The sequence below is a fragment of the Marinomonas foliarum genome, from assembly GCF_016906065.1.
GTDB classification, from domain to species: domain Bacteria; phylum Pseudomonadota; class Gammaproteobacteria; order Pseudomonadales; family Marinomonadaceae; genus Marinomonas; species Marinomonas foliarum.
The window spans coordinates 1,872,672-1,988,014 of sequence record NZ_CP070273.1; the positions used below are offsets into that span (position 1 = coordinate 1,872,672).

General features: G+C 44.1%; 106 protein-coding genes (2 of these 106 cut by a window edge). 53 read left to right on the plus strand and 53 right to left on the minus strand.

Features of this window, described 5'->3' with window-relative positions:
* On the plus strand, nucleotides 1-638 hold the 3' portion of the coding sequence (locus JSY38_RS08690; RefSeq protein WP_114411417.1) for an ABC transporter ATP-binding protein. 472 nt of this gene lie to the left of the window's left edge; the window shows 638 of its 1,110 coding nt (coding positions 473-1,110); the start codon falls outside the window, past its left edge; its stop codon occupies nucleotides 636-638.
* A gap of 250 nt (nucleotides 639-888) precedes the next feature.
* Nucleotides 889-2,496 carry a bifunctional UDP-sugar hydrolase/5'-nucleotidase UshA gene (ushA, locus tag JSY38_RS08695; RefSeq protein WP_205116481.1) on the plus strand — a complete coding sequence of 536 codons (1,608 nt, stop codon included), beginning with the start codon at nucleotides 889-891 and terminating at the stop codon, nucleotides 2,494-2,496.
* Between the two features lie 101 nt (nucleotides 2,497-2,597).
* On the opposite strand, the gene JSY38_RS08700 is transcribed toward ushA, so the two are convergent.
* The 4 genes from JSY38_RS08700 to rph all read right to left on the minus strand — a co-directional run bounded on the left by JSY38_RS08700 (nucleotide 2,598) and on the right by rph (nucleotide 7,454).
* On the minus strand, nucleotides 2,598-3,125 hold the full coding sequence (locus tag JSY38_RS08700; RefSeq protein ID WP_205116483.1) for a hypothetical protein: 528 nt from the start codon (nucleotides 3,123-3,125) through the stop codon (nucleotides 2,598-2,600).
* Nucleotides 3,126-3,249: 124 nt separating this feature from the next.
* Complete coding sequence (locus tag JSY38_RS08705; protein WP_205116485.1) at nucleotides 3,250-5,664, minus strand: putative bifunctional diguanylate cyclase/phosphodiesterase; 2,415 nt, start codon at nucleotides 5,662-5,664, stop codon at nucleotides 3,250-3,252.
* 18 nt (nucleotides 5,665-5,682) lie between these two features.
* Nucleotides 5,683-6,474 carry a substrate-binding periplasmic protein gene (locus tag JSY38_RS08710; RefSeq protein WP_205116487.1) on the minus strand — a complete coding sequence of 264 codons (792 nt, stop codon included), beginning with the start codon at nucleotides 6,472-6,474 and terminating at the stop codon, nucleotides 5,683-5,685.
* Nucleotides 6,475-6,734: 260 nt separating this feature from the next.
* Nucleotides 6,735-7,454 (minus strand): ribonuclease PH, encoded by a 720-nt coding sequence (rph, locus tag JSY38_RS08715; RefSeq protein WP_114411413.1) that lies wholly within the window; start codon nucleotides 7,452-7,454, stop codon nucleotides 6,735-6,737.
* A 213-nt stretch (nucleotides 7,455-7,667) separates the two neighbouring features.
* Between rph and JSY38_RS08720 the strand changes: the two genes are divergently transcribed.
* Together JSY38_RS08720 and JSY38_RS08725 are read left to right on the plus strand one after the other, a co-directional pair.
* Complete coding sequence (locus JSY38_RS08720; protein ID WP_205116489.1) at nucleotides 7,668-8,534, plus strand: YicC/YloC family endoribonuclease; 867 nt, start codon at nucleotides 7,668-7,670, stop codon at nucleotides 8,532-8,534.
* A 160-nt stretch (nucleotides 8,535-8,694) separates the two neighbouring features.
* Complete coding sequence (locus JSY38_RS08725) at nucleotides 8,695-9,384, plus strand: NYN domain-containing protein (RefSeq protein ID WP_205116491.1); 690 nt, start codon at nucleotides 8,695-8,697, stop codon at nucleotides 9,382-9,384.
* Between the two features lie 369 nt (nucleotides 9,385-9,753).
* Here JSY38_RS08725 and JSY38_RS08730 read toward each other — a convergent pair whose 3' ends face one another.
* The 3 genes from JSY38_RS08730 to JSY38_RS08740 all read right to left on the minus strand — a co-directional run bounded on the left by JSY38_RS08730 (nucleotide 9,754) and on the right by JSY38_RS08740 (nucleotide 13,638).
* Nucleotides 9,754-11,613, minus strand: coding sequence for an ATP-binding protein (locus JSY38_RS08730; RefSeq protein WP_123095325.1), 1,860 nt, complete (start codon nucleotides 11,611-11,613; stop codon nucleotides 9,754-9,756).
* A gap of 51 nt (nucleotides 11,614-11,664) precedes the next feature.
* On the minus strand, nucleotides 11,665-13,194 hold the full coding sequence (locus JSY38_RS08735) for a DNA cytosine methyltransferase (protein WP_205116493.1): 1,530 nt from the start codon (nucleotides 13,192-13,194) through the stop codon (nucleotides 11,665-11,667).
* 144 nt (nucleotides 13,195-13,338) lie between these two features.
* Nucleotides 13,339-13,638 (minus strand): hypothetical protein, encoded by a 300-nt coding sequence (locus JSY38_RS08740; protein ID WP_205116495.1) that lies wholly within the window; start codon nucleotides 13,636-13,638, stop codon nucleotides 13,339-13,341.
* 872 nt (nucleotides 13,639-14,510) lie between these two features.
* On the opposite strand from JSY38_RS08740, the gene phnD reads away from it, so the two are divergent.
* From phnD to phnE (JSY38_RS08760), 4 genes are read left to right on the plus strand one after another with little or no spacing between them, the layout of a single operon-like run.
* Nucleotides 14,511-15,452 (plus strand): phosphate/phosphite/phosphonate ABC transporter substrate-binding protein, encoded by a 942-nt coding sequence (gene phnD / locus JSY38_RS08745; protein ID WP_114411410.1) that lies wholly within the window; start codon nucleotides 14,511-14,513, stop codon nucleotides 15,450-15,452.
* An 8-nt stretch (nucleotides 15,453-15,460) separates the two neighbouring features.
* On the plus strand, nucleotides 15,461-16,255 hold the full coding sequence (gene phnC, locus JSY38_RS08750; protein ID WP_205116496.1) for a phosphonate ABC transporter ATP-binding protein: 795 nt from the start codon (nucleotides 15,461-15,463) through the stop codon (nucleotides 16,253-16,255).
* On the plus strand, nucleotides 16,255-17,043 hold the full coding sequence (gene phnE, locus JSY38_RS08755) for a phosphonate ABC transporter, permease protein PhnE (protein WP_114411408.1): 789 nt from the start codon (nucleotides 16,255-16,257) through the stop codon (nucleotides 17,041-17,043). Before phnC ends, phnE (JSY38_RS08755) begins: the two co-directional genes overlap by 1 nt.
* The gene (phnE, locus tag JSY38_RS08760) at nucleotides 17,031-17,840 is read left to right on the plus strand and encodes a phosphonate ABC transporter, permease protein PhnE (RefSeq protein ID WP_205116498.1); all 810 of its coding nucleotides are present in this window, start codon (nucleotides 17,031-17,033) and stop codon (nucleotides 17,838-17,840) included. The genes phnE (JSY38_RS08755) and phnE (JSY38_RS08760) overlap by 13 nt, the downstream gene beginning before the upstream one ends.
* Before the next feature lie 57 nt (nucleotides 17,841-17,897).
* Here the strand turns inward: phnE (JSY38_RS08760) and JSY38_RS08765 are convergent, their stop codons facing one another.
* Nucleotides 17,898-18,725: an ion transporter gene (locus JSY38_RS08765; protein ID WP_205116500.1), complete on the minus strand. Its 828-nt coding sequence runs from the start codon at nucleotides 18,723-18,725 to the stop codon at nucleotides 17,898-17,900.
* Between the two features lie 365 nt (nucleotides 18,726-19,090).
* On the opposite strand from JSY38_RS08765, the gene JSY38_RS18570 reads away from it, so the two are divergent.
* Nucleotides 19,091-19,225, plus strand: a complete 135-nt coding sequence (locus JSY38_RS18570) for an entericidin EcnAB (RefSeq protein ID WP_110577088.1) — start codon at nucleotides 19,091-19,093, stop codon at nucleotides 19,223-19,225.
* 65 nt (nucleotides 19,226-19,290) lie between these two features.
* Here JSY38_RS18570 and JSY38_RS08770 read toward each other — a convergent pair whose 3' ends face one another.
* Nucleotides 19,291-20,256 carry a LysR family transcriptional regulator gene (locus JSY38_RS08770; protein ID WP_239544458.1) on the minus strand — a complete coding sequence of 322 codons (966 nt, stop codon included), beginning with the start codon at nucleotides 20,254-20,256 and terminating at the stop codon, nucleotides 19,291-19,293.
* Between the two features lie 35 nt (nucleotides 20,257-20,291).
* On the opposite strand from JSY38_RS08770, the gene JSY38_RS08775 reads away from it, so the two are divergent.
* The 3 genes from JSY38_RS08775 (at nucleotide 20,292) to JSY38_RS08785 (ending at nucleotide 22,308) form a co-directional block, all read left to right on the plus strand.
* Entirely contained in the window at nucleotides 20,292-20,609 is a 318-nt protein-coding gene (locus tag JSY38_RS08775) for a DMT family transporter (RefSeq protein ID WP_205116502.1), read from the plus strand.
* Nucleotides 20,610-20,689: 80 nt separating this feature from the next.
* The gene (locus tag JSY38_RS08780) at nucleotides 20,690-21,619 is read left to right on the plus strand and encodes a LysR family transcriptional regulator (protein WP_205116509.1); all 930 of its coding nucleotides are present in this window, start codon (nucleotides 20,690-20,692) and stop codon (nucleotides 21,617-21,619) included.
* A gap of 74 nt (nucleotides 21,620-21,693) precedes the next feature.
* On the plus strand, nucleotides 21,694-22,308 hold the full coding sequence (locus tag JSY38_RS08785; RefSeq protein WP_205116511.1) for a LysE family translocator: 615 nt from the start codon (nucleotides 21,694-21,696) through the stop codon (nucleotides 22,306-22,308).
* A 22-nt stretch (nucleotides 22,309-22,330) separates the two neighbouring features.
* Here JSY38_RS08785 and JSY38_RS08790 read toward each other — a convergent pair whose 3' ends face one another.
* Entirely contained in the window at nucleotides 22,331-23,140 is an 810-nt protein-coding gene (locus JSY38_RS08790; RefSeq protein WP_239544460.1) for an AraC family transcriptional regulator, read from the minus strand.
* 96 nt (nucleotides 23,141-23,236) lie between these two features.
* On the opposite strand from JSY38_RS08790, the gene JSY38_RS08795 reads away from it, so the two are divergent.
* Nucleotides 23,237-24,439 (plus strand): MFS transporter, encoded by a 1,203-nt coding sequence (locus JSY38_RS08795; protein ID WP_239544462.1) that lies wholly within the window; start codon nucleotides 23,237-23,239, stop codon nucleotides 24,437-24,439.
* A gap of 20 nt (nucleotides 24,440-24,459) precedes the next feature.
* Here the strand turns inward: JSY38_RS08795 and JSY38_RS08800 are convergent, their stop codons facing one another.
* Together JSY38_RS08800 and JSY38_RS08805 are read right to left on the minus strand one after the other, a co-directional pair.
* Nucleotides 24,460-26,367, minus strand: coding sequence for a sensor histidine kinase (locus JSY38_RS08800; protein ID WP_205116517.1), 1,908 nt, complete (start codon nucleotides 26,365-26,367; stop codon nucleotides 24,460-24,462).
* Between the two features lie 4 nt (nucleotides 26,368-26,371).
* On the minus strand, nucleotides 26,372-28,579 hold the full coding sequence (locus tag JSY38_RS08805) for an EAL domain-containing protein (protein ID WP_239544471.1): 2,208 nt from the start codon (nucleotides 28,577-28,579) through the stop codon (nucleotides 26,372-26,374).
* A 258-nt stretch (nucleotides 28,580-28,837) separates the two neighbouring features.
* Here JSY38_RS08805 and gmk point away from each other — a divergent pair, with 258 nt between their 5' ends.
* The 4 genes from gmk to JSY38_RS08825 all read left to right on the plus strand — a co-directional run bounded on the left by gmk (nucleotide 28,838) and on the right by JSY38_RS08825 (nucleotide 32,364).
* A complete protein-coding gene (gene gmk, locus JSY38_RS08810; protein ID WP_114411400.1) occupies nucleotides 28,838-29,461 on the plus strand; it encodes a guanylate kinase in 624 nt (207 codons plus the stop codon).
* A 57-nt stretch (nucleotides 29,462-29,518) separates the two neighbouring features.
* Nucleotides 29,519-29,743, plus strand: coding sequence for a DNA-directed RNA polymerase subunit omega (gene rpoZ, locus JSY38_RS08815; protein ID WP_114411399.1), 225 nt, complete (start codon nucleotides 29,519-29,521; stop codon nucleotides 29,741-29,743).
* Nucleotides 29,744-29,805: 62 nt separating this feature from the next.
* Entirely contained in the window at nucleotides 29,806-31,923 is a 2,118-nt protein-coding gene (locus JSY38_RS08820; RefSeq protein ID WP_205116519.1) for a RelA/SpoT family protein, read from the plus strand.
* A 54-nt stretch (nucleotides 31,924-31,977) separates the two neighbouring features.
* On the plus strand, nucleotides 31,978-32,364 hold the full coding sequence (locus JSY38_RS08825; RefSeq protein ID WP_114411397.1) for a RidA family protein: 387 nt from the start codon (nucleotides 31,978-31,980) through the stop codon (nucleotides 32,362-32,364).
* Nucleotides 32,365-32,436: 72 nt separating this feature from the next.
* Here JSY38_RS08825 and JSY38_RS08830 read toward each other — a convergent pair whose 3' ends face one another.
* On the minus strand, nucleotides 32,437-33,279 hold the full coding sequence (locus JSY38_RS08830; protein ID WP_205116521.1) for an NAD-dependent epimerase/dehydratase family protein: 843 nt from the start codon (nucleotides 33,277-33,279) through the stop codon (nucleotides 32,437-32,439).
* A 110-nt stretch (nucleotides 33,280-33,389) separates the two neighbouring features.
* Here JSY38_RS08830 and JSY38_RS08835 point away from each other — a divergent pair, with 110 nt between their 5' ends.
* Together JSY38_RS08835 and recG are read left to right on the plus strand one after the other, a co-directional pair.
* On the plus strand, nucleotides 33,390-34,295 hold the full coding sequence (locus JSY38_RS08835) for a hydrogen peroxide-inducible genes activator (RefSeq protein ID WP_114411395.1): 906 nt from the start codon (nucleotides 33,390-33,392) through the stop codon (nucleotides 34,293-34,295).
* Nucleotides 34,296-34,304: 9 nt separating this feature from the next.
* On the plus strand, nucleotides 34,305-36,386 hold the full coding sequence (gene recG / locus JSY38_RS08840; protein WP_205116523.1) for an ATP-dependent DNA helicase RecG: 2,082 nt from the start codon (nucleotides 34,305-34,307) through the stop codon (nucleotides 36,384-36,386).
* Between the two features lie 39 nt (nucleotides 36,387-36,425).
* Here recG and lrp read toward each other — a convergent pair whose 3' ends face one another.
* Entirely contained in the window at nucleotides 36,426-36,902 is a 477-nt protein-coding gene (gene lrp / locus JSY38_RS08845) for a leucine-responsive transcriptional regulator Lrp (RefSeq protein ID WP_110577100.1), read from the minus strand.
* 554 nt (nucleotides 36,903-37,456) lie between these two features.
* Between lrp and JSY38_RS08850 the strand changes: the two genes are divergently transcribed.
* From JSY38_RS08850 to phoR, 9 genes are all read left to right on the plus strand, one after another.
* The gene (locus JSY38_RS08850) at nucleotides 37,457-38,482 is read left to right on the plus strand and encodes an amino acid ABC transporter substrate-binding protein (protein ID WP_114411393.1); all 1,026 of its coding nucleotides are present in this window, start codon (nucleotides 37,457-37,459) and stop codon (nucleotides 38,480-38,482) included.
* Between the two features lie 102 nt (nucleotides 38,483-38,584).
* Nucleotides 38,585-39,760 (plus strand): amino acid ABC transporter permease, encoded by a 1,176-nt coding sequence (locus JSY38_RS08855; protein ID WP_114411392.1) that lies wholly within the window; start codon nucleotides 38,585-38,587, stop codon nucleotides 39,758-39,760.
* A 10-nt stretch (nucleotides 39,761-39,770) separates the two neighbouring features.
* A complete protein-coding gene (locus JSY38_RS08860; protein ID WP_205116525.1) occupies nucleotides 39,771-40,871 on the plus strand; it encodes an amino acid ABC transporter permease in 1,101 nt (366 codons plus the stop codon).
* 22 nt (nucleotides 40,872-40,893) lie between these two features.
* Nucleotides 40,894-41,673 (plus strand): amino acid ABC transporter ATP-binding protein, encoded by a 780-nt coding sequence (locus tag JSY38_RS08865; protein ID WP_114411390.1) that lies wholly within the window; start codon nucleotides 40,894-40,896, stop codon nucleotides 41,671-41,673.
* A 99-nt stretch (nucleotides 41,674-41,772) separates the two neighbouring features.
* Nucleotides 41,773-43,041: an HDOD domain-containing protein gene (locus tag JSY38_RS08870; RefSeq protein WP_114411389.1), complete on the plus strand. Its 1,269-nt coding sequence runs from the start codon at nucleotides 41,773-41,775 to the stop codon at nucleotides 43,039-43,041.
* 6 nt (nucleotides 43,042-43,047) lie between these two features.
* Nucleotides 43,048-43,623 (plus strand): chorismate--pyruvate lyase family protein, encoded by a 576-nt coding sequence (locus JSY38_RS08875; protein WP_239544473.1) that lies wholly within the window; start codon nucleotides 43,048-43,050, stop codon nucleotides 43,621-43,623.
* Nucleotides 43,620-44,474: a 4-hydroxybenzoate octaprenyltransferase gene (ubiA, locus tag JSY38_RS08880; RefSeq protein WP_205116527.1), complete on the plus strand. Its 855-nt coding sequence runs from the start codon at nucleotides 43,620-43,622 to the stop codon at nucleotides 44,472-44,474. The genes JSY38_RS08875 and ubiA overlap by 4 nt, the downstream gene beginning before the upstream one ends.
* An 84-nt stretch (nucleotides 44,475-44,558) precedes the next feature.
* Nucleotides 44,559-45,254: a phosphate regulon transcriptional regulator PhoB gene (phoB, locus tag JSY38_RS08885; RefSeq protein WP_114411387.1), complete on the plus strand. Its 696-nt coding sequence runs from the start codon at nucleotides 44,559-44,561 to the stop codon at nucleotides 45,252-45,254.
* Nucleotides 45,251-46,600, plus strand: coding sequence for a phosphate regulon sensor histidine kinase PhoR (gene phoR, locus JSY38_RS08890; protein ID WP_114411386.1), 1,350 nt, complete (start codon nucleotides 45,251-45,253; stop codon nucleotides 46,598-46,600). The genes phoB and phoR overlap by 4 nt, the downstream gene beginning before the upstream one ends.
* A 67-nt stretch (nucleotides 46,601-46,667) precedes the next feature.
* Here phoR and JSY38_RS08895 read toward each other — a convergent pair whose 3' ends face one another.
* Together JSY38_RS08895 and cysZ are read right to left on the minus strand one after the other, a co-directional pair.
* The gene (locus tag JSY38_RS08895) at nucleotides 46,668-47,510 is read right to left on the minus strand and encodes a response regulator (protein WP_114411385.1); all 843 of its coding nucleotides are present in this window, start codon (nucleotides 47,508-47,510) and stop codon (nucleotides 46,668-46,670) included.
* Entirely contained in the window at nucleotides 47,510-48,289 is a 780-nt protein-coding gene (cysZ, locus tag JSY38_RS08900; protein WP_114411384.1) for a sulfate transporter CysZ, read from the minus strand. Before cysZ ends, JSY38_RS08895 begins: the two co-directional genes overlap by 1 nt.
* A 320-nt stretch (nucleotides 48,290-48,609) precedes the next feature.
* Between cysZ and JSY38_RS08905 the strand changes: the two genes are divergently transcribed.
* The 8 genes from JSY38_RS08905 (at nucleotide 48,610) to JSY38_RS08940 (ending at nucleotide 57,073) form a co-directional block, all read left to right on the plus strand.
* Nucleotides 48,610-50,220, plus strand: coding sequence for a peptide ABC transporter substrate-binding protein (locus tag JSY38_RS08905; protein ID WP_114411383.1), 1,611 nt, complete (start codon nucleotides 48,610-48,612; stop codon nucleotides 50,218-50,220).
* A gap of 145 nt (nucleotides 50,221-50,365) precedes the next feature.
* Complete coding sequence (gene oppB, locus JSY38_RS08910) at nucleotides 50,366-51,286, plus strand: oligopeptide ABC transporter permease OppB (RefSeq protein ID WP_114411382.1); 921 nt, start codon at nucleotides 50,366-50,368, stop codon at nucleotides 51,284-51,286.
* Nucleotides 51,287-51,297: 11 nt separating this feature from the next.
* Nucleotides 51,298-52,224, plus strand: a complete 927-nt coding sequence (gene oppC / locus JSY38_RS08915; RefSeq protein ID WP_114411381.1) for an oligopeptide ABC transporter permease OppC — start codon at nucleotides 51,298-51,300, stop codon at nucleotides 52,222-52,224.
* Between the two features lie 9 nt (nucleotides 52,225-52,233).
* Nucleotides 52,234-53,226, plus strand: a complete 993-nt coding sequence (gene oppD, locus JSY38_RS08920; protein ID WP_420844529.1) for an ABC transporter ATP-binding protein — start codon at nucleotides 52,234-52,236, stop codon at nucleotides 53,224-53,226.
* Complete coding sequence (gene oppF / locus JSY38_RS08925; RefSeq protein WP_114411380.1) at nucleotides 53,226-54,227, plus strand: murein tripeptide/oligopeptide ABC transporter ATP binding protein OppF; 1,002 nt, start codon at nucleotides 53,226-53,228, stop codon at nucleotides 54,225-54,227. The genes oppD and oppF overlap by 1 nt, the downstream gene beginning before the upstream one ends.
* Before the next feature lie 169 nt (nucleotides 54,228-54,396).
* A complete protein-coding gene (locus tag JSY38_RS08930) occupies nucleotides 54,397-54,906 on the plus strand; it encodes a putative pterin-binding protein (RefSeq protein ID WP_114411379.1) in 510 nt (169 codons plus the stop codon).
* 24 nt (nucleotides 54,907-54,930) lie between these two features.
* Nucleotides 54,931-56,736: a sensor histidine kinase gene (locus JSY38_RS08935; protein ID WP_239544476.1), complete on the plus strand. Its 1,806-nt coding sequence runs from the start codon at nucleotides 54,931-54,933 to the stop codon at nucleotides 56,734-56,736.
* A gap of 46 nt (nucleotides 56,737-56,782) precedes the next feature.
* On the plus strand, nucleotides 56,783-57,073 hold the full coding sequence (locus JSY38_RS08940; RefSeq protein ID WP_239544478.1) for an Hpt domain-containing protein: 291 nt from the start codon (nucleotides 56,783-56,785) through the stop codon (nucleotides 57,071-57,073).
* Here JSY38_RS08940 and JSY38_RS08945 read toward each other — a convergent pair.
* The 6 genes from JSY38_RS08945 to JSY38_RS08970 form a co-directional block, all read right to left on the minus strand.
* Nucleotides 57,065-57,565 (minus strand): GAF domain-containing protein, encoded by a 501-nt coding sequence (locus JSY38_RS08945; protein ID WP_205116531.1) that lies wholly within the window; start codon nucleotides 57,563-57,565, stop codon nucleotides 57,065-57,067. The genes JSY38_RS08940 and JSY38_RS08945 overlap by 9 nt on opposite strands.
* Nucleotides 57,566-57,737: 172 nt before the next feature.
* Nucleotides 57,738-58,451 carry a phosphate signaling complex protein PhoU gene (gene phoU / locus JSY38_RS08950; protein ID WP_205116533.1) on the minus strand — a complete coding sequence of 238 codons (714 nt, stop codon included), beginning with the start codon at nucleotides 58,449-58,451 and terminating at the stop codon, nucleotides 57,738-57,740.
* Nucleotides 58,452-58,465: 14 nt separating this feature from the next.
* Nucleotides 58,466-59,296, minus strand: coding sequence for a phosphate ABC transporter ATP-binding protein PstB (pstB, locus tag JSY38_RS08955; RefSeq protein ID WP_114411374.1), 831 nt, complete (start codon nucleotides 59,294-59,296; stop codon nucleotides 58,466-58,468).
* Between the two features lie 20 nt (nucleotides 59,297-59,316).
* Nucleotides 59,317-61,017, minus strand: coding sequence for a phosphate ABC transporter permease PstA (pstA, locus tag JSY38_RS08960; RefSeq protein ID WP_114411373.1), 1,701 nt, complete (start codon nucleotides 61,015-61,017; stop codon nucleotides 59,317-59,319).
* A gap of 11 nt (nucleotides 61,018-61,028) precedes the next feature.
* Complete coding sequence (locus JSY38_RS08965) at nucleotides 61,029-63,290, minus strand: ABC transporter permease subunit (protein ID WP_205116535.1); 2,262 nt, start codon at nucleotides 63,288-63,290, stop codon at nucleotides 61,029-61,031.
* Between the two features lie 129 nt (nucleotides 63,291-63,419).
* Nucleotides 63,420-64,388 (minus strand): PstS family phosphate ABC transporter substrate-binding protein, encoded by a 969-nt coding sequence (locus JSY38_RS08970; protein ID WP_114411371.1) that lies wholly within the window; start codon nucleotides 64,386-64,388, stop codon nucleotides 63,420-63,422.
* A gap of 377 nt (nucleotides 64,389-64,765) precedes the next feature.
* Between JSY38_RS08970 and JSY38_RS08975 the strand changes: the two genes are divergently transcribed.
* From JSY38_RS08975 to JSY38_RS09000, 6 genes are all read left to right on the plus strand, one after another.
* On the plus strand, nucleotides 64,766-65,284 hold the full coding sequence (locus tag JSY38_RS08975; RefSeq protein WP_114411370.1) for a TRAP transporter small permease subunit: 519 nt from the start codon (nucleotides 64,766-64,768) through the stop codon (nucleotides 65,282-65,284).
* On the plus strand, nucleotides 65,284-66,672 hold the full coding sequence (locus tag JSY38_RS08980) for a TRAP transporter large permease (protein WP_205116537.1): 1,389 nt from the start codon (nucleotides 65,284-65,286) through the stop codon (nucleotides 66,670-66,672). Before JSY38_RS08975 ends, JSY38_RS08980 begins: the two co-directional genes overlap by 1 nt.
* Nucleotides 66,673-66,732: 60 nt before the next feature.
* Nucleotides 66,733-67,692, plus strand: coding sequence for an NADPH:quinone reductase (locus JSY38_RS08985; protein WP_205116538.1), 960 nt, complete (start codon nucleotides 66,733-66,735; stop codon nucleotides 67,690-67,692).
* 205 nt (nucleotides 67,693-67,897) lie between these two features.
* Nucleotides 67,898-68,671 carry an AraC family transcriptional regulator gene (locus JSY38_RS08990; RefSeq protein ID WP_114411367.1) on the plus strand — a complete coding sequence of 258 codons (774 nt, stop codon included), beginning with the start codon at nucleotides 67,898-67,900 and terminating at the stop codon, nucleotides 68,669-68,671.
* A 317-nt stretch (nucleotides 68,672-68,988) separates the two neighbouring features.
* Complete coding sequence (gene putA, locus JSY38_RS08995) at nucleotides 68,989-72,111, plus strand: bifunctional proline dehydrogenase/L-glutamate gamma-semialdehyde dehydrogenase PutA (protein WP_205116540.1); 3,123 nt, start codon at nucleotides 68,989-68,991, stop codon at nucleotides 72,109-72,111.
* 14 nt (nucleotides 72,112-72,125) lie between these two features.
* Entirely contained in the window at nucleotides 72,126-72,809 is a 684-nt protein-coding gene (locus JSY38_RS09000; protein ID WP_205116543.1) for a 1-pyrroline-5-carboxylate dehydrogenase, read from the plus strand.
* A gap of 93 nt (nucleotides 72,810-72,902) precedes the next feature.
* Here the strand turns inward: JSY38_RS09000 and JSY38_RS09005 are convergent, their stop codons facing one another.
* The 10 genes from JSY38_RS09005 to JSY38_RS09050 all read right to left on the minus strand — a co-directional run bounded on the left by JSY38_RS09005 (nucleotide 72,903) and on the right by JSY38_RS09050 (nucleotide 84,563).
* On the minus strand, nucleotides 72,903-74,015 hold the full coding sequence (locus JSY38_RS09005) for a TRAP transporter substrate-binding protein (RefSeq protein WP_205116545.1): 1,113 nt from the start codon (nucleotides 74,013-74,015) through the stop codon (nucleotides 72,903-72,905).
* 275 nt (nucleotides 74,016-74,290) lie between these two features.
* A complete protein-coding gene (locus JSY38_RS09010; RefSeq protein WP_205116547.1) occupies nucleotides 74,291-75,397 on the minus strand; it encodes a TRAP transporter substrate-binding protein in 1,107 nt (368 codons plus the stop codon).
* 301 nt (nucleotides 75,398-75,698) lie between these two features.
* A complete protein-coding gene (locus tag JSY38_RS09015; RefSeq protein WP_114410453.1) occupies nucleotides 75,699-76,808 on the minus strand; it encodes a TRAP transporter substrate-binding protein in 1,110 nt (369 codons plus the stop codon).
* A 152-nt stretch (nucleotides 76,809-76,960) separates the two neighbouring features.
* Entirely contained in the window at nucleotides 76,961-78,073 is a 1,113-nt protein-coding gene (locus JSY38_RS09020) for a TRAP transporter substrate-binding protein (RefSeq protein ID WP_114410454.1), read from the minus strand.
* Nucleotides 78,074-78,337: 264 nt separating this feature from the next.
* Nucleotides 78,338-79,396 carry an oxidoreductase gene (locus tag JSY38_RS09025; protein WP_205116549.1) on the minus strand — a complete coding sequence of 353 codons (1,059 nt, stop codon included), beginning with the start codon at nucleotides 79,394-79,396 and terminating at the stop codon, nucleotides 78,338-78,340.
* A gap of 246 nt (nucleotides 79,397-79,642) precedes the next feature.
* The gene (locus JSY38_RS09030) at nucleotides 79,643-80,275 is read right to left on the minus strand and encodes a TIGR00725 family protein (protein WP_114410456.1); all 633 of its coding nucleotides are present in this window, start codon (nucleotides 80,273-80,275) and stop codon (nucleotides 79,643-79,645) included.
* 173 nt (nucleotides 80,276-80,448) lie between these two features.
* Nucleotides 80,449-81,702: an extracellular solute-binding protein gene (locus JSY38_RS09035; protein WP_114410457.1), complete on the minus strand. Its 1,254-nt coding sequence runs from the start codon at nucleotides 81,700-81,702 to the stop codon at nucleotides 80,449-80,451.
* A 68-nt stretch (nucleotides 81,703-81,770) separates the two neighbouring features.
* A complete protein-coding gene (locus JSY38_RS09040) occupies nucleotides 81,771-82,598 on the minus strand; it encodes a carbohydrate ABC transporter permease (RefSeq protein WP_239544483.1) in 828 nt (275 codons plus the stop codon).
* A complete protein-coding gene (locus tag JSY38_RS09045) occupies nucleotides 82,595-83,494 on the minus strand; it encodes a carbohydrate ABC transporter permease (RefSeq protein WP_114410459.1) in 900 nt (299 codons plus the stop codon). The genes JSY38_RS09040 and JSY38_RS09045 overlap by 4 nt, the downstream gene beginning before the upstream one ends.
* Nucleotides 83,478-84,563: an ABC transporter ATP-binding protein gene (locus JSY38_RS09050; RefSeq protein ID WP_205116551.1), complete on the minus strand. Its 1,086-nt coding sequence runs from the start codon at nucleotides 84,561-84,563 to the stop codon at nucleotides 83,478-83,480. The genes JSY38_RS09045 and JSY38_RS09050 overlap by 17 nt, the downstream gene beginning before the upstream one ends.
* 431 nt (nucleotides 84,564-84,994) lie before the next feature.
* Between JSY38_RS09050 and JSY38_RS09055 the strand changes: the two genes are divergently transcribed.
* Complete coding sequence (locus JSY38_RS09055) at nucleotides 84,995-85,771, plus strand: DeoR/GlpR family DNA-binding transcription regulator (protein ID WP_181858473.1); 777 nt, start codon at nucleotides 84,995-84,997, stop codon at nucleotides 85,769-85,771.
* Nucleotides 85,772-85,878: 107 nt separating this feature from the next.
* Here the strand turns inward: JSY38_RS09055 and uvrD are convergent, their stop codons facing one another.
* Nucleotides 85,879-88,092, minus strand: coding sequence for a DNA helicase II (gene uvrD / locus JSY38_RS09060; RefSeq protein ID WP_205116553.1), 2,214 nt, complete (start codon nucleotides 88,090-88,092; stop codon nucleotides 85,879-85,881).
* 186 nt (nucleotides 88,093-88,278) lie between these two features.
* On the opposite strand from uvrD, the gene JSY38_RS09065 reads away from it, so the two are divergent.
* From JSY38_RS09065 to JSY38_RS09075, 3 genes are all read left to right on the plus strand, one after another.
* On the plus strand, nucleotides 88,279-88,473 hold the full coding sequence (locus JSY38_RS09065; protein WP_114410463.1) for a PA3496 family putative envelope integrity protein: 195 nt from the start codon (nucleotides 88,279-88,281) through the stop codon (nucleotides 88,471-88,473).
* A 240-nt stretch (nucleotides 88,474-88,713) separates the two neighbouring features.
* Nucleotides 88,714-89,910 carry an amino acid aminotransferase gene (locus JSY38_RS09070; RefSeq protein ID WP_114410464.1) on the plus strand — a complete coding sequence of 399 codons (1,197 nt, stop codon included), beginning with the start codon at nucleotides 88,714-88,716 and terminating at the stop codon, nucleotides 89,908-89,910.
* Nucleotides 89,911-90,063: 153 nt separating this feature from the next.
* Complete coding sequence (locus JSY38_RS09075) at nucleotides 90,064-90,687, plus strand: DsbA family protein (RefSeq protein ID WP_114410465.1); 624 nt, start codon at nucleotides 90,064-90,066, stop codon at nucleotides 90,685-90,687.
* Between the two features lie 34 nt (nucleotides 90,688-90,721).
* On the opposite strand, the gene JSY38_RS09080 is transcribed toward JSY38_RS09075, so the two are convergent.
* Nucleotides 90,722-92,293: an aminotransferase class I/II-fold pyridoxal phosphate-dependent enzyme gene (locus tag JSY38_RS09080; protein WP_205116555.1), complete on the minus strand. Its 1,572-nt coding sequence runs from the start codon at nucleotides 92,291-92,293 to the stop codon at nucleotides 90,722-90,724.
* 207 nt (nucleotides 92,294-92,500) lie between these two features.
* Here JSY38_RS09080 and JSY38_RS09085 point away from each other — a divergent pair, with 207 nt between their 5' ends.
* Both JSY38_RS09085 and JSY38_RS09090 read left to right on the plus strand, forming a co-directional pair.
* The gene (locus tag JSY38_RS09085; RefSeq protein ID WP_205116557.1) at nucleotides 92,501-93,718 is read left to right on the plus strand and encodes an aminotransferase class V-fold PLP-dependent enzyme; all 1,218 of its coding nucleotides are present in this window, start codon (nucleotides 92,501-92,503) and stop codon (nucleotides 93,716-93,718) included.
* Between the two features lie 6 nt (nucleotides 93,719-93,724).
* The gene (locus JSY38_RS09090; protein WP_205116559.1) at nucleotides 93,725-94,129 is read left to right on the plus strand and encodes a SufE family protein; all 405 of its coding nucleotides are present in this window, start codon (nucleotides 93,725-93,727) and stop codon (nucleotides 94,127-94,129) included.
* Here JSY38_RS09090 and JSY38_RS09095 read toward each other — a convergent pair.
* The 5 genes from JSY38_RS09095 to tcdA form a co-directional block, all read right to left on the minus strand.
* Nucleotides 94,119-94,703: a LysE family translocator gene (locus tag JSY38_RS09095; protein ID WP_205116567.1), complete on the minus strand. Its 585-nt coding sequence runs from the start codon at nucleotides 94,701-94,703 to the stop codon at nucleotides 94,119-94,121. The genes JSY38_RS09090 and JSY38_RS09095 overlap by 11 nt on opposite strands.
* Nucleotides 94,704-94,754: 51 nt before the next feature.
* Nucleotides 94,755-95,579: an AraC family transcriptional regulator gene (locus tag JSY38_RS09100; protein WP_205116569.1), complete on the minus strand. Its 825-nt coding sequence runs from the start codon at nucleotides 95,577-95,579 to the stop codon at nucleotides 94,755-94,757.
* A gap of 119 nt (nucleotides 95,580-95,698) precedes the next feature.
* A complete protein-coding gene (locus tag JSY38_RS09105; RefSeq protein ID WP_205116571.1) occupies nucleotides 95,699-96,106 on the minus strand; it encodes a DCC1-like thiol-disulfide oxidoreductase family protein in 408 nt (135 codons plus the stop codon).
* Nucleotides 96,103-96,420 carry a N(4)-acetylcytidine aminohydrolase gene (gene yqfB / locus JSY38_RS09110; protein ID WP_205116573.1) on the minus strand — a complete coding sequence of 106 codons (318 nt, stop codon included), beginning with the start codon at nucleotides 96,418-96,420 and terminating at the stop codon, nucleotides 96,103-96,105. The genes JSY38_RS09105 and yqfB overlap by 4 nt, the downstream gene beginning before the upstream one ends.
* Nucleotides 96,421-96,423: 3 nt before the next feature.
* On the minus strand, nucleotides 96,424-97,203 hold the full coding sequence (gene tcdA / locus JSY38_RS09115; protein ID WP_205116575.1) for a tRNA cyclic N6-threonylcarbamoyladenosine(37) synthase TcdA: 780 nt from the start codon (nucleotides 97,201-97,203) through the stop codon (nucleotides 96,424-96,426).
* A gap of 114 nt (nucleotides 97,204-97,317) precedes the next feature.
* Between tcdA and JSY38_RS09120 the strand changes: the two genes are divergently transcribed.
* Nucleotides 97,318-98,058 (plus strand): TrmB family transcriptional regulator, encoded by a 741-nt coding sequence (locus JSY38_RS09120; RefSeq protein WP_110576200.1) that lies wholly within the window; start codon nucleotides 97,318-97,320, stop codon nucleotides 98,056-98,058.
* Between the two features lie 84 nt (nucleotides 98,059-98,142).
* On the opposite strand, the gene JSY38_RS09125 is transcribed toward JSY38_RS09120, so the two are convergent.
* The 14 genes from JSY38_RS09125 to JSY38_RS09190 form a co-directional block, all read right to left on the minus strand.
* The gene (locus JSY38_RS09125; protein ID WP_114410473.1) at nucleotides 98,143-98,562 is read right to left on the minus strand and encodes a F0F1 ATP synthase subunit epsilon; all 420 of its coding nucleotides are present in this window, start codon (nucleotides 98,560-98,562) and stop codon (nucleotides 98,143-98,145) included.
* Between the two features lie 63 nt (nucleotides 98,563-98,625).
* Nucleotides 98,626-100,002, minus strand: coding sequence for a F0F1 ATP synthase subunit beta (gene atpD / locus JSY38_RS09130; RefSeq protein ID WP_114410474.1), 1,377 nt, complete (start codon nucleotides 100,000-100,002; stop codon nucleotides 98,626-98,628).
* A 29-nt stretch (nucleotides 100,003-100,031) separates the two neighbouring features.
* Complete coding sequence (gene atpG / locus JSY38_RS09135) at nucleotides 100,032-100,892, minus strand: F0F1 ATP synthase subunit gamma (protein ID WP_114410475.1); 861 nt, start codon at nucleotides 100,890-100,892, stop codon at nucleotides 100,032-100,034.
* Between the two features lie 81 nt (nucleotides 100,893-100,973).
* The gene (gene atpA / locus JSY38_RS09140) at nucleotides 100,974-102,518 is read right to left on the minus strand and encodes a F0F1 ATP synthase subunit alpha (protein ID WP_114410476.1); all 1,545 of its coding nucleotides are present in this window, start codon (nucleotides 102,516-102,518) and stop codon (nucleotides 100,974-100,976) included.
* Nucleotides 102,519-102,556: 38 nt separating this feature from the next.
* Nucleotides 102,557-103,093 carry a F0F1 ATP synthase subunit delta gene (locus JSY38_RS09145; RefSeq protein WP_205116577.1) on the minus strand — a complete coding sequence of 179 codons (537 nt, stop codon included), beginning with the start codon at nucleotides 103,091-103,093 and terminating at the stop codon, nucleotides 102,557-102,559.
* 11 nt (nucleotides 103,094-103,104) lie between these two features.
* Nucleotides 103,105-103,575 carry a F0F1 ATP synthase subunit B gene (locus JSY38_RS09150; protein WP_110576211.1) on the minus strand — a complete coding sequence of 157 codons (471 nt, stop codon included), beginning with the start codon at nucleotides 103,573-103,575 and terminating at the stop codon, nucleotides 103,105-103,107.
* Nucleotides 103,576-103,632: 57 nt separating this feature from the next.
* Entirely contained in the window at nucleotides 103,633-103,890 is a 258-nt protein-coding gene (gene atpE / locus JSY38_RS09155; RefSeq protein WP_087610906.1) for a F0F1 ATP synthase subunit C, read from the minus strand.
* Between the two features lie 67 nt (nucleotides 103,891-103,957).
* Entirely contained in the window at nucleotides 103,958-104,785 is an 828-nt protein-coding gene (gene atpB, locus JSY38_RS09160; protein WP_205116579.1) for a F0F1 ATP synthase subunit A, read from the minus strand.
* 54 nt (nucleotides 104,786-104,839) lie between these two features.
* Entirely contained in the window at nucleotides 104,840-105,241 is a 402-nt protein-coding gene (locus JSY38_RS09165; RefSeq protein ID WP_114410479.1) for an ATP synthase subunit I, read from the minus strand.
* A gap of 163 nt (nucleotides 105,242-105,404) precedes the next feature.
* Complete coding sequence (locus tag JSY38_RS09170; protein ID WP_114410480.1) at nucleotides 105,405-106,289, minus strand: ParB/RepB/Spo0J family partition protein; 885 nt, start codon at nucleotides 106,287-106,289, stop codon at nucleotides 105,405-105,407.
* 45 nt (nucleotides 106,290-106,334) lie between these two features.
* A complete protein-coding gene (locus tag JSY38_RS09175) occupies nucleotides 106,335-107,102 on the minus strand; it encodes a ParA family protein (protein ID WP_114410481.1) in 768 nt (255 codons plus the stop codon).
* A 3-nt stretch (nucleotides 107,103-107,105) separates the two neighbouring features.
* Nucleotides 107,106-107,732, minus strand: a complete 627-nt coding sequence (gene rsmG / locus JSY38_RS09180; protein ID WP_114410482.1) for a 16S rRNA (guanine(527)-N(7))-methyltransferase RsmG — start codon at nucleotides 107,730-107,732, stop codon at nucleotides 107,106-107,108.
* 51 nt (nucleotides 107,733-107,783) lie between these two features.
* Nucleotides 107,784-109,673 carry a tRNA uridine-5-carboxymethylaminomethyl(34) synthesis enzyme MnmG gene (gene mnmG, locus JSY38_RS09185; RefSeq protein WP_205116733.1) on the minus strand — a complete coding sequence of 630 codons (1,890 nt, stop codon included), beginning with the start codon at nucleotides 109,671-109,673 and terminating at the stop codon, nucleotides 107,784-107,786.
* 920 nt (nucleotides 109,674-110,593) lie between these two features.
* The gene (locus JSY38_RS09190) at nucleotides 110,594-111,652 is read right to left on the minus strand and encodes an NAD(P)-dependent alcohol dehydrogenase (RefSeq protein WP_205116581.1); all 1,059 of its coding nucleotides are present in this window, start codon (nucleotides 111,650-111,652) and stop codon (nucleotides 110,594-110,596) included.
* A gap of 186 nt (nucleotides 111,653-111,838) precedes the next feature.
* Between JSY38_RS09190 and JSY38_RS09195 the strand changes: the two genes are divergently transcribed.
* The 4 genes from JSY38_RS09195 to JSY38_RS09210 all read left to right on the plus strand — a co-directional run.
* Nucleotides 111,839-112,717: an AraC family transcriptional regulator gene (locus JSY38_RS09195; RefSeq protein WP_205116583.1), complete on the plus strand. Its 879-nt coding sequence runs from the start codon at nucleotides 111,839-111,841 to the stop codon at nucleotides 112,715-112,717.
* A 108-nt stretch (nucleotides 112,718-112,825) separates the two neighbouring features.
* On the plus strand, nucleotides 112,826-113,488 hold the full coding sequence (gene acuR, locus JSY38_RS09200; protein WP_205116585.1) for an acrylate utilization transcriptional regulator AcuR: 663 nt from the start codon (nucleotides 112,826-112,828) through the stop codon (nucleotides 113,486-113,488).
* A gap of 74 nt (nucleotides 113,489-113,562) precedes the next feature.
* On the plus strand, nucleotides 113,563-114,549 hold the full coding sequence (acuI, locus tag JSY38_RS09205) for an acrylyl-CoA reductase (NADPH) (protein ID WP_205116587.1): 987 nt from the start codon (nucleotides 113,563-113,565) through the stop codon (nucleotides 114,547-114,549).
* 188 nt (nucleotides 114,550-114,737) lie between these two features.
* Nucleotides 114,738-115,343, plus strand: the 5' portion of a protein-coding gene (locus JSY38_RS09210; RefSeq protein WP_205116589.1) for a sensor histidine kinase. The gene runs 465 nt beyond the window's last position; only the first 606 of its 1,071 coding nucleotides appear in the window; it begins with the start codon at nucleotides 114,738-114,740; its stop codon lies beyond the right edge, outside the window.

Genomic DNA, 115,343 nt, shown 5'->3' on the forward strand with positions numbered 1-115,343 from the left:
ATGAGCCATTGTCTAACCTTGACGCCAAACTGCGCGTAGAGATGCGCACAGAGATCAAGAAGCTACATAAAAAGCTAGGCACAACCATCGTTTATGTAACACACGATCAGATAGAAGCCATGACATTGGCCGATCGCATCGCAGTAATGAAGGACGGACAAGTTCAACAGCTTGGTACGCCACAAGAAATCTATGACAACCCAGCGAACTTGTTTGTTGCGGGCTTCATGGGTTCTCCTGCAATGAACTTCATTCCTGCGAATGTCGTTGAACAAGATGGCACACCAATGTTGGAACTGGCCACCAGCACAACCGTAGCGCTGCCATTCCCGAAACCAGAATCACTAAAAGATTACGTTGGTAAAACCGTGTTGCTTGGCTTGCGCCCAGAAATGATCACTGAACCGCAGCCACACAAAGAAGGCCAGCCATTTGTCACGACCACAGACATAGAAGTGGAAGTAACAGAACCTATGGGTGCCGATACGATGATTTTGACTCGTGTTAACGATGCTGAAATCAACTGTCGTTCTAACCCTATGTACCCAGCCGCTGCAGGTTCAGTTATCAAAATGATGTTTGATACCTCTAAAGCGGTTGTTTTTGATCAAGAGTCTGGCAAACGTCTTGATGTCTGATAGTAGTTATTTATAACGTTTTAGCTTTTATAAGCGAGCCTGTGAAAGAGTGAACCTCTATCACAGGCTTTTTTTTACCTGAAAAGCGTAAGATATTGCACAAATGGTCAAAATTACTGCACAGTCTCTCGAACTTGTCACAAATATGAGATACATTTTCAGAACTGCAATCAAAGAAGTCACTCCAAAGCGACATTTGATTACTCAGAATCGAAGAACGGCCGACTAATATCATGTAAGGAACGAATCCATGAAATTTACCAAGCGTTTGATCACGAATCTTGCCATTACAGGCGTTGCTCTCTCTGTAACGGCCTGTTCAATGATGGGACCTCAAAAGCCAGATTGGCAAGCGGACAAAGAATATCGGGTCACCATTTTGCACACCAATGACCATCACGGTCGTTTCTGGCAAAACAGTAAGGGCGAATACGGTATGGCCGCTCGCAAGACCTTGATCGACAACATTCGTGAAGAAGTATCATTAGACGATGGCAATTCCCTTTTGCTATCGGGTGGTGACATCAACACAGGCGTTCCAGAGTCTGATCTACAAGACGCAGAGCCAGATTTTCGTGGCATGAAGATGCTAAAATACGATGCAATGGCACTGGGTAACCACGAATTCGACAACCCGCTTTCTGTACTGAAGAAACAACAAGAATGGGCAGGTTTCCCTTTCCTTTCTGCGAACATTTTAGACGCGCAAACGGGCAAGCCTTTGTTTGACGCTTACAAAATATTCCAAGTAGATGATCTTAAAATCGCGGTTGTCGGCTTCACCACAGACGATACCGCTAAACTGGGTAACCCTGAATTCCTAGGTGGCATCAAGATTGAATCGCCTATCACGGTTGCGAAAAAACTGATTCCTGAGCTACGCAAGAAAGCTGATCTAGTGGTTGCTGTAACTCACATGGGCCACTACAAAGATGGCAACTACGGTGGCAATGCGCCAGGTGATGTAACGCTAGCGCGCACCGTTCCTGGTATTGATGTTATCGTTGGTGGTCATTCTCAAAACCCTCTGACTCAACCTGACGAGCAGAACGGCACACTAATTCTACAAGCCCACGAATGGGGTAAATACGTTGGCCGCCTCGACTTTGTCTACAAAAATGGCGCCATTGTTTGGTCTGAATACGAACTCATTCCGGTTAACCTGAAGAAAAAAGTCACCAATGCCGATGGTAAATCTGAGCGAGTTTTCATCCAAGAAGAAATCGCCCAAGACCCAACCATGCTGGAAATGCTAACGCCTTTCCAAGAAAAAGGTCAGAAAGAGTTGAATGTCGAAATTGGCTTCTCAAATGCTGACTTTGTTGGCGAGCGCAGCATTGTCCGCAGCCAAGAAACCAATTTAGGCAACCTAATTGCCTTCGCGATGAAGCAAAAAGTAAACGCAGACATTGGCGTAATGAACTCTGGCGGCATTCGTGACAACCTAGAAAAAGGGATAGTCACCTATAAGAGCGTGTTGAAAGTTCAGCCTTTCGGCAACATGGTGTCTTATGTTGATTTCACAGCGGACGAGCTAACCGATTACCTTTCTGCTTTGGCTGCGAAGCAGGCAGGCACAGGGGCGTTTGCTCAGTTCAGCGGTGTGTCTTTGACATTAAAAGATGACAAAGCGACCAACATCATGGTCAACGGTAAAGCATTAGAAGCTGGGAAAACCTACCGTATTGCGATGAATAACTATTCTGCATCTGGCGGTGATGGCTACCCTAAAATCGTTGATCACCCAAACTACGTTAACTCAGGTTATGTAGATGCCGATGTTTTGGTGGAATATATTAGTAATAACTACCCGCTTGATGGCGCGAAGTTTGCGCCAACAAGTGCGGTGAAGCGTTAATCAAAAAACAGCATAATAGCTACAAAAAAGCCCCAATAGATGTATATGCGTCTATTGGGGCTTTATTATTAACAGCCTTAAAAAGCAGCTTAGCAACAGGATTACTCTTTTTTATAGGACAAGGACCAAGTTAAAGGTGTTGGTAGCTTTTCGGATTCTAGCTTAACCGTAAACAGCAATTCATTATCGCCTACTTGCTTCCAAGTATTGGTGCGTTTACCGCGTTCTGATTCCAATACCAACACAACGGCATCAGTTGTACGCTGATAAGTACCCGATATATCAATCCCTTCTTCGTCTTGCTTAAACACATCGCCTTGAGCCGCAAGAGGCATTGAATCCACCTCGGCACTGTCACATTGCCATTGGAACTGCTCGGTTTGCCAGCCTAGCGTCCACTGCTGGCAAATCTGTGTTTGTTTTTTCAATACCGGTCGCGCCAACGCACGAATAAAGAAATTCATCTCCTGCGCCACGTTTTCAACCGCTTCGTCTAGCTTATCTTGCGTGCTTCCCGCATCTTGCAAAAGCCACTTGCCTGCTAAGTCGTCATTTGACGCTTGCGCTCCTGTGCTTAGCGCCATAACCGCGACGATACCAGTACAAACACCACCAATCAGTTTGTTCACCTTGCTTCTCCTTATTTTTATTGTGAACAGATAATGGCAAAGAACTCAGCTATTGTAAGGCGCAAAAACGCGCACAATGACTGACATTTAGCGCCAAAAACATAAGAAGACTCAACGCTATGTGCTAAACATTTTCTGCTTGTAACGGAAAAACCACCGCACTACGAAGATATTCAGTGGCGAGGTCCTCTTTTACTGGCATCGAAAAATAGTAACCTTGGTAAGTTGTGCAGCCGATGTCGCTCAAGATTTCTTTTTCAATAACTCTCTCCACCCCTTCTGCTAAAACAGACAAGTTCATATGCGCCGCCATTGAAACGATAGTATTAATAATCACATGACTCTTAGGATCACAGGAAAGGTCTCGAACAAAAGATTGATCCACCTTTAACTGGTTAATCGGGAAATGCTGAAGATAACGTAACGATGAATAACCAGTACCAAAATCATCAATAGAAAAACGCACTCCCTGCTCTTTAAGGCGCCACATTTTCTCTGCAACAGAGGAGATATTTTCGACCAACATACCTTCGGTAATTTCTAGATCCAGCAAACCAGAGTCAATGTCAGCATTCTCTATGACGCCTTGAACTGTCTCTACAAAGTTCTCTTTGGAAAATTGATGAGGGCTGATATTAACCGCTACGCCCTTAAATTCTGCCGGTAAGCCCATGGTTTGCCATATTTTCAATTGTTGGCAAACGGTTTCAAGGACCCAATTACCAATATCGTATATTAGGCCGATTTCCTCAGCGACAGGAATAAAGCGATTTGGCGGAACCAAACCCAATTCCTTGTTAAACCAACGTAACAGCGCCTCAAAGCCGATCAATTGGCCGTATTCATTCACCTGAGGTTGGTACACCAAGTAAAATTCATCATTGCTAATCGCACTGTGTAGCGCCTTTTCAAGTAACGCGCGCTCGGTGACTTGCTGCTGCATACCTTGCCGATAAAAACGGAAGGCATTGCGACCACTCTCTTTTGCTTCATACATAGCGGTATCGGCATAACGCAAGATTTGTGCGCCATTTGCATCATCCTGTGGAAACAAGCTAATACCAATACTCGCAGAGATAAATAAATCCGTCTGCTCCAAACAAAATGATTGAGACAACTGCAGCAATAATGTCTCTGCCAGCACAGTCACTCTATTTTGTGCTCTTTCAAAATCATCAGCGAGCACTGGAACCATCACAACGAACTCATCACCGCCCATTCGAACGGCAATATCTGCGTCGGATAAGCAAGATAAAATACGCTTCGACGCTTCAATCAAAAGCGCATCGCCAATATGGTGGCCCATGGAATCATTGACGTTTTTAAAGCGGTCTAAATCAATAAACAACAGACCACCAATGTGACCCTCGCTCTGTGCCATGGCGATTACTTTCTCGATATTTTGATTTAAAAAACGTCGATTAGGTAAGTTGGTTAATGCATCGTAATACGCTAAAAACTGAACTTGCTCTTGGTCTAATCTACGCTGTGTGATATCACGAAAAGACGCCAGAAAATGCGCATCGTGATCCAAAACGATAATATTTCCACACACTTCGACAGGGAAATCGACACCATTACTACGACGGTAATTAGTCTCATAAACTTGAGCCTCTCCATGAGGCCTTTCGGCCCACTCTTTCAATCGCTCTGGAGTATGGTCAAAATCGATATGTTGAATTTTTAACGTCAATAATGTGGCTTTGTCATACGCCAATAATCGACAGGCTTCACCGTTGCAATCGAGAATTTGCCCTTTTAAGTTGGTCAGTAGCATACACTCACTGGACTGATGCAGTACCGCCCTGAAGTAGGCTTCACTTTTGGCCAACTCTGTTTCGACCTTCTTGCGTTTATGCCAGAGCGCCGTGATCGTTCGCGCTAAAATACCCAATTCATCTTCACGAGCCGTCTGAGTAAAACGCAGCTGTGCAGGGCCGTTATCCTCTTTCTCTAGCATGCCTAACTGCTCAATAAGTCGAGAAAGTGGATGAGAGATCTGCACGTAGAACAACATAAACATAGCCGCACCAAGCAGCAATGCCGAGATTAGTGACGTCGCAAGTAAACGAAAGTTACGGCGCAAGAAGCCATTCGTTACGGCACCGCTATCGATCGAGACAATAACAGCCCCCACAGACAAATGAGCATGGCGCATTAACGTCAGCCGGAAGTCCTGTGGTAGACCACTAAAAACTTTTCCAGATAAGCCCCGTAAAAACATAGGTTGTAAGGGACGATATGCACTTGCCAGCTCGTAGCCCAAATCATCTTCCAAACGCGCTTTATAAAAACTGTCCGAACGCATCAACCCAGTAAGTACTTTTTTGGCCAAGTCCTCATCCAATGAATACGCCGCTTCCGTCGCCGCATTCTCGGCGATGTACAATGTCGACATAACTTGGGATTGAATGGTGGCTTTCTCGTCTTGCCAATCCACAAAAATTTGCAGAGAGCTCATCGACAAGCTGAGCAATAAAATCAGCATCAATGCCCATTTGGCTTGTTTATAAGAAAGACGCTTGCGAAGTGGTAACATAATTCCTCATGCTGTGCGCTAATGTGATAGAAACGGAAGACCATATCTTTCGAATATCGCGTCCCTCTCTCCACTTTTATTCAATTCTTTTAACCCTTTATTCAAAAGGTCGCGCCATTGTTCAGCGTTCGGGTACTTCTTACTAAAACAACCGGCATAATGGTCAAGGCCTAACCCTGAAACGTCATAAAAACTGAGCTGGTCAATGACTCCCATACGCCTTGCTGCAAAAATAGCGCTATCGCGCTCCGTCATAAAAATATCGTGGTTGCGGCGTAACACAAGGTTAATGCCTTGGTCTAACCCAGAAACCGAGTAGTACGGAATATTGGCCCCTTTCAAAATATCAGTCTGAGACCAACCATTTACTGCAGCCACGCTGTATTGATTTAGCAAAGACAAAGTTGGTACTTCATCATCTAGAAACGCGCGACGAGTAACAAACGCATTAGCAGAATCACTCAGCGGTGCTGAAAACAACGCAAAGGTTTCACGTACTGGAAGCCGTCGACAAGACACTGCACCCAGTATCAGCCCCTCTTCAACGTCACGCATAATACGCTTCCAAGGCGTTAGTTCGACTCGTACTAGCACACCTTGTGTTGCATAAGCCGCACGTAATATATCCACATCAAACCCGTATACAGCGTCTTCATCCAACCCTTCCGGTGGAGGAATAATGGTAGGGTCAATAATATGAGGCGGTAAGTGAATTGTGTGTAAAACAATTTCTTCGCCATAAATAGGCGCAGTAGACATTAATAGGTAGCCTAGAAGACAAGAAATAAAAAAATGATTGGCTCCTTTCATATAACGCTATTCTCCGCTCTATTCAGGGGAATTAGACTAAAACATCACCTATTTACCATTGTACAAATATGCAGCAGAATTCAGAGTGACTCAAGCTTTAAACGCCCTTATGACGGCTGCTTTGCAAATCGTTACAAACCAAAAAACTCACCATATTGCGATATAACAGGCAAAAAAAATCTAGCCGAAGCTAGATTTTAAAAATTCTCAATTAGAAGACGAAACCATCTATCGCCTCCTATTAATCATTCAGATAACTTTTATTTGTCGAACAAGGCCGCGCGCTGCGCTTCCATGATTTCATTAATTCCTTTGCGCGCCACAGCCAACATGCCCATCATCTGCTCATCACTAAAGGCTTCACCTTCGGCAGTGCCTTGGATCTCAATGAAACCGCCTTTGTCGTTCATGATAACGTTCATGTCTGTTTCAGCGTTTGAATCTTCTGGGTAGTCCAAATCCAACACAGGCACGCCTTTATAAACGCCCACAGAAATCGCTGCAATTTGCGATACGATTGGATTCGCTTTGATTTTTTTGTTCTCAACCAAGACACGCATCGCGTCCGCTAACGCAACAAAACCACCAGTGATAGACGCGGTACGAGTGCCGCCGTCGGCTTGAATCACATCACAGTCAATCGTAATCGTGTTCTCGCCCAATTTTTTAAGATCCACCGCCGCACGCAAAGAACGGCCAATCAAACGCTGAATTTCAACCGTACGGCCAGTCTGCTTACCACGGGCGGCTTCGCGATCCACTCGACTGTGTGTAGAACGGGGCAACATACCGTATTCCGCTGTGATCCAACCTTGGCCCTTGCCTTTCAAAAAACGCGGCACGCCATGAACCACAGTCGCAGTACAAATAACTTTCGTGTCGCCACATTCGATCAGCACCGAGCCTTCGGCATGTTTGGTAAAATTACGCGTGATTTTCAGGGGACGTAATTGATCTGCTTCTCTTCCGCTTGGACGCATACTTGCTCTCTCTATCGATAAACATCATAAAGGCGCAATTATAACGAACCCACATAAAATTGCGCCCCCAGCGACAGGAAAACATGACATTGAGCACACCTGTCGAACACAGTCTGGTTAGGCTACAATGTCGCCTCTATTTTTAACAAAGTATTGGCAAGCACAGTAATCGTGCAAAGGTCTCTCTATTTATTTTTTACTTAGGTACTCAACATGACAGCAAGCATGACCGCCTTCTCACGCCAAGAAGCCGTATACGATTGGGGAACCATCAGCTGGGAAGTTCGCTCGGTGAATCAGCGCTACCTAGAGCCTAGTTTTCGTCTACCAGAAAACTTCCGCGAGCTTGAGTTTGCTTTTCGTGACGTGCTGCGTAAAAAAATCAACCGCGGCAAACTAGAATGCCAACTGCGCTTCCAAGGCGTAGACAAAGCCGCTACCAATCTGACAATCAATCCAAATAACGCCCAAGCCTTAGCAAACGCCATAGAAACGCTTGGCACGTGGTTCAAAGATCTGGATCCTGCCAATCCTCTCGACATTCTGAAATGGCCTGGCATCCTGAGCGAAGAAGGCAGCGACTTTGAGATCATCAAAAAAGCGGTCGTGGAACTCTTTAACCAATCCGTCGATGAACTGATCCAAGTTCGCCTACGTGAAGGCGCGCAACTCAAAGACATTATCGAACAACGTCTTGATGCCATAGACGCCATCGTTGTAGAAGTGCAAGCCAAACTGCCGGAGATCATCGCGGCGCAAAAGCAAAACTTACTGGATAAACTCGAAGCCGCCAAAGTCGACCTAGACCCAATGCGCGTCGAAGCGGAAATCGTCCTACTGGCCCAAAAAGCCGACGTGGCCGAAGAACTGGATCGCCTAGCGACCCACACCAAAGAAGTCCGCCGTCAGCTACAACAAAAAGGCCCCATCGGCCGCCGACTCGACTTCCTAATGCAAGAACTCAACCGCGAAGCCAACACCCTTTCGTCAAAATCCATCGTCGTGGAAACCACCCAAAGCGCCGTGGAATTGAAGGTGTTGATTGAACAAATGAGAGAGCAGATACAGAATATTGAGTGATGTAGACCAGCACCGGTATAGATCTTTTTCTTGCATCAATAAATATTAATGCTAATATTTATTCCACAACTCAGCCTTGTACGCAGCGATTCAGTTACGCTGGCAGTTAGGGCGAAAAAACCGGCTTTGGCCGGTTTTTTCACATCTAAGGATAGATAAAATGAGAACCGCTTTTTTTATTGATGGATATAACCTCTTTTACGGCTTGCTCGCTAATACACCTTACAAGTGGCTCGACCTACCAGCTCTACTTACTCACATCACAGCAATCGAAAATCCCAATTCCAAAACGGTAGCAATCTACTATTTTAGCTCTCCAGTAAAGCCAGATTTGGCTAGTCGGGGAACTCAATCAAAAGAAGCGCAGGACGCTTATATCCGAGCTCTAAAAGCTTGTGGTGTTTCTGTCACAATGGGAAGGCATACTCTCGAGCCAGCACAAGCCCCAAGGTTTGTTGATAAATCGACTCGACCTTCCCGACAAGATAAGGTTGCTATCTGGAAATTAGAAGAAAAGGAAACAGATGTTAATTTAGCGGTTAGCATGTACCGCCTCTTATCTAAGCAACAAGCTCTAAACACAGAAGATCAAATCCAACAGGTTGTATTAGTTTCTGCCGATACGGATATTGGACCAGCTCTTCGAGCAATCAAAGAAGACTTCCCTCATATAACGATTGGTGTCATTCTCCCCCATAGAGAAGGTATTAAGCGTGGAGCACCTGGCACACTTCGCAACCAAGCGAATTGGATGCGAACAATTGTTAAGAATGAAGAACTCGCTGCACATCAGCTACCTGATAAAGTTCCGACCAAGAAGAAACCAGTATTTAAACCTGATTATTGGTAGCCAAATATAGTGCGGTCCTTTACTCCCTCTGCAAAAGCAGATAGAAAATTTATGAATGTCCTTCTGATTTTAAATACGCAAGACCCATCTTATTCAATCAGCAGCACGCCTGCGAAGCGAGCATTTATGCTGCCAATACTCAACAATCAACACCAAAACAAGCATCACTCAGAGTAACCGCGACAACTTTATACTACTTAAAAAGCAAATCTAATCTCTACTTCAGTGACCCTAAACCTTCAGAGTATTGTCGGCCTCCGCAATGTTACAGTACATAATTACCAAATGCTTATTGGTTGAGCCTCCCTTAGGAGGCTTTGAAGAGTTTTCTGAAGCAGTTAAATTAACCCTTATCTATGAACTTTAAAGTCAGCCATTATGCTGGTCATATGCTTCTATAAATTCCTTATGATACTCTTTTGATTGCTCAAGAAGTTCACGGTATGTTTTAACAAAAACTTCACCTGACCCTGCATATGTTTTCTCTTTATCTCTAAATCGTCTCTCATCTGATTTGCTACCGCCAACTACATAACAAACTACTTTTGAGAATCCTGTATGAGATGCATATCGATCTTTTAAGAAAGAGGCATAGTCATATGCTTGCTCTAAAGCTTTTTCATCTACCCGATAATTACTGCGTTTAATTTCGATAACATAAAGAATTTCACCTAAAGCATTACTACATAAAAAATCAATACGGCGATCCTTCTCTTCTAGGTTAGATTCTGGATATGATTCTTCGAGCAATTTTGAATACGTTACTTCATCACGAAACTCTAAAATTCGAGGGTCTAAAAGCCATGAAAATTTCTTCAGAAAGTTATGTAGAGTGGGAACCTCTTTAGTATTTGTATTTACATAATTTTCAAACTGCTTAATTACTTCAACACGTGATATAGCTAAATCACGGTACTGTTTTGACTCTATAGATTTCCACTCATCCATTAAGCGAAGGAGCTTTGGAATATCCTCCGCTGATTCAGATAAATCAGCTATAGAAGACGCATACTCTTTATAAGCTTGATTATCAAACTTATCCATCACACTTCCAATTAACTCTGCAGATTCACCCACATCAATGTTCGAGTTTTCTAGAATAGGATTTATGATTCTCTCGCCCAAGTTTCTTTCAAAAGTTGGCAACTCCGATTTCCATTTCTCAAGCCCAACTTTATGTTCTTTTTCTACAGCCTCTAACTTCACCTTAGCTCGTCGTTCTCTCCACTCTTTACCGATGACTTTAATAATTTTCTGTAGGTAAGTTTGTAGAGCACGTGTTTCCTCATGCTCCCAGTTCAATGAATGTCGATCCGTGGAAATCACGTCATCTTCAAAATCATCAATAAAATCAACTTCTAAATAACCTGTCACATAGTTATGGAATTGATCATTATCACGCGCGCCATAGAAGCTTGCGACATTAACAATTTTACCGCGAGATGTAAGGTATATCCCCCTCATCTCTGTATCTTTAACAGGAGTTTTTAAGGAAATAACGGAGCCTTTCATTTGATTCCAGTGAGAATACTCTGGGTCAAACTTTTCATCGGGAAACTCCCAACTAAACTCTTTATTTAAAGTCTGATACTTTAAATCATTGGTTACATGAATTTCTGAGTCAATATCCCCATTTTTAATAATTTTTGTATTCATTTCACTGAAGATAATGAACTTTTTAGAAAGGCTAAGAGCAATCTCATCTAAATTAAAACCACTCTTCCGGCGGATTTTTTTTAATATAATCTTGGTTCCTGATTTGGCCGATGTTGGCTCATCAAAAGCAAGGAGTTCGGGAGAATACTCGTTCCCACGACTTTCCTTAATCTCTTGAAGGTTCATAGTGAAATGGTTTCTCTTTCCTTCTTTGATAGAAATCACTTCAATCTCATCGCAGATACCAAAAACAGATAGTTTGCCAAGGCCTTTTTTTCCAATGACCGGGCGGCCAAGAGCGCTATACTGACGCTGTGTATCACTACGACGATTTCGGCCTATGACTAGATATTTATTATTAAGCTCTTCAAACGTCATCCCCTCGCCATCATCTTCATAAACAATCTCTTTCTCATCTTCTAGCTCAGCAAAAGAAATAGTTACAATATTTGCATCCGCATCCCATGAATTACTGAGCAGCTCAGAAAGCACGCTAGGGAGTTTTGAGTAAAGCGAAACACCTAGGTGCTCAATTGTATTTGGATCAAATTTTAGAATAAGTGAATCAGACATATTTTACATCCATATATTATAACTGCGACTACAGTCTATTTATGCGAAAGATTAAGCTTCAAGCAGCCTCATTACAACCTTACCAATCTGCTGTGCCAAAAACGGTGGCACAGCATTTCCTACCTGCACATATTGCTGAGTTCTATTGCCTTCAAATAAGTAATTGTCAGGAAATGTCTGCAAACGTGCGGCTTCTCTAACCGTTAAGCTACGACACTGTTTTGGATCATAGTGGATAAAGTAGTGACCATCTTTTGATATATGGCTAGTTACTGTCGTGGCACATTTATTAGCTGCTTGGGTTCTAAAGCGATCTGCGTGGCTCCCTGATTTCCAGTTTTCGTGTTTTGGTGCTAACTCGTCTGGAAAATCGCGAGATTTTGGCGATATACCACCACTAAGTTGTGTGAAGGCTGCACTGTATGCGTATCGGAGTAAATCGCTATCCATATGACCACGTGTTTCATGGTTAAGTACTTGGCATGGTTGGTTTTTACGATACCAATCAGCAAGACTCTTAGGAACCAAATTGAGTGAAGTAATAGGATGAGAGGCAGAACGAGACAAGTTCTTGAATGGTTGCAAGTCTAGACTTTCTACTCCATCGAATTGCTTTTTCAGCAAGGCTTCTATGCTTGCTGAGTTTTGTGAGACAGCCTGCTCCCATGCTTGCGGTTCGTCTTTACGTTTGGAAAACCCACTTCGAAGTTTAGGCAAATCATCAATCGCCTGTTTAACAGATACTTGATCATCAGAAGGGGTCAACGTTTTGGGGACTTTTTCTATATCACTACGTACGCCCAATAAAATGACTCGGTGACGCGCTTGAGGAATGCCATAGTTTTCGGCTCTTATAAGGTAATCACTTGAATTCTTATAAACTGGATTATCTTTATCTGAGGCTTCAACAACTAAGGAGTAAATTTTGTATCTAGGACTCGCTATACCTGTCGCTTGCTCTGGATTACGTAGATCATTGAGGATACTTGGAAACATGACTTTTCCAGCAATTTTGGCCGACAGTATGCCTCTTACATTTTCCATCACAAATACATCGGGCTGAGCAATAGAAAGTACTTTCAGATATTCTCTATATAAAAAATTGCGATGGTCGTCTTCTGCTTTATACTCTTTAATTCCTGCATTACGAGAACGGCCAGCTAGTGAATAAGCTTGGCATGGCGGCCCTCCTATAACGACTTTTGGACAATCTCTATGTCGCTTTACGAGTTCAGTAATTCGTTCATGGATGATTTCATTATCATCACCTAGCGCTTTAGGGCCATAAAGTGTTTCAGTTTCAGCCGCTTCCGCTTGTTTTGGATATCGACTAAACAATTGCTGCCGGGTAATACCGCCGGATAGATATTCGTTGTAGCTATCTAACCCGCCACTTAGATCCTTTATTTTGCGATAGAAGGCACGTGTTGTAAGCGTTTTATGGGCTGACGCTTCTTTCTCAACGGAAATACCTATCTTAAAGACAGCATTACCTGTTTCATCTTTCACTGACGAGAAACCTTCTCCCAGCCCACCAGGTCCAGAAAATAGATCAATTACTAGTACTTCTTTATGCTTCATTCGGCCAACAGCTTAAATTTAAAATCGCCCCATCATACTCGCAAAAATTAACGAGACAAGATTACATACTAGCAGCTACCTGATATAGAGAATTTATTTATATACGTATCTGCTTTACTTAAAGCAGCAGCCCTAGACGCTAAATTAGGAATTAAAATACCTAACCAAATCACTGGCATTCTCGGACCGAAAAAGGTCTTCTTTCGATGAATCACTGTAAATTTCTGGCGATTCATCATCCCCTTCATTAACAGCAGGGCTAATTGTGTATCTCGGGGAGTCTTCATCTTCTCTATACTTTGGGTTCTGATGCTCTACCCAGAGAAGAAAGTAGACATCGTTTTTCTTGAAATAAAACGAGTCACATACATCATTTGCGGACGTATTGTAATTAAGTGCGATAGGCAAATCGCTTGAGTTAAAGCCAAGTTTTAACTTTTCCATTATCAGCCTCCATACTGTTTAAAAAAACAGCATAAATGATTCCTTCTTAAATACCAGGCCCTATTTACAGATCAAGGAAAAAATAATTACTCATTAGCAAAACGACATTGCAGGCATAAACAGATACCACAAAAAAGTGGATCTATTCTCACTCCTTCCCTTTCTTCATCTCCCGACTCAGTTGCTTCAACTCCAGCTGTAGTTGTTGCTGGGTCGCTTTTTCTGTGTCGATCTCTTCTTTGTGTTCGTCGTCGTGCATGGTTTGTACGGCATTAACGATGACGGCGATGAAGAGGTTGAGCAGGGTTAGTGTGTTTGGCTAAGTAGTGTTAACTAAGGATTTATCCAAATAGCCCTAAAAGCCCAAGGGATGGCGTGCTACTTTGAAGCTTCCTACTCAAAACCCGATTTTGATGAGTCGTATGGATTGAGCTTTGTTATGTCGATACCATCGACATAACAAGCTTTCATGTCGAAATTCTCTCACTTTTTCGACATGAAAATAAAAATCCTGATGACCTGTCTATTTTTTCGTGTTTTTTATACATAACCCAACAGACATCTGTTTTCCTATGCCTCCTATAAACCGCTTTCAAGCATTAAACGTTTCTTGTTTAACAAGTTATTCGCTGAGGCGGATGCAGGGCTGATTTGCACAGCATTGAAGAGGTTAAGCATGGTTCAGGTCGCCATCTGAATAAAAGGAGAAATATTTTTACAATTCCCCTATCTTCTTAATCTTTCGAAAGATCTCCCCCTCTCCTCTGTCGGCATATCGTCACTAAAGTGTCATGTTTTCACGCTAGAGTGACTGTCACGCTCCCAATGAATTAAATCAAATCAACCATTATCTCATGGGTAAGGAAGACTTTATGAAACGCCTTTGCACACTCGCTTTTACCTCTGTCATCGCCGCTAACGCTGCGTACGCGGATTTTTCTCTAGATAGCCGCTACGTAGATAACGATAACGATCTGGTAGCTGATATTCCTACGGATAAATCTAAGCTAACAGACCCTAGCACGTTGATTTTTGCCTACACACCAGTGGAAGACCCAGCAGTATACGAAGATGTTTGGTCTGATTTTTTAGAACACATGGAAGACGTAACAGGTAAAAAAGTAAAATTCTATCCAGTTCAATCCAACGCGGCGCAAATTGAAGCCATGCGTGCAGGTCGTCTTCATGTAGCGGGTTTCAATACTGGCTCAAATCCATTAGCGGTTGCGTGTGCGGGCTTTCGTCCCTTCGCAATGATGGCGGCAGCAGATGGTTCATTTGGTTACGAAATGGAAATCATCACTTACCCAGGTTCTGGCATTAATAAGCCAGCAGACATCAAGGGTAAGAAGCTAGCCTTTACTTCTCAAACCTCGAACTCTGGTTTTAAAGCGCCATCAGCAATTTTGAAAGCAGACTTCGACATGCTTCCTGAGCGTGATTTTGAACCTGTTTTTTCTGGTAAGCATGACAACTCTATTCTAGGCGTTGCGAATAAAGACTACCCAGCCGCAGCCGTTGCTAACTCTGTTTTGCACCGTATGGTCGAGCGTGATGTCGTGAAAGCCGACCAAATTAAGTCCATTTATAAGTCTCAAACCTTCCCAACTACGGGCTACGGTGTGGCATATAACCTAAAGCCAGAGCTACAAGAGAAGATCAAAGAAGCGTTTTTCACGTTTAATTGGAAAGGCAGCAAACTGAAGCAAGAATTCAAAAGTGAAGATCAGTTCTTACCTATTACGTTCAAAGAACATTGGAACGTCATTCGTAAAATTGATACCGCCAATGGCGTTTCTTACAGCTGCAAATAGGCGATAACGTGTTAAAACTTGAACATTTAAAGAAACGCTACAAAACTGGCCCTTGGGTACTTAAAGACATTAGCTTTGAAGTACCTGAAGGAGAAATCGTTGGATTAATCGGCCCCAGTGGGGCCGGTAAATCTACCTTGATCCGCTGTATCAATCGTTTGATTGAACCGTCCGAAGGTAACATTTACTTGGCAGACGCTTGCCTTAGCAAGCTGTCCACCAGCCAAATGCGTACCCAACGTCGCAAAATCGGTATGATCTTCCAAGAATATGCGCTGGTCGAACGACTAAGCGTGATGGAAAACGTTCTATCTGGCCGATTGGGTTACTTGCCGTTTTGGCGCAGCTTCTTGCGTAAGTTCCCGAGCAACGACATAGACAACGCCTTTGAATATTTGGACCGTGTTGGCTTAATCAATCACGCCAACAAGCGTGCAGATGAGCTATCTGGCGGCCAACGCCAACGTGTCGGCATTGCTCGTGCTCTGGCGCAGGATCCACGCCTTCTACTGGTAGACGAACCAACGGCTAGTTTAGACCCAAAAACCTCACGCCAAATAATGCGTCTGATCCAGTCTATCTGTCGTGAAAACGGCTTGCCGGCCATCATCAACATCCACGATGTGCCATTAGCCCAGCAATTTGTGGATCGTATTATCGGTCTTCAAGGTGGCGAAGTCGTCTTTGATGGTAAGCCGGATGAACTGACCGAAGACGTTCTGACGCGTATTTATGGTGACGAAGACTGGCATCCAGAACCTCAGGATGATGCGGATGAACTTGAACAGGCGGAGGTGGCTTAATGCGTACTTGGCAAAGGCCGCATTACCTAGTCCCCAATAAACGCTGGCGCTTAGCGCTGTGGGTTATGTTTATTGCCTATTTAGTGGTTGGCATTGGCAGCGTCGAGGTAAACTGGATGCGTGCTTATGAAGGTTTAGATCGCGGTGCAAAATTCCTTGCTGGCTTTTTACAGCCAGACTTTACCAGTCGAGCGAAAGACATCTACGCAGGGATTTTAGAAAGTCTGACGATGACGGTCACCTCGACCGTAGTGGGTATTCTGCTGTCATTGCCTTTTGGGGTGGGTGCAGCGCGTAATATTTCTCCTAAACCTGTGTACTTGTTCTGTCGCTCTTTCATTGCTTTATCGCGCTCGATGCAAGAGATCATTGTGGCGATATTCCTTGTCGCCTTGTTTGGATTTGGTGCATTTGCCGGCTTCCTAACGCTGACTTATGCGACTATTGGCTTTCTTGGCAAGTTGCTGGCCGAAGAAATCGAAGGCATTGACCGCAAGCAGTTAGAAGCAATCAGCGCCACTGGCGCCTCTTGGTTGCAGCGCGTTCACATGGCCATTTGGCCGCAAGTCATGCCGCGTATGATTGGTTTGTCTTTTTATCGTTTTGATATCAACTTTCGCGAATCCGCGGTGATCGGCATTGTTGGCGCTGGCGGTATTGGCGCGACCTTAAATACAGCCATCGATCGCTACGAATACGATTCAGCTGGCGCCATTCTTCTTATCATTATTGTCATTGTTATGGCGTGCGAATACTTATCAGGATGGATTAGAAAATGGGTCAGTTAGATCAATCGACGCTTTGGCATAGCAATAATCGTCGCCACGCGCGGATCGTCTGGGGGTTCTGGTTTATCACTGTGCTGCTAACGGTCTACTGTTGGCAGGTGATGAACGAAGAAACCATGTGGGTGTTTGTCTACGATGCTCCAGAGCAAGGCGCAGATCTTCTAAGCAGGATGTTTCCGCCAAACTGGCTTTATATAAACCAGCTGTACGAAGCCTTGTGGGACACTCTCAACATCGCTACGTTAGGTACTTTGCTTGGAGTGATATTGGCGTTTCCCGTTGCGTTTTTAGCGGCCAGAAACACCACGCCATCAACCAAGTTTGTTCGCCCTGTTGCGCTGTTTATCATCGCGGCATCGCGTTCTATCAACTCCTTGATTTGGGCATTGTTACTGGTGTCTATCTTAGGACCTGGGATCTTGGCTGGCATCATCGCCATCGGCTTACGCTCTATAGGTTTTGTCGCCAAACTGCTTTATGAAAGCATAGAAGAAACCAATGGCACCAGTGTGGAGGCTATCGAATCCACCGGCGCATCACGCTTTCAGGTGATCAATTACGCGATCATCCCTCAGATATTGCCAGCCTTCTTGAGCATCGCTATCTTCCGTTGGGATATCAATATTCGTGAATCAACAATTTTAGGATTAGTTGGCGCGGGCGGCATCGGCTTGTTCTTGTCCTCATCGCTGAATACCTTGGCGTGGCCACAAGTCACTTTGATCATCCTTGTGATCCTTGCCACCGTGGTCGTATCGGAATACTTCTCGGCAAAAGTACGTAGCCTGCTGATCTAAACCAAAAGCACCATTAGACCTCACTGCCTAATGGTGCAACTGGGTTCCTTCTTGTTGCTACGGTTTATTCATATCCCGGCGCAGTGCCTGTAGTTCGAGCTGTAATTGCTGCATTTGCTCCATTAACTGCTGCTGGGTGGCTTTTTCAGCGTCTAGCTCGTCTTTGTGTTCATCGTCATGCATGGTTTGTACGGCGTTGACGATGACGGCGATGAAGAGGTTAAGCATGGTGAAGGTAGCAATCAGAATGAATGGAACAAAAAACGCCCAAGCGTAAGGGAAGGCTTCCATAACAGGACGTGCGATGCCCATGGACCAGCTTTCTAAGGTCATCACTTGGAACAGGGTATACAAAGAAGCGCCTAGGCTGCCAAACCATTCAGGAAACGCCTCGCCAAATAATTTGGTCACCATGACCGCAGCCACGTAATACACCAGACCCAGCACCATAGCGATGGACAACATGCCATTCAGGGATTTGATCAAAGCACCGACTATTTTCTTCATCGATGGCACGAAAGTTAGCACGCGCAATACCCGCAAGACTCTGAGAGCACGCAGTACAGCGAAAGGCCCGCTGGCTGGTACTAAGGCAATCCCTACGACAATAAAATCGAACACATTCCAGCCGTCTTTGAAAAACGCTAAGCGATGCACAAACAAACGGATAGTGAGCTCAACCACAAACACCGCCAATATGGCTTTGTCCAAGGCAATTAAAAACGGACCAACGGCGGCCATTATATCTGACGAGGTTTCTAACCCTAGAATAACCGCATTAATTAAAATAAATGCCAGCAAAATGCGCTGTACAGTGATGTTTTCAATAAACACCTTTAAGCGCTGACGAATGGAATTCTCAGGCACAACCAGTGTACTGGACATGTATCACCTCAATGTAAACAATCCCAAGTAGAGATTAAATGAAAGCCATTCTATGGCAAGACCAAATAAGATCAATCTATTTTGATGTAAAAAAATTGACCTATTAAAGGATTATAAAAACACACTGTTTGCTTGACCTTTTAATATGAAACACGCAAAAAATAACAGTAACTAGTAACAGAAATACCTGAATGATATATGATCAAAAAACATGTTTTACTAGGCTCTAAGTTGCGTCTGCCGAAGTCGCTCAACGATTGGCTGTACTGCCAAGGCCTTGTCCTAAGTTAAATCAAAATAGTGGATTACCCTTTACGAAGCTTTTTGTTACCCTGTAAAGACTCCAAACGAAAAAAGGTGTGAACATGAAGTTTCCATTATTAGTCATTGCGGTAACACTTGCATTAGCTGGCTGTGCAAATACTTGGGAAGGCGTGAAAGAAGACTCCTCAAAAGCCTACAACAGCACGAAAGAAACGATTCACGAAGCGACTGAATAAGTCGACTTTATAGGTCATGACAGTATTTTAAAGCCCACTTTTACGCTATGTAAAAGTGGGCTTTTTCACATACAAAGGTCCGCAGAAAACGCATTTTTACAAGCATCAAATAACCATTGGTAAGCGGGGCCGCGGTTCGCGCCTTTTTTGGAGACCAAATCCACAGGAACGGACCAAGGCTTGTGGTCAAAAGTCACGTCGATTTTATGAATATCACCGGTTTCGATGAATGGTTGAACCAAGGATAAGGGCAAATACGCCCAACCTATTTTTTGTTGTATCAACTCTAAAACCGCGTAGTTACTTGTACACCACCATGCGTTTGGCGTCATGCTGATTAAGGCTTGCGACTCTTTTTTGAAAAAACCACGAACGGCTATTTGCCTATAGGGCGCAAGGTCAGATTCCGTCAATAAGCTCAGCTCTGCCAAAGGAAAGTCGCGGTGGCATACGGCCATAAAGTCCACACCGCCCACGTAGCAGAAATCGACTTGTTTGTTCGCTTCCACCTCTGAAAACATAACCCCCATATCAATATTGCCATTCGCCACGGCTTCGGCAATATCGGGAGAAGCAAGGGATACGATGTCTAGCTGGACATAAGGAAATTGCTGAGCAAATAGCGCAAATATCGACGACACATGAGGGGCGATTAACGCATCATCAATGGCAATGGTGAGCGCACTTTCTTCGCGCCGATGAATGGATTCGGCAATTTTTTCAAACTCATGGGACTGAGCTAAAAGCGCTTTCGCGCTGCGAATTAGGCGTTCCCCTTCTGTTGTTAGTCTTGGGCTGCGAGAGGTGCGATCAAACAGTTCAACCCCCAAGTCTATTTCTAGGCTGCTGATGCCGTGACTCACGGCAGACTGCACTTTACCCAGTCTTCTTGCACACGCTGAAAAGGATCCCAGTTCAGCGGACAACACCAGCATATTGATTTGCTCTAAACTCAACATATGAAAAATATCGATAGTTAATAACTTTCTATCATCATAAATATCGATACTATAAAAAGCAACTTCGCTCACATGAGTGCGAATATTTTTAGTATGGAGTAATGAGAATGAGTTGGTTGTATTTGCTACTGGCAGGATTAACTGAAATCGGCTGGCCTGTTGGGCTAAAGATGGCGCAATCAGGCGGGTCAAAACTGTTGGGGATTTCTATTGCCATTTTGTTTATGACGATAAGTGGTACCTTACTTTGGTTGGCACAGAAAGAAATTCCGATGGGTACCGCCTATGCCGTTTGGACAGGAATCGGTGCATCTGGTACGTTTTTGTTAGGCATTTGGTTTTATGGCGATCCGACCTCTTTGTTGCGCTACATGGGTGTATTGCTGATTATTCTTGGTGTAGTGGTGTTAAAGTTTGCCCATTAAGTTGGGCAATTCACCTTGCGTTATAATGGGTAAAGCCGAAAAATAAGCCGACCACTCTGTCAGCCTGTGAGCATATCGAGATGATCCACCGTGTTAACCTAAATTTGTTGCGTTCATTAAAAGTTCTACTGGAAGAGCGCCATGTGAGCCACGCGGCCAATAAATTGAATCTGACACAATCCGCTGTTAGCCGTCAGCTAAGTCAACTCAGGCATTTATTTGCGGATCCATTGCTTATTCGCGAAGGCAATACTCTAATCCCCACACCTAAAGCGCTACTGCTGCAAACGAAACTGACTCATTGGTTTCTGGAGTTGGATGATTTATTGGTAGAAGAGGCATTCGAACCAGCAAAATGGCATGGCGAGTTTGTGCTCTCATCCAGCGATTATGTGGCGCAGTATATTTTGCCTGATATTGTTGAGGCCTTGGCAGCACACGCGCCCAATGTATCAATGCAGTATCGTTTATGGCAGCCAGATTTATTGCCTCAGCTTGCCACCTCCGATATTCAGCTGGCATCCAGCATGTCTCCGACTCAACCAGAAGGCGTGTCTTCTGTTCAAATAGGTGAAGACTCCCCTGTTTGCGTGATGAGCCATGCTCACCCTTTGGCAAAACAAGACACTCTGAGCATTGACGATCTTCTCGCCTACGCTCATATTAAAGTGATAGGCGGTGGCGATAAAGACAGTTACGTAGATGAGGCGTTAGCCAAACTAGAAAAGCAACGCCGCTTTGCGCTGAAGGTGCCATTTTTCTATGCGGCAGCGCAATCTCTGTGTCAGAGCCAGCACCTTTTGATCATTCCAGAACACATTGCCCGAAATTTAAAAAAACACTTCTCGCTGACCTATAAGCCCCTTCCCATCACCACACCTCGTCATAAGTACTGGCTCATTTGGCATGCAAAATACGACAACGATCCTTCTCACCTATGGGTAAGAAACCTGGTTTTGCAGACGATGTCAAAAGCGACTTATTCCATTGGCTATGATAAAAAATCATAACCATAATGAGAAAATATGATTTCATATAATACTGAGGGCTTGCTAATCTGCTCCGATCATTAAGGAGCAAGCGTATGTCACTGTCTATTTGGTTTTCCCTATTTACGATTTGTTTGCTTGGTGCCATTTCACCAGGCCCCAGTCTCGCGATGGTCATAAAGCACAGTTTGGCGGGTGGTCGAGCAAACGGTTTGGCCATGTCTTGGGCGCACGCAACGGGCATTGGCTTATACGCGCTGCTTTCCATGCTTGGTTTGGCGGTAATTTTTCATCAATTGCCTTTGCTGTTTCAGATCATCAGTTACGCGGGAGCTGCGTATTTGGCTTATCTTGGTTTTAATGCCCTACGTTCCAAAGGCGGCATTGCGGCTAAGTTAGAATCAGGCACTCGCGTTAGTCTATTTCAATCCGCTAAAGAAGGATTTCTGGTATCGATCTTAAGCCCCAAAATTGCTTTGTTTTTTGCTGCGCTATTCAGCCCTTTCGTTGTAGAAGTTCATCAGATAAGTGGAAAAATGCTCATGGTAGCAACGCCTTGGCTGGTGGATGGTCTTTGGTACACCTTGATTGCGTGCCTGCTATCGAATGCGCGCTTCTTGGAAAGGTTGCGCAGCCAAGCCATGTGGATTGATCGCTTATCTGGCTTAGCGTTAATTTTCTTGGCGCTGTATATTCTCACGACAATCTAAGCGAACCGTAACGGGCGCTCTGTCATTCCTTGCCCCAACGTTCAATCCGATATTGCCTTGGCGATTTCCCCAGCGCTTTTTTAAAGAAGGTGATGAAAGCGCTGACGGAGTCGTAACCTAACTCTTCGGAGATGGTTTGGATCGGCATGTTGATCGCCAGCTTTTGCAAGGCAAGAACAATGTGAAGCTGACTTCGCCACTGACCGAAAGTGAGCTCTACATGGCGTTTGATCATTCGTGCCAAAGTGCGTTCGCTCATAGCAAAGTCGCTGGCCCATTCACCTAGAGTGCGCTTTTCATTCGGTCTGGCAATCAGCTCAAGAGCGAGACGGTTGAGTGTTGGTTCGTCTGGAATAGGGAAATCAAACTCTTCCCGCTCCAACTGAATAAGCTGGTCGATCAGGACATCAACCAACCGGTCTGTTGCAAGGTCGGTTTCTTCATAGCGCTGTTGCGAATGCAGATGCAATATCAGCTCGCGTACAAAGGGTGTGACCGTCAAGGTACAAGCTACCTCTGGCAGCGGTAAATCACGACCATCAACAAACAACATACACACATCGGCATTGGGCGATATCTGGTTGCGATGCATCTCATTACTGGGAATCCATACCGCGCAGCGTGGCGGCACAAGCCACATTTTGTCGTCGATAAAGCTGGTGACAACCCCCGTAAGCGGTAAAACCAGCTGGCCTTTTTGATGTTTGTGCCAAGGCGTTTCTTCACTATGTGGAACGGATTGCGAGCGCAATACGAGAACGCGATGTGGATAATGATCCGCAAAACAAAGGTCGGTCAGTGTCTCAAAAATGCTTTTGTCTGTATTTCGCAATTTATTGTCCAAGTCGCTTAATTCAGTAAGCAGAGTAACCCATATAATAGTGAATCGACAATATTTCCCGAAAACCTCTTTTTCGAAATGGACGCCATGAAACGATTACATAAATTAGCGCAACACGACGCGGCATTTTTACTCTTGTTTATTTTTTTGGTGGCGCTGAGTTTGCGTGGTCCCGTAACTGGTTTGCCGCCGTTATTGGATAGAATCAGTACGGATCTGCATTTAAGCAGCTCCCAATCCGGTTTGCTTACTAGTTTGCCACTATTGGCCTTTGGCTTTTTCGCACCTGTGGCATCTTGGTTAACTCGCCACTTTCGTATTGAGCGCATTTTGGCGTCGGGCGTTGGCTTGATTGCCATTGGTATGGTGATTCGCGCTTTTGGCTCGATCAGCACCTTGTATATCGGTGCAATATTTATTGGCGCCGGAATTGCCATTGGTAATGTCTTGCTGCCAAGTTTGCTAAAGCGTGAGTTCCCAAATTATGTGGTTCAGCTCACGGCAATTTATGTGCTGATGATGAGCATCGGCGGCTTTTTGATGTCTAGTCTTGCGGTGCCATTGAGTTTATATGCCGAACAGCCAAGCTTTGACCTGCCAATGAGTGGTTGGTCGTTTGCTCTGGCGTGTCAAAGTGTGTTGATTCTGTTGCCTTTGGTGGTGTGGTTCAGTTGCAAAATAACCCAGCATCAACCGCCGCAAACCGGTAACGTTGAAATATCTACTTCCGTTTGGCGATCCGTAACCGCATGGCAAGTAGCAGGATTTCTAGCAGTAAACTCGCTAGTGAATTATGTGGTCGTCGCTTGGGTTCCGGCTATTTTAATGAGCAACGGTTACACCGATTCAACGGCCGGCTTGTATCAAGGTTATTTGCAATTGGCTGGCGCAGTTCCTTCGTTGATTTTAGCGCCGTTTATTAATCGCTTAGGCAGCCATAGACGTTTGTGCTTGTTTGCCACAGGACTCACTACTTTGAGTCTAGTTGGCTTTTTATTCATTCCAAGTTGGTCTGGTGTTTGGTCGGTGTCTTTTGGTTTTGGCGTCAGTATGGGCTTTATTTTAGGCTTGTCTTTTGTCAGTTTACGGACCAACAGCCCAAAACAAGCGGCCGCCCTGTCTGGCATGGCACAGTTAATTGGTTATACCCTTGCAGCCATTGGCCCTGTGTTAATTGGTGCGCTTTATGATTGGCACCAATCGTGGACTGCGCCGCTTTATGTCATGCTGAGCATCGGCGTAATTTGGATGACATTAGGCTGGATGGCAAGCCCTAAGCCTAACCATTAGATTGCTCGCGAGATCGTAGACTAAGACTCTTCTTCTACGATCTTTTGCTGCAAGGGAATCGTTAACGTGAAAGTCGTTCCTACACCTACTTCTGACTTCACTTCAACCCTTCCTTGCATAAGTTTATTTACCCATTGGCTAACTAAATGAAGCCCCAGCCCTGTATGTTTTTTTGATCTTCCTGTCGTGGCAAAAGGTTCAAAGATGCGTTTCTGCATTTCAGGAGCAATTCCTCTACCATTATCACTAAGCACCAACTCTAAGTTGCCATTTTTCTCTGTCGCCTCCAGCTTTATTTCACCCTTATCAAGACGTTGAAAGCCATGCTCCAAGGCATTATCTATCAGGTTTTGAAAGATTTGTGAGAGTATGCCTGGGTAGCCTAACATCTGGATATTATCCGGAACCTCTAGCTTTAACATAATATCAGAGCGTTTTTTTAAAGTCGGCTTATAGGTAAAAGCAATGTCGTTGGCGACGTCATGAAGATAGAAAGTCTGCATTTCTTGAGCGGTACGATCCGACACAATACGTTTAAAACTAGATACAACATCCAATGCGCGAGAAAGGTTCTTTTCTGCAATCGCTAATGAATTAAACACTCCCTCATTCGTTTTCTGAGAAAGCGAGCTGGCTTCTTTATCCAGCCAGACTTTACAAGAAGACAAGGCCATTCTGACACCACCTAATGGCGTATGCATTTCATGCGCTAGCCCTGCAACCATCAGACCTAAGGAAGACAGCTTGCTGGTTTCTACCAGTTCATCTTGTAGATCAATTAACTTCTGGTTAGCCACGTTCAGACTTTGATTCATTTGCTCTGCTTGGTCTTTTTCTTGCTTTACCAGCTTCAGTAAGCGATAGGTCTCGAACTGAGCGGCCACCTGTCGCCATACTAACCATGCGATCACCAAAAAGCACAGGCTCGCGATACCTATAATGCGCATAATTAGCGTTCTCTGCCAGACCGTCAGCGCATTCGCATTAGATTGTGCAACCAGATACAAAGACGACGCGTGAGGTACGCCTTGGCTTTCGCTATCGTCTCCATCGATATGAAGCTCGAATAAACTCCACAATCGATTATCTTGAAAAAAACGTTCCAGTCCTTGGATGTTATTCATTTCTTGCCAGATAGCAGGAAAGTACGACTTGATATTAAACCTTGCATCGTTTGGATGAAGTATCGCACCCCATTCAAGCCTTTTGTCAGCCGCTAGAACCCAATAACCATTGGCATCCAATATTTCTAATGAAACATCATCACTGCTCAATGAACTCATTAATTCAAACAGCTGAGTCAGATCATAATTAACCACCAAAATACCTGATATCTCACCAGCCATACGTATCGCACCGCGTACCGTTGGTTGAAAAGGTCGAACAATTTCTTGGTTTTCTATATTCAAATCAAGAGGTGAAATATACACCTCTTGATTTGCTTCTTTAGGCGCATTTTTCACATAGTCTCGATTAGATTTATTCTGCAAGTGCTCTTCTGGTACTCTAGATACAAGACCCGCTTGAGCATTAACTCGCACCAATTCACGACCATCTAACGAGATCCACCTAACTTGGGAAATAAGATCCGACGTTTGGGCAAAATAACGAAACTCTTCGGCCACTTGTGCTTTCCAGTCATCAGGAAATGGCGCATTCTGCGACTGGGTCGATTGTTGTGGCGCAAGACGTGCCGTAACACTATTACGCAATAACATGGTCACACGTTTGATATAGCCCATTTCTCGGTTTACAACACTCGCGCTGCGTGACAGCATTTCCGATTCAGTCCAAGCTAACTGACTCACTTTACCATCTAAAAAATAACGATAGGTACCAAAGCTCAGCAAGGTGATAAACAAAAAAATGCCGACTAAATACATAAAAAACAATGGTTTTTTCTGTGATAAATACGTCTTTATTTGCATCGTGTTATCGGCCTTTTTGCACCCAATAAATGGTGTCGTCTATCGACATGGGCTTCGCAAATAAATAGCCCTGACCATTTTCACACCCCAACGCCAGCAAATGCGTTTTTTGTTGCTCAGTCTCAATACCTTCCGCCACCACGCTCAATCCGAGCAAGTTCCCCAACTCGATGATCATTTTCAGGATCTCCCAATCCTTTTCCGATTCCTCCATTTGCCACACAAAACTATGGTCAATTTTTAGCGTGGAGACCGCCAAAGTAGATAAATACGCCAAAGACGAATACCCCGTACCGAAATCATCAATATTCGTATTAACGCCTAGTGCTTTCAGTGCTGATAAGTGTCTGTTTATCGTGGCTTTCTCGTTAATCAATTGTGATTCTGTAATCTCTAACTCGATCAGCTCTGTTGGCGCCTGCTCTTCTTCAAGTATTGCCTTAAAAGTCGAGATGAAATCTGGGCGAATAATCTCATTGCCCGCCACATTAACAGAAATAGGCACATTGATTCCGATGCCTTTGAGCGTATGAATTGCCCGACACGACTGCCGTAAAATTTGTCGATCTAATTTAGCAATCAAACCACTGCTCTCAGCCAATGATATAAATACATCAGGGGGGATGAAGCTTCCATTTTTATGCTCCCATCGAGCTAACGCTTCAAAGCCGATTAAGGTGCTATCTTTTAAACTCACTTTAGGCTGGAAATACGCCATGATGTCATCATTTAAAATGGCTTCGCGCAAATCCTGCAGTAATTCAAAGCGGCCAAACATGGCAGAAGCCAATTCATTACTAAATGCCAAAAACGCGACATCTTCGTATTTCGCTCTTGCCAGCGTACTTTTCCCGACACTAATCAATTGCTCAGCACTGTATGAAGGGAAGTCTGACAAGGTCACTGAACTGATGGTTAAATCGAGCGAATGAGTGGCTTTTTCGACTTTAATGTTGGTATGGATAATCCGCTCCAATGACAATTCAGTGTATTCCTTATCGTCATACACCACCAACATCAGGGTATCGCGTTCGAGCATAGCAATATCAACAGACTGTCCAAAAAAGTCATTAAGGTAGTCATACAAAGATAAGATCAGCTGGTCACAATAGCTCGCGCCCAAAACCGATTCCGTGTAAGCCAAGTCATCGACGCAAACCATTAACAGCGTGGCTTTCTCCCGCTCCCAAGAAAACATGTCGCGAATATCGCGAATGAGCCAGTTTTTATTATGAATGCCTAGAGTGGGTTCTATGTACGCCAGTTCGGTTAGCTTGTTATTCAAAGCCACATTGCGAAAACCAGCGCCGATATTTTCGCAGAACACCTGAAGTAAATTGATCTCATTTGCTGCTAGTGTGCGGTTTATCTTAACCACAACCATGTAGACTCGACCGTCTAGCTCTTTGTTGGAGAAATACAGCACAGAGAAGCCATCAATAAACACATGCTTTTTTTGCTCATAAGCGTTCAAAACAGTGTCTTTCAGAACATCGTCTTCAATGGCCGGTAAAAAATATCTATTTTTGTGTACAGAAAATTCACCACTGGTCGCAACAATAGACGCGTTTGCTAGATCCTCTTTCTCTGGATGAAAGAAGCACACAATGCCGCCATTCTTCACCTTCAATAGCTGTCCAAGCTCTTCCAAGATGGAATGGGTATAATCTGAAATATCACTTTTAGAAGCGATGCGCTGACTGGCAGCAAGCAGTAACTGCATGCTATGACGAGCTTCTTTCATATCAGAAAGGTGCTCCCATGTGCGCAAATTGCTCAGTACAATCGTTTGCAGGTGCACCTGCGTAAGATCCGACTTACACCAATAATCATCAATATCATATTGGCTAATTAAATCATCTGCGGATGTCATGCCAGCTTGCCCCGTCAGCAGCACGATACGCACTAAATCATTACCGATGTCTTCACGTATAGTTCGAATTAGACGTAAGCCAGCGTGGTCTGTTTCCATAACAACATCGAGGAAAATAACCGATATATCAGGATTCTCAGCAATCACAGTCGCCGCTTCAAGAGCAGAAGACGCAGTTAAAAAGTCGACCTTTTTGTTATCGTAATTTAATGCATTCAGTCCATTCAGCAAGGCATCTTGGTAATCTTTATCGTCCTCGACAGACAATACTTTGCAATAATTTCTTGTCCTTGGCTTAAGTTTCATTGGAGGCAAATTGTCATTAAAGGATAAATCCATCTTACTTCCCATCCTTGTTATTCCGAATATGTTACGTTTATACAAATATACTGTTTACCTACTAACAGCCTAGCTGTATTTAGGAAAATAACCTCTAAATTAGAAAGTTTTTTTGTAACTCGATAATGTCCATAAGCGGCATGAAAAAACGTAATTTTTTCAATAAAAACTGATAAGCCGATAACGGACATTTAAAGTAAATGTTTGTGGTATAGTAAAACGTTGAAAAGACATCGACAGGCGGATTAAAAGAACCCTATGGACAAACATAAAGGCAATTTATTCATCTTATCGGCGCCATCTGGTGCGGGTAAATCGACCTTGTATAAGGCGCTACTAAGTCAAGACAAGAATGTGCGAATTTCTATTTCTCATACCACGCGCGAGGCCAGAAAAGGCGAAGAGCATGGTAGAGAGTACTATTTCACTGACGTCGAAGACTTTTTAGATATGATTGCCGATGACGCGTTCTTCGAACATGCTCAGGTATTTGATAACTATTACGGCACGTCAAAAACCTCTGTTTTCAGCATGCTAGAGCAAGGTTTAGATGTCATCTTAGAAATTGACTGGCAAGGCGCTCGTCAAGTTCGCCAACTTTACCCAGAAGCACTTGGAATCTTTATTCTCCCTCCTTCGTTGAATGCGCTAGAAGAACGTTTACGAGGAAGAGGCACCGACTCTGACGACGTCATTCAAAGACGTATGAGCAAAGCAGTAAACGAAATGTCACACTACGATGAGTACGATTTTGCTATCGTTAACGATGACTTTGATACAGCGCTTTCTCAATTACAGTCGATTTTCACCGCAATGCGCTCAAAAACCACAGTAATGCGTGAAAAACATGGCAATCTTATAAATGATCTCTTGTCATTATAAGAAGCCGTTAAGTAGAATTACCCTTGGAAAAATAGATAACCGAACACAGAGGTCAAAATGGCTCGAGTTACCGTAGAAGATTGTTTAGAAAACGTTGATAACCGCTTTGAACTAGTGATGGTCGCTTCAAAACGCGCTCGTCAACTTGCCACTGGCGGCGAAGACGCAAAAGTGCCTTTAGAAGGCGATAAAGTGACTGTAGTTGCACTTCGTGAAATTGCTGAAAACTTGATCAATGCGCATAATATTGATCAACAAAAGCGTCCATTACACGAGTTTTAATCTCTATGGTGTCGCTCATATCACATCTATCGCACTTCTTTTTCTGCCTAGAGAGGTGAGCGATGTATACCATTGAAGATTTAGCACTGACTCTCAGTCAGTATTTGCCATACGAGCAAATAGCCAAGGTTAAACGCGCTTACTATTACGCTGAACAAGCCCACGATGGGCAAAAGCGCAAAAGTGGCGAACCCTATGTCACCCATCCTCTCGCTGTCGCCGAAATTCTGTCGGAACTTCGAATGGATTGTGATGGACTGACAGCGGCACTACTACATGATGTTATTGAAGACACAGGCATCAGTCGTGAAGCGCTTACCGAGCAATTTGGTGAAGGCGTTGCAGGATTAGTCGATGGCGTAAGTAAGCTTACGCATTTGGAATTCAATAGCCAAGTCGAAAAGCAAGCCCATAACTTCCAAAAAATGGCCATGGCCATGGCTGATGATATTCGCGTCATTTTGGTTAAGTTGGCTGACCGTTTACATAACATGCGCACACTCGACGCCATGCCAGCCCACAAAAAACGCCGTATTGCCCGCGAAACATTAGACATTTATGCACCGATTGCGAATCGTCTAGGCATGTACAACGTTCGGGTTGCTTTAGAATCCCTTGCCTTCCAAGCTTACTACCCTATGCGTGCCCGCATGCTGCAAAAAGCTATCCATAAAAAGTATGGCCAACAGCGCATTAAAGACACCCAAAAGCTTGAAGACACTATCCGCTCGGAACTGGCTGCAGATTATATAGAAGCTAGCATCAGCGTTCGAGAAAAACATATTTACAGCATCTATCAAAAGATGGACAAAAAGCGTCGCTCCTTAGATGAGATCATGGACGTGATGGGCGTACGTATCGTGACAGATCGTCATGATAGTTGTTATCGAATTCTTGGCGTTATTCACGCCATCTTCAAACCAATTGAAGGTCGTTTCAAAGACTATATTGCTGTCCCAAAATCCAATGGTTACCAATCTCTTCATACCACAGTATTAGGCACCAACGGCATACCGATGGAAGTTCAAATACGCACAGAAGAAATGGATTTGGTTGCGAATAATGGCATTGCAGCCCATTGGGCTTACAAGGTCAGCGGCACGTCTAACATGCCGAGTAACCATGATCGGGCAACGAAATGGGTGAAAAGCCTATTAGAGATTCAGCAAAAAGCGCGTAATCCCGTCGAATTTGTCGATAACGTGAAAAGTGACTTATTTCCAGACGAAGTGTATGTCTTTACACCTAACGGTCAGATTATTGAATTACCTTCCGGCGCAACACCTGTCGACTTTGCTTATGGCGTCCACACAGAAATCGGTAACACCTGCATCTCTTGCCGAATAAATCGTCGCCTTGCGCCATTAAGTACGCAATTAGAAAGCGGACAAACAGTTGAAATCATCACGGCAAAAAATGCTCAACCAAACGTCGCTTGGTTAAGTTTTGCGATTACAGGTAAAGCGCGAACGAACATTCGTCACTATTTAAAAGACAAACAACGCGAAAATGCCATATCTATTGGACATCGTCTGTTAACTCGATCTTTAAATGCGTTCAAAACCAATGTCGAAGAACTCACGATAGAGCAAATTGCGCAAGTATTAGAAACTCACCAACTGGCGTCACTAGATGACTTATTAGAGTCTATCGGCAAAGGCCGCCATGTTGGCTATTTGGTGGCTCGCGAGCTCTTCCCGAACATTGATGAAGACACGCTAGTCACGCCGAAGTCCTTTAAGGTGAATGGCTCTGAAGGCATGCTTATTTCTTATGCCAAATGCTGCGCTCCTATTCCTGGTGACCCAATTGTGGGTTATGTACAAGTGGATAAAGGCATCATCATTCACCACCTTAATTGCCCGAATGTTCAAGACCATTTATCTAATCCTGAACGCTTTATTCATATGGCGTGGGGTAAAGAGATCGAAGAAGAGCTACACATTAGCCTCATTGTTACCTACATCAATGAACGTGGTGCAGTGGCTAAAATCGCCAGCTCAATCAGCGACACTGATTTCCAAGTATCGAACCTTGATATTATTGAACGAGGCCGAGTCAGTCGCTTACGGTTAAGCATCACCATTTCTAGTCGCGTAGGCTTAGCGGATGTGATGCGTCGTATTAAAGCGGTTCGTTGTGTCGAAAAAGTCACTCGCGAAACCATTGTAGGACGTTAGTCGACCTTGATTTATCTTTTGTTTATCACCGTCTAGAAAATAGGATACGTATTTATGTCAAAGCAAGTGATTCACACTGAAAACGCACCAGCCGCTATCGGCCCATATTCTCAAGCCGTACGTGCTGGCAATACAGTGTATTTGTCTGGCCAAATTCCTTTGGTTCCAGAAACTATGGAAATCATCAGCGAAGACATCGTTGAACAAACAACGCAAGTTTTCAAAAACCTACAAGCAGTATGCGAAGCCGCTGGCGGTTCTTTAGAAAACGTTGTGAAATTTAACATTTTCATGACTGACTTAGGCAACTTCGCCACAGTTAACGAAGTGATGACTCAGTTCGTAAAAGAGCCTTACCCAGCTCGCGCCGCAATGGGCGTTCGTGCTTTACCAAAAGGCGTTCAAGTAGAAATTGAAGGTATTATGGTGTTGGAAGACTAATTTCTTCGCTTTGATACTGATAAAAAAAGAGGCTACGGCCTCTTTTTTTATGTCTATTTTTTTGAGTGGTATTTATCGAAAAGTTTTAAATTCTCGCAACAATTCACTATAGCCTGTCACATAGCTTGGATACTGCAATAGCCAACCTTGTGATAAAAGATACTGGCCTTGAAGACGCTTACCTGAAGTGGGAGCAAAACCTTCACCGCCATTCACCGCTACTTTGACGCCAAGACTCGTCGCCAGCCACAACTTTACTTCCCACATGGAAACAGGCGTTTGATCCGTCACAATAACGTGCGCAGGCAATTGCTTTTCGCTTAAAGCACAGTTCGCCAGCAACACTAGTGCTGCAACCACATCGTCGCGGTGAATGCGATTGGTCCAGCTGTTCGCTCCCCAGTCACTTTCGCTTAAAACGGTTTCTAGTAACCGATAACGCCCTGAACCATAAATGCCAGAGCAACGCACTGATACGCTAGAAAATGCAGCCGCTAAAGATTGCTCAGTTTCGAGTAACACCTTAGCAGTAGCCGATGTTGGCTGTGCTAGTGTAGCTTCGTCAATCCACTCGCCTTGGCTTTGCCCATAGACGCTGGTACTTGAGATGAAAAACACCTTCGGTGGCGTAGCAACAGATTGGTAACGGCGGATCAATGTTTGGGCCGTGTCGAAGTAGGCCGTGCGATAGGCACTTTCTGTGCGGCCATTAGGTGTCATGATTAAAAACACCACATCCACATCAGGCAGCATGTCATCAGACATATCGACTAAGTCGCCCGTAATACCTTCAACGCCAGCAGGAAAGTCTGACTTAGTCCGACGAATACCAGTAACACGATGACCTTGTGCCACCAACTCAGTGGCTACACCAAAACCTAAATCCCCGCAGCCAGCGATCAAAATTTTTGCCATATCTTTTCTCCTGGGTGCTTAGACAGAATTTTTCGCTTACGAGTATACTTTATCAAATTATGTATTATCATAGTTATTAACAATGAATCAGCCAAGGTGAAAGGTGTGCTATGACATTAACGGAATTGAAATACATTGTAATGCTAGCGGATGAAAAACATTTTGGCCGTGCTGCCGATCGCTGTTATGTATCGCAACCAACATTAAGTGTTGCTGTGAAAAAGCTCGAAGAAGAGCTCGGTACGGCGATTTTTGAACGCAGCAAAAGCTCCGTTTATATCACACCTTTAGGCGAACAGATCATCACTCAAGCTAAGCGAGTGCTAGATCAAGCCAACATGATTAAAGAGTTAGCAACATCTGGTAAAAACCAGTTGAAAGGACCTCTAAGAGTCGGCGCTATTTATACTATCGCCCCCTATTTGTTTCCCTTTATGATTCCAGCTTTGCACACTGCCGCCTCTGATATGCCATTGTCCATTGAAGAGGACCTCACCGAAAATTTACGTCCGAAACTACGTAACGGCGAGTTAGACGCCATTATTGTCGCTCTGCCCTTCCGCGAGCCAGATGTGGTCACTCAGCCGATTTACGAAGAAGAATTTGTTGTGCTGATGCCCAAAAACCACCCATGGACAAAGTTATCGCACATAGAAACCGATCAGCTTTCTACCGATAACTTACTACTACTTGGTAAAGGCCATTGTTTTAGCGAGCAGGTACTAGAAGCCTGCCCACTAGTAAACGAAGGGGAATATGGTGATGGTCGTACTATCGTTAATGGCAGCTCGTTAGAAACCATCCGTTACATGGTGGCATCAGGATTAGGGGTGACTGTATTGCCAAAATCCGCCGTGACCAATATTAATCATGATATGCTAGAAGTTCGCCCTTTCACGGAGCCAGCGCCGAAGCGTACCGTCGCTTTAGCATGGCGCGCTAGCTTCCCTCGACCGAAAGCCATTGAAGCCTTGAGCCAATCCATTCGCGATGCCAGCAAGCACCTTAAGTTATAGGGTTCCGGCATGATGGATGGATTAGACACTCAGGACGTTAGGGAGCTTAAAGGCGTTGGCGATGCCATGGCTGAAAAGCTGGCAAAACTGCATTTGAATACAGTTCAGGATTTGCTGTTTCATTTACCCATTCGCTACCAAGACAGAACCCGTGTTGTGCCAATAGGACAGCTACGCTTTGGTGACGAAGCTGTAGTCGAAGGCCAAGTCACCGGCTGTGAAGTCAAAATGGGCAAACGACGCAGTTTATTGTGCCGCATCAAAGATCATACAGGCACCCTGTGTTTGCGCTTCTTTCACTTTTCCGCCGCACAAAAGAAGCAGCTAGAATCCGGCAAGCGAGTTCGTTGTTTTGGTGAAATCCGTCGAGGCAGTACTGGCTTTGAAATTTATCACCCAGAATACAAGGTGATTGGTGACGACGAGACACAAGTAGAAACGGCTCAACTTACGCCCATCTATCCGCTCACCGACGGTTTAACCCAAACTAAAATCCGCCAACTCTGTGAGCAAGCCTTAGAACGTTTAACGCCATACAATCTACAAGAATGGCTGCCAGACGAAATCCGCACCCAATTCAGCTTGCCACCATTGAGCGATGCTATTCACTTTCTCCATCATCCATCCAAAGAAGCCAATCTAGAATTGTTGCGATCAGGAAGCCATCCCGCGCAATATCGCCTATCTTTTGAAGAGCTTATGGCGCATCAGCTTTCTCTGATTGGCAAGCGAGTGAAAGCCAAGCAAGACGCTGCAATCCAAGTGCAAACTGCAGGAGAGCTCAGCCAGCGCCTTTTACAGCAACTTCCCTTTTCACCAACGAATGCTCAGAATCGCGTTTTCCAGGAAATCCTTAAGGATCTCGGTTCAGGGCATCCTATGCTTCGCTTGGTACAAGGCGACGTAGGATCAGGGAAAACCTTGGTCGCCGCGTTAGCTGCCGCCTCTGTCGTACAGGCGGGCTATCAAGTTGCCATCATGGCGCCCACCGAAATTCTTGCCGAGCAGCACTATATAAATTTTACCCAGTGGTTTGAGCCACTCGGCTTAAGAGTCGCTTGGATGATAGGTAAGCTGAAAGGTAAAACGCGAGAAAAAGAACTCGCTGATATCGCCTCTGGTGCAGCACAAATCATTGTCGGCACCCATGCGTTATTTCAAGATACCGTCGAATTCGATCGCTTGGCTCTCGCCATTATTGATGAGCAGCACCGCTTCGGCGTGCACCAACGTATGGCATTGCGCGAAAAGGGCATGAAACACGGCTTCCAACCTCATCAGCTCATCATGACAGCCACTCCAATTCCTCGAACCTTAGCCATGTCAGCTTATGCGGATTTAGATTGCTCCATCATCGACGAGCTACCGCCTGGGCGAACACCAGTGAATACTATTGTTGTGTCGGATCAGCGTCGACAAGAAGTGATTGATCGAGTGAAAAGCGCCTGCGAAGAAGGCAAACAAGCTTATTGGGTTTGTACCTTGATCGAAGAGTCCGAAGCTCTGCAATGCCAAGCGGCGGAAGACACAGCGATTTTGCTACAGGAGCAACTTGGCGGTTTATCCATTGGCTTGGTGCATGGACGGCTTAAAGCGCAAGATAAAGCCGACATTATGGCCCGATTTAAGGCCGGTGAGATTCAGCTATTGGTTGCCACCACAGTGATTGAAGTGGGAGTAGATGTGCCTAACTCAAGTTTAATGGTGATTGAAAACCCTGAGCGCCTAGGGCTTGCACAGCTTCACCAATTACGTGGTCGTGTGGGTCGAGGTCAAACCGCCAGTCATTGCGTGTTACTTTATAAAGCGCCATTAGGGCAACAGGGCAAAGAACGTCTTTCCACCATGCGAGAAACCAGTGATGGTTTTAAAATTGCGGAAAAAGACCTTGAGTTACGTGGCCCAGGAGAGTTACTTGGCACAAGACAAACAGGACTTTGGGAGTTTAAAGTAGCGGATTTACAACGAGATAAGGGCTTACTTGATGACGTTCAAAAAGCCGCGGCGTTACTGTACCGCCACCATCCTGAGTGTGTTTCCCCACTGTTATCACGCTGGTTGCCTAACCATGACCAGTATTTGAACGTCTAAAATGTACTGATATTATCCGCATTGCCGATGAGGATAAAATTAGGGAATATTTACAACCGTAGTATTTTTGACTTCTTCCATCGCAACGTAGGTACGAGATTCACGAACGTGCGGTAGCGTCAATAATGTTTCACCGAGCAAAAGACGATACGAATCCATATTGGATACTCGCGCTTTAAGAAGGTATTCAAAATCCCCTGCAATTAAGTGACATTCCAATATTTCTGGAATTTCCGTCACGGCGGCTTTAAATTCGTTAAACCCTTCTGGAGACGTTGTCTTAAGTCGAATCTCTACAAACACGAGCAGTCCCGCGTCTACTTTTTTAGGATTAACCAAAGCACAGTAACCTGTGATGTAGCCATTACGCTCAAGCCGACGCACTCGCTCCAAACAAGGTGTCGCACTAAGCCCTACGCGACTTGCCAGTTCTACATTTGATAGACGGCCATTAATTTGTAATTCTCGAAGAATTTTTTTATCTAAGCGATCGAGTGGTTTTGCTGAGTTATCCATCTGATATGGATCTCCTTACATGACTTCAATTTATGACTAAGTCTACCATGCAGATTACAAATTATGGAAAGTGCTTTATTCATTATATTGCATGTGGGTATTCAAATTAAGCACAGTAGATTTCATTCAGGCACTAAAATGATGCGAAAAAATCATTTAGCGCAATAATTCTTTACAAAATTCCTACCGACGCCCCATAAACGAGCATAAAAATAAAACGATAGCGATGGGAAGCCCTGAATTCTCTAGCATCGATCAGAAAAACCTGCTGTTTACATTTTTATCAGTGCCATCATTTGGCACTGCAAAAGGTGTAAAAAATGAGTATCTCCTAACTGTTTTCTTACAGTTTATCCTTGACTACGCCTCAAAAGAGTAATTCTATAGGGGCATGTGATGATCTTTTAGAAGAATCATCTGCATATACCTAACAACAAGAATAATTACATGTTGGCATCAACTTTGCTTCGTTATTAACCACAGACGTAAAACTCTGAACTATAAATTTCAGCAAGATAACAACATATATAAAAACGCCTGGGAGGCTCAATATAATGAAATCGAATGTTTGTAAACTACTTTCGACTGCTGCAATCGCAGCAACCATAAGCACCGGTGCTGCTGCCGCAACACTTGATGATGTTAAGTCAAAAGGCTTTATTCAATGTGGTGTAAGTAATGGTGTTCCAGGATTCTCCAATGCCGATGATAAAGGCAACTGGTCAGGTATTGATGTGGATGCTTGTCGCGCTGTTGCTTCTGCAATCTTTGGCGATGGTCAAAAAGTAAAATTCACTCCACTTTCTGCTAAAGAGCGTTTCACAGCGCTACAGTCTGGCGAAATTGATATTCTTGCTCGTAACACTACTTGGACTTACACACGTGATTCCTCTTTGGGCTTAGACTTCACCGCAGTCAACTTCTATGACGGTCAGGGCTTCATGGTTCGTAAAGATCTAGGTGTTACTTCTGCGTTGGATCTTGATGGTGCAACCGTTTGTACTGAGCAAGGTACAACCACAGAATTGAACATGGCGGATTTCTTCCGTAAAAACAAATTGTCTTATGTACCAGTTGTCGTACAAAAAGCAGACGAAGCACTATCTGCATACGACCAAGGCCGTTGTGACGTTTACACTACAGATAAATCTGGTCTAGCGGCTCACCGTACCAAGCTTGCAGATCCAGCTGCTCACGTAATTCTTCCAGAAACTATTTCTAAAGAACCACTTGGCCCTGTTGTTCGTCACGGCGACAACCAATGGAAAGACATCGTAACTTGGTCAATGTTTGTTCAAGTTAACGCTGAAGAAATGGACATCTCATCTAAAAACGTTGCCAAGGTCAAAAGCGAAACTAATGACCCAGGCATCAAACGTCTACTAGGTGTTGAAGGTGATATGGGGTCACAACTTGGTCTTCCTGCTGACTGGGCTTACAACATTATCGCTAACGTAGGTAACTACGGTGAAGTGTTTGAGCGCAACGTAGGTCCATCTACTCCAGTAGATCTACCACGTGGTCTTAACGCTCTATGGACTGAAGCTGGCGGCATCATGTACGCGCCACCAGTTCGTTAATACCTAAAGCAACCTGCTTGGGTATTTACCCAGCGGCGAATGCCGCTGGGTTTCTCCCCCCTTCCTTACACATCTGACGAGCATTCCATTGCCTGAACTAAGATGAGCGATAAAACAACTCCAAGCAATAACAGCTTTTTGAATGACGCAGGTAATCGCGCCCTAATTTTTCAAATTGTGCTGCTAGCGATGGTGGTCTTTGCGGGTTATTACTTATTTAGTAACCTTCAGTCCAACCTCGACAACCGAGGAATTTCCACTGGTTTCTCATTTTTCAATGAACCAGCTGGCTTTCCAATTCTTATTCACCTAATTGAATACACTGAGGCAAATACATACGGGCGAGCGTTTTTTGTTGCCTTAATCAATACCTTCGTTATTTCCTTATTAGGGATTGTATTAGCCACCATTATTGGCGTAATAATGGGGCTAGCTCGACTATCTAAAAACTGGTTAGTGGCACGTTTAGCTACTGTCTACATCGAAACATTGCGTAATATTCCATTACTACTGCAAATGTTCTTTTGGTATTTTGCTGTACTTGCAGCATTACCAGCACCACGAGATAGCTATGAATTTGCCGACTTCCTATTAAACAAGCGCGGCATTTACTCACCTAACCCAATAGCCCAAGATGGATTTGGATTGGTTATTTTCGGCTTTATTTTGTCGATTGTAGCGTCTATTGGCTTGGTCATTTGGGCGAAAAAACGTCAGACTAAAACTGGCTTATGGTTCCCTGCTTACTGGTCATCTCTTGGCGTTATTGTTGGTGTGACACTCCTGTTTTTAGCTGTCTCTGGGTTTCCGATAGAGTTCGACTTACCTCAGAAAAGCCGCTTTAACGTAACAGGCGGCATGGTGCTCCCTCCTGAGTTTGTTGCCGTTTTAGTGGCCTTATCAACTTATACCGGAGCATTCATTGCCGAGATCGTTCGAGCTGGCATATTGTCTGTGAACTGGGGACAAACCGAAGCGGCTCGATCTTTGGGGCTACGTGATAACCTCACTCAACGACTTATCGTATTGCCTCAAGCATTGCGCGTAATTATCCCACCGCTCACTAGCCAATATCTCAACTTGGCGAAAAACTCCTCTCTAGGGGCTGCGATTGCTTACCCTGAATTGGTTGCAGTGGTAATGGGTACGACGCTCAACCAAACAGGTCAGGCGATTGAAACCATAGGTCTTTGTATGTTGGTTTACGGTTCATTGAGTCTATCGATTTCGGTATTCATGAACTGGTACAACAGCAAAATGTCATTAATTGAGCGCTAGGAGGCAGATCATGGCTATTATCTTTAAACCATCACCAAGCCTCCCACCACCGGTTGCATCGGTTGGTGCTGTGGCATGGGTACGTCAGAATTTATTTTCGTCCCCTCTGAATATATTCCTAACTCTTTTCAGCTTGTACCTGATGTATTTGCTCATTCCACCTATCATAGAATGGGGGTTCATCAATGCAACATGGGAAGGTACTTCAAAAGCCGCTTGTACAGGTGGCGGTGCTTGTTGGGCGTTCATAGTTGTCTATTTTGACCAGTTTATGTACGGGTTATACCCTGAGGCAGAAACGTGGCGCATTAATTTAGCCGTTATTTTATTAATCGTTATGGTGGGTGCTTTTGCCATTAAAACGATTAATAAATTGCACCTTTCTCTTGCGATTATCTTTGCTTACCCCGTTGTAGCTTACTGCTTGTTCGCTGGTGGGATATTTGGCCTAGAAGTTGTAGAGACCTCTTTATGGGGCGGTTTGTTTCTTACTGTGCTGCTTGGTGTCATTGGTATCGTTGCCTCCTTCCCATTAGGGGTAGTATTGGCTCTTGGTCGACGCTCAGACATGCCAATCGCAAGATCTGTGTGTGTGGTATTCATCGAAACTATTCGTGCTGTACCATTGATCACTATTTTGTTTATGGCATCTGTAATGATCCCGTTGTTCCTGCCTGAAGGTTTGAACTTCAATAAATTATTGCGTGTTTTGATTGGTATCACCTTGTTCTCTGCAGCTTATATGGCTGAGGTGGTCCGAGGTGGTCTACAAGCGATTCCTAAAGGCCAATATGAAGCCGCTGATGCGATGGGCTTAACCTACTGGCAGTCTATGGTTCTAGTTATTTTGCCTCAGGCACTAAAACTGGTAATCCCTGGAATAGTGAACTCTTTCATTGCTTTGTTTAAAGACACGACCTTGGTTTATATCGTTGGTATGTTTGACTTCTTAGGTCGAATTCAAGCCGCTAACCATGACGCTAACTGGTTAGGAACGACAGTCGAAGGTTATGCCTTTGCAGGTTTTGTCTATTGGGCTATCTGCTTTGGTATGTCTCGTTATAGTATGGCTCTCGAGCGTAAATTAGAAACTGGGCACAAGCGAAATTAGTTAAGAATTTGAGGTCTTTATTATGACAGATACAAACATGGCTCGTGCCCAGCTTGCGCAGGGCGAAGAAGCAATCATCGAATTTAACGATGTAAACAAGTGGTACGGCGATTTTCATGTACTTAAAAACATCAATTTCAGCATAAAGAAAGGCGAACGTATTGTCGTTTGTGGCCCTTCTGGCTCAGGTAAATCAACGATGATACGTTGTATCAACCGCCTAGAAGAGCATCAGAAAGGCTCAATTTTGGTTGATGGTGTTGAGATGAACAACAACCTGAAAAACATCGAAGCGATCCGTAAAGACGTGGGCATGGTGTTTCAGCACTTTAATTTGTTCCCACATCTCACTATTTTAGAAAACCTGACGTTGGCACCAATCTGGGTACGCAAAACACCTAAGAAAGAAGCCGAAGAAATGGCGATGCATTACTTGGAGCGTGTCAAAATTGCTAACCAAGCTTTGAAATTTCCAGGTCAGTTGTCTGGTGGTCAGCAGCAACGTGTGGCTATCGCTCGTGGTTTGTGTATGCAGCCTCGCATCATGTTATTTGATGAACCAACGTCTGCACTTGACCCTGAAATGATCAAAGAAGTATTGGACGTAATGGTTCAGCTAGCCGAAGAAGGCATGACCATGGTGTGTGTAACACACGAAATGGGCTTTGCTAAGACCGTCGCTGACCGTGTTGTCTTCATGGATGCTGGTGAAATCGTTGAAGCGAATGAGCCTCACGAATTCTTCGACAATCCTCAACACGACCGTACTCAGATGTTCTTGAGTCAAATTCTGAATCACTAATCAGTTACTATTCAGAACTAGAACTTAAAATCTGTTATATTCACAAAGCCCCTTTTATAGGGGCTTTTTTTATATACGTCATTCACAACAGGAAAACACATGGACGCTTCCATCGACCTTCAAACAACTCCTAGATTACGCGTGGTACATCTAGCCGATCACACTGGTCGTTTGCAGGTTATTTTCCCTGAAAACAATATGCTTGATATTTCCGCAGTATCACGACTGACGAAGCGCCGTTTTGAGCCTGTTAATCATTATCACAGCTCTGGCGACCCACTAATTAAACCAAATAGTGTGACCACAATTTTAGAAGCAAGCATGCTAAAAGAAGCTGTGTTTTCGATTCGAACTAAAGTCGATGGTGCCTATCATGACATTACCTCAGCAGAGTTAGAGGCGATGTTTTCAGGTCCTCTGAATCGCTTTGAAGCCATTTCCATTGATACATCACTCATCAATCGTCCTGTTGATAATCACGAACACGATGAAGAGCAAATTCTTCAGGCCCTTGGTCGATTCCAGTCCATTCGCCTTAAACAGCGAATTGAAGAAACATTAGAAATTCCGCCTTTGCCGGCATCATCTCATCGTATTATTCGCCTTTCTACGGACAAATCCGCGGGCACCGATGAGTTATGTGATGTCATCGCTCTCGACCCAAGTTTGGCTGCTCAAGTCATTAGCTGGGCATCCTCTCCTTACTATGGCGCACCAGGCTCTATAGAGTCTGTAGAGGATGCGATCATACGCGTTTTAGGCTATGACATGGTGATGAACTTAGCGCTTGGTTTATCAATGGGAAATGGCTTTCAAGCACCAGAAGATGGTCCACGTCACTATGAAGATTTTTGGCTCGATTCCGTATCAAATGCCGTATTAATGGAGTCTTTGGTAAAAGCCATGCCTCTGCAAAATCGCCCAAAACTTGGTCATGCTTACCTTGCTGGCTTATTACATAACTTTGGTTACTTGGGCATCAGTACGATTTTACCACCACATTTCTCCATTCTTTCACGTTACCAAGAAGCAAACGCGCACTTGCCCTCAGAACTGGTTGAGATGCAAATATTGCATTTCACCAAAGAACAGTTAGGTTCTTGGCTACTACGTTACTGGAGCCTACCGGATAACATTTGGATGGCGATTCGATACAGCAAAAAACCTCACTACTATGGGGAACACGCGATGTTAGCGAAATTACTGTTTGTCTCTAATCAGCTACGCCATAACAATCCAATAGAGCCTTCTGTGTTACTAGAAATTGGATTAACACTGGAAGAAGCAGAAGACTGCCGTAATGCGATTTATCAAAAATCCGCTGAACTGCATAAGATGGTCGCCTTAATCAATAAAATGAACACCTAACTTCAAATGACAAAGATGCATCAGGCAATAATGAATCCATCTGCCGCACAACAATTTGACTACCGCTGGTCTCCAGTACATCAAATTAATAAAATGAAAGTACCGCAAAAGCTTTGGCCTTGGTTGACCACTAAAGATTCTCTCACTGCGAAGTTACACTGCGTGGGAACATTAATTGTAGAAGTCCTCGAAGACGCCTGGGGAATTCCAACAGCAAGGGAACGAAAGCGCCTGAAGCTAGGACCAAGAGACGCAGCACGCATTCGTACTGTGCTACTCAAGGTCGATGGACAAGCCGTTATTTATGCTCGCTCGGTTATTCCTGCGAAGTCCTTGAAGGGACATTGGCGCCAAGTAAAACAATTACAAAACAAGCCATTAGGCGGCTATTTGTTCCAGCACAGAGCTCTCAAGCGAAGCGGTATCGAAGTCACACAATTACCAAAGCACATGTTCCCAAACCGACCTAATTCAGTGTGGGCACGGCGTTCTGTATTCCACCAATTTGGCCCGGGGATATTGGTTAATGAAGCTTTTTTTGATGAAATACACCAGCTAAAATCACCGTTTGGAATAGTATGAACAAGCTTAAAGACTACGCAGAATTAACACGATTCAACCGCCCTATTGGCTCTTTTTTACTAATGTGGCCAACATTATGGGCTTTATGGCTGGCGGCCGACGGCATGCCGCAATGGCATCTAGTGATTATTTTTGTCCTAGGTGTTTTTAGTATGCGTTCAGCGGGTTGCGTCATTAATGACTACGCTGATAGAAAAGTCGACGGCCATGTTGAACGAACTAAGAACCGCCCTCTACCGTCGGGTCGAGTGTCTGAAAAAGAAGCACTTCTCCTCTTTTGCGCTTTGTCTATTTTGAGTTTCATCTTGGTACTCTTTACAGACCTAAGAACGATTCTATTGTCGTTTGCTGGCTTGGGCCTTGCAGCTCTGTATCCGTTTATGAAGCGATACACGCATCTGCCGCAGTTGTTTCTTGGTTTGGCCTTTTCTTGGGCGATTCCTATGGCTTACAGCGCACAGGGAGGAGATTTGGCAGACCCTGAGCTATGGATGTTGTTTGTCGCCAACTGTTTTTGGACAATAGCCTACGACACCTATTATGCGATGACAGACCGTCCCGACGACCTAAAAGTCGGTATTAAATCGACAGCAATCTTATTTGGTCGCTATGATTTATTTGTTATTGTTTGCCTACAGGGGCTAACCTTATCTTTATTGACTTGGATTGGCCTACTCGCTGGACTACATTGGTTATACTTTGTGTCACTTGTTGTCTGTGTTGGTTTGTTTTATCAACAATTTAAACAAGCAAAAGAGCGCGATAGACAAGCTTGCTTTCGTTCTTTTTTAGACAACAACCGCATTGGGTACTGTGTCTTTATTGGCCTAGTACTAAGCTATTTTGTGTAATATGTGGCAAAGTTGTGACAATGTAATCGAATTGTCACAATTGGTCGCTTTAATGAAACCGTTCCTGAGATGAGGATGAATCCTGTGACCGGTAAAAAAGTATTAATTATTGATGACGAATCTTCCATACGCGAAATGATAGCCATAGCCCTTGAAATGGCGGGTTACGAGTATTTGGAAGCAGAAAATATCCAGCAAGCCCATGAAATCATTGTAGATCATCGACCAGACCTAGTGCTTGTCGATTGGATGATGCCAGGGGGCAGTGGCATTGAGCTGACACGTCGCTTGAAAAAAGACACGACGACGGCGGAAATTCCCGTCATTATTTTGACAGCGAAAAGTGAAGAAGATAATAAAATACAGGGCCTAGAAGTCGGTGCTGATGATTATATTACGAAACCTTTTTCACCAAGAGAGTTAGTTGCACGCCTAAAAGCCGTATTGCGTCGCGCAACACCACAAGGTGTTGATGAGCCTATTGAAATCGAAGGCCTAACGCTTGACCCAATCAGCCAACGCGTCACCATTGGTAGCCGTCCTTTGGAAATGGGGCCAACAGAATACCGTTTGCTCAAGTTCTTAATGACCCACCAAGAGCGCGCATACTCTAGAGCACAATTATTAGATCAAGTATGGGGCGGTAACGTTTACGTTGAAGAGCGTACAGTAGACGTTCACATTCGTCGCTTACGCAAAGCCATTGGCAGTACTCATGATTTCTTGATACAAACTGTACGAGGAACAGGTTACCGCTTTTCAGCAAAAAGGTCCGTATGAAAACCATTTGGCGAAACACCATTCTGAGTTGGCTAGCAGGGTTAGTTGCCTGTGTTGTCATCGGCCTAATCGTTGGGCAATTATTAGGTGTTTTGCTGCTGTATGTTTTGGGCTCTTTGTATTGGCAACTTTATCAGCTTTATCAGTTTCATAATTGGTTACGCTATTCGGGACGCGCAGCACCCCCAGAAGCCAGTGGTATTTGGGGTGACGTCTTTGACGCTGTCTATCGCCTACAGAAAAAGCAGCGCAAGTCTAAGCGCCGAATGCGCCAAGCCTTAACACGTATTGAAAGCTCGACCACCGCCTTGAAAGAAGGCGTGATCATGGCGGACAATCAAGGTAATTTAGAGTGGTGGAACAATTCCGCAGGGCATTTCCTTGGCTTAATTCGTCACACAGACCGTGGCCAAATCATAACCAACATCGTCCGCAACCCAGACTTCTTCCGTTACTTTAGTCAAAAGCGTTTTGGGGAACCTTTAATCATTAAGTCTCCCGCCAAAGACGGTGTCTATTTAGAAATTCAAACCACTTTATATGACAAAAATGACCACTTGATTTTTGTTCGTGATGTCACACGTTTGCACTTATTAGAGCAGATGCGCAAAGACTTTGTCGCCAATGCATCTCATGAATTAAAAACCCCACTTACCGTAATTAAAGGGTATTTAGAAACTCTCGACATGTTTCGAGACAGCTTACCTAGCAGTATGCAAAAAGGCATCGTCAATATGTCTGAGCAGTCTGAACGAATGGAACAGCTTATCGAAGATCTCTTGTTGCTTTCGCGTTTAGAAAGCAACGACAAACGTGAAGAAAATCAGTGGCATAAAATATCCAACATCATAAACTCCATCACTAATGCGATGGGACCAATCCTCAAAGATTCACACTCACTGTCTTTGCATATTCCAGAAGAGGCGCATTTATATGGCTCCTATAAAGAGCTTTACAGTGCGTTTTCGAACCTAATCGTCAACGCCATCAAGTATTCACCAGATGGTGGCGCCATTACAGTAAAGTGGGAATCAAGCGAATTTAACGGCGTGTTCTCGGTACAAGATAGTGGAATCGGGATTGACCCTCGATATATACCTAGACTCACAGAGCGTTTTTTCAGAGTGGACAAAGGTCGAGGCTCCAAAACAGGCGGCACTGGCTTAGGTCTGGCGATTGTGAAGCATGTATTATTGCATCATGAAGCTAAGTTACAGATTCGCAGCCAGCCAGGTTTTGGTAGTACTTTCTCGTGTCATTTCCCGGCTAACAGAATTAGGAATGATGCTGTAACAGCTGCTATTGCAATTACAACAGACGAAAGCAACGAGTCGCCAAGTGATTAATTAAACCCTCCTCACAGCTTCCCCCTTTACAAGGGGAGGCTGTGAGGAGGGTTTTGATAATGAAAGTTTATAAGCTTTCAAACAACTGACTAATAAAGGCCTCTTTTTCGCTGTCTTGGTCGATCAAACTTAAAATTACCGTCAAAAAAGTCGAGTCATGTTTCTTCTCAGTCGTTGCTACGGATTGTACATAATAATTTAAGCGATTCGTTACGCCTTTATGCTCCAAATCCAATACAGCCTGCCCCAATACTTGCGGCACGACATCGTCACTCTTAATGAACATGGTCGCTTCGGTCTTACTAAACTGGATAACCATACAACGAAACTGTTTGCCTTCGAAGCGCACTATGGTCGGGATTTTGACATCCTTTACTGACACAACGGGCGCATCGGGGTTGGTAAACTTGGTGGCTTTTACAGGAGCAGATTTACCCGCTCCCATGAGTACATCGAGTGATGCCGTGCTTACACCACCAGGAGAGGCAGATTCACGAGATTTCTGTGACGTCAGTTTCTTATCAAGCCCATGCTTCTTAGCTGCGGATATGACTTTGTTTGCTAATTGCTCACTAGAAAACGGCTTTCCAAGATAATCCGTTACGCCAGACTGAACAGCTTCCACCACATGGCTTTTATCACCACGACTCGTAATCATCACAAAGGGCACATCTTCTTTTTTGTATTTAGGCTGCTCTCGACACCATTTAAGCAGTTCAACCCCTGTCATTTCAGGCATTTCCCAATCACACAAAACAATATCGAACTGCGTTTTGGTCAGCATTTGCTGGGCTTTACGGCCATTTACCGCTTCTTCAATCTCGACTGCAGGAAACTGCTTACGCAATGTCCGCCGAATCAAATCACGAGTAAAAGAGGCATCATCAACAACCAATATTTTTAAAGACATCACAAGGTTCCATTAGTGCGATCTAACAAGGCAGAATAATCACCATGCTGTGATCTGAAAACCGAAATCCACAACAGCGTGGCCGCTACAACAGCAATCGGCATCATAAATAAATTTAAAAACGGAATGGTCAAAGACACCATAACAATCCCGCCAAACGTCCAACATAATAAAGGCTTAGCGCGCAATGCCATTCTCATATCATGGAATTTGACCTTATTATTATCAAACGCATAATCCATATATTGCAAAGACAGCATCCAAGCAGAAAATAACAACAGTAATACAGGCGCTATAACATTAACAAGAGGAATAAAAGACAATAAAAGCAACAGAATAAAGCGTGGTAAAAAGTACAGGATTTTCTGACACTCACGCTGCAAACTACGACCAACAATGGCCATAATGACACTCGTGGTTAGCACCTCATCAAAGACTTTACCCGTTTCTTTTTCTTCCACTTTTTCTGCTAGAAACGCCATAAATGGCGCCGCTAAAATATTAACCCCAACCGAAAAGCTGTAAAACAGCAGCACACTAATAATGGCACCGAAAATAAGATAAAACAGCCAATTCAGAAACGAAACCCACTCTGGTAAATACCCCATAGCGGAGTCCATTAAGGACTGAAAATAACTAAACGCCACCATATAAAGTAGTCCCATTAGCACAAAGTTTGCCAGTAGTGGAACCAATATAAACACTCTTAACTCTTTCGACAGAACCAAAGGGAATGCTTTGAAAAATGCCCCTGCGGCTTTAAATGGGTGAGTAATCACGATGGCGAATTAACCTTTTCATCTAGTTTATTTCAAGAACCACAGAGTACCACGAGGGCTTTCACGGCTCCACAACGCTATTAGCAATAAGCTCAACCCTTATGTCATTCAAGCACCTTTCGCGTTTTGTACCTCGTTTCCACAACTACTATTCAAAACTGACATTTATTAGACGCATGGGCTGATACGCAATTTCGATTGTGACCTTTTGTGAATTGGTGAACTATGAAACCGTAAGACGAATACGAACCAGTGCTGGTAAACGTCTGAATATAAAAAACGGCACACACAAAAGTTAACTCACAAGGGACACAATCAAAATGAAAAGAACCTTACTCGCCAGTGCCATCATGGCTACTTCTTTTTTCGCTCTGCAAGCTCAAGCTGCAGACGTACCTGCAGGCGTTGAATTAGCCGATAAACAAGAACTTGTTCGTGGTGGCGGTGCAGAACCTGCGACGCTTGATCCACAAAAAATGGAAGGCACACCTGGCTCGATTCGTTCAAAAGACTTGTTTGAAGGTCTATATAACCAAGATGGTGATGGCAACCAAGTTCCTGGTGTTGCCACCAGCTATGATGTAAGCGATGACAATACGCAATACACTTTCCACCTTCGTAAAGACGCAAAATGGTCTAACGGCGATCCTGTGACAGCCGAAGACTTTGTTTACGCGTTTACTCGCTCAGTTGATCCGGCACTGGCATCTCCGTACGCATGGTTCATGGAAATCCCATCCATTGTGAATGCGAGTAAAATCATTGCTGGTGAAGCAGACCCTTCAACTCTTGGCGTAAAAGCACTAGATGCCCATACATTCCAAGTGACACTTGAGCGTCCAGTGCCTTACTTCGTAAAAATGACGTCTCACCAAAACATGTTTCCTGTGCCGAAAAAAGTCGTCGAAAAATGGGGCGATGACTGGACAAAACCAGAACACATGGTATCCAACGGCGCGTACAAAATGGACGAGTGGATCGTCAACGAAAAAATGGTCTTCACTCGTAACACAAACTATTGGAACGATGCCAAAACCATCATCAACAAGGTGACTTACTTGCCAATAGAATCGCCCAACGCCGAGCTAAAACGTTTCCAAGCAGGCCAAATGGATCTTAGCTATGAGATACCAAACGACCACTACAAACAGCTAATCCGCGATATTCCAGACCAAGTTGTGGTCACACCAAAGCTGGGAACTTATTACTACCAGTTCAATACCACTAAAGCACCATACAACGACGTACGCGTTCGTAAAGCCTTGTCTTATGCCATCGACCGTAACGTGATTGCAAAATATGTAACAGGCACAGGTGAGCTACCTGCCTACTCTTTCACACCAGAAGTTGTGAATGATTTCTCACCAGCCACGCCTGAATATGCGACATGGACACAAAAAGAGCGTAACGAGAAAGCCGTAGAATTATTAGAAAAAGCGGGCTACAGCAAAAGTAACCCTTTGTCTTTCAGCTTGCTTTACAACACCAATGAAAACCACAAAAAAATCGCCATTGCGATTGCGTCAATGTGGAAAAAAACCTTGGGGGTGAACGTCACATTGGAAAACCAAGAGTGGAAAACTTACCTAGAAACGAAGAAACATCAGCAATTTGATGTGGCGCGTGCAGGTTGGATTGGCGACTACAACGAAGCCTCTACCATGTTAGACCTACTAACCACTACTCACGGTAATAACGACGGTAAATACAGCAACACAGAATACGACAAGCTGTTGCACGATGCTCGAACCATGCAGCATCCAGCCGCGAACTATAACAAAGCAGAAGAAATCGCCATTGAACAAGATATGGCCGTTGCTCCTATCTACCAATATACCGAAAAGCGTTTAGTAAAAAGCTACCTAGGCGGCTACATGCCTAACCCAGAAGACAACGTTTATGCGCGCGATATGTACATTATCAAACACTAAGACGTTGTTTTATCACATTGAGTTTTTCCAACATGTAAAACCGATGTAAACACCATGCCCAGCGTAAAAGCGCTGGGCATTTCTTGAATTTCCTATAGGTTCCTAGCATTAGCCGTTGTTTATAGCGCCTAGTCCGGTAATTTTTATGCTGACATTTATTTCAAAACGCATTTTAGAAGCCATTCCGACATTGTTAATCTTAATTACAGTCTCGTTTTTTCTAATGCACTCTGCTCCTGGCAGTCCATTTTCAAGCGAACGTACGTTACCACCTGAAGTGTTGGCAAACATTAACGCAAAATACCATCTAGATGAGCCGGTAATTAATCAATATTTTTATTATCTTGGCGGCCTACTTCAAGGCGATTTAGGGCCTTCTTTTCGCTATAAAGATTTCACTATAAACGAGCTGATAGCGCAGAGTTTTCCTGTCTCGGCTGAAATTGGTATTTGGTCATTTCTGGTTGCCTTATTGATTGGCGTGGGTTGCGGCATTGTCGCGGCCTTAAGACAAAATTCATGGCTAGATTACAGCGTCATGGGCTTTGCTAACCTAGGCATTGTGTTACCCAATTTCGTTCTAGCACCTTTGTGTATCCTGTTTTTTTCTATTTATAACCATTGGCTACCACCCGGCGGCTGGAATGGTGGTGCTTGGCCTTACTTGGTTATGCCAGTGATTGCTATGTCCACCAGCTACATTGCACAAATCGCCCGTATTACCCGCGGCAGCATGATAGAAACCATGCACTCCAACTTTATCCGCACCGCGCGAGCAAAGGGTTTACCGAAATATCGCATCATTTTTCAACATGCCTTACGTCCTGCTATGTTGCCCGTAATTTCTTACCTTGGGCCTGCATTCGTCGGCATTGTGACAGGCTCTGTAATTGTCGATGTGTACTTTGGTACCGGCGGTATTGGTCAGCACTTTATCAATGGCGCATTAAATCGTGACTATTCCATGGTCATGGGTGTGACTATTTTGGTCGGCACATTAACGATTCTATTCAATGCCATCGTCGATATTTTGTACGCTGTTATTGACCCGAAAATTCGCTACTAAGGCCTCGTACTATGATTACTACAAAAGACAAAATTCAGGCCGTCGAACAGTTCGCCGAAAAAGTGGTGGAAGTCGAAGGTCGCAGTTTATGGCAAGACGCACGTCGTCGCTTTTTTTCGAACCATGCCGCCGTAACTAGCTTGGTTATTCTGGCACTGATTACCGCCATCGCCTTACTTGGCCCCTTTCTAAGTCAATGGAATTACGATGATATCGACTGGGAAGCGTTATCTGATATTTCCGTATTGGGCCGCCCTAATATTGAAAACGGTCATTATTTTGGCACAGATACCCTTGGCCGCGATATTTTTGTTCGCACCATGCAAGGTGGTCAAATCTCGTTATTAGTTGGCATCATGGGAAGCGCGGTTGCCATTATCATTGGTACGCTTTACGGTGCGACATCTGGTTACATCGGTGGACGCGTTGACAGTGTGATGATGCGTTTCTTGGAAATTCTTAACTCCTTTCCTTTCATGTTTTTTGTGATTATTTTGATGACTTTATTTGGTCGTCATATCTTCTTGATATTTGTTGCCATTGGCGCGATTTCGTGGCTCGACATGGCGCGGATAGTTCGCGGCCAAACCTTGAGCCTAAAAAACAAAGAGTACATCGAAGCGGCTTACGCTTGCGGTGTGTCGACTCCGAAAATCATCTTGCGCCACATAGTGCCAAACGTGCTGGGTATTGTGGTCGTTTATGCGACCTTGTTGGTACCAAATATGATCTTGTTAGAGTCTTTCATCAGCTTCTTGGGACTGGGTGTTCAAGAGCCAATGACCAGCTGGGGCGCATTGATTTCTGAAGGCGCGCAGAACATGGAAATTGCCATCTGGCAATTGGCTTGGCCACTGAGCTTCTTAGTAGTAACGCTATTTTGTTTTAACTTCCTCGGCGATGGCTTACGCGATGCGCTTGATCCAAAAGACCGCTAAGGAGAAGACATGATGAACGTATCCAAAACACAGAATTTACTAGAAGTTAATAACCTACAAGTGAATTTCAGAACGCCAGATGGTTTTGTCACGGCCGTGAATAACCTGAACTTCACTTTGGCTCAAGGCGAGACACTTGGCATCGTTGGCGAGTCTGGCTCAGGTAAAAGCCAAACCGCATTTGCTCTCATGGGCTTGTTGGCCGGCAATGGTGTCATTAAGGGAGAGGCACGCTTTAACGAGCAAAACATTCTGACCCTGAATGAAAAAGCCATGAACCGCATCCGTTCCAAAGAAATTGCGATGATTTTCCAAGATCCAATGACATCATTGAATCCATATATGAAAGTCGGCAAGCAGCTGATGGAAGTCTTGATGCTGCACAAAGGCATGAGTAAAGCCGAAGCCTTTGAAGCCTCCGTCAAAATGCTTGATGCCGTGAAAATGCCAGAAGCGCGCAAGCGCATGAATATGTATCCGCATGAGTTTTCTGGCGGCATGAGACAGCGTGTGATGATCGCTATGGCACTATTGTGCCAACCCAAGTTGTTGATCGCCGATGAGCCAACCACGGCTCTAGACGTAACTGTACAGGCTCAGATTCTGACCTTACTGAACGAGTTAAAAGATGACTTCAACACTTCCATCATTATGATTACTCATGATTTGGGCGTGGTCGCTGGTTTATGTGACAAGGTACTGGTGATGTACGCAGGACAAACCATGGAATACGGTACCGCCGAAGACGTATTTTATCGTCCAACGCATCCATATACACAAGGTTTGTTAAAAGCGATTCCGCGCCTAGATGGTGATGACGAAAAGCTATCAACGATTCCAGGCAACCCACCAAACTTGCTGCATATGCCATCAGGCTGCCCATTCCAAGCCCGTTGTGAGTTTGCCAGAGAACGCTGCGGGGAAAGCATGCCACCGCTAGAAGAATATGCACCGGGTCAGTTACGAGCTTGTCATAAATCCGTTGACGGATGGGTCGCCTAATGAACATGTCAAATAATGTATTAATGGAAGTGAACAACTTAAAAGTCCACTTCAACATCAAATCAGACAATGCCTGGCCATGGGAAAAAGGCCAAGCACTAAAAGCCGTGGATGGCGTTGATTTAACCATTTATGCAGGTGAAACCCTCGGTGTGGTGGGTGAATCTGGCTGTGGAAAATCCACCCTAGCCCGTGCTTTACTGCGCCTTGTGCCCATAACCGAAGGCAATGTGGTGTGGCTTGGACAAGATCTAACAGACTTGGACAAGAAGCAAATGCGCAGTAAACGCCAAGAGCTACAGATGATCTTTCAAGATCCTTTGGCGTCCCTTGATCCACGCATGACAGTGGGTGATATCATCGCTGAGCCACTAAAAACCTTTCGCCCAGAGCTATCAAAAGCCGAAGTGAAGGCCGAAGTGCGCGCTATGATGGATCGCGTGGGGTTATTACCAAACGTGATTAACCGCTACCCACATGAATTCTCTGGTGGTCAGTGTCAGCGTATTGGCATTGCGCGCGCCTTGATTCTAAAACCTAAGTTAGTTGTCTGTGATGAACCCGTATCGGCATTGGATGTTTCGATTCAAGCACAAGTAGTGAATTTGTTGAAAGAACTACAAGCGGAAATGGGCTTGTCTTTAGTGTTTATCGCACACGATTTAAGCGTGGTAAAACACATTTCAGACCGAGTTTTGGTGATGTACTTGGGTAACGCGGTTGAACTCGCTAGCAAACGCGCGCTATACGAAAACCCTCAGCACCCATACACCAAAGCCTTGCTGTCTGCTGTGCCTGTGCCAGATCCAAAAGCAGAACGGGGTAAGAAGATCCAGTTATTAACAGGTGACTTACCCTCTCCTATCAGCCCGCCTTCTGGCTGTGTTTTTCGTACCCGTTGCCCTCATGCTAACGAAGGCTGTGCTCAGCAAAAACCCATTCTGAAAGCCATCTCTTCAGAACATCAGGTTGGCTGTTCACGTTTAGCTGAACTGCCTTAAACCAAATCACAGTCGTTTAAGTTCACCCTCTAACCCCTTTTGACTTTAATCAAAAAGGGTTAGAGGGTCCTGAACTGTAATATTCTGTTATCACGGACTGATTTTTGCCCACAGACCGACGGTTTTTGTCTATCATGGATTCTTTTACAGAATGACTTAGAGTTCCAGTATGCGTTTATTGTCTTTTATATTCCTTGTTAGTGGTTTTTGCCTTACCAGCTACGCCCTTGCTGACAATGTCCCTAATTCCCCAACAGGCAGAATCGTTTTGACTGTATCAGGAACAGCCATTGATGCAGGCCAAGTAGGCTTTGATATGGCTATGTTAGACGCCTTACCTCAACACAAGATCACAACACACACGCCTTGGACGCAAGGGCCACATACTTATCGAGGCTTTTCCGCTGTGGATTTATTAAGCTACCTAGGCAGTGATGGAAACCTACTGCAGGTCACTGCACTTAACCAATATATGACCGAAATCCCAATCAGCGATTTTATCGAAAAAGGTGCGATTTTTGCTACGCGCCAAGATGAAAGATTGATTAACGTGCGCAGTCTAGGACCAATTATGGTGATCTACCCATTTGACCAGCAAGAAGAACTCAAGTCGGAAAAAATTTATGGCCGCTCTATTTGGCAAGTTACCCATATCAAATCCATCTTGTTGGTAGACTAAATAATGCGCCTGTTTCAGAGAAAAATGTGGCTATCCATTTTCAAACAATGGGTTATGTATGGCTTTATACTTTTCATCATCACGGTGGCTTTAGCTATTTTTAGCATCATCACTTACACCAGTGATGGCTCCAAAAACAACAGCCGACGTGTTTTTGAAAGCTCCTTGTGGAACGCCCTGCAATTGCAACTGCAATCATATCGTTTTCTGAACTATCTTATTGAATTAGACCAACAAGCCCCTTCATTAAATGGTGAGGCTTTTTTCAGGTACGACGTATTAATGAGCCGAGTAGATCTGCTCAGAAAAGGTGAAATCGGTGAATTAATTCGTAATTTTGAAGGTGGTCGTACGACAAGATTGCTAAACATTATTAATGGCGAAATGGAGTTACTGAGTTTTCAGTTATCGAAAATAGAGGCTGGCGACTACAGCTATCTGCCTGCATTAGTTGAGCGGGTAAAAAGTGTCGACACACAGATCAACGAGTTCGTCACACTGGTCAACAAAGGCAGCAACGACTACATATCCGATCAACATAAAACGTTACAAAAAAACCTAGATACTATTCAGTTACTGTCGATAATACTTCTCGCGTGTTTACTGGGTCTGGGCTTTTTTACTATTAAGGGATTAGTTCAGCTTAAGCGTGTTTTTAAACTAAACAGCAACCTCAACGACAATATTCAAGCTGTTCACGAAGATAAAGCGCAGATGTTGACCTTTATCAATCAAGAAACACGACCTCCTATTAACGCGATTTTGGGTATAGCCAGCACTCTTAACAGTCCCGAGACGCCTAAGAACACCAAAGCTCTTGCTAAACATATTGAAGAGTCTGGTAACCAACTACTGCAGATTATCGAAATGCTCTCAGACTTAGCGTTAATTGACGCTAAAAAGCTGGCGCTGACCCCAACGATCGAGCCACTGAAAAGCAGTATCGAAGACTGTCTCATTCTATTTGAATCTCAAATGGCGCGTAAAAACCTACAAAGCATTGTCTATATCGATCCAAACTTACCGGCCTTTGTTTGCTTAGACCTAATCCGAACCAAAGAGATTATAGTCGCGCTTTTGCAAAACGCCATTAACCATACCCCGACAGGCAGTATCAGTTTGCAAGTTCGCCCTTCGGCGTCTGGTGCTCCGGTAATACCTTTACCAGCGGGCACCAAAGAAGTAAGCGTCATGCAAATCGCCCTAAGAGATACAGGACAAGGCATGACGGATGAGTTACAGCAAAACCTTAGAATTAACCCGTCTTTGCCGATGCAACAAGAAGGACCTCTGCCAAGCAAAGTCGGCTTGAGTTTGGCGCTGTGTCATAAGCTGGTGTATTTAATGAAAGGGGAAATGCATTTCTCATGTGCTCCACAAAAAGGCTGTGAGTTTTGGGTCGATATCCCGTTTTACGTTTCAGATACAGGCCCGATAATAGAACAACACAAACCGCCACAGTGCCCAGACAATACGCAGGCACTATTAATCGAGACGGACGCTCAACTAGCCAAAGTCATCAGCTTACAGCTCGCAACCATGAACATCAGTGTAACTGTCTCCAAAGAAGGCAGTATGCAAGACAATAGACACTGTAACCTAGTCATTTTAGGCAATACAGCAAGCTTTGAACGAGATGGTCACGATGCCCTTCAGCAGTGGAAAAATCGATCTTGTCCTGTGATGAGTTACCACCCTCTTGCAATTAACTACTCAGACTTTCAGGTCAAACCCTTACATTTTCCGATCACGCAAAGCCAACTTGAAGCACACATAATCACACTATTCGCCAACAAAAAGCCTCTCCAAGGGTCGACAAAAAATGATTGATCACGCACATCTGAATTCACTTATCCAACTCATTGGAAAAGACACTATGAACGACATACGTTTGGAGTTTATAGCCGACAGCCAAGAAAAAATGGCCCTGTTGTTTCAAGCATGGCACGACAAAGATTATGACACTCTAAAAAATATTGGTCATTCGCTCAAGTCCGCCAGTTTGAATATGGCCTTACGGATGCTTGCCGAGCAATACCAGCAAATAGAAAGGCTAGCGGCGCAACATAATAATCATGACATGCAAGCAATTATAGATCAGTTGCCAGCCCTTCATGAAGCGTCTTTGAAAGAGCTGGATAACCTCTTTATAAACGGCTTAGATTGACCAGTTCATATCCGTTGCAGCAATAAAGGTCGACACAAACGACTCTAGCCCTACTTGATCAGCTTCAGAAAAGCGGCCTACTTTGGGACTGTCCATATCAAACACGCCGATTAACTTGCCATCAACAACAACCGGGATAACCACTTCACTAGCAGACGCTGCATCACAGGCAATATGACCTTCAAATGCATGTACGTCTTCGATACGCTGTGTTTGTAAGGCTGTGGCGGCTTTGCCGCAGACGCCTCGGCCAAACGGAATACGCGTACACGCAACCTTGCCAACATAAGGCCCAAGCACCAACTCTTCACCACGGGCAAAATAAAAACCAGACCAATTCAAATCCGCCACAGTTTGCATCACGAATGCCGAAAACTGAGCCGCATTACAAATTAAGTCGCGCTCACCGCTTAACAAAGCCGCTAATTGAGTATTTAACTCACGATAAGATTCTTCAACAGAAGCCGTCGGATGGGTTTCTATGGTAAACATTGTATTTAACACCAATTAAAACGAAAAGCTGATGATAGCAAAATCGGCTCAATAGCCCACTAATAAACAAAGAAAAGACGATGACAACAGCAGGAAAATATAGAAGGAGGAAAAGAAAACAATTGATCTCTTGGCTAGCCAATCAAATTAACCAAGAGATCAATAGTACTGTTTATTTATCAGTTACTTGGGCAGCAAGATCATTCACATTCACGTGACGAACGTCCACGCCTTTCACCATGAAGATCAAATGCTGACAAGTATGACGAGCATGATCACCAATACGTTCTAGAGAACGTAAAACCCAAATAACATTAATAACGCGCGAAATGCTACGCGGATCTTCCATCATATAAGTCACCAAAGAGCGCATCGCTGTATTGTACTCTTGGTCAACGGCACGGTCTTGTTTAGCCACTTTAATCGCGGCCTCAATGTCTAAACGCGCGTACGCGTCTAGTGAATCGTGAATCATGCGTGCAACCATTTGGCCAATACGGTTAATCTCCACATAACCACGCGGAGACTCACCTTCATTGATCAGATTCAAGGTCAGGTTGGCAATTTTCTTTGCTTCGTCACCGATACGCTCAAGCTCACTGACCGCTTTACTGATCGACAAAATCATGCGTAAGTCAGACGCCGCAGGTTGGCGTTTCGCCAAAATACGACGACATTCTTCGTCGATCAATCCATCTAGCTGATTCACCGTCGCGTCTTGATTTTTGACGTCTTCTGCCAAAGAGCCATTCGCGTCTAATAACGCTTGTACCGCGTCTTGAACTTGGTTCTCTACGACACCACCCATGGTCAAAAAGTGTTGGCGAAGCAGTTCCAGCTCGTTGTTAAACTGCTGAGAAATATGATCCGTTGTTAATTCTTTCATAATGCGTCCTCCGCCTAGCCGTAGCGGCCCGTGATGTAGTCTTCTGTTTGTTGTTTACTTGGGTTCGTGAACAAGGTGTTCGTATCGCCAAACTCAACCAAATCGCCCATATACATAAACGCAGTATAGTCAGAAACACGCGCAGCTTGCTGCATGTTGTGTGTCACAATCGCGATAGTGAACTCGTTTTTCAACTCATGGATCAGTTCTTCAATTTTCAACGTTGAAATAGGATCCAATGCAGAAGCAGGCTCATCCAACAGCAGCACTTCAGGTTTTACCGCCACCGTACGAGCGATAACCAAACGCTGTTGCTGACCACCTGACATGCCCAAGGCACTTTCGTGAAGACGGTCTTTTACTTCGTCCCATAAAGCCGCTGAACGCAATGCCCACTCAACGGTTTCATCAAGCAAACGCTTTTTATTAATCCCTTGAATACGAAGGCCGTAAGCCACGTTTTCATAAATACTTTTCGGGAACGGGTTCGGCTTCTGGAACACCATACCAACGCGACGACGTAGCTCTGCCACGTCAGTGCCTTTCGCGTAGATATTCTGATCACGCAAGTTGATCTCACCCGTAATACGGCACCCATCAACTAAATCATTCATGCGGTTAAAACAACGCAATAGCGTCGATTTACCACAACCAGAAGGCCCGATAAACGCAGTCACCTTTTTCTCTGGAATGATCATGTTCACGCCTTTCAGCGCTTCTTTTTCACCGTAATACAGGTGCAAATCGTTTACAGATAGGCAAACGGTTTCATCTTCAATACGCAAAGCCTGTTGGCTACGCTGCATTGCTGAAATATCAATTGAGTGTGTTTTAACGTCGCTCATAATAATCTCTTCTCCGCCGCTTACATTTCCAGCGATTTGTATTTTTCACGTAAATGATTTCGGATCGTCACTGCAGACAAGTTTAATAGCGCAATCACAATCACAAGCAATAAGGCTGTTGCATACACCAATGGTCGCGCGGCTTCTACGTTTGGACTTTGAAAGCCTACATCGTAAATATGGAAGCCTAAGTGCATAAATTTCTGATCCAAATGGATATAAGGGTAATTACCATCCAATGGTAACGATGGCGCCAATTTAACCACGCCCACCAACATCAACGGTGCTACTTCACCCGCCGCTCGCGCTACCGCCAAGATAACACCAGTCATAATAGCTGGACTGGCCATTGGCAGAACAACACGCCATAAGGTTTCAAATTTCGTTGCACCCAATGCCAAGCTGCCTTCACGTACATTGCGAGGAATACGTGACAAACCTTCTTCGGTTGCCACGATCACCACAGGCACAGTCAATAAGGCTAGCGTGATAGACGCCCACATCAAACCACCGGTACCAAAGGTCGGAGATGGCAAGGCTTCTGGGAAGAAAGCTTGGTCAATGCCAGACCCTAGGAAGTAAATAAAGAAGCCTAAACCAAATACACCGTAAACGATGGAAGGTACGCCTGCTAAGTTGTTCACTGCGATACGAATAGTACGAGTAACCCAACCTTGCGCCGCGTATTCACGCAGATAAACAGCAGCAACGACACCAAATGGCGTTACCAGAACCGTCATCAGCAACACCATCATGACTGTACCGAAGATAGCTGGAAACACACCGCCTTCGGTATTGGCTTCACGTGGTTCGTCAGATAGGAATTCCCACACTTTTGTGAAGTAGAACCCCATCTTCTGCCCGACGCTCATCGCATTAGGGCGGAAGGCATGAACAATTTTTGCCACTGGCATTTCATGCTCTGTGCCGTCCATCACTTGAACAATGAAGGTATCACGATTTATCTGAGCATAAAGGTCGATCAGGCTTTGCTGTAAGCCTTTATACTCTTCATCGTATTGGCTACGCTCTGCTGCCAAGTCAGCTTCCGCGGCGGGTGTTAGCTTACCTTCTAGCTCTAAACGACGTTGCTCAAGGCGAATTCGTTCAAGTGCGTAGTTGATTTTGCCAATATCTTTTTTCTCAATGACATGAATTTCATCGAAAATTCTCGCCGCACGTTCAATGCTTTTTTCGAACGCATTCCATGTCGCCAAGGCAGAATCTGTAGGCTCTAGATCAGCGGTTTCAGAAACGATTGTGCCATCTTCTTTAACGGCTTTTAGGTAACCATATAAGTTGCCCCATTCACGACGTTCTGCCGTAAACATCATTTCTGGGCGCTTAGTTTCAGTTAAATACTCATCGATCACCCAACGAAAATCCGAACCGTACACATCACGGTTACCGGTTTTCATCAGAGTACGTTGCATTAGTTGGTGATTGTCAGGAATAGCGATCCCTGCTTCACGCAACTGAGCCGCAGGTACTTCAACGCTTTCAACACGTTCTGCAACCAGGTTGTACTCAGGCTCACCAGGCAAAGCGTAATGAGATTCCACCACGTCTGCTGGCCAAAAATGCCCTAGACCACGCACTGCAATTAAAAGTAACAACCCCACCACCATGATGACAGAAATCGCCACAGCACCAGCGTTCAGCCACACCCATGGATCACCAGATTTCACCCATTCGGATACGGACTTTTTCTTCATTTTCATTTCAGTACTCATTATAGCGACCCGTATTTTTTGCGTAGGTGCTGACGCACGGTTTCAGCGATTGTGTTCACCACAAAGGTGAAGATAAAGAGCACAAATGCCGCCAAGAACAAGATACGATAGTGAGAACTTCCCACTTCTGACTCAGGCACTTCCACCGCCAAGTTGGCAGCAAGCGTTCGCATACCTTCAAAGATGTTGAAGTCCATAATTGGTGTATTACCTGTTGCCATCAATACGATCATGGTTTCACCAACCGCACGACCCATACCAATCATGACAGCCGAGAAAATACCTGGGCTTGCAGTCGGTAATACGACACGCGTCATGGTCTGCCAATACGTTGCCCCCAATGCCAATGAACCTTGAGTTAAGGCTTTTGGCACACTAAAGATGGCGTCTTCGGTAATAGAGAAGATAGTCGGGATAACCGCAAAGCCCATGGCAAACCCCACCACCAGCGCGTTGCGTTGGTCAAATGTGATACCAAGATCATTGGTAATCCAGCCACGAATATTGCCGTCAAAGAAGCTCAGCTCGATGATTGGACTCATTGCCAAACAAAACCAAGCCAAGAAAACGATGACAGGAATCAACAACAATGGTTGCCAACCTTCAGGCACCATCCAGCGAATTTGCTGAGGCAGACGCGACCAAAGATAAGCAAACAATAGAATGCCAACCGGAAGTACAACGAAAATACTGAAGGTCGCCGCTAGATTTTCTTCTAAAAAAGGCGCGAAGAACAAACCGGCTAAGAAACCTAAGATTACTGTCGGCAAGGCTTCCATTAATTCGATGACAGGTTTGATCTTACGACGCAGAGCTGGAGCCATGAAGTAAGCCGTATAGATTGCACCGCAAATAGCCAACGGTACCGCCATTAACATAGCGTAAAAAGCCGCTTTTAAAGTACCAAACGCCAATGGCATCAAACTGTATTTAGGCTCAAAATCATTGTTCGCTGCAGAAGACTGCCAAGTATAAGTCGGCTCTTGATACCCTTCGTACCAAACCTGCCCCCACAAAGAAGACCAAGACACTTCAGGGTGCTCGTTATCTACGTAGAAGAAGTGCAATCCCTTGTCATCTTCTAGAAGTAAGCCGTTTGCTCGCGGTGCAAAACTGATTAGACGAGCATTATCATTACTCAATTTTTCGTTTAGTACTTGGCGAGTCGAAGTGGCATTATAAATAGCAACCAAGCCGCGCTCATCTAGCGTTGCAAAGCCTTTACGACGTTGCTCCATTGCCAAATCAACAATGGCAATGGGCTGTTTAACATCACGGATAAAAGTGAGTTTCTCTTCGTTGGTTTCGTCATTACGAACATTGAACCACTGGCTCACTCGGCCAGAAGAATCCGCCACCATGATGGATGATTTGCCTAGCAGATACGTCATCGATACCAGCTTGGTATCGGCCTCTTTGATTAAAGCGATCTCGTCTTTTAATTCAATATTATCAAAGTCACGCAGGTCAAACTCGCTCATCGCGCCAGATCGCGTCGCAACATAGAGATAACGTTGATCACCACTCAGCAGCATACTAGCTACATCAGGAACAAATGGTAACGGCTCGCTTTGCTCACTCAATTCCACTTCTTCGGTAATGAAGTTAACGTCTTTCGTTACCTTAGTAATCGAGCTGCTTGAGTCGCCAATCGCAGCGATAGTTAAGCTGTCACTGCCGTCGCGCACTGTTAATTTGTTGATAGTAAAATCCGCAACATCAATGGGATCTTCACCGTAAGGGTATTCAACTATAGGAGTGATCTTACGTGTGCCATCAGGATAAGAAATTTTGTAATTATGCTTTACGATTAACGCTTTGCCATCTTCATAACCAAACGCTATTAAACGACTGGTATCCGATTCAACTGCAAAGGCGGTGACTTTTTCAGAACGAATGTTCTTGATGTTGTCGATTACACTGCCATCAGCAACAGAGAAGAAGACAATGCTACCATTACTCGTCACTCGCATCCCGACTTCAGATTGCTCTTCAGTGGTTAAATAAAGACTTTTACCTTGATCTTCTGCAGGCAAAGAATAACTCGCCTCAAGATCAACACTGGCGCTAGAGAACAAAGGCGCCACTTCATAAAGTAAATAGAAGCAAATCAGCAGCACAGCTAAAATAACACTGCTGCCCCCTACGGCAATCCCCATTCCGGCCATCCGGTCTTTTAGGGCGCGAATTTTACGATGACGCTTTAAAACTGGCGTATTGAAATCCAGTTCAGGCATCTGATGGTCAGTTGATTTAGTCATCCGCATTCATCTTTGTTGTGTGACGTTTTTATGTGACAGTAGTATGACAGCCTACGAAGAAAGAAAAGTAGGAGAGCGTTTCGGCCCTCCTACTTTAAGCATTTCATCCGTAGCTCGCTACAGCGTTACTTAGTTAATACCTAGATCTTTCAAGTACTTACTAGCTACTTTCGCTGGAAGAGGAACATAACCGTCTTTTACAACAACCTCTTGACCCATTTTAGAAAGTACCATTTTAACGAATTCACGTTGTAGTGGTTCAAGCGGCTTATTAGGCGCTTTGTTTACATAAACGTAAAGGAAACGAGACAATGGGTATGCGCCAGTTGCTGCGTTTTCAATCGTTGCATCGATGAACTTACCACCTTCTTTCTTCGTCAAAGGAACAGCGCGTACAGAAGAAGTTTTGTAACCGATACCAGAGTAACCAATACCGTTAAGAGACGTAGAAACAGACTGAACAACAGACGCAGAACCTGGTTGCTCGTTTACAGAGTTTTTGAAGTCACCTTTGAAAAGAGCATGCTCTTTAAAGTAACCATAAGTACCAGATACAGAGTTACGACCAAATAGCTGAACATCACGATTTGCCCAAGCGCCAGTTAAACCAGCTTTACCCCAGTTAGTGATGTCTTCACTGTGTCCACCCTTACGAGTAGAAGAAAAAATGGCATCTACTTCTGGAAGAGACAAACCTTTGATTGGGTTATCTTTGTGTACGAAAACTGCTAGAGCATCGATTGCCACTGGAACCGCTGTTGGCTTGTAGCCGTATTTTTTCTCAAACGCTGCGATCTCTTTGTCTTTCATTTGACGAGACATAGGGCCGAAGTTTGACGTACCTTCAGTTAGTGCTGGTGGCGCAGTAGAAGAGCCAGCCGCTTGAATTTGGATGTTCACATTTGGATACAGGCGTTTAAAGTCTTCCGCCCACAATGTCATCAAGTTTGCTAGGGTGTCAGAGCCAACACTTGAAATATTGCCAGATACGCCACTTGCTTTGCTGTAAGACATCAAATTTGAATCAACATCAGCAAAAGCGTTAACAGAAACGCCTACCGCTGCTGTCATTGCTAAACTTGCAACTAGTTTTTTCATCACATAAACCTCAGTGGTTGTAGTCAAATATTTATGAGCAACTGCCCATAGCTCGTTCGATGTTTTGTACTATAGGAAAGTTATGTGACAGAAATGTTAAACAATGAAATATTTCAAAATTAATTTAATGACCTCACAAAGCGACAACTTTCAGATCGTCAATTTTTCTCGTTCAAACATCAGTTTCATCCTATTACATCGATGTTTGCCAGTGAAAACCATCTAATTCCTTATAAACAGCCTCTAACTTGCCTTTCAAGACTCCAGTCATATTCCCAAGCATGACGTTATCCAATAGACTAACCATCCGGATTTTTTGGGTAAAATTGCCTGAGTAGATATCCGATAAAAATGATTAAAAAACTGTGGGTACTTTAATGTTAAATAAATTGGTCAGTTCCGCTGAGACCATCTCCCATTATCTGGGGAAATGTGTTGCTTGGTTAACATTGGCGATGATGCTACTTACCTGTCTCATCGTATTGTTGCGTTATGGCTTTGATATTGGTTCGATCGCATTGCAAGAGTCTGTTCTATATCTGCATGCTATGGTTTTTATGTTGGGCGCGGCCTACACCTTTAAGGACGATGAACACGTACGTGTGGATGTCTTTTACCGCGAGTTCTCTGCCACTAAAAAAGCTTGGGTCAATATCATTGGCGGCATCTTCTTTTTGCTGCCTTTTACTCTTTATACCGCCTATTTAAGCTTGGATTATGTTAGTGCAGCTTGGCGGGTATTAGAAACCTCTCCAGAACCAGGTGGTTTGCCTTTCGTTTATCTGCTGAAAACTCTCATCCCTATTATGATGGTAACTCTTATCATTCAAGGTGTTGCTGATATTCTCAAAAACATTGGTGTTATAACGGCTAAAAACGCGAAAGGACAAAACTAATGGTTGAATTTATCCCCTTATGGCTCTTTGCTGGCGTTTGTGTCTGCTTGTTATTTGGTTACCCAGTGGCATTCTCCCTTGGCGGTACGGCCTTAATTTTCGCGGCTGTTGGCTCTGCCTTTGGTACGTTTGATGGCGTTTTCCTGGAAGCCCTACCAAACCGTTTATTCGGTATTATTGGTAACGAGACGCTGATTGCTGTCCCGCTTTTTGTATTAATGGGCGTGTTATTAGAAAAGTCCAAATTGGCGGAAAAACTGCTGGATTCTATGGCCATGCTGTTTGGCTCTATGCGCGGCGGTTTGGGTATTTCGGTTATTTTGGTTGGCATGTTACTGGCTGCGAGTACCGGTATTGTTGGTGCAACTGTAGTAACAATGGGGATGATCTCGCTACCTACTATGCTACGTCGTGGTTATGACCCTGCGCTCGCCACAGGCACAATTTGTGCGACGGGAACATTAGGGCAAATCATTCCACCTTCGATCGCCTTAGTTTTATTGGGCGATGTCATGTCAAATGCGTTTCAAAAAGCGCAGCTAGAAATGGGTATTTTCTCACCGAAAACCATCTCTGTTGGCGACTTGTTTGTCGGTGCTTTGATTCCAGGCTTGATACTTGTCGGCCTGTATATTCTTTATGTCATTATGGTTGCTTGGTTACAGCCTCACAAAGCCCCTGCGGTTCCTCGCGAAGAGTTGCGCAATGGTTCTACTGAGCCGTTAGCCATCCAGCTGATCAAAGGTCTACTGCCGCCTTTAATATTAATTTTTGCGGTTCTTGGTTCAATCCTAAGCGGGATTGCAACACCGACAGAAGCTGCTGGTGTTGGTGCTCTTGGTGCAGCACTATTGGCTTGGGGCAGCGGTAAACTAAGCTTTCCAACGCTAAAAGATGCCGTTTATTCAACCACAAAAGTCACCTGTATGGTGTTCATGATTCTAATTGGTGCCTCTTTATTTTCATTGGTGTTCCGCGGCTTTGGTGGCGAAGAGTTAATTCAAGACTTCTTCTCTCAGCTACCTGGCGGTGTGGTGGGTGCCATGATTGTTGTGATGTTGCTAATGTTCTTTCTTGGCTTCATTCTAGACTTTATTGAGATCACCTTTGTGGTGGTACCCATCGTGGCGCCTGTGCTATTGGCCATGGGTCTGGATCCGGTTTGGTTGGGCATAATGATGGCGATCAACTTACAAACGTCATTCCTAACGCCACCGTTTGGCTTCGCGCTGTTTTATTTACGTGGCGTAGCGCCCCCAGAGGTTAAAACTCAGTCTATCTACAAAGGGGTGTTACCTTTTATCCTAATCCAAGTATTTGTATTAATAATGTTGTCAGTGTGGCCAGAGTTAGCGACTTGGTTACCAGAACAGGTTTACGCGGATTAATACGAATACATTTGAACAACTTATGAAAAACAAAAATGCTCATTAAGTTAGGACAAAAACATGAAAGCAATGCAAATGAAAGACTACGGTCCTGCCAGCGATTTATCGCTGGCAGAGGCCAATAAACCAAGCATTACCGAAGATCAAATTCTTGTGAAGGTAGGCGCAGCAGGTGTTAATCCAGTGGATACTTATATCCGCTCTGGTACCAACAATTATTCTGCTACTTTCCCTCATACTCCGGGGTCAGATGGTGCCGGTACGATTGTTGAGTTAGGTGCTAACGTCACTGGCTTAGAGATTGGTCAACGTGTTTACTTCAGCCGTAATCTAACAGGATCTTCTGCCGAATTTACAGCATGTGCAGCCACTCACACTTACCCGTTAGCCGAAGCTTTGTCTTTTGAAGAAGGGGCTTGCCTTGGCATTCCTTATACTACAGCACACCGTGCCTTGTTTGGCCGTGCCAATGGCAAAGCAGGCGATAAAGTATTAGTACATGGCGCAACAGGCGCGGTAGGCATTGCCACTGTGCAATTAGCTCTAGCTGCGGGAATGGATGTGGTTGCCAGTTCAGGCACGACAGAAGGCGCAGAGTTGCTGCGCCAGCAAGGTGTGAAAACCGTTATTATGCACAATGAAGCGGATCACCTTGCGCCTTTTCAATCACTAGAAGCAGGCTTCGATATCGTTATCGAGATGCTAGCAAACCACAACTTAGATCAAGACTTAAAAGCCTTGGCCTTTGGCGGTTGCGTCGCTGTCGTAGGGAACCGTGGCACGGTTGAGATCAACCCTAGAGATTTAATGGCTCGTGATGCGTCTGTCGTTGGTGTAGCCTTGGCAAACACTAAACCTGCCGAGCTTTCCTTGATTGCGAAAGCCTTACGTCCTTTGTTTGAAAAAGGCGTTCTAAAGCCTGTTATTCGTCACAGCTATGCGCTAACAGAGTTAGCTCAAGCCCATGAAGATGTATTGAAACCTGGTGCCCTAGGCAACTTGGTTATTCGTATCAGCTAACATTAGCGAATATGACTCAAGCACAGCGCTTTATTCGTTCTCTATGGGATAAAGTGCTGTGTTTACTATTTTCTTCACGTATTCATTTATACTGCGTTAAAACGCAATTCATGCGGTAAAATCCGATATCTTCACAAAAATCCGCTACTAAAGAGCCCTTAAGGCCGCTATACTTTCTCACTTATGTTTATTCCAAAGGCGCACTTTGACTCAGTCTGATTCCGATGTTTTCAGCCTACCTGCCGAAGCGGACACACACGATCACGACTATCACCAACTAGTGGTAGTACTGGATGGCAACACCGATTTCGACATCCAAGGTAAAGGCAAACAGCTACATACAGGCGAAGGTTGTATCCTTCCGTCTGCGAATAGCCACGCCTTTGCAGGGTTAGGTGAAAACCGCATCATGGTGGTCAATCTGCCCATTCCGCCGCAAAAAAGCATTACTGACGAAGAATACGAAGTAGTTTCTCGATTATTTGATCAAGCGGCTTATTTTCAACTTAACCCCCGTTTGCAGATTCTAGCATCCGCCCTATCCGGTGAATTGCAGCAATATCCGAATGACCTGATGTTAGCCCGCGCCTGCGGTAACACTCTGCTAAGCGCCATACGCCATCAAATCAATAACAAAGATGTCCGCACCCGTGGTAACCAACTGGATATCGACAAATTAGACCAATTTATCGAATTAAACCTGTCTCGCCGTGTGCATATAGACCAACTGGCTAACTTTTGCTTTTTGAGTGTCAGTCAGTTTCACGAACGTTTCAAAGATCGCACCGGCATGACGCCGCACCAGTACCTAATGCGCAAACGCCTAGAGCGAGCACAAAGTTTACTGGCCGAAGGTTTTCCACCTATTCAAGTGGCAGAAATGTGTGGCTTTTCAAGCCAAAGCGCCATGACCAACGTGTTTTCTCAAACCCTTGGCATTACGCCATTAAAATACCAAAAACAATTCAGTAACCGCTGATTTTTGGTCTTAATTCATTAAGCACAACAACCCTGCCTCATTTGTAAGTATTACCATCACCTCCTCACAACTTCTGCATGATAATAAATTACTGCTATGCTTATTCTTGTCCAGTCGGACTTTCTTATAAAAAAAAACGACTTTTTCGAAAGACAATTTATCCCTTCTGTCACTAAAGTGTCAGCATTATCCAGACATGCATTTTTTTGATTCAGCAGAGTGAAAAGCAGTCAAAAAAACGCTTAATGCTCTATAACAATATGCGGCCTTAATAAAACACCAAGCGGTTTTTTATATTAACGCGGGAGAATCCAACCATGTTTAAAGCGATTGAGGTGTTACAACCTAACTTCATTCAGCGTCCACTCAATGAATTGTGGCAGCTTATTTCCCCTCTTTACAATATGGATGAAGAGAAGTGGTTAAAGGAATTGCTACCTTTAGCAAAACCATCTGAAGGTGAGCTAGAAAACCAAACCAATGCAGCCGCAAATTTAATTGCCGACGTGCGCCAAGACGACGACAGCATGTCGATGATTGACGCCTTGTTGCTAGAGTACAGCCTAGACACCAAAGAAGGCATTTTGTTGATGTGTTTAGCTGAAGCACTCATGCGTGTACCAGACAAAGAAACGGCCGACGCTTTTATCAAAGACCGTTTGAGCGTTGCCGATTGGGCATCTCACGCAAAAAATTCAGATTCCTTCTTCGTTAATGCCTCCACTTGGGGCTTATTGTTAACGGGCAAAATCGTCACTATGGACGAGAAAAAAGATGGAACACCAGCTAATTTAGTGAACCGCATGGTAAACCGTGTTTCTGAGCCGGTGATTCGTAAAGCGATGAACCAAGCAATGAAAATCATGGGGCATCAGTTTGTACTAGGTCGCAGCATTGAAGAAGCCTTGTCCCGTGGTAAAAGCTACCGTGACAAAGGTTACACATACTCGTTCGACATGCTTGGTGAAGCCGCACTGACCTCTGCTGACGCTGACAAATACCTAACGTCTTATATGAAAGCGGTCGAATCTGTTGGCAAAGACACCTACAGTCAAAAGCACCGCCCAACTATTTCTATCAAGTTATCAGCCCTTCACCCGCGTTATGAAGTGGGCTGTGAAGAACGTGTAATGACAGAATTGTTCGACAGTGTTAAAGGCTTAATCACCAAAGCTCGCTCGTTGAATGTTGGCATCACAATCGATGCAGAAGAAGCAGACCGTCTAGAGTTGTCTTTGCATTTGTTCGAAAAACTTTATCGTGACGAATGCACTAAAGGCTGGGGCTTATTTGGCCTTGTTGTGCAAGCCTATTCAAAGCGTGCGCTACCGGTTTTAGTTTGGTTGGCAGCACTGTCTAAAGAACAAGGCGATCGCATTCCTGTGCGCCTGGTGAAAGGCGCTTACTGGGATTCTGAGATCAAGCTTTGCCAACAACGCGGCATCAATGGTTACCCAGTGTACACTCGCAAAGAATCTACAGACGTGTCTTACTTGGCGTGTGCGAACTTTCTATTAAGCGAACACGCTCGTGCAAACATATTTCCCCAGTTTGCTAGCCATAACGCACACACCATTGCGACCATTAGCTGCATCGCCAAACAATTAGGCGCCAGCGCTGACGAATACGAATTCCAGCGTTTGCACGGTATGGGGGATGCCCTATACAACCGATTGATCAAAGACAGCGACATCTGCGTACGTATTTACGCGCCAGTGGGCAGCCATAAAGACTTACTACCTTACTTGGTTCGTCGTCTGCTTGAAAACGGCGCTAACAGCTCATTCGTTCACCGCCTGATTGACGCCAGCTACCCAATTGCAGATTTGATCGACCACCCAGTGACAACGCTTGAAAGCCGTAAATCATTAGCTAATCCGCATATCAACTTGCCAGCTAACTTGTTTGACGACCGCAAAAATTCGTTTGGCCCAAACATCGAAATTGATTCTGATTGGACCCCTTTCAAAGCCAAAATCGACGTTTTCATGGGACAAGACACTCAATGGCGCGCTTTCCCTATCGTTGGAGGTGAAAAAGTAGCCACTGGACAGTCGCATTCGATTGAAAGTCCTTACGACCATAGCCAAACGGCTGGTCAAATTGACTGGGCAGACGCAGCGACAGTTACTAAGGCAATTAACCTTGCTGAAGCGGCATTCCCTGCTTGGTCTGCACGTCCAGCAACAGAGCGTGCTGATTGCCTAGATAAAATGGCAGATTTGATGGAAGAAAACTACGCGGAACTAATGGCTCTTTGCCACCGTGAAGCAGGTAAAACCATTCAGGACAGCATCGACGAAGTTCGTGAAGCGGTGGATTTCTGTCGCTACTACGCGCAACAAGCTCGTAGCCATTTTGCCGACCCAACAAGCTACACAGATTTCTTAGGCAATGAAAAACAAACCAAGCTAAACGGCCGTGGCGTATTTACTTGTATCAGCCCATGGAACTTCCCATTGGCCATCTTTACAGGCCAAGTAGTTGCCGCCCTTGTAGTCGGTAACACTGTGGTTGCGAAACCGGCTGAGCAGACCAGCTTAATCGCTTTCCGCGCCATCGAAATGCTACACCAAGCAGGCGTTCCAACTGACGTACTTCACCTATTACCAGGCGATGGCGCGACTGTTGGTGCTCCGTTGACGAGCGACAAACGCATTGCCGGCCTTGCCTTCACAGGTTCTACTGGCACAGCACAATTGATCAACCGTACTCTAGCAGCTCGTGGCGTTGCACCAGTGCCAGTAATTGCCGAAACAGGTGGCCAAAACGCTATGTTAATCGACTCCACGTCATTGCCTGAGCAAGTGGTTCGTGACGCGGTTCGTTCAGCGTTTGCTTCTGCAGGGCAGCGTTGTTCTGCATTGCGAGTCATGTTCGTACAAGCGGACATTGCAGACCGTGTCATTCCAATGATCAAAGGTGCCATGCAAGAGCAAACTGTTGGTCTACCTTACCTGCACAGCACAGACGTGGGTCCGGTTATCGACAAGAAAGCCCAAGACATGTTGCTTGAGCACATCAAACACATGACCAAAGAAAGCAAGCTGATTGCCCAAGCAGAGCTTCCAGACTTCGCAAAAAACGGTACTTTCGTTGCACCAACGGCATTTGAAATCAGCAGCATTGACCAGCTAACGGATGAGAAATTTGGACCTATCCTTCATGTTGTACGCTACAAAGCTCGCGATTTGGATAAGATCATTGACACCATCAATAACTCAGGCTTTGGTTTAACCATGGGTGTGCACAGCCGTAACGAAACCACATGTGCTCGCATCGCGAGTCGCGCTCGTGTTGGTAACCTTTATATCAACCGTGACCAAGTCGGTGCTGTGGTTGGCGTTCAGCCATTTGGCGGACAAGGCTTATCTGGCACAGGACCAAAAGCCGGTGGCCCACATTACCTTCAACGCTTCGCTATTGAGCAAGACCTTTAAGGGGAGACATTACTATGACAATCGTACAACCTATCCAAATTCAGGTCGCTCAAAAAGTCTTCGAAGCATGGGATAAGCTTGGTGTGAATGGACGTGCAGAAGCACTAAAAAAAGCCCTTAATACCTTCCCAGATGCACAAAGAAAAATGGCTGCATGGCAAATAGACAATGCCGAAAAATCCATCGCAGAAACCCGCGTAATGCCTGGGCCAACTGGTGAGCGTAACGAACTTTCAAATCAAGGCCGTGGCGTATTTCTTTGCTCGTCTTTTATCGAAGGCGATAACGCAAAAGTTGGCTTAGTTGGTCAAGTGTTTACTGCGCTTATTGCAGGTAACCCTGTCATTACAGTCGGCCCAACGGGTCAAGAAGTCATGGATATGATTGCGCCATTCGTAGCGGAAGGTGTGGTACAAAATATTGCCGAATCTGCGCAAGATTCGTTGATAGAAGCAGATCATCTTGCAGGTATTGCAACACTTTGCGACCCTGCGCAAGCACAGCAGTTTAGCCAGCGCCTTGCAGCAAAAAGCGGCCTAATCTGTCAATTGGTTGAAGAAACCGATGCAGAGAACCTGAGCAGCATTGCCAAGCCTCATTACTTGTTGCGCTTCGTTACCGAACGCACCGTGTCTAACAACACAACCGCAATCGGTGGCAACGCGACACTGCTTGAATTGGGTAGCATGAACGACTAATTCCTCGTTCGATAAATCGATATGCTATAGAACGAAATAGCCCTTCTACAAGAAGGGCTATTTTTTTATCTATTGATCAGTACTTAACAAGTCTTACTCAAGCTCACGAGCATTGATGTAAGCACGCTCAGACACTTCGTGCCACGCTCTGACTTTACTATTAAATGCTTTGAAAGAGTCATACACTTTTTGACTCATTGGGTCAGCTGCCGCCACTTCCTCTAAGGTTTGTGCAGACGCATTTTTCAAAGCAACTAAGACTTCTCTTGGGAAGGCTTTAAAAACAACGTTGTGCTCATTCACCAGTGTTTCTAGTGCTGTATTATTACGTGCCGTAAATTCATCCAGCATGTCAGCATTCACTTGGCGAGTTGCCGCTCGTACAATCAATTGCAGATCTTCAGGTAAGGCTTCAAACGCGTCTTTATTATAAAGCGCTTCCATAGTGGAGCCCGGCTCATGCCAGCCAGGGTAATAGTAGAATTTAGCCGCTTTGTACAAGCCAAACGCTAGATCATTGTATGGACCTACCCATTCTGTCGCATCAATAGTCCCAGTTTGCAGTGCTGTAAATATCTCACTACCAGGCAAGTTAACGGGTGTTCCACCGACTTTTTTCAGCACTTCACCACCTAAACCTGGCAGACGCATTTTCAAGCCTTGGAAATCAGCAAGAGAGTTAATCTCTTTATTGAACCAACCTCCCATTTGTACCCCAGTATTACCTGCTGCCATCGGGATAAGATTAAAAGGCGCGTATGTTTCTTCCCATAGTTTTAAGCCACCACCGTAGTGAAGCCAAGAGTTCATTTCTTGTGCGGTAAAGCCAAAAGGAACCGCAGAGAAAAACTGTGCCGCTGGTGCTTTGCCTTTCCAGTAAAAAGCACCGCCATGACCCATTTGTGCTGTGCCACGAGAAACCGCATCGAACACTTCCAATGCGGGAACCAATTCGCCTGCTGCATACACTTTAACCGTTAAGCGACCATTGGACATGGCAGTAATATTTTTCGCTAGATCTTCTGCTGCGGTGCCTAAACCGGGAAAGTTCTTTGGCCATGTAGTGACCATTTTCCAATTAATAACATCGGCCGTTGTTTCTGCCTTTGCTGTTGTTTTTTCTTCTTCAGATCCACCACAAGCAACCAAGGTTGCTGCTGTCAAGCCAACTAATGCTAACTTGCCCCACGATTTTATTGTTCTCATTTATTATCCCTAGGAGACTAATTTACCTTTATTTTTATAAGAAACTTGGCTCGACACTACAAGCAAGCAACAACGAGTTAAAACTAACTCTATAGCCATACCTTATGCGCTAAGTGGTTTTAATAGTATTAATTGCAATATAAAGGCTCAAGGCTTTTTTATGGGTATTGTTCATCTAAATTAATAATACCCATAAAAAAAGCTCCGTTATATTTGCTAACGAAGCTTTTTATATCAATGACCTAGGTATGCCTGCAATATCCTATAACAAGTAACTATTCAAGCTCACGAGCATTGATATAAGCGCGCTCAGATACTTCGTGCCACGCTCTTACTTTCGCGCCAAACTCTTTAAATGAGTCATAGACTTTCTGACTTAATGGATCTGCAGCTGCTACTTCTTCTAATGTTTCAGTAGAAGCTTTTTTCAGCGCTATCAATACATCATCAGGGAAAGATTTCAACATCACGTTATGTTCATTGATTAACGTCTGGAGTGCCGCGTTATTCAATGCGGTGAATTCATCCAACATTTCTGCGTTTGCTTGGCGAGTCGCAGCACGTACGATTAGCTGAAGATCTTTTGGTAAGGCTTCAAACGCTTCTTTATTGTAAAGCGCTTCCATTGTAGAACCTGGCTCATGCCAACCTGGGTAGTAATAGTATTTAGCTGCTTTATAAAGACCGAATGCAAGGTCGTTATATGGGCCAACCCACTCGGTTGCGTCAATCGCGCCCGTTTGCAAAGAGGTGAAAATCTCTCCGCCAGGCAAGTTCACCGGGATGCCACCAATTTTTTTAATAACTTCACCACCAAGGCCTGGAATACGCATTTTTAAACCTTGAAAGTCTGCCAAAGAATTTACTTCTTTGTTAAACCAGCCACCCATTTGTACACCGGTATTACCCGCTGCCATTGGGATCAAGTTAAATGGCGCGTAAATTTCTTCCCACAGTTTCAAACCGCCACCGTGATGAATCCAAGAATTGATTTCTTGTGCAGTGAAACCATAAGGAACCGCAGTAAAGAATTGCGCTGCAGGGGCTTTGCCTTTCCAGTAATACGCTGCACCGTGACCCATTTGTGCTGTGCCACGAGAAACCGCATCAAACACTTCCAATGCGGGAACCAATTCACCTGCCGCATACACTTTTACATTGATACGTCCGTTAGACATCTCGTTGATACTTTTTGCTAGGCTTTCTGCGCCAGTCCCTAAACCAGGCAGGTTTTTAGGCCAAGTTGTGACCATTTTCCAATTAACGACATCGGCTTTTTTCTCGACTTGAGCAGTTTCTTTTTCTTCAGATCCACCACAGGCAACCAACGTTGCTGCAGCCAAACCGACTATTGCCAGTTTACCCCACGCTTTTATTATCATTTTTTATCCCTCAGGAGACTGATTACATTTATTGTTATAAGACTTAGCTTTCAAACCAAAGCAACACTAATTACTTTTCATTTCTTCCTTTTGTATTGAGGAAGAAATTCGAACTTTTATACATATTTTCTGCACTAAGTATTTTGAATAGTATGAATTGCGCTGTCAGCGCTCAAGTCTTTTTTGATATTTCTTTCTTTCATCGCTCGATTCATCCCCTCTGTAAAACAAAAAAGCCCCGTTATCAAAGATAACGAGGCTTTATCAACATTAGTGCTTTTAAAATATAAAGCTTAGCGTCTTAATCGTCCGCACGCGCATTAATATAAGCTCGCTCGGACACATCATGCCATTCACTTACTGGAGCCATAAAGTTTTTGAAAGACTCATAAACTTTTTGGCTATTAGGGTCATTAGCCGCGACTTCTTCTAATGTTTCAGCCGACGCTTTCTTAAGTGCTTCCAACAGATCTCGTGGGAACGGCTTAAGAATCACATTATGTTCATTGACCAAGGTTTGCAGTGCATCATTATTGCGCGCGGTAAACTCGTTAATCATGTCTAAGTTAGCCTGTTTAACCGCTGCACGAGCAATAGCTTGTAGATCCTTAGGCAAAGCCGCAAACGCGTCTTTGTTAAAGATAACTTCAACAGCAGAACCTGGTTCATGCCATCCCGGGTAATAGTAGTATTTCGCCGCTTTATACAAGCCAAATGCTAAATCATTATAAGGGCCAACCCATTCGGTTGCGTCAATCGTACCCGTTTGAAGCGCCGTAAATACTTCACTACCCGGTAAGTTGATGGGTGATGCACCGACTTTTTTCAGTACTTCGCCACCTAACCCAGGCATACGCATTTTCAAACCTTTGAAATCCTCTAGGGAATTGATTTCTTTATTGAACCAACCACCCATTTGCACGCCAGCATTACCAGCAACCATAGGGATCAGGTTAAAGGGAGCGTAGATATCCTCCCACAGCTCTAAACCGCCGCCATAGGCAATCCACGCATTAAACTCTTGTGCATTAAAACCAAAAGGGACAGTTGAGAAAAACTGCGCCGCAGCCACCTTCCCTTTCCAGTAATACGCCGAGCCGTGGCCCATTTGTGCCGTGCCACGAGAAACGGCATCAAACACTTCTAATGCAGGTACAAGCTCGCCAGCAGCATAGACTTTAATATCCAAACGCCCGTTAGACATTTCTTTAATATTCTTCGCCAGCGCCTCTGCACCCGTCCCCATTCCTGGGAGGTTCTTCGGCCAAGTTGTCACCATTTTCCAATGAATAACATCCACTTTTTGCTCTGCCTTTGCGGTCCCTTTTTCTTCTGTCCCGCCACAAGCAGCCAATGTTGCTGCCATCAAGCCGACAAGTAAGGCTTGATTCCACTTTTTAATTTTATTCATGCGCTTATCCATTAATGAGTGAATCACACTCAATATTAATGACTTAGCCTAATGAGCTGCATTAGGCTAGCAATATAAAATAAGCCCTACCATCAATGGATAGCAGGGCTTATCAAGATCACTTGTTCTCTATTCTATGAATAAGAAAAGCATTAGTCGGTTGCGCGAGCATTAATAAAGGCACGCTCAGAAATATCATGCCATTCGCTCACAGAGTGTAAGAAGCCGGTAAAAGAGTCATACACTTTTTGGCTCATTGCATCGTTAGCCGCCACTTCTTTAAGTGTTTCGTCTGATGCAACACGCAAAGCTTCCAAAAGATCTTTCGGGAACTTTTTCAAAGTAACATTATGCTCATCAACCAACGTCTGCAAAGCCGCATTGTTACGTGCTGTTAGCTCGTTCAGCATATTCAAGTTAGCTTGCGCAGCTGCAGAGCGAACAATCTCTTGCAAATCTACAGGCAAGGCATTAAAGGCGTCTTTGTTGATCAGCGCTTCAACTGCAGAACCTGGCTCTTGCCAACCTGGGTAATAGTAGTATTTCGCCGCTTTATACAAACCAAAGGCTAAATCGTTGTAAGGGCCAACCCACTCTGTCGCATCAAGAGCACCAGTTTGAAGAGCGGTAAACATCTCGCTACCAGGAAGGTTAACCGTCACAGCACCAACCTTTTTAAGCACTTCGCCACCTAGGCCAGGCATACGCATTTTCAAACCTTGAAAATCCGCTAAAGAATTGATTTCTTTATTAAACCAACCGCCCATTTGCGCACCTGTGTTACCTGCCGCCATAGGGATAATGTTGAATGGAGCATAAACTTCTTCCCACAGCTCTAATCCACCGCCAAATTCAAGCCAAGCGTTAAACTCTTGTGCTGTCATACCAAATGGTACAGACGAAAAAAACTGTACAGCAGGCGCCTTACCTTTCCAGTAATATGCAGAACTATGACCTATTTGCGCAGTACCACGGGAAACAGCATCAAATACTTCCAGTGCTGGAACTAACTCTCCTGCTGAGTAGACCTTAATGTCCAAACGACCATCAGACATTTTTGTAATATTTTTTGCGAATGCTTCAGCACCCGTTCCCAAACCTGGAAAGTTTTTAGGCCAGGCTGTGACCATTTTCCAATGAATGGTTTCTACTTTCTTTTCAACTTTTGCCGTTTCTTCAGCTTTCTCTGATCCACCACAAGCAACCAAAGACACAGCTAGCAAACCAGCGAACGCCAATCTGCCCAATCCCATTAAATTACGCATTATTTTCCCTCAGGAGCTAGATACTTGATAACAATAACTCTGTCTGTGACACAAGAAAGAGATGCCCTACATCAATCAATCTTAGAGACAGGATCAATAATCCACGAATGCTAAAACACCGCTCATTATTGTATTTTTATTATAAAATCAGACAGAAAAATGCCCTTTTGATGCATAAAACATCAAAAAGGCAAAAGATGATAAGAATTGTAAGAACCTTGCTCAACCCTTTTTTGCGATTTCTTTCGACTAAATTGACGAAAGTTAGAAATTCGGCGTATAACCCCAAGACATGCGCTGACCGCTTTCTGCAGATTGCTCCGCCAAACAAATCAAATAAATCAACTGGCAGGCTTGTTCCATAGCAACAGGAGCCTCGCCTTTACCCAGAATGGCATCACGTAACTGGGCATAAAACGCCACATAATCACCTTGTGTTGACGCTTCGTTAATCCTCTCTATATCATCTTGGGAATGCGCCACAAAACGAGTATTGCGCTGCTGTATCGCTTTGGATGGAAAGTCTGCGTCCCAAGGCATTTGACCTGCTCGTAAGGCCTCTTCTTGTGGATCCAACCCCACACATTGCCAACTGCCCTTGGTAAATCTTGCATTGAAACGGCGCATTTCACCTGCCTCAAACGGCGTTGATGCTAAACGCACACGCTTATCGTCATAACCCAACTCCACCTCAAACCAGTCATGGGCTTGGCTACCTTCACGTAGCTTATCGATACTCGCGTGTAACCACTTCGGTGGACCAAATAAACATAACGCCTGATCTAAAATATGCGGGCCTAGATCCCAGAAAATCCCAGTACCAACACCCGGCTCCTCACGCCAGCGAGCTTGAGCGGCAGGACGAAAGCGATCAAAGCGCGAATCCAAATGCTTCAACTCACCTAATTCACCACTTTTGATCAACGCTTTAAGACGCAAAAAATCACCATCAAAACGACGATTTTGATACACGCAAAAGACCAAACTTTTTTGTTTAGCAAGAACACACAATGCTTCTATCTGACTTAGACTGGTCACAGACGGCTTCTCTAACAAAACATGTTTGCCGTTTTCCAATGCCTTTTTTGCTTGATCAAAATGCAACGAATTCGGTGTAGTGATCACCACCAAATCTACATCCGATGCAGCAAACACAGATTCTGCAGACGATACCACCGACACGTCTGGCAACACAGCCCTAACCTCATCTACCTTAGAGCTGCAAACATACGCCATCGTCATGTCAGAATCATTCATCACAAAAGGCGCATGAAACACCCGCCCAGATAAACCAAAACCAATCAAACCAACACGAATAGACATGCCACACTCCTCATCAGCCAAATACTTACAACTCTAAATAGTCTACATCCAATTGAAAAAAATTGCCGTAAATAAAAATCCCCGCAGCAAGCTCTGCGGGGATTTTAGTGAAGCCCCTACAACAGTTGAGATTGCTGCTACTTAGACTTCTCCCTGTCTAGCTGCTTATATAATCGACAGGTTTACATGAAAAAAACTATTAATCTATACTGAATAGGAATGTTGGAAAATACAAATCCTCATAAGTTACAGATGCAACCCAAACCAAGCACGAACGGCAGCATATAATGCATCGTTAACCGTATTGAATTTTACCACTCCTTCAACCTCCGGAGCATCCGACAAAGCTAGAACGCAACGATCAAAGTGCATTCCAAATGCCATTTCAGTTAATGTGCCATAACTTCCACCGATTGCTATCAGCACCGGACAAGTACGACCAATAATAGCATTACGAGCAGGACCTAATCCTGTCACGATAGGGATAGTGATATAAGCATTCGCAGCTGACCAGCACTCATCTGGCAATATACCGATTGTTAATCCGTTAGCATTGAAAGCTCCTCTACTACTGGCTTCCATTACGCCAGTTTTACCACCAGTTAGGAGCGGAAGCCCCATTTCTGCGACAGCACGACCCACCTCCTCGGCAAAGAATAGTTGTTCATCTGTAGCATTTACCTTTGGTCCAATGACTCCAATCGGTAATGAGACCGTCCCCATTTCCAGTGCGAGAAGAATAGCCTTGTGATCTTCTACGTATTCAGCATTGTTAGGGATATCTTCATCACGGATCCATGTTCTGGATTTCGGCTGCCAACATTGGCCAGAGTAATAAATTTTATTGTTGACAGAGTCGTATTTAAATTGGTCGAGCATGAACAGTCCTTGAGATTGTAAGGATATTTACTTCCAAATTTATTAATTTAATATACGTAAGAGCACTTACATTTTTGACGATTACTTTTTATAGCCGAAGACTATTTGTAGCTTAAGAAAGGTGAGAACCTATAGGGGTTGTAAAATTAACGCCTACCGGACTCACCATTTTATTACTTCATACCAAGAAGATCTCGCATGGTTTCAGCCAATCCTTTCATTTCCTTGGATGGATCAGCACCCTCAGTTACTTCAACCAGAGAAGCGCTGACTAATTCAGTAGCAGCAACCCCTTCAGCACCAGGGTAGGCAAACCAAGGGCCGGCATAGTTTGCAATCTGGGTATGTGCAACAAGCGCGTTAGGGTTCTTTTTATAGAAATCACCAAGATATACTTTATCTTCAATCAATATCGAATTGGCTGGCGCGTAACCTGTATTTTCAACAATGATTTTTTGCCCTTCTGGGCTGGTCACAAAAGCCATGTATTTCCATACAGCTTGTTGCTTAACTTTGTCTTTTGCCAACATGACGATAGCAGAGCCTCCGGTAGGGAAATAAACCTTTGATTTATCATCTGAGGCGATAGGAGTAGGCTTAACTGTAAGATTAAACTTGTCACCTGCTCCTTCTGTAAAGCGAGCCTGTAACGATGAACTCTCGAACATTATGCCGAGAGCTCCAGCAGGAAAAGCTTGACGGGCGTCATTTTCCGAATAAGTCTTCATACCAGCTTCTTTAGAGAAACGCTGATAAAGACCAGCCGCAGTAATACCTTGCACGTTATCAAACGTAATATCCGTTTCATCTTTATTCATAGGTCGACCACCATATGAGCCAAGTAACGATTGGAATCGCCAGTCATGAGGGGAAACCCAAATCCCATCAATATTGCTCCCAAGCGCATTTATCTTAGCCGCTAAGTCGATAACACCATCAAAGGTCGTGGGGAAATTATCCATTGAGCCACCCGCCTTTTTAACCAACTCAGGATTAACATACATCACCATCGTAGATGCTGAAGTGGCTAAAGCATATTGTGTATCTTTATAGCGTCCCAGAGATAAAAGCGCAGGCGTGTAGCCCAATAACAAAGGGTCATCTCCAATGAAGCTATCAATTGGCTGAGCCAGTCCGCGGTCTTCTAGCACTCGCCATAAATTAAGCCCCACATATGCAACATCTGGTGCTGTTCCAGCAATGGACTCACGAAGTAGTCGCTGAGAGCCATCACCATAACTCTCTGCTGGACCATCAATAATGACATTTATATCTGGATTCTTATCCATGAATGCCTTGGACAATATCTGTTGCGTGTCCGACCAAATGGTAGGGATCGCGTAATGAACACGAATTTCAGTCTCAGCCGCTTGTACTGATATAACATTAGATAAAGCAATTACAGTCGATAACAGAATTTTTTTCACGTGTGTAACTCCAGTATTTTAAGAAAGACAAGGCACAGTCGTTTCTGGGCCAATTAGACTTACGAACTTCACCCTTTTATCCCCCCAGAAGCGAGACCTTGAATGAATTTGCGTTGCGCCATAAGGAAAAGAATGACTAGTGGTGCTGTGACGATAAATGCAGCGGCCATGAGCGGACCAACGTTGTCACCAGACTCCTCATCACGAAAGTACAAAATACCCCGTGGAGGGGTCGCTAGATTGGGATCCGTTGTGGCAATCATTGGCCAGAACAAATCATTCCAATGAGTTGTCACCGAAAAGATAGCGAAAGCGGTTGCGGCTGGAAGCGCCAAAGGAAAAGCAATACGCCAAACAATGGCTGTTTCACTAAGCCCATCAACCCGCGCAGCATCAAACAAATCAGACGGCAGCTGCGCAAAGAACTGCCGGAAAAGAAAAATGCCAAACGCTGTAGGGATGAAAGGCAAAATCAGAGCCCAATAGGTGTTGAGGATGCCAACTTGAGCAAATCCAAGAAAGATTGGAATCGCCGTCACATGAAAAGGCACCATCAGCGCAATCATAACCAAACCAAAAATCAGCTTACGCGCAAGAAAGCGTCGTTGCGTCAAAGCGTAGGCACACGGTACAGCAAACATCACCTGAAACACTAATATGCCAAGTACGACCACCGTACCATTCCACAGAAATAACGGGATATTGGTTTCCGTCAGAGCAAAGATAAAGTTGCTCCATTCTAGACGTGAAGGCAAAAGCTGTATTGAGGTCGAAAAAATCTCGTCACGTGGCTTAAAAGCCAGAGACAACATCCACACAAAAGGTAATAGAATCACGGCGGCACCGGCCACCAAAAAGCTTGACGAAATAATGCGGTTAATAAAAGTTGGTTTCATTTGTAGTGCACTCGCTTTTCAATGACCCAAAACTGCAACAAGGTTAACATCAACAAAAAAGCGAAAAACACCATGGTAATCGCACTGGCATAACCAGCCTTGAAATAGACAAAACCCTCGCGATATAACGCATAAACAAGTGTATCGGAGGCAAAAGCAGGGCCGCCTCGAGTCATGGTAGCAACTGTTTCAAATACACGAAATGCATTGGTTGCCGTAATTACCATAACGAACAAGGTTGTGGGCCCCAACATTGGCCAAGTAACAGTCCAAAAGCGCGACCAGCTACTGCCAGCTCCATCTACTTCGGCAGCGTCATACAGCTCAGATGGGATAGCAGCGAGACCAGCCAAAAACAGGATCATGTTGTAACCAACGCTGCTCCAGACACCTATCATAGACAAGGTATAAAGCACCAAACCACGATCACTCAGCCAATTATGAGGCTCAGCACCAAAAGCAACTAATACCTGATTAATAAGACCAAGTGACGGATGCAACAGCATTTGCCATGCGACTGACATAGCCACTAGTGTGGATGCTATTGGCAAAAAGTAGACCGTTTTCAACACATTGGAAAACCTTGGCGCCCAGCTTCCCATGCGAAATAAGCCCATCGCTACAAGTAGCCCAAAGCCAACCGAAAACGGAATAACAACGGCAACATAGATGAGTGTATTGGTAATCGCACGACGCCCAATACTCGAAGAAAACAGTTTTATATAATTATCTAACCAACTCCAATTGAACGTCTTAGCACCAAATTGGTAATCCGTGAAAGACAAAACGGCAACAATCGCAACGGGCAGAAAAATAAAAAGAACCATAGCAAGCGTGGCGGGGCCAACCAGCCAGAGATTCGTCAGGGTCTGACGTTTTTCAAGTGACAGCTTCATGTTTGACCCCCGACTTACGCTTTCCCGTTACTGCATCGAATAAATGCACACGCTGGGGCTCGTAAGCAAGGCGTATATCACTGCCAATCGTCGGTACAATATAGTCGCCCGGCGCTATCGCACGGAATTCGGTGCCTCGTCTGCTACGTAAACTCAGCATGATCTCGGAACCCAGATACTCAGAAGCTTCTAACTTGGCAGACAATGAACCTGCTGTGTTAGGAGTAAGATCTTCTGGACGAAGGCCGACAATTGAGTCTCCGGCATTAATACCATCACCTGGTTCAAGAAAATTAATCGCGTTATGACCAATAAATGCCGCAACATCACGGTGTACAGGACGCTCATACAGGTCACGCGGTGAACCAGCCTGAGCAACCTGACCCCCTATCATCACTACAATCTGATCAGCCATTGCCATTGCTTCAGTCTGATCATGCGTGACATACACAAAGGCTTTACCAGTAAGACGATGCAGCGAGCTAATTTCACTTCGCATGCGAATTCGAAGCCGTGCATCAAGATTGGAAAGCGGTTCATCTAACAGAAACAGTGCAGGGTCACGTACCAATGCTCGCCCAAGAGCAACACGTTGTTTTTGTCCGCCTGAAAGTGAGCCAGGTTTTCGATCTAATAACTCCTCTAATCCCAACGACTTCGCTGCATCTACGACTTTGTTCATGATCGTACGACGAGCCTCCGTCGCACCGGGTACAAAGGAGCCAAGGAGCGGCATACGACCCAAATTGGATAAATGGCGCATGGTAAGAGGTAGCGCAATATTCTGAGCAACGGTCAAATGCGGATAGAGGGCATACGACTGGAACACCATCGCAACATTACGCTCATAGGCATTTTGGCCCCTCACATCACGACCATTAAGCAGCACTTCACCTGAAGTAGGCCGGTCAAGACCAGCCATGATCCGTAAGCTGGTGGATTTACCGCAGCCTGATGCTCCAAGTAACGCAGTAAAGCTCCCTTGCTCAACCTTTATTGACACATGATCAAGTACGGTATTGGAGTCAAAACAACGTGTAACATCACGTAATTCCATAATAGAAGACATTCTTAGATCGAACCATTTTTGTAAATTAGATTACAAATATAGACTTTAAAAATGTCACTTTAATTACATTTATAGAATATTATCACTATAATTAATAAATTTTTATAAGTGCTATCCAAGTAAGGTAAAACTCATGGTAGCCTTGTTAAAGGCTATCTCTACAGCCATATCAGTAGTATGTTCATTTACTCTATACAGTGCATATATTAATTCCACTACGATTACCTTAAGCCATCAAACTTTTTGACATAGTTAGAAAACGACGCGTTTAAATTAACAGTATACGGACATTCGGTAAGAGTTTTACAATTACTCCGTCCAGACTTATTAATTCTAAAAATGTAAGAATGATTACATTTTGTATTTTGTAAATCACCAAGTCACCAAGAAAATATTTTTTGACTCGAAAAGTAATGAGCGGAAGTTTAAAAATGACAACAGAGCAACTAAATAAAAGACAGAAAGAGGCACTTTCAGTTATAGAAGAAAGTGGTTTCGTTACGATTGAAGCTCTCGCATCCATGTTTGAGGTATCTCAACAAACAGTCAGAAGAGACATCATTCTGATGGATAATCTGCACTTAGTAGAGAGATTCCATGGGGGAGCAGGAACGCTATCATCTTCTAAGAGGTCAGGCTATATACAGAAACAAATAGTTAACACCTCTGGAAAAATAGCAATAGGTCATACTCTTTCATTAGTTATACCATTGAAAGCAGACATCTATCTTGATTTTGGCACAACAGTAGAAACAGCATCTTTAATCGCAGTAAAAGGTAAAACTCTCAACATACACACTTCGTCATGCGCTACCGCAATGAGCTTTCAGAAGTCAGGCAATGAAAATATTTATGTCATTGGCGGAAAAATAAGTGGTAAAGATGGTTCATTAACAGGGTCTCAAACTACTGAACAACTAGACAAAATGCGTTTTGATTACGCCTTAATAGGGTGCTCAGCAATCGAAACTGATGGGTCTATTCTGGATTTTGACGCTAATAAAATAGCCATGAAAAAACTTGCCATGAAGAGAGCAAAACGGAAGATTCTACTGGTTGACAGCACTAAATTTGGGAAAACATCTAGAGAATGCTTTGCCCAAATTTCAGATTTTGATTTGATAATAATCGATCAACAGCCTCACCACTCTTTTAATCCTGCACTTGAACAAGCTAAAGAGATAAGAATGGAATCGCCTCCTGATTAACATAACTCAAAAAATGAGTTAGAGACTTATACCAACATCCAAAGCCGATACAAATATTCTCTTACTCATTATCACTTTAACCAAGGACTAACTAAGTTAAACCAAAGCTACAAAACTTCCAATTTAGCAAACGACAACACGAGCCATTTGGTGCCTTCATCGTCGAAGTTAACCTGAACGCGGGCTTGCGGGCCTTGGCCTTCATAGTTGATCACTAAGCCTTCACCAAACACCGGATGATTCACTCGATCGCCCATGTTTACCGTGACTTCTGGCTCTTTGTAATTGTTCAAGGTGCGGCTGTTTTGTAGTTTGTTCTTTTCAAAGTTGTAATCAGGACGTTGCAAAGACACAGGACGGCTGACTTGTGAGCGAAGACGTACTTCTTCCAAGCATTCCTGCGGTAACTCTTTGATAAAGCGCGAAGGGCTGTTAAACGATTCACTACCAAACAAACGACGCGATTCCGCGTAGGTGATGTAAAGCTTTTCCATCGCCCGAGTAATACCCACATAGCAAAGTCGACGTTCTTCTTCGAGACGACCCGGCTCTTCAAAAGACATCTTGCTTGGAAAAACGTTTTCTTCCACGCCCGTTAAGAATACCAGTGGAAACTCCAGTCCTTTCGCCGAATGTAATGTCATCAACTGCACTGCATCTTGGTACTCGTCCGCTTGCGCATCGCCCGCGTCCAATACCGCTTTGTCCAAGAACGCCATCAACGGAGAACTAAACTCTTCGTCCTCGTCGCTCCAGCTGAATCCGCCAGCCGCACCAACCAACTCCTTTAAGTTTTCGATTCGCGCTTCGCCTTTCTCGCCTTTTTCTTTTTCATGGAAAGGAATCAAGCCTGCTTCTTCAATAATTTGTTCAAAAATATCGTTCAAGTTCAAATCGGGTTGCTGAACGGTCGTGCTCAAGCCTTCGATTAGATGTAAAAATGCTTTAATGGCATTCGTTGCTCGCGCTGTCATTAAGGACTGACGTACCACTTCCTGCGCGGCTTGCCACATAGAACAGCCATTATCTCGTGCAATTTCACGCAAGGTACCAATACTGCGTTCACCAATACCACGAGGCGGTACGTTGATAACTCGTTCCATCGCGCCATCGTCATTCGGATCCAATGCCAAACGGGCATAAGCCAAAGCATTTTTGATCTCAAGACGATCGTAGAACCTGTGTCCACCATAAATTCGATAAGCAATCTGTTCCCTAACAAGGCATTCCTCAATAACTCGAGACTGAGCATTAGAGCGATACAAAATCGCCATGTCCGTCAGAGACGTTCCCTTGTCACGCCATTGTTTGATAATGCCAAGAATAAAGCGCGCTTCGTCTTGTTCGTTAAATCCCGCATAGAGAGAAATTGGATCGCCTTCACCGCTGTCGGTCCAAAGCTCTTTCCCTAGGCGATCATCATTGTGTTTGATCAAGCCGTTGGCGGCGTTCAAAATATGACCAGTTGAGCGATAGTTTTGCTCCAATCGGATGGTGCCAACGTCTTTAAAATCTTTGGTGAAGTTTTGAATATTTTCAATTTTCGCGCCACGCCAGCCGTAAATTGACTGGTCATCATCGCCCACGGCGGTAATCGTGCCTTCACTGCCGACCATGATACGTAACCACGCGTATTGAATGGTGTTGGTATCTTGAAACTCGTCCACCAGCACATGACGAAAACGATCTTGATAATGACGCAATAACGCTGGCGTGCTGAGCATCAGCTCATGAGCACGAAGCAGCAATTCGCCGAAGTCCAATAATCCACCACGTTCACAAGCTTCTTCATAATGGTAATACAGCTCACGCATGCCTTTGGAAAAAGGATCATGACTGTCTGGCACATGGGCTGCTCGGCGGCCTTCGTCTTTTTGCGCGTTAATAAACCAAGACACTTGCTTAGGCGGCCAGCGCGTGTCGTCGATATTGAGTTCACGCATAATGCGTTTGATTAATCGTAATTGGTCGTCACTGTCCATTATCTGGAAGTTTTCTTTTAGTCCCGCATCGCGCCAATGGGCGCGCAATAAACGATGCGCTAAACCGTGAAAAGTACCAACCCACATACCTTGAGGAGGCACTCCCACCAGTTGTTCTATACGACCTTGCATCTCACGAGCCGCTTTGTTGGTAAAAGTCACTGCCATCAGGCTGTAAGGCGACAGTTCATAAGCATGCATTAACCATGCAATACGGTGCACTAAGACTCGGGTTTTACCTGATCCCGCCCCCGCCAGAACAAGGCTATTCTGTAAAGGTGCGGCAACGGCTTCACGCTGCTTGTCATTCAGTGAATCGAGGATAAAAGAAACGTCCATTGCATTCCGCCATGATTAATTAATAAATTTGTCATAAAAAACACGTAAAAATAGGTTGATTTTTGATCGATTTGAGTTTTTTATTAACTTGAAAAATATGTTGTCTGTCTATTTTGACTTTTTTTAACAGTCGATGACAGTGATCTGTGTATTTCAATGTCGTCGAACGTCCAAAAGGGTATAACGATGAGCGATTTTGCTGAAACATTAACTGAAGTAAAAACCGACATAATGCATGCTTCCATTAGTTTGGAGAACGAAACAAAAGAACGGAATCAAAAGGAAGACGCAGCGCGTATGTTAAAAGCCAGACGTGCAATTGAACAGCATTTAGAAGAAAAACGTCTGCATCAGGATATCTCAAACGGTTGGGACGATTAATTTCACCCTACTGATCTGAGGTACTAGGCAAACAAATCAGACCTAACATCAGGTTAGGTCTAGACGGTTTATTCTCTCAAAAAAACCAATCGTCTTTTTTGCGACCAATTCGTACGCTAATTCCTTCCCCTTTTACTCCAACTTATGGCGGTCAGCCACGTCTTGGAGTACCATACAGTCTGATTTTTATATCTTCTAATCCATAATAAAAAAAGACAATAACCCTTTTGGGGAGTTACCATGTTTGAACATATCCAAGCTGCTCCTGCAGACCCAATTCTTGGTCTAAATGACGCTTACAAAAATGATTCCAATCCCGATAAGATCAACTTGGGCGTTGGCGTATACAAAGACGAACAAGGCAATACACCAATTTTGAAGGCCGTCAAACAAGCCGAGGAACGCTTGTTGGCTCGAGAAACAACCAAAAGTTACCTCAGTATCGAAGGCGCACCCGCTTATCGATCTGCCGTGCAAGCGCTTTTATTTGGTAAAGATCACCCTATTATTACCAAGCAACTTGCTCAAACAGCCCACACTCCTGGCGGCACAGGCGCATTACGCGTTGCAGCAGAATTTATTAAGAAACATTTACCAGAAGCCACAATTTGGGTCAGTAACCCAACTTGGGCAAACCACCAGTCTGTTTTCCAATCAGTCGGCTTAGAAGTCGGCAGCTACGCGTATTATGATGCCGACAGCAAATCCTTAGACTTTGAAGCCATGCTTGCCAGCCTGTCTCAAGTACCTGAAGGCGATGTAGTTCTGTTTCATGGTTGCTGTCACAACCCAACTGGCATAGATCCAACACCAGAACAGTGGTACCAGCTTGCTAAGCTTTGTAGCAAGCAAGGCTTCTTGCCATTGTTTGATTTCGCATACCAAGGTTTTGGTCAAGGCTTGCAAGAAGACGCTCAAGGCCTGCGTACTTTCTTAGAGCACGTTCCTGAGATGCTAATTGCAAGCTCATTTTCTAAAAACTTCGGTTTGTACAACGAACGTGTTGGCGCTCTTACTATTCTGTGTGAAACCACAGAGCAAGCAGAAGCTACCTTTACACAAGTAAAACGCTGTATTCGTACCAACTACTCCAACCCACCATCCCATGGCTCTGCTGTCGTTGCTGAAATCCTTAATGATGCAGAACTGTTCGCATTGTGGGAGAGCGAAGTCAAAGCCATGCGTACTCGTATTCACGAAATGCGCAGCTTGTTTGTAAATACCTTAAGAATCAAAGGCGTTAGCCAAGATTTCTCGTTCATTTCGCAGCAACAAGGCATGTTCTCTTTTTCTGGCCTTACCCCTGATCAAGTGGCTCAGCTGCGTAAAGAGTTCGGTATTTATATTGTTGGATCAGGACGCATCAGTGTTGCAGGTATGACTCACGACAACATGGAACCTTTATGTAATGCGATTGCGGCTATTTTAAAAGGCTAATTTCTTATTACTACACATGAAACATGTGCTCATTAAAAACGGCTTCAATTCACCTTGTGGCCGTTTTTTTATGCCTCCAATGTCTACTAGTTGTGTAATAGCCGAAAAGCCTGCTACTTTAGACGCCTCGTTTTTTTCGATAGAGATTTTTCAATGACTGCCACACTTATTTATTGCTATGACCCTATGTGCAGTTGGTGTTGGGGTTTTCGACCTACCTGGACCAAGCTACAAAAAGCCTTGCAACCGTTAATCGATCAAGATCAATTAACCATTCAACCTATGCTTGGCGGTCTTGCTGTTGATTCAGATATTGCCATGTCAGATGACATGAAGCTCAAGCTAGAAGCTACGTGGAAAAACATTCAAGCCACTCTCGGCAGCGACTTTAATTTTGATTTTTGGCGAACCACAACGCCTCGCCGTTCAACTTATCCAGCCTGCCGAGCGTGTTATGCGGCACGAGATACTGGATTAGAAGAAGAGATGTATCACGCTATCCAAGAAGCGTATTATCTGAATGCTAAAAACCCGTCGGACCTGGACACGCTTATTAAGTGCGCTGAGCACATAGGCATGAACCCAGAAGGCTTCCAAAAAAACATGCAACACATTAAGAATGAACGCTTGTTAGAAGAAGAAATAGAACAAGCAAGACACCTTGGCTTGAACTCCTTTCCTTCTTTAGCTTTATTGATAGGCGATAAGCTGACACAAATTCCGCTAGACTACAAAGATCACAACAATATGCTAAAAAGCATAAAAAAGGCGCTTTAAAAGCGCCTTTTTAAATTGTCTCTCTTAACAACGATTAACCAAAATCATGGTTAATCAAATCCAACATTGGGTTATAAAGTGGCTCGCTTGTTGTATGACGAGACTTTTTCTCTTCTTTCTCAGGCTGTGCTAAGTCGCTTTCTATTACGTCGACAAGTTCTTCCGTTTTTTGGTTTTCGGCAACAGATTCAGTCTCTGTTTGTTCATAGTCCTCAGGGGACTCTTCACTCATTGCCTCTTTAACTGGCTCAGCCTCAGACTCAACTTCATCATCCGTCAAATGATCCGCCAAGGCTTTTGCTAATGGCTCCACATCATCCAAGGTGACATTGACCGCCAACCAGTTACTCGCATCCGCTTCATGGCTCACTAAAGCACCAGGCACAATAGCATGTCGAAAGCTGGCTAATAATGCCGTCATACTGGAAACCTCTAATGGTTTCGACAAACGCATCCAAAGTGACATACCACCTTTGCTGGCAGCAAAGCTGACTTTCTCGCCAAGTCGCGCTTCCAAATGCGCTTTAACACGTTCCGAATTAGCCCAAACATCTCGAGCACGTCTGGTTAATGAACGTTTGCTATTTGGCTGTAATGCATCACTTAGTGCCGCTTGCTGGGCATTGCTCAACGCCATGTCTGCGCCTAAAAAGGCCCCTTCCAACAAAGCTTGATGCTTACCTGGCAAACACCAGCTTGCCGAACGGTCTACGCCTTTTGATTCCACACCGCCGATGTAAACAATATGATCAGACGAGTCCAATGATTTATAGGTCATCATGGAGCCAGCGCGATACGCCAAATGAGAACATAAGTCCCACTCAATCACTGGTAACTTGGTTTCTTCGATAATTGCCAACCAACGACGTAAACTTAAATTACTCACCAACTGACCCGTAGGGAATGAGAACTGCCCAGGTAATACAATCAGACGAATGGATTTATCGCGCAAACAACGGATAGCTAAGTCTAAATCAACGCCACGCTCACCTGCTGTCAGGGTTATTACTTGTCGCCCTAAGCTCTGCAAGGTGGTGGTAATTCTAGGGTCGCAAGGTGTTAACACCAACACGTTATCACCACGTTGAGTCAGTGTTTGCACGGTTTGAGTAAACATAGCTAAAGGCGAATACCCTAGCCAAAGGTGAGAAGCATGCGCTTTGATACCCAGCCCTTTTAAATGCTCACTAACGGCTTCACGAGCCGCTAAATGGCCTTTTCCTAGTACTGGGAGATGATCTTCTTCTTGGCGTGATACAGAGTTTAAGAACGCTTCGCTTTGATCCACCAAAGCACCACGATGCGCAAGACACGACCAAGCAGGTTTGGTACCATCATTGGTTAACTCTCGTAGCGAATCACCTGCCAGTAACAAAGCTGGTTTTGTCTCACTGCGGTGACAAACAAAATAGCCCGATTTAGGACGAGATTCGATCCAACCATCTTCGCTTAATAACTCATAGCCATGAATGACCGTATTTAAACTAAGGCTCAACTGTTTCGATAAAGCTCGCAAGGATGGCATTTTATCACCGGGCACTATGGCCTCTTGCGACATCTGATCCAAAAACCAATCCACCACACCTTTATATAAAAAATCCGCCACCGTTTTGTACCTTTTCTAGTTTGTCATCTAGTATCTGTTCTCAATCATTATAGCTGTCTTTAAAAAACGCAAGTAAAAGCCCAATAATTCACGATTTTGATGGGGGTTAAGGTACAATTTCATCAATTTAAGGCTGATTACATCGCTTTTAATCAATCTATCATCGGTTAAAATCAGCTCATTGTTCAAACATAAAGTAGAGTATCCATGGCTTTTGACCCTTCCTCGCTTCGTCACCTTTTCCCTATTCTGGCGCAATCGGCCTATGATCATCCATTAACCTATTTGGATAATGCAGCGACTACTCAAAAACCTTTGCCTGTATTGGATGCGATTCAGGACTATTATCGAAATTTCAACGCCAATGTTCATCGAGGTGCGCACTTCCTGAGCGACCGAGCTACAAACCGTTTTGAGCAGGCCAGAGAAATTGTCGCCAGCTTTATTAATGCCCCCGAACAAAGCCACGTGATCTGGACAAAAGGCGCGACAGAAGCCATCAACACTGTCGCATTTGGCTTAGAACATATACTCGAAAGCGGAGATGAAATCCTCATCACCAGTTTAGAACATCACGCTAATTTGGTGCCTTGGCAGCAATTGGCCTTTCGTACGGGCGCTCGATTACGTATTCTGCCATTAACGTCCAATGGCGAATGGGAACCTGAATTCAGCCATTACTTCACCGATCGCACGCGTATTTTTGCCGCGACGCAAATTTCCAATGCCATTGGCGCCAGCACACCGCTACAAACTATGCTGGATCACGCCAAGCAACAAGGCGCATTTACCCTTGTCGACGGTGCTCAAGCCGTGGCGCACTATCCTGTTGATGTACAAACACTGGATTGCGACTTCTATGTTTTTTCTGGCCACAAGATGTACGGTCCAACAGGTATTGGGGTTTTATATGGTAAAAGTCATGCATTGGAAGTCTTGATGCCCTACCAAACGGGTGGAGAAATGGTGCGCCATGTTTCCTACCAAGCGACTGAATTCAATGTTTTACCTTATCGTTTAGAAGCAGGAACACCACACATTGAAGGGGTTATTGGCTTAGCAGCTGCCTGTGACTTTCTTAATGCGCAGGATCGTCTCGCCTTGTTAGCTTGGGAACAATCCCTCGCCGCTCACGCTTATGCGCGTCTACATAAAGAAGGCAGTATCGAGATTTATTCGCCCGAGAAAAACACAACTTTGGTTTCGCTAAGTGTACCCAATATTCATATCTTAGATTTGAATGCTTATCTAGATAGCCAAGGTGTGGCTGTTAGAGCTGGCAGTCACTGTGCCCATCCGTTAATGGCACAACTTGGTGTTGCCGGAACCTTGCGTGCCTCCTTCGCCTGCTATAACACCATGGAAGAAGCTAACCGCTTCTGCGACGTTCTACTCGACGCCATAGACTTATTAAATGATGAGTAACAAGCGATGACTGATTTAGTAAACTCCAAAGACATAAAACAACAACTACAAGCATGCCGAAGCAAAGAAGAAACCTTTAAAACGCTCGTGACGTTAAGCAAAACATTAACGCGTTTAACGCCAGAAGAGAAAGCCGAAGAGAACAAAGTGAAAGGCTGCGAAAGCGCGGTTTGGCTAATCATTGAAGAAAAAGATGGCCAGCGTCATTTCAAAGCCGACAGCGACGCCAAACTTATGCGCGGTTTGCTAATAGCCATATTGAGCTTGGTAGAAGGAAAAACACTCGCGGCTATTCAGAAAATGGACCTAAAGTCAGAGCTGGGAGAACTTAACTTATCAAGTTACCTCACCAGCTCCAGAACCAATGGTGTATTGGCGATTTTAGAAAAAATACAGGCCACTAAACAATAAAGCCAGCTATACCCAAACCAATAAATAACAAGCCTGTAATACGATTGATCAGCACTATGTGGTGCTTTAATAAATGAGACACTTTATCTATAGCTGAAGAAATGAGTACATGGATGATCAAGGTAATCACCACCAGCTCAGTCGTAAGCAATATAGCATAGGTCAAAAAACGCTCATTAGATGGTACAAACATCGGGAACAATGCTCCAAAGAATACCAATGTTTTGGGATTCAATAACGAGATCAACACCCCATTTTTAAAGCTGTAACCCTTTGCAGCTATGGTCATTTCGCTATTGGCATAATACAGTGCCTTACACCCTAAATAGGCGATATAAGCACAGCAAAGCCACGTCATAATTTGAAACGCTTGCTTACTCGAATGAATCACGGCTAACAGCCATGTATTGGCCAGTAAAGAAGCAAACATTAAGCCTACGGCAATGCCAAAAATCATCGGCAAAGTCCCACGCAAGCTCTGATTAATACTGCTACTCACAACCGCTAGACCGCCTGGTCCAGGTGATAATGCCGATGCAAGGCAAATAGCCAAAAACGCTAGTTGATTTTCCATGATTTTACTCACTCACGATTGAGAGCATCACTTTAATCAGCTAGTTAGCTTTTATCTTGTAAAAAATTGCTGTCGGTACGCCGATGGCGTAATCCCCATAGCACTCACAAAAGCCTTAGTGAAATGACTTTGATCATGAAAGCCACAGTTGAGCGCGATATCGACAGCACTAAAACCACGCTTTAGTTGAGCTCGAGCGTGATTCAAACGTTGTTGGATTTGGTATTGATGCGGCGTCAGCTGAAAGTAGCGCTTAAATTCTTTGATTAAATGAAATTTACTGATGCCAGCCTGCTGTGCGATCTCATCAAGCGACAGCTTTTGTTGGTAACAATCCGCCAATAAATCACGTACCGATTCAATATTGGACTGTGCCTTACTAAAAGTTAGCTTGCTAGGGCATTGGCTTTGCTGCAGTAACAGGTTCACCAGCAGCCTCTCCCAATGCTCTTCCAGGTCCAAGGCTTCAGAGCCGCAGGTAAGCTTATCTAACAAACTTCGCATCTGCAGGCTGAGGCGAGCATCGTTGATCACACTTTGACGAAAGTAAGGCGTTTGTGCCGTGCCAAACAATGAGTGATTAAGCTCTTTCATACGCTCTTCAGACGGATATAATGCACGATAACGCCAGCCCTCACCTTTGCCTTTAGAGCCTGTGTGCAATTCATCTGGCGCCACAATTGAAAGCTGTCCTGGCAAGGTATTATGACTCTCACCACGATGACTAAAATACATCACGCCAGCATCCACTACAGAAATAACAAAGCTTGCGTGAGCATGCTTACCAAATACCGTCTCGGTAAAATGCGCTTCTATCATTTCCAGCCCACCTAAGGTTTGGCAGGTAAAAACGTTGCAGAATTCGTTGGCGTGCATCCAGCCTCCAAGTAAACATCAGTTCAGCCTAACGCTAGCCGTTCGGGTAAAAAAATTCTTGTAAAAAATTGCTGATTTATTTCAAGATAACCTTCTATTTAAATATAACGACATACTCGTTAGAACCTATCGTTACCATCTTGCTTTAGGTTATTAATCTTCGTCTTGCCCAAGATTTTTAATAACACATTACGGCAGGATCTTAATATTGGATACAAAAGAGCAGCGACTTTTTTGGAGCTAAACAACCAATAATTCAAGCGGTTAAACACCCCAGACCGACCGCTAAGCAAGGCTAAAAGGTGAATGGCATCCGTACCATAGTAGAGCTGTCCAGCCATTTTCAACACCATGCCTTGATCTATGTCCAAGCCCTGTGCGGTGATTTCTTTCAACACTTCAGGATGTTCTCTCGCATCAATCAGTACTAACTCACCGACATTCTGACGTATGCGAACGACCTGGCAATAAAAATGGCAAGCAGGACATTCTTTGTCATAGATGAGCAGTATCTGCTTGTCTGTCATGCATCAACCAGCTGATAAGAGATCAAAAACAGCTGTTGAATCCCTGGGTAAATGGCTTGAATCACGCCCCTTAATTCAGCCAGCGTCATGTTTTCTTGCTCGGCATGATAATCTATTAAAGCGTCAAACAAGACAGGCTCAACAGACACTATTTTTAAACGACAAAACTCACGACCCTCTTCGAAGGTAGATACGGTTACAACCGAACCGGGAACATAGTGCTTTTCCGCTTCATCGCGTAAAGTAATGGTCTTCTTGCCAGATAGAATATCGGCCTCAAAGCGTTCAAAAAAAGTCATGGTTGTCGGTGTCATTGCTTAATTCGCCTTTTGCGCCAGTTTTTCCAACACTCTCGACACCGCGACAAACGCAAAGGAAGCGGTCACTGCAGTGCTGGCGCCAAAGCCGGTATCACAGTTCATTTTGGTTTCTGTATCGCCTTTTAAGCGTTGATGAGAAACCGTACCGTCCCCTTGCGGGTATCGTAATTGCTCGGTGGAATAGACACATTCGATATCAAAGCGGCGCTTGGGATTACGGGTGAAGTTGTAATACCGTCTCAAAAAGTTACGTAACTTCGCCGCGAGCGGGTCTTTTTCCGTTTTTGAAAGATCACCAATTAAGATTTTCGTCGGATCAATTTGACCACCCGCACCACCAACAGTAATCACTTTGCGCTTATTGCTCTTACTCCACGCCATTAGAGCGGCTTTTGGTTTGATGCTGTCTATGCAGTCGATAATGTAGTCAAACGGCTCTGAAAGCAGCTCAGAGATGTTTTCAGGGGTAATAAAGTCTTCAACAGACTCTACTTGGCAATCAGGACTAATCAATTTAATTCGCTCTGCCATCACATCGACTTTTGACTGGCCGATATTACCGTCTAAAGCATGAATTTGGCGATTGGTGTTAGTAATGCAAACATCGTCCATATCAATCAGCGTAATGTGACCAATACCGGAACGAGCCAGAGCTTCTGCCGCCCAAGATCCAACACCACCAATACCGATAACGCAAACACGAGCTTGAGTAAAAAGCTCGTATGCGGCATCGCCATATAAACGGCGGATGCCACCAAATCGTTGATCGTTTGTCACTTTTCTCTCCTCGCAGCCAGATCGTCCTGCGCTTTTTATGTCAATAAGTGTATTCTGTGAACTTAGAAAATACAGATTACATTCTCTAAATAATTACTATGTACTGTGAGCCGTATGATTCAGCAAGCTTTTGAAATGCTTGGTTTAACACCAAGAGAAACGCAACTTTACCAAACGCTATTAAAACTAGGGCCTTCTTCCATTCGAGATATTGCAGAGCACAGCGGCATTAACCGTGGCACAACCTATGAGTCATTAAAACAGCTACAAAGCAAAGGCATCGTGAGTTATTTTCCAAAAGGAAAGCGTCGACTTTTTACCGCTGAAAACCCTGATATTCTATTAAACCTAGCGGAAGAAAAACGTAACCGCCTGAACAAAACCATCGATAACCTAAAAAATACGATTATTCCGAATTTGCATCAGCAGCAACCGGATTATCATCAAACTCATGTTCGCTATTATGAAGGCGACGACGGTATAGAGTGGGTTTTGCGCGATATTTTAAACGTGGTGTCGCAACAAGACCATAAAGAATATTGTGTGTTTTCTTCTAAACCGATTCGACCCTTCTTATATCGCCCTTTCCCAAACTACACAAAGCAGCGTGTAAAGCTTGGTATTAACGTAAAAGTAATTGCTCTGGGGGATGGTGGCGAAGAAGCGGAATTATCAGAACGTAAGTGGATTAAAACGGAAGGGTCGGTTGATGCCAGTTATATCGCTATCTACCCACCAAAGTGTGCAATCATCTCTTTGGCGAGTAACAACTTCCCTTCTGCCGTGGTGTTGGAGTCAAAAGACATCGCCAAAGCCCAGCAGATCATCTTCGATACTTTGTGGAAGATGCTCTAAAAAACAACATTGCACTCAAATAACAGGCAATAAAAAAGCAGCTCGAAAGCTGCTTTTTTTTGACTTCAAACTCAACGTTGCCGCTTACTTATGTTCGCGGAACTGCTGAATCGTACGCAAACGCGCAACAGCTTCTGCTAATTCCGCAGTTGCACGAGAATAGTCGACATCAGCTTGCTGATTAGCTATGAGCTCTTTCGCATGCTCTTTCGCTTTCACTGCAGCTTCTTCGTCTAGGTCTCTTGCACGAGTGGCTGTGTTAGCCAAGACGGTGACACGGTGCGGTTGAACTTCTAGGAAGCCACCGGACACGAAGATAACCTCTTCGTCACCATTTTCTTTAACCACACGAACAGGACCAGCTTCTAAAGTCGTCAATAATGCAGCGTGACCAGGCATAATACCTAAGTCACCATTATATCCTGAAGCCACAAGAAATTGGACCGAGCCGGAAAAAATCTCTTGTTCAGCGCTTACGATATCGCAGTGTACTGTGATAGCCATAAGTTGCCTCTCTTAGTCATACTTAGTAAAAGCGCCGTTAGACGCTTTTACTACGCGTGATGGTTAAAGTTTCTTAGCTTTCTCGACGGCTTCGTCGATGCTACCAATCATGTAGAACGCTTGCTCTGGAAGATCATCAAACTCACCATCCAAGATGCCTTTAAAGCCACGAATCGTGTCTTTCAAAGAAACATACTTACCAGGTGCGCCTGTAAATACTTCTGCTACGAAGAAAGGCTGAGACAAGAAACGCTGGATTTTACGAGAACGGTTAACCGTTTGCTTATCTTCTTCAGATAACTCGTCCATACCCAAGATTGCGATGATGTCTTTCAATTCTTTGTAACGTTGCAATACCATCTGTACGCCACGAGCTACGTCGTAATGCTCTTGACCGATAACAAGTGGGTCAAGCTGACGTGAAGTAGAATCTAGAGGATCGATCGCTGGGTAGATACCCAAAGATGCGATGTCACGAGACAATACAACCGTTGCGTCCAAGTGAGAGAAGGTTGTTGCTGGAGATGGATCAGTCAAGTCATCCGCAGGTACGTATACCGCTTGAACAGACGTAATAGAACCAGTCTTAGTAGAGGTGATACGTTCTTGAAGAACACCCATCTCTTCAGCAAGTGTAGGCTGGTAACCTACCGCAGATGGCATACGACCTAGCAATGCAGATACTTCTGTACCCGCTAGCGTGTAACGGTAGATGTTATCTACGAAGAAAAGTACGTCACGACCTTCGTCACGGAACTTCTCAGCCATTGTCAAACCAGTCAAAGCAACACGAAGACGGTTACCTGGTGGCTCGTTCATTTGGCCGTATACAAGAGATACTTTGTCGATTACGTTCGAGTCAGTCATCTCGTGGTAGAAGTCGTTACCTTCACGAGTACGCTCACCAACACCAGCGAATACAGAGTAACCGCTGTGCTCGATAGCGATGTTACGGATAAGTTCCATCATGTTTACGGTTTTACCTACACCGGCACCACCAAACAGACCAACTTTACCACCTTTCGCGAAAGGACAAACAAGGTCGATAACCTTGATACCTGTTTCTAGCAATTCGTTGCTAGAAGACTGCTCAGCATAAGAAGGAGCTGAACGGTGAATTGACCAACGCTCTTCTTCGCCGATTGGGCCTTTTTCGTCAATCGGATTACCTAGAACGTCCATAATACGTCCTAGTGTTTGAGTACCAACTGGTACAGAAACTGGCTTGTTTGTGTTTTCAACAACCAAACCACGTTTAATACCGTCAGTAGAACCCATTGCGATGGTACGAACAATACCGTCGCCTAGTTGTTGTTGAACTTCCAACACCAACTCTTTACCCTCAATGGTCAGGGCATCATATACTTTTGGCACGCTATCACGTGGAAATTCCACGTCCATAACAGCACCGATAACCTGTACGATGTGTCCGCTACTCATGTTCGGATCCTCTTAAATACCTAAATACCTTAAACCGCTGCCGCGCCGCTGACTATCTCAGAAATTTCCTGAGTAATCGCTGCTTGACGAGCCTTGTTGTACACCAACTGTAATTCATCAATGATATCGCCGGCGTTGTCTGTTGCGTTCTTCATCGCAATCATACGAGCTGCTTGCTCACACGCAATATTCTCAACCACTGACTGATATACTTGAGATTCAATATAGCGAACCAATAATCCGTCTAAAATTTCAACAGGCTCTGGTTCGTAGATGTAATCCCAGTGGTGCTGTAACTCTGTATTCTCTTCCGCTTTTAATGGCAAAAGTTGTTCAACCGTCGGGTTTTGAGTCATGGTATTCACGAACTCATTTGAAACCACATAAAGACGATCAATACGACCTTCATCAAATGCGTCTAGCATCACCTTAACACTGCCGACTAAGTCGTCAGCTTTTGGTGCATCACCTAAACCGGTGAAGGCTGCTGCTACATTTCCGCCGTAGTTACGAAAGAATGAAACGGCTTTACTACCAATCGCACAGATGTCGATTTCAACACCAGAATCAGCAAACTGTTTCATATCTTTAATGGCTTTTTTGAACACGTTAACGTTCAAACCACCACATAAACCACGGTCAGAAGAGACTACGATATAACCAACACGCTTCGCCTCACGCTCGGTAAGGTAACGGTGTTTATACTCAGGATTCGCGTTGGCCAAATGACCAACTACTTGGCGAATTCGTTCCGCATACGGACGAGAAGCGGCCATACGATCCTGAGCTTTACGCGTTTTACTTGCTGCTACTTTTTCCATAGCACGAGTAATTTTACGCGTATTGTTAATGCTCGAAATCTGAGTGCGTATCTCTTTTCCGACTGCCATAATAGAACTGCCCTTGTGAGAATGTTATTTCACAAACTGCAAGAAAGTGGTGACAGGCTAATTAGCTTGCCACCAAACTCATTACCAAGTTTGCGTCGCTTTAAACTTCTCGATTGCCGCTTTAAATGTCGCTTCAATCTCGCCGTTAAAATTACCAGTTTTGTTAATGTCAGCCATAAGATCAGTGTGTTCACTGTTCATGTAACCTAACAATGCTTTTTCAAAGCTAGCAATTTTGCTTGTTTCAACATCTTCAAGGAAGCCATCATTAGCAGCGTAAAGAACTACGCCCATATCAGCTACAGACATAGGAGAGAACTGCTTTTGTTTCATCAGTTCAGTAACCTGTTTACCGTGCTCTAGCTGCTTACGAGTCGCTTCGTCTAGGTCAGATGCGAACTGAGCGAAAGCCGCCAATTCACGGTACTGAGCCAATGCAAGACGAATACCACCGCCAAGTTTCTTGACGATCTTAGTTTGTGCTGCACCACCTACACGAGATACCGAAATACCGGCGTTCATCGCTGGACGGATACCCGAGTTAAACGCGCTCGTTTCCAAGAATATCTGACCATCTGTAATGGAGATAACGTTGGTTGGTACGAATGCAGATACGTCACCACCTTGAGTCTCGATGATTGGCAATGCGGTCAAAGAACCTGTTTTGCCTTTCACTTCACCATTGGTGAATTTCTCTACGTACTCAACGTTTACACGTGATGCACGCTCAAGAAGACGAGAGTGAAGATAGAATACGTCACCTGGGTAGGCTTCACGACCTGGCGGACGACGTAGAAGCAAAGAGATCTGACGGTAAGCCCAAGCTTGCTTGGTCAAATCATCATAAATGATCAATGCATCTTCACCGCGGTCACGGAAATATTCACCCATAGTACAGCCAGTGTATGGCGCTATGTAAAGCATTGCTGCTGGATCAGATGCGCCAGCGGCTACTACTGTGGTGTATTCCATTGCGCCAGCTTCTTCAAGCTTACGAACAACGTTAGCAATAGTAGATTGTTTCTGACCGATCGCTACGTACACACATTTAATGCCAGAATCTTTCTGAGCAATAATGGTGTCGATTGCTAGAGCAGTCTTACCAATCTGACGGTCACCGATGATCAACTCACGTTGACCACGACCAATTGGCACCATGGCGTCAATTGCTTTGTAACCAGTTTGAATCGGTTGATCAACGGACTGACGTTCGATAACGCCTGGAGCCACTTTTTCAACTTTATCTGTTAATTTTGCATCGATTGCGCCTTTGCCGTCGATTGGGTTACCCAATGCGTCAACAACACGACCAAGCAATTCAGGACCTACTGGAACTTCCAGTATACGACCTGTACATTTCACTTTTTGACCTTCTACAAGGTCTTGGTATTTACCAAGTACTACTGCACCGACAGAGTCACGCTCTAGGTTCAAAGCAATACCATAAACACCACCAGGGAATTCAATCATTTCCCCGTACATAACATCTGCCAGACCGTGGATCAGAACGATACCGTCTGCCACGCTGACAATTGTGCCCTCATTTTGGGCATCAGAAGATACATCGAGGTTCTCGATGCGCTTCTTGATAATCTCGCTGATCTCAGATGGATTCAGTTGCTGCATGCTAAATTCCTCAACCCTGGTTTCGATTTAACGAAACGCTAGGAGTTTATCGCCTCGGCCAGTTTCGCTAATTTACCGCGAACTGAACCGTCGATGATTAAGTCACCTGTACGAATAACCACGCCACCAAGTAGGCTTGCGTCTGTTTCACTGGTTAAGTTGACTGTACGATCCAACTTTTTCGCCAATGAAGCGGCTAATGCTTGTGTTTGTTCTGCTGTAAGTTCAAATGCAGACGTAAATTCAACATTTACGGCTTTTTCGAAATTCAGTTTGAACTGTAAAAATAGCTCAGAAATCATAGGAAGAAGCGATAAACGCTTATTCACTGCAAGGGTAAGCAAAAATGCTTTACCTTGCTCTGTAGCTACTTCTGCACAAACGTCCGCTAGAGCGTTTGCCTTCTCTTCCGCACTAAAAGCCGAATTTTTAAGCGCCTGTTTAAGCTTAGGTTCTACTGTTACAGCAGCTAATATGCTTAACATATCAGCCCACTCAGTAATTTGACCTTGCTCTTTAGCAACTTCAAAAACGGCTTTCGCATACGGTCGCGCGACTGTTTTTAATTCAGCCATTAGACCCTCGCTTAAAGCTCTTTGGCGAGCTGTTCAACGATCTCGCTATGTGCTTTTTCGTCAATGGTGGCTCCCAAAATCTTCTCGGCACCAGCAAATGCAAGAACAGAAACTTGAGCACGCAATGCTTCTTTAGCACGCATAACGTCTTGTTCGATCTCTGCTTGAGCTGCTTCGCGCAGACGTTTGCCATCGGCAATCACCTGCTCTTTCGCCTCGTCGATCATTTGGTTCGCACGTTTGTTGGCTTGTTCAATAATCTCGGCCGCGTTGTCTTTGCTTTCGCGTAAAATCTGGTCGGCTTGTTCTTGTGCCAACTCAAGATCACGGGAAGCGCGGTTCGCTGCTTCTAAGCCGTCTGCTATTTTCTTGCTACGCTCTTCGAGCGCAGCAATCACTGGTGGCCACACAAATTTCATGCAGAACCAGACAAAAATGGCAAACGAAATAGCTTGGCCTATAAGTGTGAGATTCAAGTTCACGCTAATATCCTCGCTCTAGTCGTTCAAAAAATAAATCACTTACAATCAAGCGACGTATTAGCCAGCAACCTGAGCAATGAATGGGTTAGCGAAAGTGAAGAACAACGCGATACCAACACCAATCATAGATACAGCATCCAAAAGACCTGCAACGATGAACATTTTGGTTTGTAGCATTGGCGCAAGTTCTGGTTGACGCGCACTTGCTTCAAGAAATTTGCCACCCAAGATAGCAAAGCCAATTGCTGTACCCAATGCAGCCAAGCCGATAAGGATTGCTACAGAGATAACAGTTAAACCAACTACAGTTTCCATTTTAACTCCTAGATTTTACAGTTTTAGATTCAAGTTTAAAAAAATTATTACTATATATAACAATATCTTAGTGTTCTTCGTGAGCCATGCTCAGGTATACAATAGTCAACATCATGAAGATAAAAGCTTGCAGTGTTATGACTAGTATGTGGAAAATTGCCCATGGTACAGACAAAGCCCACTGAACGCCCCAAGGCAAAAGAGCAATCAAGATAAAGATCAATTCACCGGCATACAAGTTACCGAATAATCGCAATGCCAATGACACAGGTTTTGCTAATAGCCCAACCATTTCCAAAACAAAATTAAATGGAATCATGATTGGTGTATTAAAAGGCTGTAATGTGAGTTCTTTCATGAACCCACCAAACCCTTTAATGCTGATGCTATAGAAAATAATCAAGAAGAAGACAGACAAAGACATACCTAGTGCGGCATTAATATCAGTTGTCGGTACTATCTTAAAGTACTCAATACCAAAAACATCCGTAGCAATTCTAGGGATGAAATCAACTGGTACCAAATCCATTAAGTTCATCAAAAATATCCATACGAAAATGGTTAACGCTAATGGAGCGATAACTTTACTTTTGCCATGGAAACTTTCTTTGACTGAGTTATCAACGAACTCAACCATAAGCTCTACAAAATTCTGTAGGCCTGTAGGAGTCGCTACTGACGCTTTCTTCGCTGCAAAACGAAACATTGCTAAGAACAAAATACCCAAACCAATAGAGAACCCCATTGTATCTAGGTGAATCGCCCAAAAGCCCATGTCTGCAGCTTGCTTAGATGTCTCCGCAATACCCCAGCTACCATCAGGATGCTGACCAAAGGTCAAATTCTGAAGGTGATGCTTTATGTACTCCGAAGCTGTTGGATTTTCACTTGCCATATTTATATCCACGCTCTTTTAATGATAAAAACCACGCGCCCACTGTTCGTTAAATTAACGAATAACAGCAGGGCTGAGCCAGTGACTCAAAATTGCTAAACTAAAGCCCGCAAAAAAGCTTCCAGCGGCCAGAGGTTTCACCAGAATAAACACCAGTGATAGCAGTAAGACAGTTAAAACCAGCTTACCAGCCTCTCCTCTATAAAAAGATTTAACAACCTCTTTCGCAGGCAAAATTCTTTTATGGCCGAACACCCGCCAAGCCATATAAACATTGGGTAGTATGCTGGTCAGCCCTCCTAATAAAAAAGAGTACCCATACAGACCATTAACTATGTAAAAGATTCCCAAAGAAACAAAAAAAGTGAGCATTAATTGCAATAAAAGAAAACGAAACACAGCCTTCTTTTTAGCGCTAATCATTGCACTGGCGCTTAGTGGCTTATTTGCCTCCATTACAAACTCTCTTTTTGCACAATAAAAGTGCAATCAATGTGATGATTTACAAAATTCGAGGCATTATATGGGTTATGGCGGCTGTGTTCAACTTAAAACGGATAGTGGGATCAGTTTCTACTCATCTTGTCTAGATAGAAAAAAGCACTTGTCACGAATTGCTTCATTTCCCAGCCAGGAGCTCGCTAACCAAGAGTTCTAGGTGCTCAGGGTTTCTATACTCAATGACAAGCTTACCTTTTCCTTTTGCTGAAGGCTGTATTTTCACCGCTGCATTAATCTTTTGGCTAATGCGTTCAGCTTCTGCACTTAAATCAGGCAGAGATGGTTTGTTATCTTCATTTTTATCAACGACTTGAAAGTTTTTCACTAATCGTTCCGTCTCACGAACAGACAAAGATTTAGTGACAACTTGTGACGCTGCTTGAATTTGTTTGTCATGCTCTAATGGCAATAACGCTCGAGCATGGCCCATTTCGATATCACCATGTTCTAATAAACGACGTACTTCTGGTGTTAAACCTAGTAATCGCAATAAATTTGCTACTGTCGAGCGAGATTTACCAACGGTATCGGCAACTTCTTGTTGAGTAAGGTGAAAATCTTCAACTAAACGCTGTAGTGCCAAGGCTTCTTCAACGGGGTTTAGGTCTTCGCGTTGAATATTTTCGATCAGAGCAAGCACGACAGCATCAGCGTCCTCGACATGGCGCACAATCACAGGTACTTGTGTTAAGTCCGCCAATTTGGCAGCTCGCCAACGGCGTTCACCGGCGATGATTTCATATTGATTATGACCATTTGGTCGTACAACAATTGGCTGCATGATGCCTTGGGTTCGAATGGAAGCAGCCAAATCTTCTAATTGTGAAGGATTCATGTCACGACGAGGTTGGAATTTCCCTTTAGAAAGCCATTCTACTGGTAAATAAGTAAGACCTTTAATTTGCTCATTGTTTGAGCCACTTTCAGCCTCATTAGTTGGCGTCGATTGTGGTGCCAATAATGCATCTAAGCCACGACCTAGGCCTCTTTTTTTCATCGTCATTTCATTAACCCTAATTGGTATCAAAGTACGCTTATAACACAATAATTATGCGACAGATTTTCTAATAAACTCACCGGCCAATGCTAAGTAAGCAATAGCGCCTCGAGATTGTTTTTCATAATGTAAAACTGGCAAGCCGTAACTTGGTGATTCCGCCAAACGAATATTTCGAGGAATCACAGTATCATACACTTTGGAACCAAAATGTTTATGGAGTTGGCTAGAAACATCGTGAGTTAAACTAGGACGAGGATCATACATGGTTCGTAAAATACCTTCGACCTCTAGAGAGGGATTTAATGCCTGAGTAATACGCTCAATTGTTTGCAGTAAAGCGGTCAATCCTTCTAGCGCGTAATACTCACACTGCACCGGAATCAAAACTCCCTGTGAAGCAGCTAACGCATTAACAGTCAGCATATTCAATGCAGGCGGACAATCCATCAATATATAATCAAAGTCATTGTCGACTTCATACAAACCAGCACGTAAGCGTGTTTCTTTACTTGGTAAATCTAGTAAAACGACTTCCGCACCAGTTAAATCACCATTAGCAGGCAATACCCAGTAGTCCCCAGGCATGCTTTTTTTCATGACTTCTTTTACGCCATGAGAACCAATCAATACATCATAAACACTGGTGTCTAATTCTTCTTTGGTAAAACCGCTACCTGTTGTTGCATTACCTTGTGGATCAAGATCAATTAACAGCACTCGACGTTTCATCGCCGCTAAGGATGCTGCTAAATTAACGCAAGTAGTCGTTTTACCAACGCCACCTTTTTGATTGGTTACTGCTATGATTTTTGCCATGCTTTATCCTTTACGCGTCATCACAACCATGTGACGCTCCGCCTGAACATTTGGCACATTTAGAGGTTCTACAGACACTACATCAACGCCTTTGGGCAGTGTCGCTATTTCTTCGCTAGGATAAACACCCTTCATTGCCAAAAAGTTACCCGAGTCTTTCGGAAGCGGCAACGTCCAATTAATCATATCTTCTAAAGAGGCAAAAGCTCTTGAAATAACATGATCGTAAGTGCCTTGAAAAGCATGCTTTTCAACACGTTCATTGGCTACGGTTACGTTATGAGTACCTAACTCCATCTTAACTTGTGTTAAGAAGCGTGTTTTTTTGCCATTACTGTCTAATAACGTAAATTGTTTATCTGGATAACATATAGCAAGCACCATACCAGGTAAACCCGGTCCAGTGCCGACATCTATAATATTTTCACCGGTGATAAAAGGTAATGTCGCCAAACTGTCTAACAAGTGTAATGTGATCATTTGCTCAACATCACGAATAGCAGTTAGGTTGTAAGCCTTATTCCACTTTTCGAGCATGGCTAAGTATTTTACAAGTGTCTGAATGGTTTCATCAGATAGAACAGCGCCCATTTGTTGGGCGCCTTTTTGAATAGTGTCAAAATGTGTCACAGTCGATCCATTTCTATAGAGATAGCAATTAAGGATTATCGGCTGATGATTCTAGGCACTTTTGCGCGCAATCGCACGTTTTTTCAAGTGAATTAATAGTAAGGATACTGCAGCTGGCGTCACACCTTGGATTCGAGATGCTGCCGCAAGCGTTGCAGGGCGCTGTTGAGTCAGCTTTTGCTTGATCTCATTCGAAAGACCTTCCATCTTGGTATAATCCAAATCTTCAGGTAGCTCGGTATTTTCTTGACGACGTAGACGCTCAATATCTTCGGCTTGACGAGAAATGTAGCCCGCGTATTTCACAGCAATTTGTACTTGCTCAGAAACTTGTTCGTCCACAGGCTCATCAAGAGCATTTTTCAAATTCGCCACATCGGAATACACAATGTTCGGACGTTTAAGCAAATCTAACAAGCTGTACTCATGAGTAATTGGCGTCTCAAGCTTTGGATTAATACTTTCCGCTTCAGGCGTATTTGGCACAATCCAACTCGATTTAAGACGTTGCGTTTCTACTTCTATTGCTTCACGTTTTTTGCAGAAGGCAGCCCAACGCTCATCAGAAACCAAACCAAGTTCACGGCCTTTTTCAGTCAAACGCATGTCAGCATTGTCTTCACGCAAGATCAAACGATATTCTGCACGACTAGTAAACATGCGATAGGGTTCTTTTGTCCCCATACTGATCAAATCATCAACCAGTACACCTAAATAAGCTTCATCTCGTCTAGGTGTCCAAGCATCTTTGTCTTGTGCAAGCAAAGCCGCATTTAGACCAGCCAGTAAGCCTTGCGCACCAGCTTCTTCATAACCTGTTGTTCCATTGATTTGTCCTGCAAAGAACAAACCTGGCATGTGTTTGGTTTCTAAAGAATATTTTAAATCCTGAGGATTAAAATAATCGTACTCAATAGCATAACCAGGACGAGTAATATGGGCATTTTCCATGCCTTTCATAGAACGTACTAGCTCAATCTGTACATCAAACGGTAAAGACGTCGAAATTCCATTCGGATACAGTTCGTGCGTCGTTAAACCTTCTGGCTCGATAAAGATTTGATGGGAGTTCTTATCGGCAAAACGTACAATTTTGTCTTCAATAGAAGGACAGTAACGAGGCCCAATACCTTCAATAACGCCAGAATACATTGGTGAACGATCCATACCGGCACGAATTATATCGTGAGTCTGTTCATTGGTATGAGTGATAAAACATTCAACTTGACGAGGGTGCATTGCGCGATTGCCCATGTATGACATAACTGGATCAATATCATCGCCAGGTTGTGCTTGCATCAGAGAAAAATCGACAGTACGTGCGTCAATACGAGGTGGCGTTCCCGTTTTTAAGCGATCAACGCGAAATGGCAAAGCACGAAGCTTTTGCGCTAAACCTATGGATGGCGGATCACCGGCACGACCACCTGAGTGGTTTTGTAAGCCAATATGGATAATGCCACCTAAAAAGGTACCGGCCGTTAAAACAACGGTTTTACTATTAAAGCGAATACCTGTTTGAGTAATCACACCACGAGCAGCACCATCTTCAACAATCAGATCTTCAGCCGATTGTTGAAAAAGCCATAAGTTTTCTTGGTTTTCTAACTTATGACGAATAGCCGCTTTATATAAAATGCGATCAGCTTGAGCTCGTGTGGCTCGAACAGCAGGTCCTTTACGAGAGTTCAAAGTACGAAACTGAATCCCCGCTTGATCTGTTGCTAATGCCATAGCGCCGTCTAAAGCGTCTATTTCTTTAACCAGATGGGACTTCCCTATGCCACCAATGGCGGGGTTACAGGACATTTGTCCTAAAGTTTCAATGTTGTGAGAAAGTAACAAAGTTTTAACGCCCATACGAGCTGCTGCTAAAGCTGCTTCTGTACCAGCGTGTCCGCCACCAACCACAATCACATCAAAGCGACTTGGGAAATCCACAGGAACCTCGGTATTACTAAATAAAATGAATAAAAAACGATCAATCATCGATTGAGGCCGCTTAGTATATAGGCTAATTTCCAAAAAGAAAGAGATCGAAACTCTCTTAACCCGGTCATCAATATTAATATATTTAAGTAAGTATATAAGGTCTTTTATGTTTGTTATGTTTATATAGCAAGCTAATTTCTGTGCATAAAGATAAAAAATCCATACTTATTAAGTGTTTATAAAGATAACATCTTGTTAAGACAGGGCGGGTTATCTTGTGGTGTGGATAACCTAAACCTGTGTATAAAATAGGGACTTATACAGAGTCGATTTTTAAGGTCCAAGTTGTTAAAAACTGTGCAAAACTTCCTATCAAGCTATCACCATACTTATCAACAAGCTGTTTTTTGTTTCTTGAATACTTTAAGTTGTTGTTTATTATGTTTTTTTATGTTTTTCTCCACAAAAAAAGCCCTTTTTCTAAAAAAAATAATCCACAAGAAAAAAAATAAAAAATTTTATTTTTTTCTAGATAGCCAGTGTGAATAATTACCTTAGATCCTGCTTTTTGTTGATGTTCGAGCCATTGTGGAGAAAGAAAGACAATCTTGAAAAAATCTACCTGTGAGTAACTATTTTGCCTTTATGATCATCTTCGCTGTATAAAGCGACAAATGAGGATGAGGCTATATTTGAGAGAGTGGCTTGTATTGAATTATCAAAAGCGATATCGGCATTCAATGAAACAATGAAGAGAAGTTTCTTGTGCAGTGGCGACGAGGTTAAGAAGAAAACGAGTTGATTACAGGCCTTAGCGCCCTCGCCCTGTTGCGTTTTTTAGTTATTAAACTGGACCGCGATAGAAAATAGAGCAAAAAAAAAGCGCCAATCAAAGGCGCTTTATTAAGGTAAGAAGCTATAAAGCGAGGTTAAGCTTCTTCTTTCAAACTTTTCATATCAATTATAAAGCGGTATTTCACATCGCCTTTTTTCATGCGCTGATAAGCTTGGTTGATATCCTGGATATTGATCATCTCAGCATCACATTCAATGTTATGTTCTGCACAGAAGTCCAACATTTCTTGTGTTTCTGCAATACCGCCAATCAAGGAGCCAGTGAGTACACGACGTTTTATCACCAAGTTGGCCGCATGAACCGCAGGTTCCATTGGTTCGATAAGACCGACTAAAATGTGCGTGCCATCGACTTTTAAGCAACCTAGGTACGGGTTCAAATCATGTTGAACGGGAATAGTATCTAATAAATAATCGAACGTCATTGTGGCCGCTTTCATTTGTGCTTCGTCAGTTGAAACGATCACATGATCTGCGCCTTGTTTTTTCGCTTCTGCAATTTTGCTTTCTGAACGAGTGAAAATAGTCACTTCTGCACCAAAGGCTTTAGCAAACTTCACTCCCATGTGGCCTAAACCGCCCATTCCTAAAACACCGACTTTATCGCCTGCTTTAATGCCGTGATGACGCAGTGGAGAATACGTTGTGATACCAGCACACAATAAAGGAGCGGCTTTACTCAGTTCTAAAGTCTGAGGAATAGATAAGACGAACTTTTCACGCACTACGATGTGATCTGAATAACCGCCATAGGTTAAGGTACCGTCAATTAGATCGTGAGCACCATAGGTTCCGACTGGACCATTATCGCAATATTGCTCTAAGTCCGCGGCGCAATGGGAGCAATGCTGACAAGAGTCGACCATACAACCTACACCGACAATGTCGCCAATCTTATATTTGGATACTTTACTGCCAACTTCGGTGACTTTACCGACAATTTCATGGCCAGGAACGATTGGGTAATTACTTGGTCCCCAATCACTTTCTGCCGTATGAATATCAGAGTGACAAACACCACAATAAAGAATGTCGATATTTACATCGTCTTCACGAAGTGCGCGACGTTCAAATGAAAAGGGTGCTAAAGGGGTTGTTGCAGAGAGTGCAGCATAAGATTTTGCTTGGCTCATAAATAGTTACTCCAGTGTTGGAACATGAAATATGTGTTACCTAGTGTAGAGTAAGCTTTGGTGTTTTGTGTTGTGCATTCTTGCTATTGTTTTGCCTATTCCTCTAAATAGTTAAAACATAACTTTTCCTACACAATCTTGTATGGATAATAACTTCATTGATTTTTATAGATAGATGGATCAAATATGAGCGATAGAAATTTAGTAGATTTGATCAAACCTCTGGTGAGAGAAGATGGTTTCTGCGATACCTTGATTGCCAATGTTCGTTTAATGAAGTGTGAAAAATCTTTGCCTAGAATGCCGCTTATTTATCGGCCTGGACTTACCATTATTGTTCAAGGTCGTAAAATTGGCTATTTAGGCGATCGTGAAATTCACTACAACTCTAGTCACTACTTGGTGCAAACTTTACCCTTGCCTTTCGAATGTGAAACCTTTGCCAGCCAACAAGAACCGCTTTTGGGGATCTCTATTGATATCGATCCTGTTGTGTTATCCGAGCTGGTTTCTGTTTCTTCTGAATATACATCAAATCCATCTGTATCTAACTTTTCCATGTCATCCGTCCCAATGAGTGATGATATGATTGAATCTGTCTCTCGTCTTATCAAAGCCTTACATGATCCATATACCGCAAAAATCATGGGACAGAGTCGGGTTCGAGAAGTTATTTTTGAAGCTTTACAAAGTTCACAAGGCGATGCGTTACGTGCCTTGGTGCTTAATCAAGGACGCTTTTCGCTGATAGTGAATTCCCTCAAACAACTGCATCAGCAGCTGGATCAAGAAGTCCGTGTGGAACAGCTTGCAGAAGATGCCAACATGAGCGTTTCAAGCTTCCACCATCATTTTAAAAACATCGCAGGATCGTCTCCATTACAGTACCTGAAGCGTTTACGTCTATTGAAAGCACAAATGCTGTTAAGTCAAGGTCACCTGAATGTCAGTCAAATTTCTCTAGAAGTTGGTTATAAAAGCGTTCATCAGTTTAGTCGGGACTACAAACGCTATTTTGGCGCGCCGCCGACAAAAGACAAATTAAGGGAAGACACCGTAATATGAGACTTTTAGCCTTTTCTTGAATTCGCTTGCTTGAACTAACTTACTTGAATTAAATAGACGAGTGGTCTAAATTAATGGACAACCATTTTATTGCTTAGGTATTAGACATTGCACTCGGAATCCAATCCAGCCACTAACCTCCCTATTAAGCCTCGTCGAGGGCGGCCAAAAAAAACGTCAGTAGACGCTTTAGATACACGCGACGCTTTATTACGCGCTGGAATGCAAATATTGACGGAATCTGGCTTTATTCGCAGCGGCATTGATCCGATTTTAAAATCGATCGGAGTGCCAAAAGGGTCTTTCTATCATTATTTTCCGAGTAAAGAAGCCTTTGGTTTGGCTGTTTTAGCGCGTTATCGTCGTTATTTTGAAGCAAAATTAGATGGTTTCTTATTGGACGAGTCATTTTCTCCCCTAGAACGATTACAGCGCTTTGCCCAAGATGCCCAAGACGGCATTGTCCGGCACGAATTTAAACGTGGTTGTTTAGTGGGTAACTTAGAACAAGAATCCAGTCTGCTTTCTGAGACGTTTCGAGAGCAACTGCAAGCAACCTATCAAAGCTGGCAAATAAGAGTGGCGACCTGTTTATTAGAAAGTCAAAAACAAGGTGAAATTGATCTTACAGTCAATATTAACGATATTTCTCAAGCATTCTGGATTGGCTGGGAAGGTGCTGTTCATCGGGCGAGATTAGTCAAAAGCACACAACCACTAAGCTTGTTCATGGCGTTTTTTATCCAAGCAATTCAAATTAAAACAGACTAATAACAATAGCCAAGTGAAGCCACTTGGCTTTTTATAAGCTAAAAATAGACGATCGGTCTAAAATTGGAGGACTTATGTTTAAAGGTTTATTGATCACGCAAGAAGACAAAAAAAGTACAGCATCCGTTGTGGAGCTAAAGGAAGATCAGCTACCTGAAGGTGATGTGTTGGTTGAAGTTCACTACAGCACCTTAAATTACAAAGATGGTTTAGCCATCACTGGTAAGTCTCCCGTTGTGCGCTCTTTTCCTATGGTGCCTGGAATAGATCTAGTCGGTAAAGTGCTACAAAGTGATTCTGAACGCTTCACTGTTGGTGATTTTGTTGTATTGAATGGTTTTGGTGTGGGTGAAGTGCACTGGGGTGGGTTGGCTCAAAAAGCACGACTCAAAAGCGAGTGGCTCATTCCTCTTCCAAAAGGTATAGATGCTAAGCACTCTATGGCAATAGGTACAGCGGGTTATACGGCGATGTTGTCGGTACTTGCTCTTGAAAAACAAGGTGTTACGGCGGATTCTGGCGAAATTCTAGTGACAGGCGCCAACGGTGGCGTTGGCAGTTTTGCGATTCGCCTACTGAACCGTCTTGGCTATCACGTTGTTGCTTCTACAGGACGAATGGGAGAAAGCGACTACTTGAAAAGCCTTGGTGCGAGCGACATCATCGACCGGAATACACTGTCTGAGCAGGGCAAGCCGTTGCAAAAAGAGCGTTGGGCTGGCGTCATCGACTGTGTTGGCAGTCACACTTTAGTTAATGCCTGTGCCACTACCAAATACGGCGGTGTGGTGACTTGTTGTGGCTTAGCACAAGGCATGGACTTCCCTGCTTCTGTAGCACCTTTCATCTTACGAGGCATCAAGCTTATTGGTATAGACAGTGTCATGCGCCCATTACAAGACCGCATTGAAGCATGGCAACGTTTGAGCGAACTGCTACAGCCAGAAGATTTTGACAGCATGAGCGAAGAAATTGGCTTGGAAGATGTGGTAGAAACGGCTAATAAGCTACTTGGTGGCAAGGTACGTGGTCGTGTATTGGTAAATGTTAAGGCTTCATAACTATATTTCTGCTTCATTGACGGATACTAGATAATATTACCTAAACTATCCAATCAGGTGATTTGATTGGATAGTTGATCTTATAGCGAATGAAAACGTTACGGTTTTTTTACGCGCCAATACCTCCGCCCTTTGCTACAGTCTTGCTTGTGCCCTTCCTTACTTAAAAGGCGTTGACAAGCGACACTATGAAAATGAAAACACCAACTATCCCTTCTTATTATTTAGCTGTGCTTGCTGTGAGCTCGGCTTTGCTGATCAGCTATGGATTGGATATTTGGCTTGGGTCAAATATTGCGGTGTTGTTGATCTTGCAACTGGCTGTGGTGGTGGTCGCTTTATCCTGTCGTTCCCGTTGGGTCTATGGCGTGGCTGTACTTGAAGCCTTATGTTTTAACTTCCTGTTTACCGTTCCGCGTTATTCGTTTGAGATGTTTAATGGCGATGACATGGTGAATTTGCTGGTGTTTCTGCTAGTGGCGGTGATCACCAGTAAGCTGGCTGAGTTATATCAATATCAGCAAAACCAATTAAAACAAGAGCAACTTCGTAACAGTATTTTATTGTCGGTTTCTCATGATTTGCGCACACCGCTGTCGACCATTATTGGTACCTTGAGCACACTAAAAGAATACATGGAGAAACTTTCGGAGCAGGAAAAGCAAGAGCTATTAGACAGCGCTACCATCGAAAGTCATCGTCTTCATCAATACATTGAAAATCTGCTACAAGCGACAAAACTGCACCATGGTGTTGTGGTTCCACGAATGTCTGAGCAATCTGCTGTTGCCATT

Excerpts from the sequence above, each read along its gene's own strand:
- JSY38_RS09040 (WP_239544483.1), bottom strand. The coding sequence starts at position 82,598 with ATGAAACCAACTTTTATTAACCGCATTATTTCGTCAAGCTTTTTGGTG.
- JSY38_RS09125 (WP_114410473.1), bottom strand. The coding sequence starts at position 98,562 with ATGGCTATCACAGTACACTGCGATATCGTAAGCGCTGAACAAGAGATT.
- JSY38_RS09010 (WP_205116547.1), bottom strand. The coding sequence starts at position 75,397 with ATGATAATAAAAGCGTGGGGTAAACTGGCAATAGTCGGTTTGGCTGCA.
- JSY38_RS08975 (WP_114411370.1), top strand. The coding sequence starts at position 64,766 with ATGTTAAATAAATTGGTCAGTTCCGCTGAGACCATCTCCCATTATCTG.
- JSY38_RS08895 (WP_114411385.1), bottom strand. The coding sequence starts at position 47,510 with ATGTCTTTAAAAATATTGGTTGTTGATGATGCCTCTTTTACTCGTGAT.
- acuI (WP_205116587.1), top strand. The coding sequence starts at position 113,563 with ATGTTTAAAGGTTTATTGATCACGCAAGAAGACAAAAAAAGTACAGCA.
- JSY38_RS09090 (WP_205116559.1), top strand. The coding sequence starts at position 93,725 with ATGACTGATTTAGTAAACTCCAAAGACATAAAACAACAACTACAAGCA.
- JSY38_RS09120 (WP_110576200.1), top strand. The coding sequence starts at position 97,318 with ATGATTCAGCAAGCTTTTGAAATGCTTGGTTTAACACCAAGAGAAACG.
- JSY38_RS08970 (WP_114411371.1), bottom strand. The coding sequence starts at position 64,388 with ATGAAAAAACTAGTTGCAAGTTTAGCAATGACAGCAGCGGTAGGCGTT.
- JSY38_RS08935 (WP_239544476.1), top strand. The coding sequence starts at position 54,931 with ATGTGGCTATCCATTTTCAAACAATGGGTTATGTATGGCTTTATACTT.
- phnE (WP_205116498.1), top strand. The coding sequence starts at position 17,031 with ATGGGTCAGTTAGATCAATCGACGCTTTGGCATAGCAATAATCGTCGC.
- JSY38_RS08775 (WP_205116502.1), top strand. The coding sequence starts at position 20,292 with ATGAGTTGGTTGTATTTGCTACTGGCAGGATTAACTGAAATCGGCTGG.
- JSY38_RS08930 (WP_114411379.1), top strand. The coding sequence starts at position 54,397 with ATGCGTTTATTGTCTTTTATATTCCTTGTTAGTGGTTTTTGCCTTACC.
- JSY38_RS09190 (WP_205116581.1), bottom strand. The coding sequence starts at position 111,652 with ATGAGCCAAGCAAAATCTTATGCTGCACTCTCTGCAACAACCCCTTTA.
- JSY38_RS09005 (WP_205116545.1), bottom strand. The coding sequence starts at position 74,015 with ATGAGAACAATAAAATCGTGGGGCAAGTTAGCATTAGTTGGCTTGACA.
- lrp (WP_110577100.1), bottom strand. The coding sequence starts at position 36,902 with ATGGATAACTCAGCAAAACCACTCGATCGCTTAGATAAAAAAATTCTT.
- JSY38_RS08860 (WP_205116525.1), top strand. The coding sequence starts at position 39,771 with ATGGCTATTATCTTTAAACCATCACCAAGCCTCCCACCACCGGTTGCA.
- rph (WP_114411413.1), bottom strand. The coding sequence starts at position 7,454 with ATGCGTCCAAGCGGAAGAGAAGCAGATCAATTACGTCCCCTGAAAATC.
- JSY38_RS09175 (WP_114410481.1), bottom strand. The coding sequence starts at position 107,102 with ATGGCAAAAATCATAGCAGTAACCAATCAAAAAGGTGGCGTTGGTAAA.
- oppD (WP_420844529.1), top strand. The coding sequence starts at position 52,234 with ATGATGAACGTATCCAAAACACAGAATTTACTAGAAGTTAATAACCTA.
- JSY38_RS08945 (WP_205116531.1), bottom strand. The coding sequence starts at position 57,565 with ATGTTTACCATAGAAACCCATCCGACGGCTTCTGTTGAAGAATCTTAT.
- JSY38_RS08865 (WP_114411390.1), top strand. The coding sequence starts at position 40,894 with ATGACAGATACAAACATGGCTCGTGCCCAGCTTGCGCAGGGCGAAGAA.
- yqfB (WP_205116573.1), bottom strand. The coding sequence starts at position 96,420 with ATGACACCGACAACCATGACTTTTTTTGAACGCTTTGAGGCCGATATT.
- JSY38_RS09030 (WP_114410456.1), bottom strand. The coding sequence starts at position 80,275 with ATGCTCGACCAATTTAAATACGACTCTGTCAACAATAAAATTTATTAC.
- JSY38_RS09025 (WP_205116549.1), bottom strand. The coding sequence starts at position 79,396 with ATGTCTATTCGTGTTGGTTTGATTGGTTTTGGTTTATCTGGGCGGGTG.
- phoU (WP_205116533.1), bottom strand. The coding sequence starts at position 58,451 with ATGAAAGAATTAACAACGGATCATATTTCTCAGCAGTTTAACAACGAG.
- JSY38_RS08870 (WP_114411389.1), top strand. The coding sequence starts at position 41,773 with ATGGACGCTTCCATCGACCTTCAAACAACTCCTAGATTACGCGTGGTA.
- JSY38_RS08855 (WP_114411392.1), top strand. The coding sequence starts at position 38,585 with ATGAGCGATAAAACAACTCCAAGCAATAACAGCTTTTTGAATGACGCA.
- JSY38_RS08985 (WP_205116538.1), top strand. The coding sequence starts at position 66,733 with ATGAAAGCAATGCAAATGAAAGACTACGGTCCTGCCAGCGATTTATCG.
- JSY38_RS08740 (WP_205116495.1), bottom strand. The coding sequence starts at position 13,638 with ATGGAAAAGTTAAAACTTGGCTTTAACTCAAGCGATTTGCCTATCGCA.
- JSY38_RS08785 (WP_205116511.1), top strand. The coding sequence starts at position 21,694 with ATGTCACTGTCTATTTGGTTTTCCCTATTTACGATTTGTTTGCTTGGT.
- JSY38_RS09145 (WP_205116577.1), bottom strand. The coding sequence starts at position 103,093 with ATGGCTGAATTAAAAACAGTCGCGCGACCGTATGCGAAAGCCGTTTTT.
- JSY38_RS09020 (WP_114410454.1), bottom strand. The coding sequence starts at position 78,073 with ATGCGTAATTTAATGGGATTGGGCAGATTGGCGTTCGCTGGTTTGCTA.
- JSY38_RS09095 (WP_205116567.1), bottom strand. The coding sequence starts at position 94,703 with ATGGAAAATCAACTAGCGTTTTTGGCTATTTGCCTTGCATCGGCATTA.
- JSY38_RS08875 (WP_239544473.1), top strand. The coding sequence starts at position 43,048 with ATGACAAAGATGCATCAGGCAATAATGAATCCATCTGCCGCACAACAA.
- pstB (WP_114411374.1), bottom strand. The coding sequence starts at position 59,296 with ATGAGCGACGTTAAAACACACTCAATTGATATTTCAGCAATGCAGCGT.
- JSY38_RS08905 (WP_114411383.1), top strand. The coding sequence starts at position 48,610 with ATGAAAAGAACCTTACTCGCCAGTGCCATCATGGCTACTTCTTTTTTC.
- pstA (WP_114411373.1), bottom strand. The coding sequence starts at position 61,017 with ATGAAAATGAAGAAAAAGTCCGTATCCGAATGGGTGAAATCTGGTGAT.
- JSY38_RS08820 (WP_205116519.1), top strand. The coding sequence starts at position 29,806 with ATGTATACCATTGAAGATTTAGCACTGACTCTCAGTCAGTATTTGCCA.
- JSY38_RS08725 (WP_205116491.1), top strand. The coding sequence starts at position 8,695 with ATGAGAACCGCTTTTTTTATTGATGGATATAACCTCTTTTACGGCTTG.
- JSY38_RS09015 (WP_114410453.1), bottom strand. The coding sequence starts at position 76,808 with ATGAATAAAATTAAAAAGTGGAATCAAGCCTTACTTGTCGGCTTGATG.
- atpE (WP_087610906.1), bottom strand. The coding sequence starts at position 103,890 with ATGGAAACTGTAGTTGGTTTAACTGTTATCTCTGTAGCAATCCTTATC.
- JSY38_RS08965 (WP_205116535.1), bottom strand. The coding sequence starts at position 63,290 with ATGACTAAATCAACTGACCATCAGATGCCTGAACTGGATTTCAATACG.
- atpD (WP_114410474.1), bottom strand. The coding sequence starts at position 100,002 with ATGAGTAGCGGACACATCGTACAGGTTATCGGTGCTGTTATGGACGTG.
- JSY38_RS09170 (WP_114410480.1), bottom strand. The coding sequence starts at position 106,289 with ATGACGATGAAAAAAAGAGGCCTAGGTCGTGGCTTAGATGCATTATTG.
- atpA (WP_114410476.1), bottom strand. The coding sequence starts at position 102,518 with ATGCAGCAACTGAATCCATCTGAGATCAGCGAGATTATCAAGAAGCGC.
- JSY38_RS09195 (WP_205116583.1), top strand. The coding sequence starts at position 111,839 with ATGAGCGATAGAAATTTAGTAGATTTGATCAAACCTCTGGTGAGAGAA.
- JSY38_RS08705 (WP_205116485.1), bottom strand. The coding sequence starts at position 5,664 with ATGTTACCACTTCGCAAGCGTCTTTCTTATAAACAAGCCAAATGGGCA.
- JSY38_RS08980 (WP_205116537.1), top strand. The coding sequence starts at position 65,284 with ATGGTTGAATTTATCCCCTTATGGCTCTTTGCTGGCGTTTGTGTCTGC.
- phoR (WP_114411386.1), top strand. The coding sequence starts at position 45,251 with ATGAAAACCATTTGGCGAAACACCATTCTGAGTTGGCTAGCAGGGTTA.
- gmk (WP_114411400.1), top strand. The coding sequence starts at position 28,838 with ATGGACAAACATAAAGGCAATTTATTCATCTTATCGGCGCCATCTGGT.
- JSY38_RS09045 (WP_114410459.1), bottom strand. The coding sequence starts at position 83,494 with ATGAAGCTGTCACTTGAAAAACGTCAGACCCTGACGAATCTCTGGCTG.
- JSY38_RS09070 (WP_114410464.1), top strand. The coding sequence starts at position 88,714 with ATGTTTGAACATATCCAAGCTGCTCCTGCAGACCCAATTCTTGGTCTA.
- recG (WP_205116523.1), top strand. The coding sequence starts at position 34,305 with ATGATGGATGGATTAGACACTCAGGACGTTAGGGAGCTTAAAGGCGTT.
- JSY38_RS08940 (WP_239544478.1), top strand. The coding sequence starts at position 56,783 with ATGAACGACATACGTTTGGAGTTTATAGCCGACAGCCAAGAAAAAATG.
- oppF (WP_114411380.1), top strand. The coding sequence starts at position 53,226 with ATGAACATGTCAAATAATGTATTAATGGAAGTGAACAACTTAAAAGTC.
- JSY38_RS09100 (WP_205116569.1), bottom strand. The coding sequence starts at position 95,579 with ATGCACGCCAACGAATTCTGCAACGTTTTTACCTGCCAAACCTTAGGT.
- JSY38_RS08780 (WP_205116509.1), top strand. The coding sequence starts at position 20,690 with ATGATCCACCGTGTTAACCTAAATTTGTTGCGTTCATTAAAAGTTCTA.
- JSY38_RS09105 (WP_205116571.1), bottom strand. The coding sequence starts at position 96,106 with ATGACAGACAAGCAGATACTGCTCATCTATGACAAAGAATGTCCTGCT.
- JSY38_RS08730 (WP_123095325.1), bottom strand. The coding sequence starts at position 11,613 with ATGTCTGATTCACTTATTCTAAAATTTGATCCAAATACAATTGAGCAC.
- JSY38_RS09055 (WP_181858473.1), top strand. The coding sequence starts at position 84,995 with ATGACAACAGAGCAACTAAATAAAAGACAGAAAGAGGCACTTTCAGTT.
- JSY38_RS08850 (WP_114411393.1), top strand. The coding sequence starts at position 37,457 with ATGAAATCGAATGTTTGTAAACTACTTTCGACTGCTGCAATCGCAGCA.
- ubiA (WP_205116527.1), top strand. The coding sequence starts at position 43,620 with ATGAACAAGCTTAAAGACTACGCAGAATTAACACGATTCAACCGCCCT.
- JSY38_RS09075 (WP_114410465.1), top strand. The coding sequence starts at position 90,064 with ATGACTGCCACACTTATTTATTGCTATGACCCTATGTGCAGTTGGTGT.
- JSY38_RS08720 (WP_205116489.1), top strand. The coding sequence starts at position 7,668 with ATGACAGCAAGCATGACCGCCTTCTCACGCCAAGAAGCCGTATACGAT.
- JSY38_RS08830 (WP_205116521.1), bottom strand. The coding sequence starts at position 33,279 with ATGGCAAAAATTTTGATCGCTGGCTGCGGGGATTTAGGTTTTGGTGTA.
- phnE (WP_114411408.1), top strand. The coding sequence starts at position 16,255 with ATGCGTACTTGGCAAAGGCCGCATTACCTAGTCCCCAATAAACGCTGG.
- JSY38_RS08735 (WP_205116493.1), bottom strand. The coding sequence starts at position 13,194 with ATGAAGCATAAAGAAGTACTAGTAATTGATCTATTTTCTGGACCTGGT.
- ushA (WP_205116481.1), top strand. The coding sequence starts at position 889 with ATGAAATTTACCAAGCGTTTGATCACGAATCTTGCCATTACAGGCGTT.
- uvrD (WP_205116553.1), bottom strand. The coding sequence starts at position 88,092 with ATGGACGTTTCTTTTATCCTCGATTCACTGAATGACAAGCAGCGTGAA.
- JSY38_RS09085 (WP_205116557.1), top strand. The coding sequence starts at position 92,501 with ATGGCTTTTGACCCTTCCTCGCTTCGTCACCTTTTCCCTATTCTGGCG.
- putA (WP_205116540.1), top strand. The coding sequence starts at position 68,989 with ATGTTTAAAGCGATTGAGGTGTTACAACCTAACTTCATTCAGCGTCCA.
- atpG (WP_114410475.1), bottom strand. The coding sequence starts at position 100,892 with ATGGCAGTCGGAAAAGAGATACGCACTCAGATTTCGAGCATTAACAAT.
- phnD (WP_114411410.1), top strand. The coding sequence starts at position 14,511 with ATGAAACGCCTTTGCACACTCGCTTTTACCTCTGTCATCGCCGCTAAC.
- oppC (WP_114411381.1), top strand. The coding sequence starts at position 51,298 with ATGATTACTACAAAAGACAAAATTCAGGCCGTCGAACAGTTCGCCGAA.
- JSY38_RS08800 (WP_205116517.1), bottom strand. The coding sequence starts at position 26,367 with ATGCAAATAAAGACGTATTTATCACAGAAAAAACCATTGTTTTTTATG.
- JSY38_RS09165 (WP_114410479.1), bottom strand. The coding sequence starts at position 105,241 with ATGGAGGCAAATAAGCCACTAAGCGCCAGTGCAATGATTAGCGCTAAA.
- atpB (WP_205116579.1), bottom strand. The coding sequence starts at position 104,785 with ATGGCAAGTGAAAATCCAACAGCTTCGGAGTACATAAAGCATCACCTT.
- JSY38_RS09065 (WP_114410463.1), top strand. The coding sequence starts at position 88,279 with ATGAGCGATTTTGCTGAAACATTAACTGAAGTAAAAACCGACATAATG.
- JSY38_RS09000 (WP_205116543.1), top strand. The coding sequence starts at position 72,126 with ATGACAATCGTACAACCTATCCAAATTCAGGTCGCTCAAAAAGTCTTC.
- JSY38_RS08795 (WP_239544462.1), top strand. The coding sequence starts at position 23,237 with ATGAAACGATTACATAAATTAGCGCAACACGACGCGGCATTTTTACTC.
- JSY38_RS08835 (WP_114411395.1), top strand. The coding sequence starts at position 33,390 with ATGACATTAACGGAATTGAAATACATTGTAATGCTAGCGGATGAAAAA.
- JSY38_RS08710 (WP_205116487.1), bottom strand. The coding sequence starts at position 6,474 with ATGAAAGGAGCCAATCATTTTTTTATTTCTTGTCTTCTAGGCTACCTA.
- rpoZ (WP_114411399.1), top strand. The coding sequence starts at position 29,519 with ATGGCTCGAGTTACCGTAGAAGATTGTTTAGAAAACGTTGATAACCGC.
- JSY38_RS18570 (WP_110577088.1), top strand. The coding sequence starts at position 19,091 with ATGAAGTTTCCATTATTAGTCATTGCGGTAACACTTGCATTAGCTGGC.
- JSY38_RS08825 (WP_114411397.1), top strand. The coding sequence starts at position 31,978 with ATGTCAAAGCAAGTGATTCACACTGAAAACGCACCAGCCGCTATCGGC.
- JSY38_RS08805 (WP_239544471.1), bottom strand. The coding sequence starts at position 28,579 with ATGGATTTATCCTTTAATGACAATTTGCCTCCAATGAAACTTAAGCCA.
- oppB (WP_114411382.1), top strand. The coding sequence starts at position 50,366 with ATGCTGACATTTATTTCAAAACGCATTTTAGAAGCCATTCCGACATTG.
- JSY38_RS08765 (WP_205116500.1), bottom strand. The coding sequence starts at position 18,725 with ATGTCCAGTACACTGGTTGTGCCTGAGAATTCCATTCGTCAGCGCTTA.
- JSY38_RS09050 (WP_205116551.1), bottom strand. The coding sequence starts at position 84,563 with ATGTCTTCTATTATGGAATTACGTGATGTTACACGTTGTTTTGACTCC.